The organism is Micrococcus sp. GPGPB33, from assembly GCF_037853785.1.
GTDB classification, from domain to species: domain Bacteria; phylum Actinomycetota; class Actinomycetes; order Actinomycetales; family Micrococcaceae; genus Micrococcus; species Micrococcus luteus.
Genome location: NZ_JAQMWO010000002.1, coordinates 1 through 113,568 on the forward strand (window position 1 = coordinate 1; position 113,568 = coordinate 113,568).

Sequence of the window (113,568 nt, forward strand, 5' to 3'; positions counted from 1 at the left end):
AGCTTGGCATACTCCGACGCGCTCATCACCGCCGGGGTGAGCGCTTCGGTGGGCACCGTGGGCGACTCTTACGACTGTCAGTCTCTGAGGGCCGGATTCCGCGAGGATGAGGAAGTCCTGGCCGTGGTGCTCTGACCCATCTCTACGATTGACCCACATGGTGTCTTGGCGTTGATCTGTCGGGCCCGCGGCCGGGCACGTACGACCACTGCCGCCGGTCCGGGCGTGACCTGATAGGAGCCTGGAGCATTTTCGTGACCGTGTCCCCGTGACAGTCCTGTCCGCCCACCGGCGTCGGTGCCGCCCCCGCACCCGTAGCCGAAGGACAGCCTCGTACATGAGCCAGATCGCCCCCACCCGTTCCGGTCACGTCGTGATCGGCGTGGACACCCACAAGCACATCCACGTGGCCGCCGTCATGGACTCGATCGGTGGGATTCTCGCGACCGGCACGATCGCCACCGACCGTGCCGGTTACCAGCAGCTACTGGAATGGGCCGCGGACTACGGCACCATCATCGCGTTCGGCATCGAGGGCACAGGCTCCTACGGGGCTGGTCTGGCCTCGTACATCCGTCGCCAGGGGCACAAGGTCGTGGAAGTCTCGCGCCCAGACCGACGCCTGCGTCGGTTGAACGGGAAGTCCGACACCTTGGACGCTGAGAACGCGGCCCGCGCAGTCCTCGCGGGTTTCGCTACCGCCACGCCCAAGAGCGCCGACGGGAGCGTGGAAATGATCCGTCAGCTCAAAGTCGCTCACGACACTGCGGTCAAAGACCGCTCTGCAGCGATGATCACGTTGAAGGCGATGCTCGTGCACGCCGAAGAAAATCTACGCAAGGTACTGCAGGGGAAGACGCAGAAGATGATCGCCCGCCACTGCGCTTCCCTGCGCCCCCGCGCGCTGAGCACGCCGGAGGAGGCCAATCGTCATGTGCTCCGGTCGCTGGCCAGGCGGTGGCTGTCGTTAAACGAGGAGATCCTCGAGCTCGAGGCCATGATCAAGGGGCTCGTGATCGCGCGTGCGCCGCACCTGCTCGACCAGTTCGGGATCGGCGTGGACACGGCAGCGGAGATCCTCATCGTGGCCGGGGACAATCCCGAACGGATCAAGAGCGAGGCAGCATTCGCCAAGCTCGCCGGCATCAGCCCCGTGCCTACAGGCTCAGGGATGAGCAGCGGAAAACATCGGATCAATCATGGCGGTCACCGTCAGCTGAACGCAGCCATCTACAGGACAGTCATCGTGCGGATGCGCTTCCATGAGCCCATGATCGCCTACGTGGCACGACGCACCGCGGAGGGCAAGTCCAAGCGAGACATCATTCGCTGCCTCAAGAGGTACGTGATCCGCGAGGTATACCACCTCGTGAAGACCAACCCTCGCACCGGTCAGATCGCGAGTTGACAACTTATAGGAGCATCAACGCCCTGGCCGAGACCGTGAACGGGCTCTACAAGGCCGAACTCATCCACTCCAAGCGGATCTGGGAGTCCGTGCAGGCGGTGCAGCTGGCCACCATGCGGTGGGTGCACTGGTGGAACACCACTCGCCTCCACGAGGCCCTGGGCTACCGCACTCCAGTGGAGGTCGAGGCGGCCCACACTCACGACCAAGACGTAGCACCCGTTGCGTCCTGACCTCGGAACGAAACCCAGGGCGCTTCACCTCGGGTGTATCGACGTGCCACGAGCGACCCCTTCGCGCGTCTATCAGGATCGACTCGTCCCGTCCCACCCCTTTACGGAACCCCAAATGGCGATATCATCGCCATATGACGATTGATGCGATCCCGGCCGAGCCTCAGTTCGAGGTGGCAGACAGTCATGCCGCGCTCTTCCATGCCCTCGCCGAACCCACACGCTTGGCTCTCCTCCAGCACCTCTCGACCGGTGAGCACCGAGTTCGCGACCTTGTCGAACACATGCACCTTGCCCAGTCGACCGTCAGCAAGCATCTCTCGTGCCTGCGCGACTGCGGTCTGGTCACCGCGCGCACTGAAGGCCGCGCTTCCTGGTTCACCCTCGCCGATCTGCCCCGACTAAAGGGCCTGCTCGAGGTGGCGGACGACCTGCTCGACACCTCCGGGACCACCCTCTCCCTGAAGAACCACCGCGATCACGAGAACCTCGAGGACGGGGACCTCTGATGAGCTCAGGACACGACCATTCGCACGGCGGCAGCGGGTCGAGCACCGCCCGGACGCGACTCGCCATCGCCTTCGCCATCACCTCCGTCATCGTGCTCGCGCAAGCGATCGGGAGCGTCGTCACCGGAAGTCTTGCCCTGCTCACGGACACGGCGCACGCCCTCGTCGACGCCTCCGGACTGCTGGTCGCGCTGATCGCGGCGACCATGATGTTGCGCCCGGCCAGCAGCAGCCGAACCTGGGGATTCGCTCGCATCGAGGTACTGGCAGCCTTGGCCCAGGCCACGCTCCTGATCGTGGTCGGCACCTACACCGCCGTCGAGGGTATCTCGCGACTAACCGACCCCCCGGACGTCCCCTCAGGAGAGCTGCTCATCTTCGGTGTGATCGGCCTGGTCGCGAACATCACCGCGATCCTCATCCTGGCCGGAGGCAAGGACTCGAGCCTCAACATGCGTGCCGCGTTCCTCGAGGTTCTCAATGACGCTCTCGGTTCGCTCGGCGTGATCACGGCCGCGATCGTGATCCAGCTGACCGGATTCCAACAGGCCGATGCACTGGCTGGTTTGTTCATCGCCGCGCTGATCGTGCCTCGGGCGTTCCGCATCATGGCCGAAACACTGCGGATCCTCATGGAGTACACCCCGAAGGGAGTGGATCTCGATCAGGTGCGCGAGCACATCCTCGCTCTCGACCACGTCCAGGACGTCCACGACCTGCACGCCTCAGCGATCGGGAGCAATCTGCCGATCTTCTCGGCTCACGTCGTCGTCGGGGAGGAGTGCTTCGAATCAGCCCACGCACTGCGGATCCTCGAAGAGGTCCATGTCTGCGTCAGGACGCACTTCCCGATCGCGTTCGAGCACGCCACGATCCAACTGGAGAGCCCGTCGGTGCATCGAGGTGAATCCGAACGTCCCTTGCACACTTAGCGCCCACGGATCCGCACTCCTCCTAACCGCAGGCGAGGGCGACAAAACGGCGCGCACCCCACTCGATGGTGGGGTGCGCGCCGCGGGTAGTCGCTGGGCTCAGCGGAAGGAGACGAAGGTGGGATTACCCCAGATGGTGCGCTCGGTGACAGCCCCGGGAGAGCGGCCCGCATCGACGACCTTGTCGCCGCCGGCGTAGATGCCCATGTGGCCGGGCCACACGACGAGATCGCCGGGCTGTGCCTCGGACTTGGAGACCTGGGTGCCGGCGTCGACCTGCTGGCCGGAGGTGCGCGGAAGGTCGATGCCGACCTGCTTGTAGGCGAACTGGGTCAGGCCGGAGCAGTCGAAGCTCACGCCCGGGTTGCTCGAGCCCCAGGAGTAGGCGGCACCCATCTGGGTCCGTGCGGCGTCGACGATCGCCTGCCCCGTGCTGCTCGAGGAGGACGCGGGCGCAGGAACTGAAGCGCCCTGGGTTTCGTTCCGAGGTCAGGACGCAACGGGCGCTTCACCGCTCTCTACGTGTGGCTTACCGCCCGGGGCCGTCGAACTCGGGCCTGCTCGGTGCGACTGGAATCAGGTCGATGGTGCGCTCTCCAGGTGTCTTCGCGGTCTCCCGGTGCACCATCTCCACCTGAGTCTTCCGCTCCTGATCCGAATCCATGTTCGGGACCTGCTTCACCGGCGACGCAGCCTCCCCGGTCACCCCCACTGTGGTCGGCACTGCGCCCGTGTCCGCGACAGCCCCTTCCAGAGAACGGCCTCCAAACGTGGCCGTTGCATCCAACGGCCCGTCGATCTCCCACACGTGGCCCGCATCCCGGGTGCTGACCTGGAACGTGGCCCCGTCGTCGCCGCGCAGGGTCAGCACCCCGACGTCGACGCGCTGGCCGTAGTCGGTGACCACGGTCTGTTCCTGACCGATGACCTGTCCGATCTTCACGCCGTCGCGTGACCGGTCACGCATCCGGTAGTCGGCCACCGTGTCCACCACGAGTGTCCGCCCCTGCCAGTCCGCGGACATCGCGATGTCCTTGGCCGGACACGCCTTGACCGGCTGTCCGGCCGGCGTGGCCAGCCTGGCCAACTCCTGCACCGTCAACGCGGCCCGTGTCCGGCCATGAACGTTCACCACGGTCGTTTCCTTCCGCGTGCACTCGCGCTTTTCGCCGTCCTGACCGGCGTAGGTGACGTTCTTGGTGCCTCCGTACCCGACGCTCAGGACGGTGACCGCTTCCTTGACCGTCGAGTTCCGGTCAATGTCTGCCGCCATGACTGTGTCTCCTGGCCGCAACTGACCGACCTGGACAGCCGTCGTGGCCGCGCCCCACAGCCGTGTCCGCTCCTGCTCGGACAGCTGCACCGGTGCGGCCGTCTTCCATAGGCCACGGTCCGGGGCCTCCTTCCACGCGGCACGGTCCCGGGCCTGGCCAGTGTCCGGGCTGACCGCCACCGATTGCCCGGACCCGTGCGTGGCCGGCAGCAGCCGCACGATGTCGCCCTCGTACCCGAACCCAGGCACATCCTCGAGCAGCACCTCACCCGGCAGGAACTCACGCGGCCACCGCTTCAGGGCATCCTCAGCCTCCGCCGCACGTCGAGCAGCCTCCTTCTCCGGAGAGGTCGCGTCCAGCAGGATCACCGGGGACCCGTGCGGCACGAAATCCTCGTTCGGAATGAACTCCCCCGTCCCGGAGACGATCATGTTCCCGTTTCCGTCCAGACGTCCCTGCCGGGCCTCCTTCACCTTCGGCCTCGTCCCCGGACCCCGCTGTTCTGGGTCGGCCTCGACCCAGACTTCGCGGAGCACTTCGCCGTCGTAGCCGAATGCGTCCTGCGGCCGCCTCATGATCTTGTGGCGGTCCAGGTCGGCGGTCATGCACTCCCGCTCCAGCGGACTGAGTCCGGCCTCGCGGCGCACCACGAGCTTGCCCTGGCTGCGGATTCGAAAGGCGGGGACCGCTTCGGTGGGCTCTTCACCCACCGGCCAGGCCCACAGCTCTCGCTGGTTCACCCCGACGGAATCCGTGGTGTACCCGACCGCGTAGAACCCCTTGTTGTACTCCCACACGTCTCCCTCGTGCGGAGTGTTTGCGTGACCGATGAGGCGCGTTCTTCGAGCTGCTCGGGGGTGTACTCGACCTCCTTCGGCATCGACAAGGACTGGTCCTCGTCTTCCATCTCGGCCTGCAACGCCGCCAGCTCGCGCTGTTTGTCGGCCAGCTCAGCTGCCTGCGGGAAAGCACCCTCCAGACCGGCCCGCATGTCCGGGATCGCGGCCGCCAGGCGGTCCGCCTCGGCCTTGTCGGAGACGAGCTGCTGGGGCAGGCCAGCCACGAAGTTCTCCACGGAGCGGATCGCGCCCGCCGGCGAGACCTCCCCACCGAGCACATGGCCAGCCTGCCAGTCCTTGCGCACGCTCGGGGCGCCCATCGGCACCACGAACACGCGTGTCCCCCTGACGGATCGTGCCCAGCTCCACTCCGCCGAGCGTGCCCACCGGCTCCGGTTCGGTGGCCTCCATGAAGTCGGGCTGGTCCGAGCGCGCCGCCTCCTGGCGCAGCGCGTCCACGATCACCTGCCCAGCCTCTTCACGCGAGGTCGTCGTCCGTCCGTCCGTCGTCGTGAACGCGAACGCGTCCCCGTCCGTGGGCCGAACTCCTGCGGCGATCCCGATCAGCGCGTCCTGCCGTCCGGTCAGGAACTGCTGACGTTGGGTCATCGTGTTCAACTCGACCCGCTGCGTGGCCCGCTGCTGTGCCCACCCGGACTGTGCGCGGGTCAGCTGCTCGACGTCCATCTGCAGCTGGGCCATCTCAAGCACGCGCGGGTCGTTGGCCAGCACCGCCGCCGCCGTCGCCCCGGAGATGTCCAGGCCGGCCACGACGTCCTCCATTGCACGCCCGTTGACCTGGCCGTTCTTCACCTGAGCGATGAACCCGGCCTTCCGGGCGATCATGTCCCACGAGTACACGTCGAACGTGGATTGCGTGGCCCACGAGTAGATCCGCACTTCCTCGTTCTGGTTGCCCTGCCGGATGATCCGGCCTTCACGCTGCTCCAGGTCCGCCGGACGCCACGGCACGTCCATGTGATGCAGGGCGGTGGCCCGGGCCTGGATGTTCGTGCCGGTGCCCATCTTCTGCGTCGAGCCGATGATCACGTTGATCCGCCCGTCGCGGCACTTCTCGAACAGCTCCTTGCGGGCCTCATCGGTCTTCGCGTCGTGGATGAACGCGACCTTCTCCGGGTCCATGCCCCGAGCGGCCAACTCCTCCCGGAGGCCCTCGTACACGTTCCACTCGCCATCGCCCTTCGGCGTGGACTGGTCGCAGAACACGATCTGAAGACCGCCGGTCACTGGCGATGGTTCCCCGTCGGCCCCGCGGTACACCGTGTCCTTGGTCTGCTCATGCACCGTCATGATCTGATCGGCCACGGCCGCGACACGGCCCCCATCCGGGTCAGCCGGCAGCCCCACCAGGCGCGGGTCCAGGGCGACCTTCCGCCCATCGCCAACGATCACGAGCATGTTGTCCCCGCCCTTGACCGGAGGGCTGTTCTTCACCGCCTCGATGCGCGTCTTCAACGACTCCACGTACGCGGCCACCTGATCGGAGGGCTCCCGGGCCATGAGGATGCGGTCCCCGGTGGCGACCTTCGGCAGCGTCGTCTCCAGCTGGTCCCGGAGCACCACGTCCGTGAACGTGGAGTTGATCGACAGCAGCTCGGGCACGTTCACGTACTCCGACACCTTGACCACCTGCTGGAACCCGTCGCCGGTGACCGTGGGCCGCAGCTGTGGCTTCACCTTCGTAAACGCCTGGCCCCAGGCGGTCACCGTGTCGGCGTGGGCTGCCTCCAGCAAGTCCGGGCGCAGGTAGTGCTGCATCACCCACATCTCGGCCATGTTGTTGGCCACCGGAGTGCCCGTGGCGAACGTGGCCACCGCCGGCAGATACCCCGGCCCAGCGATCCCGGCCCGCTCGGCCGCTTCGGTCTTCACCTCTCGCAGGGCACGGAGCTTGAAGTCCAGGTCCATCGCTCGGCCGGACCCGGCGCAGGCCAGCTCGGCCAGGTCCGAGGACCGGGCCAGGTTCTTGTAGTGGTGGGCCTCGTCCACCAGCAGGTAGTCGATGCCGGACTCTTCGAACGTCACGCCCGGATCGGTGTTCGCCGCGATCCGGGCGTGCTGACGCTCCAGCGTCTTCTTCGCCTTCTCCGACCGCTTCACCCAGCCGGCGTCCTGATCTTCCCCGGCCGTGGCCGAGTCCAGCTCGTTCTGGGCATCCTTCAGCCACTGGGCTTGCTTGGCCGGGTCGATCTGCACCCGCTCGAACGTGGTCTGCGGCATGACCACCAGGTCCCACTCGCCGGCGGCGACCTGACCGATCCAGTCCTGCCGCTCACCCTTGGACAGTCCCGTGGGCACCGCGATCACGTTCGCCCCCGGGTACCACTGCACGGCCTCCGTGGCGATCTGGTCCACCAGGTGGTTCGGGACCACCATGCACGGCTTGGACACGATCCCCGTGCGCTTGAGTTCCATCGCGGACATGATCATCGACCCGGTTTTGCCCGCGCCCACGACGTGGTCCAGCAGCACCGTCGGCTCGGACACCGCCCGCGCCACCGCCGCCCGCTGGTACGTGTACGGCGTCATCGCCTCCGACAGCCCCGGCAAGGACAGCCGCTCACCTGCGGCCGAGTAGTCCGGGGCCACCGTCGAGTTGAACACGTCGTTGTACCGGGCCTGCAACTGCATGACCCGGTCCGGGTCGGCCATCATCCATCGCGTGAACTCGGCCCGGATTTCCTCGACCTTCGCACGCGCGGCCGCCGTCGCGGTCTCGTCCTTGACCCGCACGCCGTCGCCCACATTCTTGGTGACGGTCACGGTCTTCATGTTCATCGCGGAGACCATCAGCTGAGCCGGAGTGCGCTCCTTGATCCCCCAGGCGTACCGGACGGACGGGTCCAGTCCTCCGCGGGGCACCTCGACCTCCCAGGCATCCGTGCCCGGGTTCAGCCGCACCTGGCACTGAGCCTTCAGCGTCTCGGACACGAACTGGCGGTACGTCTCCTCCGGCACCCAGCGGACACCGACGTTCACCGCGACGTCCTGCAACGCGATCTCGTCCGGGACCACGGCCTCCAACGCGCCGACGTTCTCGGCGAACCGGCCGTCCTCGGCCATCGCCTCTCGCGCGGCCGCGAGCTTGGCCCGCACGTTGCCCGACAGGTAGGTCGTCTTCGGGACCAGTACGCCCGTGCCCGGTTCCTCGAACACCTCCCCGGCCAGCCGGCCGCGCGCGGTCTCCGCGTCGACGTCCAGCAGCTCGGCCACCCGGTCCACGTCCACGGTCCGGGTCTCGTCCATGCTGATGGCGATCGCGTCCTCCACGGACTCGGCCCGCTCGGGCCGGGTGCGGTGCGTGACCACGTCGCGGGTCAGCAGTGCCCCCGCCGTCGCGGTCTGGCTGGCCTCGTCGAAGACCTCCATCGAGCGCAACAAGCCCAGCTTCGGGTCTCCGGCCAGCCAGGCGATGTGCGGCTGTTCCCGCTTCTTGAACTCCGGACGGCTCGCACGCTCGTCCCATTCCGCCGCCAGTTCCTCGGGCACGGGGACATCTGCTGGGGCGACGTCGCCGTCTTGGGGGAGGCTGTCCCGCCACTCCGCCTCCAACTCGCCCCGCTTCTTCTCACGGTCGGCCTTCGACGGCGGTCCGTACTTGTCCTCGCCACGCCCCAGCGCCCCGTATTCCGCCGTGTAGGCCTCCCACATGCTCCGCAGCTCACCACGCGCCCGCTCCCGCTCAGCCTCCGGCGCGCCCTGCCGCTGCGTCGTCATGACCTCCGTGGCCTTGTCGCGCAACGCGAGGATGGCCCGCGCCTCTCGGCTCAGCTTCTTCGCCACACGAACTTCTGCCCAGACCATCCCGGCGCGGTACTGCTCGAACCGGCCCTCGTCGGCGTTGAACCGGATGTGCCCGATCTGCGCCTCCGGCTCCGGCGCGAACCGCAGGCCCGCCTCCGTGTCCACCGCGACCGCCGGCGCCGGGTCGTAACCCAGACCCGAGACCATCCGCGCGTCCAGCACCTGCTCGGACAACCGCGCACGCACCTGCTCGGCCACATCCACGCCCTCGCCCGCGGCGACCTGGTACGTCGCCCCGAACGCGGACGAGGCGTACGCAGGCTCACCGATCACCGCCTCCGGGTGCGCGCTGAACCATGCCGAGTACGACACCTCATGCTCACCACCGTCACGGTCCGTCACCGTGATCTTGGCCGGCTCGACCCACCTGTTCACCCGGTCCTGGTCGATCTTCTCCCCAGGCTTGCGACGCCGGAACACGAGCACATCGGTCTTCACGTCCGTGCCCGCACTGGCCTGCATCGCCCCGTTGGGCAGACGCACCGCGCCTACCAGGTCCCCGTACCGGGCCATCTCTCGCCGCGCGGTCGCCCGCTGTGAGTCCATCGTGTACGTCGAGGTCATCACGGCCACATACCCGCCCGGGACCGTCAGCCGCAGCGACTTGATGATGAAGTGGTCGTGGATCGAGTGCCGCAGCGCATTGTGCGTCGGGTCAGTCACGGAGAACTGCCCGAAGGGCACGTTGCCCACCACAGCGTGGAACGAGTCCTCCGGCAGCACGGTCTTCTCGAACCCGGCCGCGTGGATCTGCTGGTCTGGGTGCAGGTGCGCGGCGACCCGTGCCGTCGTCTGGTCCACCTCCACACCGACCATGCGCGCACCCTCCGGGGCCAGCCCCAGGAACTCGCCTGAGCCGCACCCCGGCTCGAGCACCGCGCCGTCCTCGAACCCGGCCGTGTCCAACACGTCCCACATCGCCGCGGCCACCGCCGAGTCCGTGTAGTGCGCGTTCAGCGTCGTCGCCCGCGCCTGTGACCACCCCTCCGGCCCCAGCAGCTCCCGTACCCGCGCCCGGTCCGTCTCGCTGATCCTCGTGTCCGCGTCATCGAACACGAACGGCAGAGCACCCCAGGCCGACCACCCGGCCAGCACCTCCTGCTCTGCTTCGGTGGCCGGACGCCGCTCCTGATCGAGCGTGGTCAGCACCTCAAGTGCGGCCAGGTTGGCCGCGAACCGCTCCTGAACCCTGGCCGGACGCCGCGTGCCACCTGTCCACGGCTGGCCGGCCACCACGGCCACCTCCGGCCCGCTGTCCGCGTCGGTGGCCACCTCTGGCTCGGCTGTCTGGTCAGCGGCCACCGTGGCCGTGTTCGCTTCGTTCTGGCCGGTCAGGCTGTCCGGCTCGTACGGCAGCTGTCCGGCCAGCACCCGCTGCGTCATCTCGCTGAATCCGGACACGTCCTCGGACGTGTCCGGACCGCCCGCCCGGCCTGTCCGGTCAGTGTCCGCGTCAGAGGTCAGGCTGTCCGCCGTCGCGGACACGGCCCCCTCCGGTGTCCGATCCGTGGCCGTGCTCGTGTCCGCGTCTGCGGACTGGCCGGTCAGACCTCCTTGGCCGCCATCAGCTCCCGCAGCTTCTCGTTCACCAGACGCGGCGGGGCCTGCCGCCCCGGCCACGGGTCCATCCCCTGAGACCGCATCCAGCTGAAGACCTCGTCCACCATCGCCTCCAGCCGTTCCGCCCCGGCCAGCTGCGTCCGCGCCGGAAGCGCCTCGAACTCTGCCCGGTCCACCGGCTCCACCCGGCCCGGAGCCATCTGCGCGTGCCGACTCAGCACCATCGCCCGCAGGTACCGGCCGAACAGCTCGCTCGCCCCCTGGAACGCCTCCAGCGACATCAGCGCGTCCGCCACGGTCGGGAACTCCTCCAGAATCGCCGGGTCCTCGTACTGCCCCATCCGGTCCACCGAGTCGTCCCCGTACGGCGTCGGCTCGTCCAGTCGCTGCCACACCGCCGGGTCCGCCTCCCACTCCCGCTGCGCCTGCGCGTTCACGGTCGCCGCCAGCAGCTGGTCCTCGGTGACCTCCGCTTCGAACTGCTCCATCGTTCCGCGTCCCTTCTTCCTCGAATGCAATCGCCTCGTCCAGCGCATCGAACAGCGACAGCTGCCCCGAAACCGGACCCTTGAACTTTCTCGCCATGACCTGCTCCTGACGTACTTGACATAACTCCACAGCACCGGAGGGAAGTCAAGCGACTTCCCACCGGTGCCGTGAGCGACCGTTATTGGGTGTGACAGCGACTCAGAGGGACGGCCCGTTCAAGGACGACCCGCCCATCCCGACACCGCCGATTTCTCCGCGCTCCATCGCCTTCGCGGCATGATCCACCTCCGAGGGTCCCTTCGATCGACGGGCTGCCCGCCTGCGCGCCGTGTACCCCGGCTCTGGCGCTGCAACGTTGTTCTGCGACGCCTCCAGCGCGCGCAGCTTCTCCGCGGCCGCCCGGCCCGATTCGCCCGGCAAGAACTTCGCCCCCAGCTCCAGAGACAACCGCTGCACGCCACGCTGCAGCCGCTCCTGGCGGCGCTCGGCCTCTCGCGCTTGGCCCGTGGCGTCCGCCACCGGCCGGCCACCGACGTCCCCCCGAGGCATGACTGGGGTCTTCACGTCCTTCACCGTGAAGCCCGCCTGCATTTCTTCGGCCGTCAACTCGTAGTTCCAGTATTCAGGGCCCATCTGTGGCCAGTGATCCCACCCTTGGAAATTCCCCAGGCCCAGGGTGTTCATGCGATTCACGGAGACTGCCCCCTCACCTCGGGGTCTGCCCGTCGTCACTTCCTCCAGTCTGCCGCGCACTGACAGCCGGTCGCCTGTATGCACCTCCCGCAGAGCCGCTACAGCCGTGGCCCCCTCCCAACTTCGCTCGCCCCCGACCTCACCGGCCTCGATCAGCACCTCCAGATGCCGGTCCTTCACGTCCCTGCCCGCTTCGTCGACCTCGAGCGGGAACGCCACGTACGCGGTCTTGGCCCGGTCATCGGCACCTGCCAGCAGCAGGCGGGGCTCGGCGGTGACCACCCCGCGGCGCCACACCGGTGCATTCAGAAAGCGCCACGTCTCCGGGTCCACAGGAGCCGGCGTCGTCCACAACGCTTCCCGCGCGTCCGCGGCCGACGTCACCGGCCGCACGTCGAGGAGGCCGGGAGTGCTGAGCGCCTGTCCCTCTCGATCGCGCTGCTCTTGAACGGAGAAGACCCCGTGCGGACAGACCGGGTTTTCCCAGTCATCCGCCAGGACCGTCGGGTGCAGGTCCTCCCGCCGCAGATCGAGGTCCCGAGTCTCGGGCACCAGGTCAGACAGGGCATCCTCGCCGTTGACTCTGGACAGGCGGGTCACATCCGAGGGGATGAGCCTCTTGACCTGGACCGGCCCCTTGACCTCGGGGACGTCGAAGGCGATCCAGTCGCTCTCGCCCCGCACGGCCACCCGCTCCCCGACCTGAAGGTCGCGCAGGGCACCGACCGCGAGGCTGGACTCCCGCGTCGGTTCGTCCCACACCTCGCCCGCCGTCATCACGACCTCCGCGAACTGCCGAGTCTCGGCGGTACCGGCGTGTTCCAGCTCGATGGGAAACGCGACCTGGGCCGGTCCGGGGTTGTACCCGTCCATGACCCGCACGACACGCGGCGGCGCGACAACCGTCCCACGCGTCCACATCCCCGGTTCTTCGCTGGACACCTGCTCAAAGGTGGTAGTCATCGCCACTCACCCCTCACCGCGACGGGCCGGACATCGCGGGACCGCCCTGCTCGACCCCGAAGTACTGCTCCACCGGACGCTGGGACGCCTGCCACGCCGGATCAGCGACCACGTTCTCCGGCCCCTGGGCCTCCAGCCCCCGGCCCCGCCCAGCACCGGCCCCCGGCCCGACCTCGACCGTGTTGTGCTGCATCGACGCGGACACGTCTTCGGCCCGGATCCGGTTGTTCAGCCCGGCCTCGCCGTCCCGGTTCACGTACGGCTCCACGCTGTACCGGCCCGTCACGCTCAGCCGCTGGCCCTGCTCCACGGAGGCCAGCACGTTCTTGCCCAGCTGCTCACGCCCCACCGCGACGTCGTAGTAGATCGGGTCCACGTCCTTGTACTGCCCGGCCTCACGATCGAATACCTGCTGCGGCTCAGCCAGCCGGAACGCCACCAGCTGCCCTCGCTGGGTGTCCACGGTCTTCGGGTCCGTCGCCACGTAACCGGTCACGGTCTTCGCACGGTCGATGTTCTGACGCATCAGGATTCCTCCTCGAGTTCCGCCCGAACCCCCGTGGCCCGGACACCACTGATACGTCCCGCCCCCACCGCCCGCGTGTGACACACATCCCGTCTCAGTCGTAGTCACCCGCCCGCACCCGCGTGATCGTCCGCCTGCTCACCCCGTGCAGTGCGGCCACCTCGGCCACCGACAGCCCTGCCTCCAGCGCGGCCTTGACGGCATCCACCGCCACCGGGGACAGCGCACGCGGCCGGCCACCGACCCTGCCCTGCCGGCGGGCGTGCGCCAGCCCCTCACGAGTGCGTTCCACGATGACCTCCCGCTCCCACTCCGCCAGCGACGCGATGGTCCGCACCACCAGCCGTCCCGCCGGCGTCCCGGTGTCCAGGTCCAGGTCCAACGCCTTCAGCCGGACACCGGCTGCTTCTAGCTGCGCCACCGTCCGCAGCGTGTCCACCGTCGACCGGCCGAGCCGATCCAGCCGAGTTACTACGAGCATGTCCCCCTCACGCAGCCACCCCAGGGCTTCACGCAGACCCGGCCGCCCGGATTTCGCCCCGCTGATCACGTCCGTGAAAACCCGCTGGGCACCCACCCCAGCCAACGCGAGCTTCTGTGCTTCCAGTGACTCCGCCTGATCCCGCGTCGAGACGCGCGCATACCCGGCCACACCATTCATCCCCGGACTCCTTCAGGACGCCACTACCTAGACATGAGTGGATTCGTCCGCCGAGGCGAACATGTATGTCTCTTACGCGGGCAAGTCGTATGGTGCCCGCCAGCTCGACTCGTCCCGACTGATTCGCGTGACCCATTGCGCCGGCACCCACGCATTCCGCGGGGCAGCGCCTGGGGCCGGGATCCAGTGCAAGAGCACGTGCGTGCGAGACCACCGGGCCGCCTTCGCATCCACCACCTCATCAGGCAGCCTCGCCCGGACGTACGGCTCACGCCGGTACGGGGCACTGCCGATCTCGTCCACGGACTGCCACGCCGGCCCATCGAACACCTCAACTCCGCCTGCAAGCACCAGCCGAGGAAACATCACCGAGTGGACGGGATAGCCCGCAGCCACCATCGCGGGCGCTCAAGCCGCCCCGCACCCCGGCTGCCCGGACGCCCGGGCGGGCCGCGCCCGCCGACCGCTCGCTGCGCTCCCGGCCGGCGGGCCTAAGAACCGACACGCTCGCCCCCGACAGAGCGCCAAGAATCGGAGACAGCCCGCCTTCTGGCCCACGGGGTTCTGTCCAGAATTTTGCCCACCCTCGGAACCCTTCCCGTGGCCCTTCCCGAGCGCGCCAAAAACCTTCGTATCTGCCGCCACCACATACGACGGCGCCCGCCACTAACCAAATGGGCAGCGGCTATGACAGGAGGCTAGTAGTCGCAGCCCCACTGGCAGATGCCCACACCCCGGCGACGGCCGCGCCCGATCAAAGCCGTAGAGCAACCATGGTTGACAAGCGGGGGGATAGCAACCAAGGTTGACGTATGGACGGACAGGACCTCGCTACCTCGGCGGCCGACACCAACGATCCCCGCCGTGGCCTGCGCGCCGTTTCGGCCCTGCGACGGCTCGCCGACGAGCTGGAACTGCGGCAGGTGGAGGCCGCCCTGGCTCAGGGCATGGGCTGGCCGGAGATCGCCGACGCCCTGGGCGTCACCCGGCAGGCCGTCCACAAGAAGTTCGCCAAGCGGGTCGACCCGACCCTGCTCCACCCCACCCGTCAGGAGAAGCGATGAATCGCATCCAGAGGCTCTTCATGGGCACCGGCCGCAACATGGGCATCATCGTGACCGCCTGGCGCGAGGCACTGCTGGCCGGCGTCCAGGAGGTCACCCCTGACCACCTGCTCACCGCCCTGGCAGTCTCGGGGGCCCTGCCGCCGAGCTGTTGGCCCGCCATGGCGTGACCGTCGCGAGGTTGCGTGAGGCCACCCACACCCGCGACGTCAACGACTTGGCCAGCCTGGGAATCGATGCGAGCACCCTCGGACAGCCGCGGCGGCGCTCGATCGCCCAACTGTGGAGTACCACTCCCAAGCTTGAGATGAGCCCGCTCACCGAGCAGCTGGTCAAGTCCTTGCAGGGGGCAGGCGGGGAGCTGGAGGCGCTGCGCACCCTCATCGACCACCCCACCACGGGTGCTGCCGAGGCACTGCGCGGCTGCGGGGTCGACATCGAGGCCCTACGGGCAGACCTGGACGCCGATACGTCTGCCATTGTCCACGGCATCCGGCACGTGGCCCCGATCCCCGGGCTGCTCGACGGACTGGTTGAGTCCACGGTCGCGGTGACGCGCTTCGTGCCGGTGGACATCGAGCGCCTTGCAACGGTGACGCGCAGCCCAGAACTGGTGGTCCAGTGGTTCTACGGCGGTCCGGATGTGCACCTCGACGAGCAGCACCGCATCCTGCGCGAGCAGAAGGCGGCCACGATCGAACTGCGCAAGGTCGTCGACGAGCGCACCGGCGACCGGTTGGCGATCGCCTGGCAGGAGCACTGGAGCGGCATCAAGCACCACGACCCACGCGGCTACTACCTGCACCTGCTCATGCAGCCGGCCGGGATGGGCACGCGCATCACGTTCACCCGAGGGTTTCGTGGCTTCGGTCGGGGCGGGCGCGTGATCGCCCGACTCAGCGCCGAGCTGTCCCGGTTGAGCGTCAACCCGACCATCCAGAACTTGGTGCAGGTGGCCGAGGATGAATGAAGTCCACACCCAGGCGGTCGGCGGCACTCCGACAACCATCACCGACCCCACACAGCCTGCAGGAACCAGCCGCCCTTCTCACGATTGACCCACGCACCCGGTCAGTACACCTGGACGGGGTGGGTTGGCCGCTGGGATGCTCTGGCAGGCCCAGCTGCCCCCGCCCGCCGGGCGCCCCTATAGCGGCCTGAAATCCGCTCCCGTCGCCTGCCGCACCATCCGTGCTGTGCAACGCATGCAGTTCGCTCCCGCCGCCCACGGCTCCGATGCCCCCAGCCGCCCCTTCTCGATCCACGGACGCCCGGCCGCCGGGATCACTCCCGCGTAAGGGACAGATGGAACTCTGAGGCGAGCATCGCGTAGGTGGCACCATCCACCCAACCGCGCGTGAGGTGCAGAGACTCCTCCTTGAACGTGCCCTCGTGACGCATCCCCACCTTCTCCATGATGCGCAGGCTCGGAGCGTTGTCCGCGAAGGCATGAGCCTCCACGCGCCGCACACCCAGATCGTTGAACGCGAAGCCCAGCAGGGCTCGCGCAAGCTCGGTGCCATAGCCCTGCCCCGCCTGGCGCGGATCGATCGTCCAGCCGAGCTCGGCCTGGGCGTCCCGGGCTTCCTTGCGCGGGCCGCCTTGACTCCACGCGTCCTGCACCGCGACCTTCCCGACACCGACGACGACGTCCCCGACCCGTACAGTGAGGCGATCTCCCGCAGCGAGGTAAGAAGCCCGAAGCGCGTCCGCACTCTCCGGGCGACCGGAGGTCCACGTCCACACCTGCTCAAGCCGGCAGAAGCCCCACACGGCGGGTGCATCGAGACCCCTGAACGGGGTGAGGGTCAGCCGGCGGGTGCGCAGCGGGAAGCAGACGCCTCGACTCGCGGCGAGATCCAGGAGAGGGGTGGCCATGACAGCCAGAGTACGAACGGAAGCTCCCCAGCCCACCCGCGGGTGGAACAGTGCCCACACCCTCAACCGTCAACGGCCAGGGGAATGGGCGCCCTCCCGATCGTAGAGTCTCAGTACCGGGTCACCTTGAGGGTGGTGTTCGGGCAGGAGGCGGCCTTCTTCACCAAGAACGCCTTCTCCGTGGCATCAGCCTTCAACCCCCAACGGATCTTCACCGCCGTCCAGTCCGAGATGTACTGGCACTGATTCTTCGGCGGCAGCCACGCCTCCGGACCCCGGGCCTGCTTGGACGAGTTCAACGCCGAGGTCTGCGCATTCAAGGACCGGGCATCGCCCAAGTCGTTGTAGAACGCCACCCGCTTGGCCTGCGTCCAGTACCGGGCCCCAGAACCCCACGCCTCATGCACGGGCACCATGTGATCGATCTGCACCGTCGATGCCGAGGTGTGCGTGAGCAGATCCCAACCGGTCACCCACTTGCCCCTGGCCACCGTGCACTTACGCGTCGTGGTGTACGTCGGAATGGCCTTGGACTCTACGATCAACACCTCAGCCCGCGTGTTCTGGCAGTCCCCGTTCGCATCCTTCCAGTCACCGAACTGGGCGGCCCGGTCATAGCCGGCGTTGTTCTCCGCAGCCACCGGCAGCGAGGACACCGCGGTGCGCAACGGGGCCGAATATGTGGTGCCCGCCGAAGCAGGAGCAGCACCGCCCAAGACGGCGGTGGCGACGAAAGCAGCAGCAGTGGCCAGAGAAGCCAAAGAGCGTCGTGACATAGGCGAGTTCCTTGCTCGAGTGAACGGGGATGCGCGACTGCATCAGCGCTGATCCTAAGCAGAACCAGCCGGCACCCATGAACGGCCCTCCTACGCCGTCCCCAGTGCCTTGTAGATCGTGGGCCGGGAGACTGCGAACGAGCGGGCCACCGCGGCCACGGGCTGCCCGCCTGCCACAGCCGCCCGGACAGCCTCGACCTGCTCCGCCGAGAGCTTCGGCTTCGGCCCCGGACGCCGCCCAGCAGCCCGGGCACGGGCCACGCCCTCCCGGGTGCGCTCCCGCAGCAGATCCCGCTCCCACTCCGCCAACATCAACAGCATGTTCAGCATCAGCCGGCCCGAGGCCGTGGAGGTGTCCAGCTGAACGTCCAGGGCCTGCAACCCGATCCCCCGATCAGCCAGAGCCTGCACGGTACGCAGCGCGTCCGGCAGGGACCGGCCCAGCCGGTCCAGACGCGCGACGACGAGGGTGTCCTCGTCGTCGCGCAAGTAGGCCAGCGCATCACTGAGACCGGGCCGGTCGGCCGTGGCCCCGGAGAGACGATCCTGGAAGACCTTGGAACAGCCGGCGGCCCTCAGAGCAGCCTCTTGCCCTTCAAGGGAGCCCTCCTGGTCTCGGCTACTCACGCGGGCGTAGCCGACCTTCACTTGAGCAGCTCGTACTTCCAGAGGAACGGTGCCACCGCGGCCGCGTGGTACTCCATCGTCTGCTTGCGCATCGCCTTCACCTCACCGTTGAGCACGGGGTAGTCGTAGACCTTGATCCTCTTCTGACCCACCAGCTCGTAGTAGAACGTGTTCAGCTCCTCTTCGATCTGGAAGGTGCCGTAGGTCTTCTGCGGGTCGTAGTTCGTGGTCTGGCGAGCCAGGTCGAGCACACGGCCCCACTGGGTCATGAGCACCTGCTCCTGGGCCGTGAGCTTCATACCAGCCAGGTCACGGCTGGCCTGCGTGCCAGCGTCGAAGCACAGCTCGTTGCGGTACTCGCGCCCGTCGGAGCCCGTGAAGGATCGACACTTGTTGTGGTAGGCCAGGCCCGTGAAGATCAGGCACGCCTTGAGGAAGTCCTGGTCGTGGCTGAAGTTGTCGCCGTTGTCCGCGTTGCGGTTCACAACACCGCGAATCCAGTACCGTCCTTCGGAGGGGATGCGCGCCATTGCAAACAGCGGCAGCTTCGTCAAGTAGTTGTCGCGGCGCAGGTGGAAGCCGTTGCCGTTGTAGGCGGTGCACCGGGTGAGCTGGGAGTACAGGTCGATGTTCTCGAACGAGTTCCCGTATGCGCGCAGGTACCCCAGGATGTTGTCGTTGTAGACCGCGGTCGAGATCGCCTTGCGGCTCTCATCCGACTCGCGGCCATTGGTCTCGCAGTAGATGCCGGTCTCGTCGTCCGGGAACTTTCGGGTGTCGAAGAGTTTCGACAACACCGACGACGTGGTCTTCACATCCACCACGGGGAGCCCGTCGGCACCGGCCCGCACATTGCCGACCCCCACCTGGAAATCCTTGTGGACAGCGCCCGGAACCAGCTGATCCGTCTTGGGATCGATGTCAAACGCGCGCAACGGATAGACGGTGCGCCCCGTTTCCGGCTCGTTGGCCCACAGGATGCAGGAGACCCCGGCATCCTTCGTGGCGTGGAACCGCTTGCGGTTGAACAGGAAGCCGTCGATGAACTTCCGGTTGATCAGCCCCTGGGACTTGAAATACTTGGAGGGGGAGTAGACCACGTAGGAGTCGGTGGGCTGGCGCAGGTAGTACTTGAAGGCCGACCAGATGAACAGGTTGGTCAGGTCGCGCAGGGGCTTGGTGCCGTTGCGGCTGATTGCCGGCTCGGCGGCCATCTGAGCCTTCACCCACGACGCCTGCCATCCGAACGCCTTCTTCTTGCCACTCACGTTCGACTCCACCCCGGCGGCGTCCGCGTATGGCGGGTTCTCAAAGAGGATGACCGTGCAGTTCGGGTCGGCGACGTGCTTGTGGATCTCGTTCGGCACCCGCGATCCGTCAGCGGCCATGAGTCCCAGGACGAACCGGTCGGAGAGCGCGTCGCCGTTGAGCAGTACACCTAGGGCGGGGTCACCAGCCTTGTAGGTCGGCGGGATCACCGCACGCACGCGGTCGCCGTACTCTCGAGCCAGCTCCAGGTACTCGAACTGCTCGTAGGTGTTCACAATGACATGGCTGAGTTCTTCGTCGCTCAGGCCCTCGATCAGGTTGCCCGAGCCGGCGCAACGGTCCACGATCACGTAGTCGTTACCGGCCGGCACCCGGGCGATGGCTTCCCGCAGCAGTTCGTGCGACTTCTGCACGTACGGCTGGGGCGTATAGAAGGCGCCGAGCTCGATCTTCTTCAGCTTGTCGTTGAGCCGGTCGAGGATGTGCGCGAAAGCCTCGTAGTCGTCACCTTTGTAGGGCAGGATCAGACCGTCGAAGTGCTTGGGGGCCTTCAACTCGCCCAGCGGACCCTTGCGCGGGTCGTTGGCCAGGAAGCTCTCCTTGTTGGACCCGGGGACCTCCCGGTAGTACCGCTCGGCCCACGCCACCACGCAGTCCTCGGTGATCTCAATGGGAACGAAGTCGTTCTCCTTGAGCAATGCGGCCACCTGTCCCGCCCCGGCTCCGAAGTAGTCCTTGATCACGACCGGGTTGGACTTCGCCTGGAACCCCTGGACCGCGCGACTTGCTGAGGTGGTGTAGATCTGGTGGATCTCGGCGAAGTAGTCGGCTGAGTCGAACTTGAAGATCGTCTGCTTGTTGAGGTCGACCAGCAGGATGTTGGCTGGGACGTTGTGGCCGCGCACGCGCAGGCGAGAGAGATACTTGATGGCCTGGAACAGCACCTTGTTCACGTCTCCGATGGAGACCTTGAACTCCAGCAGGTTGCCGCGGTGGACGCCATCCGTGTTCTGGACCAGCGAGATGTCCGGGTCGATCTTGAACTCTCTGAAAAAGTCGAGCTGCCCGTCGACCTCGTTTGAGTAGTAGTAGCTGCTGCGCTCTGCGGTGCTCATGACGACCCTCCATGTCTCCGTGCGACCGTCAAGCGATCGGTCGGTCTGTTGACAGTCTCGCATGGGACGGCCACATGACCGCAGGCGGGGCGGATGCTGTAAAAAATCTACGAAGAGGACGCCTCTAGCCTGGCCGTTATCTGCGACACCATTTCTTTGCGCGCCCGCCCCAGGGTGATGGGGCTACTGCCACGCGGCAGGGAGCTGCAGGCTTGCCAGTAGCCCCCTCCAACGGCGATAGCTCGAGCGCCCGTGCGCCCAAGGCATGCGCGCAGGCGTGCATGACCGCGAGGGCATCAAGCAGCGCCCACTGCGCGGTCGACAGCGCACATGCGCGCTATATGGCAGGGAACCCCCGAGGGTCCACCTTCACCCCCCCCGGGTGCCAGCCAGCTGGGTGGAGCGGATCACGGCGCAAGAAGCTTGGTAGCGGTGTGTGCAGGGGGCGACCCAACGCCATGGCAGAACTACCCGCCGTGTCCACTTACCGCGGGCGCTCAAAGCGTCCCGCGCCCGGGGAGGCCCGGCCGTGCGGCCAGGAAGCCGATCAGGTCACCATGGCAGGTACGGCAGAAATCAGAAGCCGCCCAGCTGGTTGCTCACTGGGTGCCGTCCAACCTTTTGCCCACCTAGACCCTTCCTCGAGCCCTTACGCGAGCCTGGGCCAAAACCATCGCTTTCGCCACTTACCGCGCTTACCGCCTCTACGGATGCGCTGGAAGCACCCCAAGAAACGCGCACCTTGCCCTAGCCTCAGCCCTTGCAAATCGACTCAGCAACCAGGAATCGAACTAGGCAGATGGGATTCCCCTCATAATATCAACCAGGAGGGGCAGGGCACTCGAGGGATTAGGACCGATACGTGCAGACTTCATCTCCGGATCAATCCGTCGAGCAATCCTGCAAGCACTATCCACGCCATCAAAAGGAAATGTCCCACTAAGGCGCTTCTCCCTCATAAGGCCCAGATCTTCTGCCAGACGATCGAGCTGGGAGCTGGATAAGGCGCCGCTTCGATCCTCCGCATGCCACCTCAGCCAAACCTCGAACTTGAGATTGGATATTAGGAGCAATATCCCTTCTTCTTCCGCTAATGAACATGCCGAGGCCAGCGATGCGTGCTGATCAACATCTACAAGACAAACGCAAATGTCGAAGTCCTTATTGCTCTTTTTTGCCTTTTCGCGAAATTCGATGCATTTCCGGACAACCTTCAAAGGATCACGGCCCACAGGCACCTTCTGTACCGTCACGGCCACGCCGGCCGCGCGTAGATGCGAATTCAAACCCTCCACATACAAAGGCTCAGTAAGAATGCCCTCTGTAGCAACCAACACCCGACGTGCCATTGATCGCTTCGGCCGCGCCCGCCCCCGTGAACTTCCACCCCTGGGCATAACTTCACCTTCCCTCGCCACCGGACACCAGCGATGCGAAAAGACTTGGAGATAGACGCGGGACGCCCCCATAACGACCCAACAAGTACCGCCTCGACACATTTGCATCTCTGTGCCGTGGATAATCAGCTAGGGAAGATACGGAAGTTGCCCCATCAAGACCCTTATCCGTAAACCAAACCTGCTCGGGCTCGAGCTCAACATCGCTTAAAGGGGACAGGACGTAGCTTTCATGACTAGTAAAAATAAGCTGAGCGCCCTTCTGGTTGACCGCAGGATCCGCGAATGCACTCAGAAGCACGCCTAAGAGATGCGGATGAAGACTCGCATCAATTTCGTCAATAATCAGCAGGCCACCTTTTCGCAGAGTTTCCAACGCGGGCACAGATGCGGCGAGCCAGGCAACAGTTCCGTCGGACTCGCTCTCTACTGAAAATTGCGGGATCTCTTTGCCAACACCCCGATGGGTAAACACGAGGTGTCGAATGGTCGCAGCCAAGTCATCTTCGTCGATTGTTACTTCAAAGGAATCTTCCTCAGATTCTTCGTTATTTTCACGGTCCGTGTCGTCGCGATTTTTCTCCTGTAGGATCGTCTGCATAATTCTGCGAATCGGCTCAGGAAGCTTAGTTTCTTCAACATCGACTTTCTCTACACCGACGTCGGCAACCCTTAGTAGTGCGAGAAGATCATCAAAATCAATGCTCCCCTCAACAAGAGAATCCGCTATATCTCGGAGTCGGGATTCGCGGTGGTTGTCTTTCACTAAGACAGACTCGAAAGTAGAAGTCAGATGCCTGGCGAGACTGCTTAGCGGCGAGTCTCCCACAAGCAAGGCACGGCTAAGAACGAGCTCACGCGGAGTCACATCGAACCGGGACTGCAACGAAGGATGGAACTGTTGCCTGGCCTCTTCTCTGTCTCGCCACAGCAGTGTCCGCCAGCGGCTCCTTGGAATATCTCGAAGCCACTCCGACTTAATTCCGTCGTGGTCAACGACAAAGCCATACAGGTGGCGCCTATTTTCGTACACGAAGTCGAGTTCATACTCACTGGAAGCCGTCCTCATCGTCCCATCAAGGGCAAAAGGCGCCCGCTGCATGTATTTCGAGGCCTGCCAGGTAGTGGCCGTGTTCTCGATAGCCGCAAAAAAATAGCGCAGTGCATCCAGAACCGCAGATTTCCCGGTCGCATTACCTCCAAATATGCCCGCCAACGGATATGCGGCGCTAACCCAGTCGCCATCTGCGGGTTGCAACGTACGCAAAGAGGGTCGTGAGAGGTCCAGTGTGAACTCGTCCCTGACGCTCTTGTGGTTCCGCACAGTGAAGGCGAGGATCGTCATGAGGCGACCGTAGCACGCTTAGGACCCTCGTTCACACGGTTTTCGTTGTCTTGACGCATACCAGATCGCAGTTCAGGCTTCTCTCGATCTCCACGTGCTCCCATCATGGGAGGCTTGCCACTCCACACTGAGGTCGTCCCGGCGGTTCGCAACGGCCACCGCCAGCAGCGGATCCGACGGCGTGGACGAGGACATCTCCAGCATCACTGTTACGTCCGCGGGACACCGCACTGCGGCCAGTCCCACCGGGTTCGACACCGCGACCTCTCTGCCGTCGGCGTCCACGACCCGCGCCCGGACGTACTGCACCCCCTTGGGGGGCCGCTCTAAGCTGTCCTGCTCACGGGTGGACGACGCCCACGCGGTGAAGTCGTCCTCGTCGTAGTCCAACGTGAACGCCGGACGGTCCCCGTACGCCTCGGGCTCCTTATGCGCCCCGGTCTTCGCGCAGCCGGCCTCGTCCACCATGCGGCGCAGACGCGCGGTGAGCATCTCCACGTGGGGATGCCACATCATCATCGGCCCCAGCCCCGGAGCCTGTTCCTCCCAGACCTTGTACTCCATGCACATGGCCGCGTACAGCTCGGCGGTGAGGTCCGAGTGCTTGTACCAGCAGGGTGGCACTACCGATGTCACCAGCCGGTACTCGGCCACGAACCAGTCCACCCAGCGGCGCAGCGTGTTCCACGCCTCCCACTGGTGCTCGGCCTCGATCTCCCGCCACCGCGTGCCCATCCACACCGGCGGACCCTCGCCCGCGAGTTCCGCGGCGACCTCCGGGTCGACGTAGGGCAGCGGAGTCCCCGTCTGTCCGTCGTCATCGGCGGCCACCGGCGCCTCCCATTCCGTGGGCTCGTCATCTTCAACCCAGGGCGATGCCATCAGTTCCGTCCTTCCCTCGTGTACCGGCGTGCTGGCCCGCCCAACAGCCTTTCGAGCCGGGCGAACAGCTCCTCAACGGCCTCGCGCCCGCCTGCCCCGGTCGAGCGCATGTAGCGATGCGCGGCGTCCTCGCACGTACCGCACAACCACACCCCGATTCCGCCGGCGGCACGACACTCGGCGCGGTCCAGGTGCCGCCCATCGGTACAGTGCCACCTCGTGGGGACGGGCCGCTGGCAGACGTGGCACCGTGCACCCCCGCCCGTGCTCATGCCTGACTCTGCCGGATCATCCTGGCCACGATCACGATCGTCGCCCGCCTGCGGTCCCATCCAAAGAACTCCTTCTTGCCGTCCATGATCTGATGCAGCCGCTGGTGATGGTCCCGGCACAACGGCATCAGGTCGTTGTGCGCTTCGCGGGCCTGCCACCGGCCCTCATCGTCCTGGCCCACGCCCTTGTACGAGACGTGGTGTAGGTCCAGGGTCCCTGCCTGGGTCAGCGTGATCCCGCAGACCTGGCAGGCCGGCTCGTGGCCGGCCTGCCGGCAGTCCGCGAACCACCGCACCCGCCTGTACCCCCATGCCTGGGACCGCAGGTACCGCTTGTACTCGGCCGAGCCGGTGCGGTGCAGCCCGAACCTGCCCATGCCCTCACCGCACCGGGATCGCCGGGGCCGTCTCTGGCACCGGGTCCAACGCCGCCACGGAGTCATCGGCCCGGTCCGCGTCGGTCGGTGTCGAGGGAGCCGGGTCCTTGGACTCCAGCTCGGCCAGCAGCGCCTTCGAGTACCGCCCCGCGGCCTCCTTGATCTGCTTGCCGTCCTTGCGGTCCCACCAACGGGTCATCTGCATCAGGATCGGACGCCCGTTGCGATTCAGCAGGATCCCCCACCCGAACGGCAGACGCCGCAGCTCCGCGACCGAGACCACCTCGGTGTCGTGGATCTGCTCGGAGACCGAGGTGTGGTCCTTGCCGCGAGACTTCGAGGTCCGCATGATCTTGCGCTGGCCGGCCAGCTTGGCGAACTGCTCCAGGTCGGACACGTTCGAGGCACCCCCGAGCTGGACCTTCACCGTGGCCGCGTCGAACAGCGCCTGGGCCTGCTGCTCGCCCCACTCGTTGCGGGCCTGCGCCATCGACTGGAACACCGCGAACGGGGAGATGCCCACGCCGCCACCGTCGGCCATCAGCTGGGTCAGCCCCGGCCAGGCACCGGAGATGTTCGCGATCTCATCGAGCACCAGCGACAGCGGGGGGTCCAGCCGGTTCCCGGGCGACTTCGCCGCCAGCTCACGGGCACGCTCGGTGATGGCGTCCATCATCGCGATCAGGAATGGGCCGGCCGACGATCCGCCGGTCTTGGTGCCCACGATGTAGAGCGTCCCGCACTCGGTGAGGAACTTGTCGATGTCCAGGGTCTCTTCGAACCGGTTGGGTCGCAGCACGTCGCGGACCTCGGGCACCGACAGCCCCTTGACCGCACCCTCGACGCCGAACCACTTGGATTGGAGCAGCTTCGGGTCGCCCTCGATGATGCCCTTGAGCACCAGGTTCCAGTTCAGCGCGGCCTTGGGATGCTCGGTGAGGATCTTCACGGCCTCCTTGGCCTCGGCCGGGTTGTTGCCCCACCGCATCAGATCATCCACGGTGCGCTCACCCAGCGCCGCGGCGTGCAGCAGGCACTCCATGATCGTGATCGCCGGGGCCTGCCACTCCGCGTTCGAGCTGGAGGACCCCAGGCCGGAGGCACCGATCAGCGACGCCGCCCGCTGATTCGCCACACGCGGCTCCTCGCAGCCCGTGATCGGGGACCACTTCAGCGTGGAGGGCTGACCGGTCAGTCCCTGCGGGTCGAACAGGGCCACCGGCCCCTTCTTCTTGCGCAGCTCGGCCGTGGCCCCCAGGTTGTCCGCGCGAGAGCTGGTCGTGATGACCGGGCCGGGCGCGTCGAGAATCGAGCCGATCAGCAGGTGCACGCCCTTGCCCGAGCGCGGCGGGCCGATCAGCACCACTGACTCCTCGTAGGACGCGAACACGTCCACGCCCTCGGCCTTGCCCAGGCGCATGGCCCCGTCCGTGATGGCCGGCTTCTTGATCGAGGGCCGGACCTTCTTCACCCGGGACAGCACCGACTTGCGGCCCACCGTCTTGGTGATCTCCGCAGACCGGGCCAGGCCCTCGCGCTCGCGCAGCTCCTTGATGAACTTCTTGTCGGACTGCTGGTATCGGCTCCACGCCGTCACCGCCACGCCGATCAGCACGAGCACCAGCACACCCAGACCGATCAGCCAGCCGATGACCCCGCCGGTGGTCGCCGTGCACCCCTGGGCGGTGGTCCCGAACGCGGCCGGGTCGTGCTCGCCCACGAGGAAGCCCAGCGGCGCGAACAGCGAGTCCGGCTTCGTCGGTGCCCCACAGTGGATACGCCCGGCCAGGAACCCGGCCAGCAGGTACGCCCCGTAGAGCAGCACGGCCGGACCGATGAGCCAGATCAGTGCCGTCTCGGCCGGGCTGTCCCCTTCCAGGACCGAGTTGTTGCCACGTTCACGTCGCATCAGGCCACCGCCTCCTTCGCCCTGTCCATGCGCTCGTCCGTGTCGAACAGCGGCAGCTCGGCCCGCGTGAGCACGTTCTGCACCTCGAACGAGGAATCCCCCAACCGCCACAGGCCCGTGCCCTTGGGCAGGGACCGCACCAGGGACCGCTCCCGGTCGGACAGCTCCATCTCCGACGTCGTGATCTTCAGCGCGGACCGGTCCTGCCGGTAGATCACCTTCACGTCCGCGTCGGCCAGCAGGGACCGGGCCATCGCGGCCATCTTCGAGCTCTGATCACCAGCCATGTCCAGGTCAGCGATCTTGTGCAGCACGAGCACGTTGAAGATGCCGTACGCGCGGCTGAGCTTCCACTGCTCGACCATGCGCCGCAGGTCGGCCTCGGAGCTGATGTTGTCCCAACCCTCTTCGTAGATCACGATCCGCTGCCCGCCATCGCGCGTGGTGACCATCGCTTCGGTCCACGCGCCCGCGCACGCGTTCACCACGCGCACCGCCTCCGGGGAGGCACCCAGCAACGCGGACGTGTCGATGCTCGTCGCGCACGCCTGCTCATCCAGGACGACCGTGGTCTCCCCGTCGAACATGCCGGCCAGGTCGCCGGAGGACACGCGACCCAACGTCATCATCGTCACCGACGCGGCCTCCGCCTTCATCGCGTCCGGGTCCGCGCGGGCCGCGTCCAGCGCCCGGATCACGTCCGGGATGATCGGCGGCCGGTCCTCGGCGTCCGCGACCGCCACGGCCGCGTCCAGGCCCGCGGAGAGCACGTGGTGCTCGGGCGAGGTCATGTCCCGGTCGGTGAGGATCTTCACCAGGGCCACCAAGATGGACATACGCCGGGTCCGCACCATCGAGGCCCACGCCCGGTCCGTCATCGGCTCGCCCTGCACGTCAGTCGATGGCCGGGTGCCCGGGTCCAGCGGGTTCAAGCGCGTGTCCAGGCCAGGGCCGACCTGGATCACCGATCCACCCAGACCCTTGACCACACGGGTCCACTCGCCCTTCTTGTCCGAGGCCACCGAGAGCTTGCGCCCGGCCAGCACCTGCCGCACCGCCAGCGACTTGGCCAGCGACGACTTCCCGGTGCCCACCTGACCGAACAGCATCATGGACATGCCCGAGATGATCCCGGCTTCATAGAGCGCCCACGGGTCGAAGCAGAACGCGCCGCCGCCGTGCATGTCCTTGCCGATCATCAGCCCGCGCGCACCCAGACCGGGGCCGGCCACGAACGGGTACGCGGTCGAGGCCGTGTGTGTCGTCGTGCGGACCGGCCGCGGGGCCAGCGTGCGCAGCCCCCGCAGCTGCCGTGCCCCGCGTGGTCCGGCCTTGCCCCACTGCGGCTGAGGGAACCGCACCTCCTTAGCCTGCGCGGCCATCGCCTTCCGCAGCGCCCGCTGGCCTCGCTCCAGCTCCCGGGCCGCACGCTTGGCCTCTCGGGCTTCGTCCTTGCCCGGTTCGATGATCTGGAACAGATCGATCTTCGGTTCTTCACGCATCAGAGCTTCATCCTTCCGAACGGCAGGGCGCCGGCCACGAACGCCGCGTCCTGCTCCATCCACACCGGGCGCAGCTCGCACTCGGCCGTGATCCCGGAGGCCACGACCTCCGCCGCCGCGGACTCCAGTTCGGACCGCGAGGACCCGGTCACCGTGACCAGCACGACGACTTCCACGCCCGTGTGCCGACGCCGCAGCTCGGCCTCCTCACGCTCGACGTCCTCCAGGGACTGGTCATGTTCCAACGAACCGATGCGACCGAGCTTGTTCATCAGCCGCGAGTTCGTGTGCCAGTCCGTCTTGCGCCGCTGCACGGACCGCACCGCGGCCCCACGCTCGACCGGCGCCAGGAACACCGAGACCGTGTGCCGGAAGTCCCCGGCGAACACCAGCTCGTCCAGGAACCCCAGCCGGGCCAGGTTCTGCGGCAGCTCGGAGACCTTGTAGGTGCGGTGGTAGGTCCCGTCCGTGACCATGTGGCCCGCATGGACCTCCACAGCCATCGGTCCCGCGCTCGAGGGCGCGGTGCCCGCCGTCTTCCCGTCCGCCTTCATGGTCGAGACCATCACCGAGGCGTCCGGGTCGAACGCCGACCGCGAGAGACCTGCCAGCGTCCGCGGGGAGTGCCAGGCGGTCACCTGGGTCCCCGAGCGCGGCAGCGTGCTCTCCACCGTCGTCATCAGCTTGAGCATGTGCTCCATGAGCGCCGGGGTGCCCCCGCCGAGCGCCTTGACCTGCGAGCTGATCTTCGACGGGGAGACCACCAGCGTCAGCCACTGCTCGTGCACCGGCATCGACTGGGCCTCCTTCATCAGCTCACGGAACGCCTGGTCCAGGAACGGGTCGATGCTTGCCCCTGACCGGCCCGCGCCCTCCTGCTTGGACTCGTAGAAGTCCTCCACGGCCGCACCGGAGATGAGCGTCGTCTGATCCGAAGCCTGAATCCGCACCACACCCGGCAGACGCGACAGCGCCGCCAGAGACGATCCCCACGACAGGGACCGTTCCTCCTGAGCGTCGAAGGACTCCAGGTCAAAGCCCCGCGTCGTCATGACCTTCGCGCAGACCACCGCTTCCCGGGCGCGCGGGTCCCAGACGAATCCGGCCCCGTTGGGCATCGCGTAGACCATCAGCTCTCCGGCCACACCCGGCAGCCGGAACCGTGCCGGCTCACCCGGCTTGATCCGCCCCTTCGCATCACGCTGGGCCTGCGGCCCTGCCTCGCTCACGGGTGCCTGCGGCTCGCCGTCCACCAGCTCCAGCACGTGTGCCGGGGCCATCCCCTGGCGATACTCGAGCTGCTCCGTTGCCCCGCGCCGCAGGTACTGCATCGCCACCCACACCCAGCCAGGCAGGGACCGGCCACGGAACCGGATCGCACCGAACGCGCCGATCACGGCCATCAGCCCGATACCCACGAACATGGCCAGCCCGCCACGCAGGATGAACGCCATGCCGATCAGCACGCCGGCCAGAACCACGATCACCTGCTCCAGGGTCAGCCCCAGGATCAGTCCCTGAGTCCGTTCCTGGGGGAACCGGACGTCGTCGTACTCCGAGTCCATCGACTCCTGAATCATCGTTGCCATCAGCGGCCTCCTCGCATCACCATCGCCCCGGCACGCTGGCGCATCCGGCCAGCCCGCGCCGAAACGCCCCGCATCGAATTCATTGCTCCACGCCCGGCCCGGCTCGCGGCCATCACGCCCGCCTGCTCAGCCTGGCCGGCACCACCGGCCAGCCACGCGGTGATCGCAAGCATGAAAATCGGCATGGCCGCGGCCACGAACACCAGCACCATGCCAGCCACGGTCTGCACCCAGTCCGTGGACAATGCCGCCATCGCCATGCCCAGCCGCACGACGGCGGCTGCGACCGGCCCGGCCATGATCAGCCCCAGCATCATCGACAGCCACCGCCCCGCCAGTGCCTTGGCCGGCTCCAGGGCCAGCGAGAAGATCGCCGGGGCCGCGAACGAGGCCAAGATCAGAATCAGCACCAGACGGAAGATCATCATCGCCATCAGCACGAAGCAGGCGAAGAAGATCACCAGCGCGATGATCCACGCGACCAGGATCATCCCGTTTTCCGCGTTCTCGCTGGCCATCTCCCACTGCGAGAAGTTCTCGTCCAGCAAGATCTTGTCGTTGGCGACGTCGTAGGTCAGACCGAACAGTCCCAGCACGCCGGCCACTGCCTGGTCCTGGCCATCGGTGCCACCGGAACCGACCTGCAAGATCCACAAGGTCAGCTGCTGGGTCGCCCCCATCGCCATCCACACCAGCCCGACCACCACGTAGGTTGCCGGGACGCTGAACACCGCCGCCAGGAACGCGCGCAGCATGCCGGCCGTAGACCCGCGCACCGCCGAGAGCGCGACCTGGATGGCCACGAAGATCATCAGCAGCGGGATCATCGCCAGCACGATGACGTTCAGCATCCCCGGGTGGTCGATCACCGTGCTCTCGCCGCCGGCCACCGTGGTCGTGACCTGACCGCCGACGACCGTGACCCACCACTCCGGGGTCAGCGCACCCACGGAGAAAGCCTGCTCGATCAGCCCGGCAGCGGCCTTCGCCAGCCCCAGGATCGAACCTCGCACGAATTCCTCGAAGTCCTTCTCCCACATCGTTCTCTCCCTCCGTGAGTGCGCTCAGGACCTCAGAACAGCGGCAGGCCGGCGCCCCAGCCGATCAGGCCCGCGGCACCGGCGATCAGGGCCGCAGCCAAGACGCCCCAGACCACGAAGCTGATACCCACGTCCTGCGCACGGCCGCTCGAGGCGAGCTTGCCGAAGATCCAGATCAGCACGCCGATGCCGAGGGCGATGATCAGGAGGACCAGGAAGGTTCCCAACGCCAGGCCCGTGACGTTCTGGATGGTGGGCATCCAGGGCGCGTTGAAGGTTGGTGCGATGTCCGGGACACCGGCAGCCACCGTGGTGGCCGCGTGAATCAGGTTGCTCATCAGAAGTCCTCCCGTAGGGATGTGATGTGACGACGGCCCGGATGTCTTCCGGCCCGAACGGGCACCTCCTGCCCGCTGCCAGATGTACGACGGGCCGCACCGCCACGCATGTCACCTGTCCCGCACACGAGAAAGCCCCCGCCCACTGCATTCGCAGCAGGTGGGGGCAACTCGCAGATCAGATCAAGAGCAGTTCTGACCCCGCGTCAGCGTCAGGGTCCGCCCGGTCTGAGCACCGTTGGTCAGCGACTGACGCGCCACGTGCACCTCGACCGGCGAGCACTCGGCCGTGGCCTCGTTCTGCGCCGAGCAGTCCGGCTCACCCGACCCGTTCACCTCGCCCGTGGCGTACCACTTCACCGATGTGACGACCGTGTACGAGGATTCCGTGCCGGTAGGCTCCTTGCCCCACTCGTACCCGTCCAGGGCGGGCTGTCCACCGAGCAACGTGCTGATCACACGCTCACGCTCTGCCCGATCCGGGGACGGCTCCTCCTTGTCGAAGTCCCGCACGGCCTGCCGGTTGCAGGTCTGCTTCGGGGCGTTCTTCTCGATCGCGACCGACTGTGGCCTGGCCCCGGCGGGCATCAGCTCGCTCGTACCCAGCCCAGCCCCCCAGCTCGTGCCGGCCGTGCCAGCGCCCAGCACCGTCGCCCCCACCGCCGCCAACGCGACCATCGTCCACCCCTTGCGCATCCCGCTAGGTGAGAACAAGGCCCTGCCCCACACCGCCAGCGCCACGCCAGCACCGACCGCCAGGATCAGCACGACCAGCGCCGTCCCGACCACCCATCCACTGATCTGTGACCACCCCGACAGCCCGTCCGGGTTGATTCCGTTCAACATGTCCGACTCCTCGTCGCTCGTCTGCCCCGTCTTGCTTCGTTGCCGTGTCTCGTCCTGGGTTCGCGGTCGCCACCGCGAAGGTCTGTCAGCGCGCCATCGCCTGCACCACCACCAGCACCCACACCACGAGCACCGCCAGCGCCACGGCCGCGATCACCCACCGACCCCGGGCCGAGTCCCACGCGTCCGGTACCCGCTCCTGCCACGACGTCGGCAGCGGCGCGTCCACGGACTCCGCCACCCACCGCCGCCCGGCCGCGTCCGTGCGCTGGCGCAGCCGCCGCACGGACGCGAACAGCCCCCGGTCCCGCTCTACGTAGACCACGCGCGGCTCCTGACCCTCCGGCCCGTCATGGCTCTGTTCGAACTCCGTCTGCTCGCTCACTTCTCTGCCCTCTCGTTTCGGATCACCGTTGCCGCCACCCTCAGCAGGTGCCGCGTCTCGGCCAGGTACTGCCGACTCGTGGAGTGGCTGAACCCGGTGGCCTGCATGACGTCCTCGACCGTGACCGCTTCCATCCGGCCCCCCGCCTGCGCGCAGGCCAACGCGACCTGCCGCGCCCAGTCCCCCGCGTCCCCGTCGTCGGGAAGGCAGCTGATCAGCACACGCATCGTCACCGCCTGCCCCGAACGGGCCACCTCCTGCGCCGCCCGGACCACCCGGGCACAGCGCACCAGCTCACGCCGGGCCTGACGCAGTGCGGTCACCGAGACGCCCATCGCCTCCGATGCCGCCACGACGTCATCCCCGAACGCCAGCACCACGGCCAGGGCACGGGCCGTCATCTCCGAGGACTCCATGACCGACTCGACCACCCGCATCACCTCCGCGACTTCCCGGTGTGCAGCCAGCGCTTCAACCACAGCCTCGGCCGGGTCCTCCATGACCGTCGACACCGCGGTCTTCTCCCGCGCCACCGCGGAAGCCTCCAGCGCCTCTTGGCCCGCCCGCGACCGGCCGACCGCCCGCAGATGATCCACCGCCCGGTTCCGGGCGATGGTGCCGACCCAGGTCCGCAGGGAACCCCGGTCCGGATCGAACCGCTCCCGGGAGTGCCACGCGGACTCCCACGTGCTCTGGAGCACGTCCTCCACGACGTCACCGTTGCCCGAGGGTCCGAGCACGGCCACCACCGTGCCTCGCACCGAGGCCACCGCTTCCGCCAGCTCGTCACCGGTCACCAGCACCATCCCCGCCGGAGCCACCCGGTCCGCCTGCCCGGCCATCACTCCACCGCCTCCACCAACGCCCGTGGCATCGCCCGCCGCTCCAGCCGGCAGTGCGGGCAATCCGCAAGTACGGCCTGTCCGTACGCCGGGACATGCACGTCCGGGTCCTGGCACGGCTCACCGGTCCGCAGCTCACGCACCTGCCCCGAAGCAACCGGGGCTTGAGCCACGGTCACCGGCCGGGGCCGGGTCACTGCGACCAACTCCTCGAACTCCGAGGCCAACGACCGCGCCACGAAGGCCGTGGGCTTGCGCACCGGCCCCGAGGCCCGCGCCAAGACCACGTCCACGATGGACCGCAGCTGCCGGTCTCCGAGGTCCGCAGCCGCCGGCACCCGCTGAACCAGGTCCGCCAGGACCACACCCCGATGGACCAGCCCCACGCCTTCCCCACCGTCGATGGCCTGATCGGTCCGTCGTCCGTCGTCCGTCGTCGTCTCCGCGCGCACTGCACCGGACTGACGGACTGACGGACGGACAGATGAGGGTTCTTGAGGGTTAGTCCGCGCGCGATCCTTATAGTCGGCAAAGTCGCGATTGTCGCCCAACTCCGTCAGGTTGTCGCCCAACTCGGAGTTGGGCGACAAATTGTCAGGGCGCGAATCCATGCGGGCCTCGGAGTTGGGCGACAAATTGTCAGAGCGCGAACTCATGCGGATCTCGGAGTTGGGCGACAAATTGTCAGGGCGCGAACTCATGCGGGTATCTGCACCCCCGCCCACGATCCCTTCCAGGGCTTCGGGATGCAGCTGGTACCGCGATCCGGTCCGCCCCTCGCGTCCCGAACCGCCGTAGACAGCCTTGACCGAGATCAGCCCCAGCTGCTCGAGCTGGTCGATCTGGCGCTGAACCGACCGCACCGACTGTGCCGTCCCGCGGGCCAGCAGCTCCTGGCTCGGGAAGCACGACCACGACTCGTCCGCATGGTCACCCAAGAGCATCAGCACGAACGCCTGCCCCGTCTTCAGCACACCGGTCTCCGTGACCCGCCGCGCCCAGATGATTGCCTCGATGGTCATGCCTGCTCCTCCCCGGTCCCGAACGCCTCGGCGTGCGTCTCACGGGCATCAGCCAAGCGGCGACGCCCGGTGCGCTCTGAGCACCCGAACTGCTCTGCGACCTCCGCTGCAGAGGGCACCTGGCCCTCCTGCGCACGGGCCACGATCCATGCGGTGATGTCCGCACCCGATGCCTTCTCTACCGTCTTCGTCTCTGCGACGACCGGCTCTGACGGCGCCACGGCCTCGACGACCTCCACCCCCTGGGCAACCTGCGATTCCTCGACCACGGCCGGCTGAACCTCACGGTCCTCGCGCTCGGCCTCGAGTTCGGCCTGACGCTCCATCCGCTCCAGCTCCTGCCGGTGCCGAGCCTCGGCCACCTCGGCCTCCCGCTCGGCCTCGCGCCGCTGGGCCTCGATCTGCCGGCGGCTCGCCGCGAGTTCGGCCTCCAGCACCGCGCGCTGACGATCCAGCTCCGCCTGAGCCTTCAGCTGCTCGGCCTCCTCCGACACCTGCGATGCGCGCTCGGCCCGCCGCGAGTCCGGGTTCTCCACCGCGACCCGCGCCAGCTGATCCGTGGCCACGAACACCGCCACCGGAACCATCACTGCGATGAGCGCACCCACCACGGACTGCCACACGCTCGCGTTCTCAGCACTCCACGCATGCGCCCCGTTGGCGATCATCGACAGCCCCGTGAACGCCCCCAGCGCCCACCACGACGCCCGCGCGGACTCCCCTCGAGACTCGTGCACCAGTACGGAGCCGGCGTAGACCAGGATCGCCAGGTCGATGAAGACCGGCACTGCCCAATGCATGAACGGCGGCAGCCCCAGCCACGCCGCGACCTCGTACAGCGCCGCGAACGAGATGGAGAACGCCACCAGCCCGGCCACAGCAGTCCCGGCCACCACGGCCCGGATGAACCGGCCATCGTTCGGGTTGACCCGGCGCGGAAGCGACCGAATCCCACTGCCCGTGGGCCGCGCCCCGGTGTTATCCTTCGAGTGCTCGACCAGCGTGTTCTTTGGAATGTGCACCGTCTCGGATTGAGCGTTTTCGGAAGCCCCGACAGCCTGCCCGCTGGCCGGGGCTTCCGCCCTTTCGGCCCAGACGTTCGGGCCTCCCACATCTGCTGCGCGCTCATCGCGTGCCCTCCTCGATCTTCTTCAGCACCTCATCCAGGTCGTCCACCGCATCCCGCAGCGTCGACCGGATCTCCGCCTGGGACTCGCCCTCGACATGCCCCACAGAACGGATCACGTGCGCCAGCGTCCGCACGCACCGCACCGAGTCCCACACGACCCCGTGCAAGTCCTCGTCCTCGACCAGCGCCTTACCCGTCGCGGGCGACACCAGCGAGGCCACCGGGGTAGCCGCCTTGATCAGCGCTGGCACCGCGGCCGCACCCGATCCGTTGAACGCAGTCAGCACACGACGCGCGCGGCCCTTCTGTTCCTCGTCGTGCCGGTCCAAGTCCAGCGGCTCGATCCCGAAGTCCTCGGCCGGCATGTCCAGTACCGAGTCCAGGCCCGCCTTGCTCTCAATCGGAGTGACCGTGTCCGCGGCCGGCGGCCGGGGCTCACGTGTCGGCTGATATGTCTTGCCGTTCATGCCCACCACAGGAACCCCGTCCATTACTGGCGCATTTGCGCCAGTAGCCGCGCTGTTGAGCTCCCGTCGCACGGTGTCCTTGGACAGTTGCGTCGCGCTGGCGATTGCTCGTGTGCTCATGCCGGCCTCACGCAGCGAAAGAACCACGTCCTGCCGGTACTCCAGTGGTGGGCGGAGATGAAGGTTCCCAAACTCCCGGATGACGTACTCATCCCACGACCCGAAGCCGAGAGCCTGCCAGGCTCGGCCGCGGTAGGCGGCGCGGATCAGGTGGTAGACGGACTCCATGCCGGTCTTGATCTGATCCGTGAGATCCCGCGCAGCATCCGCGGTCATGGCCGCGCGAGAAGAGGGATTGTTGTACGTCGTCGTCATTGCGCGACCACCTCGGCATCGAACGCAAAGAGGTCGCGCATCGGGACACCCAGAAAGTCAGCGACAGTCTCCAGCTCGGAGAAGGAGAAATCGCGGTGTCCGTTCATTCGCGCCGACACGGACGCACGGCTGAGCCCCAGAGCTTCGCCCAGGTCCCCCATGCTCTTGTCCGCCAACGCCAGCCGGGAGCGGATTTGCAGGATCAGCTGCTTCTGTCTTGTCATGCGCATCAGTGTTGCGCTTTGTGCAACATAGGTCAAGGCAAGTGTTGCGCTCTCCGCAACTTCATTCCGCTAATCGTGACCGATGGCGCGTGACTCGCTACACTGGACACATGGATGAGTCAGACATCAAAACCGCTCTCCTTGCGGAGATTCGCGCGTGGATGGGGCGCCGCCAGGTCAACCAGACGGACATGGCCCGACACATGGGCCTAACACGCAGCGCGGTCAGCCGGCGGATGAGCGGCCAGCAGGACTTCACGTTCCCCGAACTGGCCTCGATCGCGGGATGGCTCGACATCACGCTCGCGGAACTGCTCGGCCCGGTCGTCCTCCAGGCACGAAGAAGCCCCCACACCGACATGGTCGGTGCGGGGGCCTCTGCTCGGCTCCCCCGGTTGGATTCGAACCAACAACCCTTCGATTAACAGTCGAATGCTCTGCCGTTGAGCTACGGGGGAATGTGCCGCGAACCGCCGGAGCCGTTCGGACAACGGATGGAACTCTACCAGAGCCCCCGCCCGCGTGCCACCCGGCCGCGGGGCGCCGTCGTCGCCCTGCCCGCCCCCGGGGACCGGCGGCCCTTGCCAGGCACGGCTCCGGCAGGCCTACCGTGCGAGGACATCCCCAGAATCATCAGGAACGGACCCGAAGGAGAGACGTGTCCATGACCATCACGACCCTCACGCGTAAGACCGCCCTGACCGGCACGGGCGTGCTGGCCGCGCTCGCCCTCGCGGCTTGCGGCACCACGGCCGACAACGGCGACGACGGCTCCGTCTCGCCGGAGGTCGACGCCTCCTCGGCAGTGGCGAGCACCCCCGCCACGGACGACGCCTCGACCACGTCGGCCTCGGCGTCGTCGTCGGCGTCGTCGACGGCCGCCGCGGCCAGCAGCGGCTCGGGCACCGGCCAGGCCGACGACCCCGCCTACGCGGTGATCGACGCGGTCCTGGAGAAGCACGGCGACGGCATCATCGTCGAGGTGGACGCCAACGATGACGACACGACCTGGGAGGTCGACGTCGTGGTGGGCGAGGAGGTGAAGGAGCTGGACGTCACCGCCGACGGCGACATCACCGAGACCGACCGCGAGTCGGATCTCGAGGACGTCCAGAAGGCGAAGGACGCCGAGGTCACCGCCCAGCAGGCACTCGACACCGCCCGGGAGGGACGTGACGGGGTGACCCTGGACAAGATGGACCTGGACGACGACAACGGCACCCTCCAGTGGGAGGTCGAGTTCGACCGCGAGGACGGCTCGGACGGCCCCGAGGTCGAGATCGACGCCAGGTCCGGTGAGGTGCTCACGGTCGACGAGCACTGACGCCGCGCGGCCAGCCGGCCGCCGTCTCCCGAACGAAAGCGCGTCTGGGGCCGCCGTTTCCCGAACGAAAACGGGTGGGGGTCAGTCGTCGGCGCGGAGGGCCCGGCGGCGCGCCTCCAGGTCCATGAGCTCGCTGTTGAGGCGGGTGAACTCGGCGGGGTCGCCCTCGGGGCCGAGCCGCTGCAGGCGCCCGAGCAGCTCCTCCTTGCGGTGCACGATCTGCAGGGCGAACAGGCGGTTCATGATGTCCCGGCAGTACCGGTCCACATCCTCGGGAGTGCGGGCGGGCAGGTCGCGGACCGCCAGCTCGGAGACGACGCCGGCCACCTCCTGGGGCACGGCGTCCCGCACGGCGTCGACCCAGCGCTGCGGCGTCGCCCCCGCCGACCCGGCCATCTTCACGCCCTGGTGGACGGCGGCGTACTGCGGGACCGTGAAGCGGGCGGCGTACAGCGCGGTCCACTGCTCCGCGGAGAGCAGGGTCGGATGCTGCAGCACCACCTCGAGGGACTCACGCTCCCGACGGGCGACGGGGTCGCGCGGATCCACCGGCACCACGATCCGCGGCGCCGGGGCGGCGGCCTCCCCGTGGCGGCCCGTGGGCCCGATCGCCTGCCCGTCGTCCGCCAGGGCTGGCCGCGCCTCGGGCTCGGGCCCCCGCCGCGGCGCGCGCCCGGCCGCGACCACGGCGCGGTGCACGGCGTTCGGGTCCAGACCGAGCCAGCCGGCCAGCTCCCGCTCGTAGCCGGGACGCAGGACGGCGTCCTTGATGCCCGCCACGATCGGCGCCGCGTGGCGCAGGGCACCGGCGCGGCCCTCCACGGTGTCGAGGTCGTAGTCCTTGAGCCCGGCCCGGATCGCGAACTCGAAGAGCGGGCGCCGCGAGGCGATGAGCGCGCGCACCGCCTCGTCGCCCTTCTGCATGCGCAGATCGCACGGGTCCATGCCGCTGGGCTCCACGGCCACGAACGTCTTGGCGAGGAAGCGGTGGTCCTCGTCGAACGCCTTGAGCGCGGCCTTCTGCCCGGCCTCGTCGCCGTCGAAGGTGAAGATCACCTCGCCGCCCGTGCCGTCGTCGGAGATCAGGCGGCGGGCCACCTTGATGTGGTCCGCGCCGAACGCGGTGCCGCACGTGGCCACCGCCGTCCCGACACCGGCCAGGTGGGCCGCCATCACGTCCGTGTAGCCCTCGACGAGCACCAGCTGGCGCTCCTTGGCGATCGTCCGCTTGGCCAGGTCGATCCCGTAGAGCACCTGCGACTTCTTGTAGAGCGGCGTCTCGGGGGTGTTGAGGTACTTGGGCCCGGGGTCGTCGTCGTACAGCTTGCGCGCGCCGAAGCCGATGGTCGCGCCGGTCATGTCCCGGATGGGCCAGAGCAGGCGGCCGCGGAACCGGTCGTACAGGCCGCGCTGCCCCTCGGACACCAGCCCGGAGGCGCGCAGCTCCTCGTCCCGGAACCCCTTCTGCCGCAGGTGGTCCAGCAGATGCGACCACCCCTGCGGGGCGTATCCGAGGCCGAACTGCGCCGCGTGCTCCTGTGTGAATCCCCGCTGGGTGAGGAAGTCGCGGGCGGCCTGGGCCTCAGGCGAGCCGAGGGCCCGACGGAAGAACTCGTCCGCCACCTTGTTCGCCTCGAACAGGCGACGACGGCGCCCCGTCTCCGCCTTGTCCGGGCCGGTGCCGCCGTCCTCGTAGTGCAGCTCCACCCCCACGCGGGACGCCAGCCGCTCCACGGTCTCCGTGAACGTGGTGTGCTCGAGTTCCATCAGGAAGCTGATGACGTCCCCGTGCGCGCCGCAGCCGAAGCAGTGGTAGGTGCCCACGCCGGGGCGCACGTGGAACGACGGCGTCCGCTCGTCGTGGAACGGGCACAGCCCCTTGAATGAGCCCACGCCCGCCGAGCGGAGGGTGACGAACTCCTCCACGACGGCCTTCAGATCCGTGCGCTCGCGGACGAGGTCGATGTCCTTGCGCACGATCAGTCCAGCCATGCGGACCATTCTAGGGACGGGGCGGAGCGGTCAGCCCCGAGCGGAACCGGCCTCCGTGGACGGCTCGGCCTCCGCTGCGGCCTGTGCAGGACCGGTCCCCGCCGCGCGGGGCGCTTCGGTCCGCGCCGCGCCCGCTCCCTCGGACGCGGGACGCCCGGTGGCGGGGTCGATCACGGGCAGCGCGCCGGTGGCCGCCTCGACCAGCGGATGGAACAGCGCGGCCGAAGCCAGGCCGCCGTGACGGCGGCGCGCCGAGGACACGAACGAGAGGCTCATGTCGCCCACCATAGCGACCCGCGACCGTGATTCCGGTCACGGGAAGGCAACATTCTGGGCGGTCAGGTCACGGTTCGACGCGCGCCCGCCCCCGCGGACTGCCCGTGCAGCGGCAGCAGCCGGGGCACCAGCCGGACGAGGCTCACCATCACCCCGAGCTCCACGAGCGTCTGCGTCACCACCACGAGCGGGGCCGGGTCCAGGCTCGCCGGCAGGGCCAAGGTCAGCGGCAGCACGACCAGGGAGTTCCGCGTCGCGCCCGAGAACACGAGCGCCCGCCCGGCGGGCACGTCGAGGCGCGCCCACCGCGCAGCCACCACGCCGAGGGCCACCGTCACGGCGGCGAACGCCGCGAACAGGGGCACGACGGCGGCCAGCGCGGGCAGCTGCTCCCCCACCCCGCGGATCTGTGAGGCGACCACCGTGAACAGCGTGACGACCATGAGCGGGACCATCGCCGCCGTGAACCCGCGCACCACCCCGGCCGCCGCGCACCGCACCCCACCGCGGCCGCGCACCGCACCCCACTGGAGCAGCGCCGCGAGCGCGAGCGGCAACAGGATCAGCACCACCAGCGCGCGGACGAACGGCCCGGCGTCGACGGCGGCGACCGCCTCCGGACCGGCGAACGCCCGCAGCAGCACGGGCAGCACGACCAGCTGGACGAGCATAAGCAGCGGAGCGGCCGCCAGCAGCCTCTCGGCCACCCCGCCCGCGAGCGCGGTGAACGCGATGACGTAGTCCACGCACGGGGCCAGCAGCACGAGGAGCACGCCCACGAGCAGCGCGTCGTCGTGGGCCACGAACCGACTCAGCCCGAACACCACCGCCGGCACCACCACGAAGTTCAGGACCAGCAGGGACGCCAGGAACCTGCCGTCCCGCAGGCCCGCGCCCAGCGCGGGGAACGGCACCGCCAGGAACGTCGCCAGCGTACGGAGCGATCCGGACGGGGGCTGACCCCTACGCTGGGGGCCATGCCCACCGCGCCCGCCCCGCCCCAGGACGCCTCCACTCCCCTGCACGTCGCCGTCCGCACGCTCGACGCCGCGGCGCTCGCCGCGGCCGGGCACACGGCGGCGACCGCCGTGGCCGCGGTCTATGCGCACGCCGTCGTGCGCGGGGCCGCGTCGTTCTGGCTGGACTCCGCCCTGCCGGACCCGGCCGAGGCACGCTGGTCCGTGGCAGGCGACGGGCTGGATGTGCTCGGCGAGGAGCATGGCCGTGCGCCCTCCCCCGGCCCGCGGCTGGTCCGGCACGACGACCCCGCCGATCCGGACCGCGCGTGGGCGGACCTCGCGGCCGCGGCCGCACCCCGGCCGGTGGTCGGCGGCGAGGGGCTGCCCCTGCGCGGCGGCCTGGTCGGCTGGCTCGGCTACGAGCTCGGCCTGGCGGATCTGGGGGTGACACCGCCCTCACGTCGAGCCGAGGACCCCGCGTCCCTGCCCGCGCAGTTCTGGGTGCGCCCGTCCCGCTACGTCGTGGCGGACCACGCGGCCGGGGTGCTGCACTGCTGCGTGGCCTCCCTCGATCCGACCGCCGCGGAGACCGGGGCCGACCGCTGGGCAGGGGACGTGCGCCGCGCCCTCGCCGCGGCCCGCCGCGCTCTCGAGACGGCGTCGGGCGACGTCGTCGTGCCCCCGCCGCGGGACGCCGGTCCGGGACCACGGGCCGATGAGGAGGCGCCGGGCACGTGGCGCGAGGACCGGGCAGCGTACGCCGAGCAGATCGCCCGCTGCCGCGCCGCGCTGCACGCCGGCGACTCCTACGAGCTGTGCCTGACCACCCGCTTCGACGCCGACCCCGGGCTGCGCGTGGACCCGCTGGTCCTCTTCCACGAGCTCGCCGCGCACCAGCCGGCCCCGTATGCGGCGCTGCTGGAGCACGGCACGGGTGCCCGCCGGTGGGCCGTGGTCTCGGCCTCCCCCGAGCGGTTCCTCGCCGGGCGCGCGGGCCGGTACAGCACCAAGCCGATCAAGGGCACGGCCGCCCGCCTGCCCGACCCGGCCGAGGACGCCGAGGCCGCCCGCGCGCTCGCCGCCGATCCCAAGACCCGGGCCGAGAACCTCATGATCGTGGACCTGCTGCGCAACGACCTCTCGCGGGTGTGCGAGCCCGGCTCCGTGCAGGTGCCCTCCCTCATGGCGGTGGAGAGCTACGCGACCGTCCACCAGCTCGTCTCCACCGTCACGGGCACCGCACGAGCCGGCGTCGAGCCCGTGGACGTGGTGCGGTCGCTGTTCCCGGGCGGGTCGATGACGGGCGCGCCGAAGCGACGCAGCGTCGAGCTGCTGGCCGCGTGGGAGGCCTCCCCGCGCGGGGTCTACTCCGGGGCGCTGGGGATGCTGAGCGCGGACGGGACGACGTCGTTGTCCGTCGTGATCCGCACGGCCGTGCTCACCGGGGGCCGCTGGTCCGTGGGGGCCGGCGGGGCGATCGTCGCGGACTCGGACCCGGCCGCCGAGCACGACGAGGTCCTCCTCAAGGCCCGCGGCCTGCGCCGGGCCCTCGCCCGCGCCGCCGGCACGGGCCTGCCGACGACGTCGCCCGACCTCACCTGACCCCACTCACGGGTTCGGGGGCGATATTCGGCGGTATTCCGACGGAATAACGCCGCAAACCGCCCCCAAACGAAGGGGGGCGACCACCCGTGCCGCCTGCCTAGGCTGGGGACATGGCCGATCCGCACCCCGTCCTCGCCGCCTCCGCCCCCGACCTCGACCCTGACGTGCTGGACGCCGTCCGCGCGCTCGTGGCCGCCGCCGAGCGTCCCGTGGTGCTCTCCGGGGCGGGGATGAGCGCCGAGTCCGGCATCCCCACGTTCCGCGACGCCCAGACCGGCCTGTGGGAGCGGTTCTCCGCGGAGGAGCTCGCCACGGAGGAGGCATTCCTCGCGGATCCCGCGCTCGTGTGGTCCTGGTACCGGTGGCGTGCCCGGATGGTGCGGGCCCGCCAACCGAATCCGGGGCACGACGCCGTCGCCGTCTGGCAGCGCCGCACGCCCGGCCTGGAGGTGGTCACCCAGAACGTGGACGACCTGCACGAGCGCGCCGGCGCCCGGGTCCTCGCGCACCTGCACGGGTCCCTGTTCGAGCACCGCTGCGCCGACTGCGGGGCCCCCGCCGACGTCGATCCGGGCGCGCCCGCGGACGAGGCGACGGCCGGCTCCGAGGCCGACCTCGAGGCGATGCTCCGCGAGGCACCGCCGGCCTGCACCGTGTGCGGGGACGGGCTGATCCGCCCGGGGATCGTGTGGTTCGGGGAGATGCTGCCGGCCGAGCCCTGGGACCGCGCCTTCGCCGCGCTCGAGGACTGCGACCTGTGCCTGGTGGTCGGCACCTCGGGCATCGTCCAGCCGGCGGCGTCCCTGCCGTTCGTGGCGCTGGGGGCCGGGGCCGCCGTCGTGGAGATCAACCCGGTGGAGACCGAGCTGAGCGGCGCGGTCACGCACGTCCTGCGGGGTCCCGCCGGCGCGGTGCTTCCCGCGCTGCTGGACCCGCCGGTCAGAGCCAGACGCGACGGAACTCCGCGCCCTGCACCAGGGTGTGATGCCACTCGACGGCGGTCGAATCGGTGAGCGAGGCGATCTGGTCGATCACCACGCGCCGCCGGGCGGCGTCGTCGGGGGCCTGCGCCCAGTCGAACGCGAACATCGGCTCGAGGTACCGGTCCCCCGTGGCCTCCAGCAGCGCCACGAGCTCCGCGAGCACCTCGCGCTGCCGCGCGTAGAGCGGCTGGCGCTGCTCGGCGGTCATCACGTAGGCCGCCGCGATGCCCTTCATCACGGCGATCTCGGTCTCCGTCTCCTCGGGCACCACGACGTCGGCCCCGTGGCGGGTGAGCGGCTCGTTGCCGAACACCTGGCGCGTGGCGTCGAAGGCGGCGCTGCAGAACCGGCCGATCAGCTGGCTCGTCATGTCCTTCATCGCCGCGAGCGCCCGCCGGGAGCCGTCCATCTCGGAGACCCACACGTTGGTGGCCTCGAGGCGGGCCAGGGCCGCGTCGACCTCGGCCGGGTCCGTGTGCGGCAGGTACCACTGGCGGGTGGTCTCCACGACGCGCTCCCGGTGCTCCGGGATGGCCAGCCACTTGAGCTGGAACACGGCGTTGACCACGCCGTCCTCGACGTCGTGCACGGAGTAGGAGATGTCGTCCGCGAGGTCCATGACCTGCGCCTCCATGGACGTGCGCGTGCCGGGCACCCCGGCGCGGAACCAGCGGAACACGGGCAGGTCGTCCTCGTAGACGCCGAACTTGCGCGAACGCGTGCCGTCGGGGCGCAGCGGGGCGTCCTCACGGGTCCACGGGTACTTGCACGCGGCGTCGAGGGCGGCGCGCGTGAGGTTCAGGCCCGCGGAGGAGCCGTCCGCGAAGAGCTTCTTCTGCTCGAGGCGGGCCAGCAGGCGCAGGGTCTGGGCGTTGCCCTCGAAGCCGCCGACGTCCTCGCTGAGCGCGTCGAGCGCCTTCTCCCCGTTGTGCCCGAAGGGCGGGTGGCCGAGGTCGTGGGACAGGCAGGCGGTGTCCACGAGGTCGGGGTCGCAGCCCAGCGACCGGCCGAGCTCACGCCCCACCTGGGCCACCTCGAGCGAGTGCGTCAGGCGGGTGCGGGCGAAGTCGTCCGCGTCCGGGGCGACCACCTGGGTCTTGGCCCCCAGCCGGCGCAGGCCCGCGGAGTGCAGCACGCGGGCACGGTCCCGCTCGAAGTCCGAACGGTAGGAGGACTTGGGCGGCTCGGGCAGCCACCGCTCCCGGTCCCACGGCGTGTAGCCGGGGGTCTGCACGGCGCGGCCGGCATACGGGGGCCGGCCTTCCGGGCCGAACAGCACCGGCTGGTGGGCGGCGCCGGTCCAGGGCGACGACGGCGCGGCGGGCGTTCCGGCTGCGGGCACCGGCGTCGTGGGCTCAGCCACCGGAGACGTCCAGCTCGGCGGCCTGGATCATGGCCTGCTGCTCGGCATTGAGCTCGCGGGAGTCGAGCCAGCCGTCCGGCAGGTGCGGGCGCTTGGGGGCGCCGGAGCGGCCGCGCGGGCCCTCGGCGGCCTCGCCCGGGTAGGGCTGGTCGCGGTCCACGCGGGCGAGGATCTCGCGCATCGTGGCGAGGTCCGGGACGGTGGACAGGGCGGTGCGGATCTCGGAGCCCACGGGGTAGCCCTTGAAGTACCAGGCCACGTGCTTGCGGATGTCCCGCAGGGCCTTGAGCTCGTCGCCGCCGAAGGTGCCCACGAGCAGCTCGGCGTGGCGGTACAGCGTGTCCGCGACCATGCCGAGCGTCGGCTGGAACCGGTCCTGGCGGCCCTCGAACGCGGCCTGCAGGTCGCCGAACAGCCACGGCCGGCCCTGACAGCCGCGGCCGATCACGACGCCGTCCACGCCGGTCTGCTCGACCATCGCGATGGCGTCCTCCGCAGACCAGATGTCGCCGTTGCCGAGTACGGGGATGTCCGGCAGGGCCTCGCGCAGCCGGGCGATGTCGTCCCACACGGCGGTGCCCGAGTAGAACTGGCGCGTGGTGCGGCCGTGCAGGGCCACGGCGGCGACGCCGAGGTCGCGGGCCGTGCGGCCGGCGTCGAGGAAGGTCAGGTGGTCCTCATCGATGCCGCGACGCATCTTCACGGTCACCGGGATGTCCCTCTTCGCGGCCTCGGTGACGGCCGCCTTGACGATCGAGGCGAACAGCTCCGACTTCCACGGCAGGGCCGAGCCGCCGCCGCGCCGGGTCACCTTCGGCACGGGGCAGCCGAAGTTCATGTCGATGTGGTCGCAGCGGTCCTCCTCGACCAGCATCCGCACCGCCGCGCCGGTGGTGACCGGGTCCACGGAGTAGAGCTGGACGGAGCGGGGCACCTCGTCGGGGTCGTGCTGGATGATGCGCATCGACTCGGGCTTCCGCTCGACCAGCGCGCGGGCCGTGACCATCTCGTTGACGTAGAGGCCGCCACCGTACTCGCGGCACAGGCGGCGGAACGCGGTGTTGGTGATGCCGGCCATGGGGGCGAGCACCACGGGGACGTCGATGGTCAGCGGCCCCAGCCGCAGCGGGGGCAGGGCCAGGCGGTCCGTCGTCGGGGCGGGGTGGCGGGCCTCGTGGAGCTGATCGTCGTCGGTGATGCGTCGACCGGCGCCGGCGGACTTGGCGTAGTGCGCGGCGTGGAGGTCGGCGACGTCGTCGGCGTCGGTCACCGCCGCGGCGGGGAGGGTGTGGGAAGAAGTCATGTCGGACCCCATTCTTCCATTCCGCCCGGCACCCGCGTCACCGTGCCCCACCACGAGGCCCGCTGGGAGGCGATCGCAGAGGCACCCCGCCGGGACGGGCAGACCGTCCTCCCGGCGGGTCAGGCCTCCGACGCCGGCGCCGCGTCCCCGCCGTCGAGCACCGCCAGCAGGTCAGCACCGGCGAACATCTGAGCGGTCTGACGCGCCGAGGGGGTGCCCGCGTCCGGGTCCGCACCGGCCGCGAGCAGATGCCGCATTGAGGCGACATCCCGTTTGAACGTGGCGCAGGTCAGGGCGCGCTGGCCGCGATCGTTGGCGTGCTCGATCTCGGCGCCGGCCTCGATCAGCATCGCCACCGTGTCCGGGTGCTCGTGATAGGCGGCGAGGGTGAGGAAGGAGTCGCCCGCGTGGTTGCGCAGGCGCGTGCTCACCCCGGCGTCCAGGTACGCCTTCAGCTGGGCCGTGTCCCCGTCACGCGCCATGTCGAAGAGCCGGTTCGCCAGCTCGATGTCCTTCTCGCTCCACTGCTCACTCATGCCCGCCAGTATGGCGGACGCCGCGGCGATCGACCGCTCCGCAGCGACATCTCCGCGGGTCTGCCCGCAGGTGATGTCGCCGGCCGGCGGTCAGACGAGCACCGGGAACAGCCCCGCCCGCCCCGCGGTTGCACCCGGCATGACCCGCAAGCACCTCGGCTTCCTCAACTTCGGCCACTGGATCCACCGTCCCGGCGCCGAACCGGACGCGCGGCAGGCCCTCGACGACGTCGTCGCCATGGCCGTGGCCGCCGAGGACGCCGGGCTCGACGGCGCCTGGCTGCGCGTCCACCACTTCCAGCGGATGTTCTCCTCGCCGTTCCCGATCCTCGCCGCGATGGCCGCCCGCACCGAGCGGATCAGCCTCGGCACCGGCGTGATCGACCTGCGCTACGAGAACCCCCTGTACATGGCCGAGGCCGCGGCCACCACGGACCTCATCTCCGGCGGCCGGCTCGAGCTCGGCGTCTCCCGCGGCTCACCCGAGGCCGCCCTCGACGGCCAGGCGCAGTTCGGCTACACCCTCGCCGAGGGGCAGACCTGGGCCGACGTGACCCGCGAGCGCGGACGCCGCTTCCTCTCGGCCGTGCGCGGTGAGGGGATCGCGGCGCCGGACCTGACCTCCGGCTGGGCGCACAGCTCGCAGCCGCTGCGGATCGAGCCGCACTCCCCGGGCTCGCGGACCGGATCTGGTGGGGGTCGGGGTCCACGCCGTCGGCGGTCGAGGCGGGGCGGGACGGCTACAACATGCTCTCCTCCACCCTGCTCCTGCAGGACGACGGCCGCCCCTTCCACGTCCAGCAGGCCGACCAGATCGCCCGCTACCGGGAGGCCTTCGCCGCGGCCGGCCACGCCGGTCCGGGCCGCACGGCGGTCACGCGCTCCGCGTTCGTCATCCAGGACGGGGAGGACGAGCTGTACTTCGGCCGGGAGCGCGGCTCGCGCGACTCCTCCGGCATGCTCGAGGGCGGCGCCGCCCGCTCCGGCCCGACCTACGCCGGGTCCGCCGAGGAGGTCGCGGAGAAGCTCGCCGCCGACGACGCCGTCGCCGCCGCCGACTGGGTCCTGTTCGCCAACCCCAACCAGCTCGGGGTCGAGTACAACGCGAAGATCTTCGCCGGCTGGGCGGAGGTCTGGCGCCTGCTCGGCTGGGATGCATGAGCGAGGCCCCGCCGCACCTCCCGGCCGCCGACGACGGCGTCGCCCAGGCCCGTCGCGCGCGCTGGGCCGTCACCGCCGCCTTCGCGACGAACGGCGCCCTGCTCGGCGCGCTCATCCCGCACTACCCGGAGGCCAAGCCCGCGTTCGGCCTGGACCCGGCCGTCTTCGGCCTGCTCGTCATCGCACTCGCCGTGGGCGGCACGCTCGCCGGGCCCCTGCCCGCGCCGATCCTGCGCCGGTTCGGCGCCCGCCGCGTCATGCTCGCCGGCAGCGTGGCCATCGCCCTGCTCACGACGGCGGCCGGTCTCGTCCTCGACATCGCCGGGGCGGGCGCGGGGGCCGGGCACGGTGCGGGCACGGCCGCGGCCTGGCCGCTGTGGGTCTTCGCGGGCCTCGTCCTGGCATCGGGCGTGCTCGACGCCGTCGTGGACACCGCCCAGAACGCGCAGGGCCTGCAGGTGCAGACCCGGCTGGCCCGGCCCGTGCTCACGACCATGCACGCCGGCTGGAGCCTCGGAGCGGCCGCCGGTGCCGGGTTCGGTGCAGCGGTCATCACCGTGGGCGGCCCCGCGGCCCTGCACCTGGGGCTCAACGGCGCCGTGTGCGTCGCGGTGCTGCTGGGGGTCCGGCGCCTGTTCCTGGCGGAGGCTCCCGTGGACTCGGCGTCCGCCCGCGGCGCCGCGGATCAGTCACCCGCGCCGTCGGAGACGTCCGCACCGCCCGCCCCGGCCCTGCCCCGCCGCGCCGCCGTGGCCGCGCTCCTCCCCGCCGCGCCGCCGTGGCCGCGCTCCTCCCCGCCGTGGTGATCGGGATGGCCGGCTTCGGCGTGGAGGAGTTCGGCAACGCGTGGGCCACCCTGTTCCTGATCACCGAGCGCGGCCTGGACCCGGCCGCGGCGGTGCTCGGCGCGTCGACGCTGCTGGGCGCGCAGTTCGTCGGACGCCTCGCGGGCGACCGCACCCTCGCCGCCCTGGGCCGCCGCGGGGCGCTGACGGCGGGACTGGGCGCCGTCGTCGTGGGGCTGGGGCTGGCTCTGGCGCCGCTGCCGGGGCCGGTGGCCGTGCCCGCCGCGTTCGCGGGGCTGGCGCTGGCGGGGCTGGGCTGCGCCGCGGTGGTGCCCGTGGCCTATGCGCTCGGCGACGAGGCGCCCGGGCTCCGGCCGCAGACCGGGCTGGCGGTGACGAGCTGGTGCATGCGGCTGGCCGGGGTCGGGCTCAGCCCGGCGGTCGGGGCACTGGCCGGCGCCGTCGGTCTGGCACCGGCGCTGACGGTGTTCCTGGGCCTGGCCGCCGTCGGGGCGGTGTTGGCCGCCCGGCTGCCCGCCGCCCCGTAGGAACCGTAGGAACCGCTCAGTCGTCGTCGACCTCGCCGGCGAGGGCCTGGGCCGCCAGGTGCTCTTCGGTCGCAGCCTCCCAGATCTCCTTGGCGGCGGAGCCGTTGAGCAGCACCAGCAGCACGCCCACGATGATGTCTGCCCAGCCCGACGCCGTCAGGACCGTGATCCCGGACAGGGCGATCAGCACGGCACCGGCCACGAGGTCGTTGCGCGCCGCGAGCCACGCCGCCCGGGTGAGGGAGCCGCCGTCGGTGCGGACGCGGGCCAGCAGGGCCACGCACACGAGGTTCACGAGGATCGAGCCGACGGCCACCCCCAGCAGCACGCCCGCGGCCGGCGGCTCGGGGTCGCCGATCTTCGTGGCCGCCATGACGAGCGCCGCCACGGCCGGGAGCACGATGATCCCGGCCATGACCTTGCCGATGACCGCCTGCCGGGCCGCCGTCCACCCGAGCGCCACGAAGATCAGCAGGTTGACGGCGAAGTCCTCGAAGAAGTCGACGGAGTCCGCCACGAGGGCCACCGAGCCGATCCCCACCGCCAGAATGATCTCGACCACCAGGTAGGCGCCGTTGAGCAGGGCCACCGCCAGGACGGTGCCCCGCAGGGCGCGGGTGCGCCGGCGGTCCGCTTCGGCTGCCTGGTTCACGCGCCCGTCGTGTCGTCCACGAACACGTACGTGTCCACCAGGGTCCGCGCGGCGTTGCCGCCGATGAGCCCGTCCACGATCCGCTCCAGCGGGGCCATCGCCTCGTCCACCTCGATCTGCACGGGGTACTGGGCCACGAGCAGGGCGAGCAGGTCGGCCACGGCCTGCAGCGCGTCCTCCTCCCCCAGCTCCGGATCCCAGCCCACGAGCACGTCGGCCGGCGCGTCCTGGCGCTCCGGGGTGTAGGACACCGCGAACGCGCGGATGCGCCCACCCTCGGCCTTCGGCGCGTCGCGGAGCACGACGGCGCCCGCGGCCCCGGTGGCCGGGCCCAGCAGCAGCTGCTGGGCGGCTCCGACGCTCAGGGTCGACGGGTCCCAGGCGTGCACGGCGTCGTAGAACGCGGTGACCGCCTGCGTCAGCTCGACGGAGCCGGTCGAGGCCTCCTCGAGGACCACGCCGTCCGGGTGCTCCTCCCCGCGCACGTCCGGCAGGCCGATGGCCCCCGGGGCGATCGCGACGCGGCGGGAGCGCTGCACGGGGGTGAAGCCCTCGGCCACGAGGAACGCCTCGGTGCCGGCGGCCAGTGCGGCGGTCTGGGAGCGCACGGCGTCCGTGTCCACGGGCGGGCGGCCCGTCGCGCCGTCGGTCTCGGTCTGCGGGTCGGCGCCGGCCACGCCGGGCACCAGGGCGTCCTTGGCGAACCGGGCCTTCAGGGCCGTCGTCGGGATGGCGCCGGCGGCGTGCGCCTCCGCGGCGAGCCCCCGCAGGGCCGCCACGAGCGCCCGGCCGATGCCCCGGCGCCGCTCGGCAGCCGCGGTCTCGACGTACAGCCACAGCCGCCGCGGGTGCACGGACGAGGCATAGACGACGCCGGCCGCCACCGGCACGCCGGCGGCCTCGGCCACGAGCGCGCGGCGCCAGGGCCGTTCCGCGTCCTCGGCGAGCATCGCCCGGTCCTGGTGCTGCTGCGCGTTGGCCGGGTCGCCCCACACCTCGAGCAGGGCCAGGTCGTCCCCGGGTCGCCAGGGACGCAGCACGACCTCCCCGCCGGCGACCGCGGCGGAGTCGAACAACACGCCGTCGTCGTCGTGCCCCGCGGCCCCGGCCGCTCCCGTCACGTCCCCGCTCACTTGACCAGGCGCTCCAGCAGGTAGGACTTCACCTGGGACAGCGCCACGCGCTCCTGGGCCATGGTGTCCCGCTCGCGGATGGTCACGGCCTGGTCCTCGAGGGTGTCGAAGTCCACGGTGATGCAGAACGGGGTGCCGATCTCGTCCTGGCGGCGGTAGCGACGGCCGATCGCGCCGGAGTCGTCCGTCTCGATGTTCCACAGGCCGCGCAGCTCCGCGGCGAGGGACTGGGTGGCCGGCTGCAGCTCGGGCTTCTTGGACAGCGGGAGCACGGCGGCCTTGACCGGGGCCAGGCGCGGGTCCAGCTTGAGCACGGTGCGCACGTCCACCCCGCCCTTGGCGTTCGGGGCCTCGTCCTCGGCATAGGCGTCCACGAGGAACGCCATCATGGCGCGGGTCAGGCCGAAGGACGGCTCGATCACGTACGGGGTGTAGTGCTCGTTGTTGGCCTGGTCGAAGTACTGCATCTTGGTGCCCGAGTGCTCGGTGTGCCGGCCCAGGTCGTAGTCGGTGCGGTTCGCGATGCCCATCAGCTCGCCCCAGCCGTCGCCGCCGGTGAAGCCGAAGTCGTACTCGAGGTCGATCGTGGCGTCCGAGTAGTGCGCCCGCTCGTCCGCGGGGACGTCGAACTTGCGCAGGTGCGCGGGGTCGATGCCGAGGTCGATGAACCAGTCCCAGCAGTCCTCGACCCAGCGGTCGAAGTGCTGGCCCGCCTCGGCCGGCGGCACGAAGTACTCGATCTCCATCTGCTCGAACTCACGGGTGCGGAAGATGAAGTTGCCCGGGGTGATCTCGTTGCGGAACGCCTTGCCGATCTGGCCGATGCCGAACGGCGGCTTCTTCCGGGCCGCGCCCAGCACGTTGAGGAAGTTCACGAAGATGCCCTGCGCCGTCTCCGGGCGCATGTAGTGCAGGCCCTCCTCGTTGTCCACGGGGCCGAGGTAGGTCTTGACCAGGCCCGAGAACAGCTGCGGCTCGGTCCAGGCGCCCTGGGTGCCGCAGTCCGGGCACACGATCTCGGCCATGCCCTCGGCCGGCCGGCCCTTCTTGGCCTCGAACGCCTCGAGCAGGTGGTCCTGGCGGTGGCGCCTGTGGCACTGGGTGCACTCCACGAGCGGGTCGGTGAAGGTCTCGACGTGGCCGGAGGCCTCCCACACCGCGCGCGGCAGGATGATGGAGGAGTCCAGGCCCACCATGTCCTCACGGGAGCGCACGAAGGTCTTCCACCACTCGGCCTTGATGTTCTCCTTCAGCTCCACACCCAGGGGCCCGTAGTCCCACGCGGAGCGCGAACCGCCGTAGATCTCACCGGCCTGGAACACGAAGCCTCGGCGCTTGGCCAGGTTGATGACGTTGTCCAGCGGGGACTTGGCAGCCATGGGGGCATCACTTCCGTACTCATCGGCGGGGCGGGAGGGGATCACGACGACGACGGCACCCGGCCGCCTTCGACGCGGCGGGCCCGTTCCGGCGCGGCGCGCCGGTCGATCCCGTCCAGCCTACCGGCCATGATGGACACCATGACCGAGACGAACGCACCCGACGCCCAGCCCCTGCCCATCCGTGACGAGTCCATCCGCCTCGGCCAGGCGCTCAAGCTCGCCTCCCTCGTGGAGGACGGGGCCATGGCCCGCGACGCCGTCACCGACGGGCTCGTCACCGTCAACGGCGCGGTGGAGACGCGCCGCGGCGCCCAGCTGCACGACGGGGACGTCGTCGAGTTCGCCGGCGAGGCGTTCGTCGTCCAGGCCGGGCAGGCCTGAGCCGACGCCCCGTCGGGCGGCCGCGGCGCCGTCGTCGAGCAGGTCCGGCGCGTCAGCCGCGGGGCGGCACCATGTGGGCGAGGTACTCCTTCACGTGGCCCAGCTCCTGCTCGTTGATCGCGTGGCCGAGCCCGGCGTAGACGATCTTCATGAGGTCCACGTGGGCGTTCAGCCAGGCATGGGTCTCCTCGACCCGGGGCTCGGAGATGATCGGGTCCTCCTGGCCGCGGCCCCAGAAGACCTTCGGTCGGACGCGGGCGACGTCGTCGTCGCGGGTGAACAGCTCGCGCAGCCGCGGCTCGGTGAGCTCCGGGTCCACCACGAAGCCGGACAGCGCCACGGTGCACGCGTAGGCCTCCGGGTCCAGGCGCAGCAGCGACGTGGCCATCGCCATGCCCTGCGAGAAGCCGAGCAGGGAGACGGTGCGGAAGTCCCCGCGCACCGCCTGCACCCAGGCGTGCAGGGCCTCGACGGCCTCGCGGACCGGCTCGGCGGTGGAGCCCAGCTCGCCCGTGACGGGGTCCTGGGAGAGCGGGAACCAGGCGTGGGAGCCCGGCTGCAGGGGCAGGGGCGCGCGGACGGCGGCCACCGTGACGTGCTCGGGCAGGTGCGGGACGAGGCCGAACAGGTCGTCCTCGTTCGCGCCGTAGCCGTGCAGGACGATCAGCAGGTCCTCGGTGCGCTCGCCCTCGGGGCGGGACCAGCGGACGACGGGCTCGACGGCGGGGGTGGGGTTCGCGTTCACGTCCGCCAGCCTAGCGAGCGGCACGGTCGGCCCCTCCCGGAGGTTGACCCCTCCCGCGCGACGTGGGCAGAATCCTACCCGTGGGTAACCCATCCTCCTCCCAGCCTCCGCACGCCTCCGACGCGACCCCGGTCGACGACCCCGCCGCCCATCCGTGGCGCCGCTACGTCGCCATCGGGGACTCGTTCTCCGAGGGCATCGGCGACCCGGACCCGGACCGTCCCGGCTACCACCGCGGCTGGGCCGACCGCCTGGCCGAGGAGCTCTCCCGCCTGACGCCGCCCGGCGAGGACCTGGCCTACGCCAACCTGGCGGTCCGCGGGAAGCTGCTGGACCAGATCGCCGAGGACCAGGTGGAGCCGGCGCTCGCCCTGCGGCCGGACCTCATCAGCGTCTGCGCGGGCGGCAACGACATCCTGCGCGGCGCGGACCCGGACGAGATCGCGGTCCGGTTGGACGCCGTCGTCGAGCGTCTGGCCTCCGACGGCGCCACCGTGCTGCTGTTCAACGCGACCGACGTGAAGGGCACGCCCGTCATCGGCCGCATCCGCGGCACCGTGGCGATCTACAACGAGAACGTGCGCACCATCGCGCTGCGGCACGACGCGCTGGTGCCGGACATGTGGTCGCTCAAGGACCTCGCCCGGCGGGAGATGTGGGCCGAGGACCGCCTGCACTTCTCTGCGCTCGGCCACCACACGATCGCCGCGATGGTGCTGGACACCCTCGGCGTGGAGCACGGCCTCGAGCACCTGCGCCTCTCCCCGCCGGCGCCGCGCACGTGGCGCGCGGCCCGCGCGTCGGACGCCGCATGGGTGCGCACGCATCTGGCGCCGTGGGTGGTCCGCCGCCTCCGCGGCGTCTCCTCCGGCGACGGCGTCACGGCCAAGCGCCCCGTCCCCGAGCCGCTCTTCGGCGCGCCGATGCCGCAGGGCTCGGACCACACTGAGCCGCTGGACGTCGTCGAGCCCTGAGCCCGGCCGGCGGGAACCGGTGGCCGTTTCCCGAACGACAGTGCCGCGACACGCCGCCGTTTCCCGAACGAAAGTTCAGAGGGCGAGGGTGCGCTTCAGCGTGTCGGCCACCTGGCCGTATTCGGTGAGGAAGCCGTCGTGGCCGATGGGCGAGGCGATCGTGTGCACCGGCGGCCGCGCGGGCAGCGCCGCCGCGAGCGCCTCGGACTCGGCCGGCAGGTAGAGCCGGTCCGAGTCGACGGCGGCCACGAACGCCCGGCCCCGGTAGTCCGCGAGCGCCGCCGCCACGCCGCCGCGCCCGCGCCCGACGTCGTGGCCCATGAGGGCCTCGGTGACCACGAGGTAGGAGTTCGCGTCGAACCGGTCGGTGAGCTTGGCCGCCTGGTGGTCCAGGTAGGACTCCACGGCGTAGCGCCCGCGCCCGCCCGGCACCCCGACGACGGCGCCGAAGGGATCCTCGACGCCCTGCGGTTCGCGGCCGAACCGCTGGCCGAGCTCGCCGGCCGTGCGGTAGGTGGTGTGGGCGATGCGCCGGGCGATGCCCAGGCCGGCCACGGGGCCGGGGCCGGGGTAGTAGTCGCCGCCCTGGAAGTCCGGGTCGAGGCGGATGGCCGCCGTCTGCGCCTGCCCCCACGCGATCTGGTCGGCGGAGGAGGCCGCGGTGGCGGCCAGCACACCCACCCCGGCGACGCGCGCGGGGTGGGTCGCGGCCCACTCGAGGGCGCGGGCCCCGCCCATCGATCCGCCGATCACGGCGCGCCAGGCGCCGATCCCGAGGTGGTCGGCCAGGCGTCGCTCGGCCTCGACCGCGTCCCGCAGCGTGAGGAACGGGAACCGGGAGCCCCAGGGCCGCCCGTCGGGGGCCGGCGTCGAGGGCCCGGTGGAGCCGTGGCAGCCGCCGATCATGGCGGGGGCGACCACGAACCACCGGTCCGTGTCCACGGCGCGGCCCGGGCCGACGAGGGCGTCCCACCAGCCCGGCGTCGGGTCCTCCTCGTGCGCGGCCACGTGCGCGTCGCCGGTGAGGGCGTGCAGCACGAGCACGGCGTTGGCGCCGTCGGCGGCGAGGGTGCCCCAGGTCTCGTAGGCCAGCTCGACGTCGGGCAGCAGCCCGCCGGTCTCGGTGCGCAGCTCGCCGACCCGCAGGCGGTGGCGACCGCCGCGGGGCAGCGCGGTGCGCGACGGACGCGTGGCGACGGCGGTCATGCCCGCTCCCCCGCGTCGTCGTCGCCGCGGCGGGCGGCGGCCGCGAAGCCGCGCTCGAGGTCGGCGAGGATGTCCTCGATGTCCTCCACGCCGAGCGAGAGCCGCACCAGGCCGGGGGTGACGCCGGCGGCGCGCTGCTCGTCGTCGGTGAGCTGGGAGTGGGTGGTCGAGGCCGGGTGCACCACGAGCGAGCGGACGTCGCCGATGTTGGCCACGTGGTGGTGCAGGGTGAGCCCGTCCACGAACGCGGCCCCGGCCTCGCGGCCGCCCGCGATCTCGAAGGAGACGAATGCGCCCGCGCCCTTCGGCAGGTAGCGCTGGGCCCGCTCGTGCCACGGGCTGGACTCCAGGCCGGCGTAGACCACGTGCTCGACGTCGTCGCGGCCCTCCAGCCAGCGCGCCACCGCGGCCGCGTTGGCCACCTGCCGCTCCATCCGCAGGGAGAGGGTCTCCAGGCCGAGGTTCACCAGGAACGCGTTGAACGGGGAGATGGCCGAGCCGTAGTCGCGCAGCAGCTGCACGCGCGCCTTGAGGATGAAGGCCAGGTTGGCGCCGAGCGGCGAGCCCACCCCGAGGTCCCGCGCGTAGACGAGGCCGTGGTAGGACTCGTCCGGCTCGTTGAAGCCGGGGTACCGCTCGGCGTGCTGCGCGTAGTCGAACGTGCCGGCGTCGACGATCACGCCCGCGATGGCCGCGGCGTGCCCGCCGAGGTACTTCGTGGCGGAGTGGGTGACGACGTCGGCGCCGTGCTCGATCGGTCGCAGCAGGTACGGGGTGGCCAGCGTGTTGTCGACGATCAGCGGCACGCCGGCCTCGTGGGCGGTGTCGGCGACGGCGCGCACGTCCAGGACGTCGCCGCGCGGGTTGCCGAGGGTCTCGCCGAAGAACGCCTTGGTGTTCGGCCGGACGGCGGCGCGCCAGGACTCGATGTCGTCCGGGTCGGTCACGAACGTCGTCTCGACGCCGACCTTGGCGAGGGTGTGCTTGAACAGGTTCTGCGTGCCGCCGTAGAGGCTGGCCGAGGCGACCACGTGGTCGCCGGCGCCGGCGAGGTTGAGGATCGCGAACGTCGTCGCCGCCTGACCGGAGGCCAGCAGCAGCGCGCCCACACCGCCCTCGAGCGCGGCGATCTTCTCCTCCACCGGGCCCTGCGTCGGGTTGCCGATGCGGGTGTAGAGCGGGTCGAGGTCCTTGAGCGCGAACCGGTCCGCGGCCACCTGGGCGGACGGGAAGTCGTACGAGGTGGTCTGGAAGATCGGCAGGGCGGTCGCACCGAAGGCGTGCTGGCCGACGGCGACGCCCGCGTGGACCTGCGCGGTGGAGAAGCCCCAGGCGTCGGGGGTCGGGGTGGTCTGGTCGGTCATGGCGGACCCTCCTGAGGGGTTCAGGGGCCGGACCCGGCCGCCCCGCCCGCCGGCCGACGTGCCGATTCGCAGACCGGCGTCGTCGAGGTGCCGGAGATGACCCGGCGCCGTCGAGAGGGGCCGTGGGATCGGCCCGCGCTTGCCGGCGTCCGTTGTGGGGCCGGCCTGGTCGTCACCCGGGGCACCCCACCGCGGAAGGAGGGTTGCCGGTCAGCATGCCGGGGCCTGTTGCTGACTCTCGTGACCGTGCCTCCGAGTGTAGCCCGCCGCCCCGCCACGATTTCGTCACGCGTGTCACACGCGGATACGCTCTCCGCACGGGGGCGCCCGACCCGTCAAGGGCTCGACGCCCATCGACTCGCACCAGGTCAACCCCCGGGGCAGCCCGGGAACGGAGAGGAACAGCGCAGTGCACACCTGTCGCATGGACCACGTGTCCTACGCCGCCGGCCCCGAGGGCCTGGACGCCACGGTCGCCCGCATCGCCGAGACGCTGGGCATCGAGCGGATCAAGGGCGGTGTCCACCCCCGCTTCGGCACGCAGAACGCCCTGTTCCCCATGGCGGGCAGGCAGTATCTGGAGGTCGTCGAGGCCCTGGACCACCCGGCCTCCCTCAGCGCGCCGTTCGGCCAGCTCGTGCGCGCCCGCACCGAGCAGGGCGGCGGCTGGATGAGCTGGGCGGTGGCCACCACGGACATCGGCCGGTTCGAGCGCCGCCTCGGCCGTGAGGCCGTCCCCGGCAACCGTCGCTTCCCGGACGGCCGGGAGCTGTCCTGGCGGCAGATCGGCATCAAGGGCACCCTCGCGGACCCGCAGCTGCCGTACATCCTGCGCTGGGCCGACGGTCAGGAGGACATGCACCCCTCGCAGGCGGCCGAGGCGCAGGCCTCGATCGAGCGGCTGAGCATCGCCGGCTCCCCGGAGCGCCTGCTCGAGTGGCTGGGCGAGGAGGGCGAGGAGTCCGCGGTCGCGGACGTCAACGTGGAGTACGTGGCGCCGTCGGGCACCCCCGGCATCGTCTCGGTGACCTTCCAGACCCCGCGGGGCGACGTCACCCTCTGACCCGCCCCGCCGCCGCCGTGGGGGCGGTGACTCAGCCGAGCAGGCCCGCCCGGGCCAGCAGCGGATAGCCCACGAACCCGACGGCGTCGAGCAGGAAGTGCGCCACCACCAGCGGCATCACCCGGCGCACCCGCAGGAACACGAGCACGAACACCACGCCCATCAGCGCGTTGCCCACGCCCGGCCCGACCCCCTGGTACAGGTGGTAGGCCCCGCGCAGCAGCGCGAGGGCGAGCACGACGGCGGCCACGCGGGTCGGCAGGAACAGGCCCTCGGCGCTCGCCCACGACGACGGCACGGCCGGCGCCGGATCGCGGTGCAGGCCCGCGGCCCTCAGCCGCTGCAGGTAGCCGAGCCGGTCGACCAGCCAGGCCCCCACGATGACCTCCTCGAGCAGGGAGTGGCGCACGGCCGAGAGCAGCAGGACCGGGACCTGGTACCAGCTCTCGTCCATCGCGTTGGCGACGATCGCCGTCGTGATCCCGAGGGCCCGGCCGGCGGCGTAGACGCCGAGGGTGCCGAGCCCGATCACCGCGAACAGGCCCGCGCCCCAGGCCAGGTCCCGGCCGGGGCGGCGCAGGTCGAGGCCGAGGGTCCGGAACGGGTTCCGGCCGCGCAGCCACGTCAGGTGCAGCACCAGCAGCACGGGGACGAGGGCGAAGCCGATGTCCAGCAGCTGGTAGGTCAGGTCGAAGCCCCACCGCGGGCTGAGCGCGGGGTTCAGCACCGTGGTCTGCTCCCCCAGCGGGGCACGGGTGGCCTTGTCGATCAGCTGCACCACCGCGTAGACCGCGGAGCGGCCGAGGGAGAGCCCGAGCACGATCGCGATCTCCCAGCGGACCGTCCGGGCGGACGGGGCGGGCAGCGCGGGCCGGGCGGCGGGGGCGGCGTCGGAACGGAGGTCGGGGCGGCCGATCATGCGGGCCAGTATCCCCCGCGCGCCCGGACGCTAGCGTGGGGACATGACCTCCTCCCCCGTCGCGTCCGAGCTCGAGCTGGCGGCCGAGGCCCTGACCCGGCTGCTCCCGGACGTGCCCGCCGCGCTCGCGGACCGGCTGCGCGCCGCCGCGTGGTCGGCCGGGCACGTGGTGGAGTCCGGCCAGTTCCACCGCGTGCTGGTGCTCGACGGCCTGGCCGTGCTGCGCATGGCCCGGGTCAGCGAGGCCGGCGCCCCGGTCGGCGCGGCCTGGGCGCCCGAGGACTCCCCCGCCGCCCACCTGCCGCGCCGCGTGGGGCTGGTGACGGCCCTCGCGGACGCGGGCCTGCCCTTCGCGGTGCCGCGTCCGCTGTCGGCGGTGCTCCGCCGGGACGACGACGCCGGCCGCCCCCTCGCCGCGGCCGTCCTCCAGGCGTTCGTGCCGGGGCAGCCGCACCCGCCCCACGAGGGCGACCCGACCGTCCTGCGGGGAATCGTGGACGCCCTCGACACCGTGGACGTGACCGACCCGGCCGTCGCGGCGGGACTCGGCCCGGCGTTCGCGTTCCGGGGTCCGTGGACCGCGGAGCGCGTGGCGCGCGTGGGGCGGCTGGGCGCGTCCCTGCCGACAGAGCACGCCGGAGCGCTACCGGCGGACTGGGCCGGCCTCGTCGCGAGGATCGCGGGGGCGGTGACGGCGTGGGCCGCCGCGCCCCCGGACGGGCCCGCGCTGGTGCACGGGGACCTGGCCGGGCACAACATGCACTGGGTGCCCGCCCCGGACGGGGACGACGTGCGGTGGGAGCTCTCCGGGATCCTGGACTGGGACCTCGCCCACGCCGGCGACGGAGCCCGCAACGTGGCCTACCTGGGGATCTGGCACGGCGAGGAGCGGATCGAGGACATCGCCCGCACGCCCGCGGAGGCCCGCCGGGCCCGCGTGTGGCTGGGCGCCGTCGGCCTGGACTCCCTCGACGACGCCGCAGCCCGCCAGGAGCTCACCGGCCGCGCCCCCCGCTGGGGGCGGCTGCTGCGCAAGGTGGTGCCGCGCATCGAGCGGGCGTCCTGCGCCCTCGCGGGGCGCTGATAGGCCGCCCGTCAGTCTGCACGTCCCGCTCAGGACCCTCTCTCCGACGACCATGCCGTCGTTGCGCCTCCGGGGGCAGGCGACTGAGACGGCCCGACCACCAGGGTGTCCTGCAGCCTCCGGGGACACGGCGATCCGACGAAGTCCGGAGCGACGGGCGCCGCCGGGCTCAGTTGATCGCGATCCATCCGCCGGTGGACGGGGAGTTGGAGACCACCAGACCGGTGTACCCGTTGGCCGTGGTGAAGGTGCCGTAGCTGCCGGCGGTGCGGCCGAGGGCCGCGGCGGTGCCCCCGGAGTAGTAGTTGGAGAGGTAGTAGGCGGTATCCACAGCGCAGTAGCTCGTGTTGACCGCCCAGCTGCCGGTGAGGGCGGTGCCCGCCCAGCTGGTGGGACGGGTTCCTGAGGCGGTCCGATCCTGTGTCGTGGACTGAGAGCGGTTGCCGAGCCAGGTGAACGTGAACACGTCGTAGGTCTGCGTGATGCCGTCGGGGCTCGTCAGAGTGGCCGTGCGGCGGGTCGGCGCGCTCCAGTTGGCACCGGTGCCGTTGGTGAAGGTGAACGGCTGCGCAACGTTCGCGACCATCCCACTGGGGTACGCGACTACGAGCTGCACGGGGTTGGCCAGTGTGGCCGTGGTCCGCGGCGAGAGGCCGGATCCGTCGGTGCGTGGCATCTCCACGATGGAGAACCCCAGGGGCGAGGTCCCGATGGGCACCTGGTTGGACAGCGAGAGGCTGGAGAGCCGCAACCCGGAGCGACCGTACGTGGTGTTCCTGCAGCCGACGCCGTTGTTGACCAGGGAGGTGTAGATCGACCCACGGAATCGATAGGCCAGCGTCTGCGAGGGGCTGACGGCGAAGGCGGGGGGCGGCAGCGGCGGCGGCGATGGCCGGGGCGGTCCACGCCAGCCCCTGCGCGACGCGACGACGAGTCAACTGGGTCATGAGGGTGCTCCTGGGGTGAGAGTCGAGGTGACGGCAGAGGTGAGAGTCGAGGTGACGGCAGAGGTGAGAGTCGAGGTGGCGGCAGAGGCGTGTGTCGCACCCTCGGGTCCACTTTGTTCCGGATCTCAGTTTTGCCACCTCAAACTTTACCTCAAGTAATCACCGCACATGACGTTCCGATGGCGGGGAGGGGGAGCACTGCGGCCCCTCGCAGCGTTCGCACAGCAGAACGGGGCGGACCGTCGGATTCGACGCCCCGCCCCGTTGCCTGTTCCCGTCATGCCGGTACGGTCACGGCCCCACTGCGGAGCCGCTACCACCCTCTTCGCGCGAGAGGCACGACACGATGTACACCGGGTACCAGCACCCGTTGAGGCAGGTCCACTGGGAGGCCGACTCGATCCGCTCGTCCTCACACTGCTGGTGGGTCGTGGACTCCACCAGTGCGATCCACGGTACAGGCGGTACGAGTAGGTGTAACGGACTCGCACGGGCTCGCCGCCGTACATGCCGGTGCCCACGTACTCGCGGCGGTAGTAGTCGTAGGTGACCCGGGTGATCACGAGCTGGCGGTACGTGGTGGAGCCGGTGGCCGCCGAGGCGGCGGGGGCGATCAGCGCGGCGCCGACGGCGCCGAGGCCGGCTCCCAGCAGAGTGCGTCGACATGTCATGGGAGGGACCCCTTCTCTCGGATGGAAGCTACACTTCGGAGGCGCGCCGCCCACCCTGTGCCGTCAGGGGGCCGGGAGAGGACGACCTGTCAGAAGTGTGGCCATCATCTACTACACGGTCGCCGGACACCAGGGGTCTCACATCCTCCTGGGCGATCAAGTGGCGACCGCCCGTCGCGCGCCGCGCGTGAGCCCATCGGTCGGCTGCTCAGCCCACCCCGACCCGCTCCAGCACGATCTCCCGCACCCGGCCGGCGTCGGCTTGGCCGCGCGTCGCCTTCATGACCGGGCCGATCAGCGCGCCGACCGCCTGCAGCTTGCCGCCCTGGATCTTGGCGACGACGTCCGGGTTCTCCGCGATCGCGGCGTCGACGGCCTCGGTGAGCGCGCCGTCGTCGGACACCACGGCCAGGCCCTTCGCCGCGACGACCTCCTTCGGGGCGCCCTCGCCGTCGGCCACCAGACCGAGCACCTGCTTGGCGATCTTGTCGTTGATCGTCTTCGCGGCGATCAGCTCCTCGACCTCCACCACGTGCGCCGGGGTGATCCCCAGCTCGGCGACGGCGACCTCGCGGACGTTCGCCAGGCGGGCGATCTCGCCCATCCACCACTTGCGGGCGGCCGCCGCGGAGGCGCCGGCCTCCACGGTCGCGACGATCTCGTCCAGGACGCCGGCGTTGACGACGTCGCGGAACTCCTCGTCCGAGAAGCCCCACTCGGCCTTGAGCCGCTTGTTCCGCACGGCCGGCAGCTCGGGCATGGCCGCGCGCACGCGCTCGACCCACGCGGCGTCCACGTGCACGGGCACGAGGTCCGGCTCGGGGAAGTACCGGTAGTCGTCCGCGTCCGACTTCGGGCGGCCCGAGGTGGTGCTGCGGGTGTCCTCGTGCCAGTGGCGGGTCTCCTGCGTCACGGTGCCGCCCGCGGCCAGCACCGCGGCCTGGCGCTGGATCTCGTGGGTGACCGCGTGCTGCACGGCGCGCGTGGAGTTCACGTTCTTCGTCTCGGTGCGGGTGCCGAACTCGGTGGCGCCCTTGGGCATCAGCGAGACGTTCGCGTCGCAGCGGACGTTGCCGCGCTCCATCCGCGCGTCGGAGATGTCGATGGCCTGCACGATGTCCCGGATCGCGGTGACGTAGGCGCGGGCCAGCTCGGGGGCTCGCGCGCCGGCGCCGACGATCGGCTTGGTGACGATCTCGATGAGCGGCACGCCCGCACGGTTGTAGTCGACGAGGGACGCCGAGGCGCCCTGGATCCGCCCGGAGCCGCCCACGTGGGTGAGCTTGCCGGCGTCGTCCTCGAGGTGCGCGCGCTCGATCTCCACGCGGAAGACCTCGCCGTCCTCCAGCTCGACGTCCAGGTGGCCGTCGAAGACGATCGGCTCGTCGTACTGGGAGGTCTGGAAGTTCTTCGGCGTGTCCGGGTAGAAGTAGTTCTTCCGCGCGAACCGGCAGGTCTCGGCGACCTGCGCGTCCAGGGCCACGCCCAGGCGGATCGCGTACTCCACGACCTCGCGGTTGAGCACCGGCAGGGTGCCGGGCAGGCCGAGGTCGAGCGGGGTCACGTTGGTGTTCGGCTCGTCGCCGAACGCGTTGGGCGCCGAGGAGAAGATCTTCGTGGCGGTGTTCAGCTCCACGTGCACCTCGAAGCCCAGCACGGGGTCGAAGCGCTCCATCGCCTCCGCGAAGTCCATGGTCTGCTCTGCGTGGCTCATGCCCGGCCTCCTGCCGTGGTCGCGGTGGTGGCGCGCTGCGCGCCCTTCTCCAGCTCGGGGGCCTCGGCCCACACCGGCCCGCCCCGGCGCTGGGCCACGAGGCGTTCGAGCGCGGCGCCGGCCTCGTACAGGCGGGCGTCCTCGCGCGCCGGCGCCATCAGCTGCAGGCCGTAGGGCAGCCCGTCGACGACGCCGCCCGGCACGGACATGCCCGGGATGCCGGCGAGGTTGGCCGGGATGGTGGCCAGGTCGTTGACGTACATGGTCATCGGGTCGTCCGTCTTGGCGCCCAGCTCGAACGCCGGGGTCGGCGCGGTGGGCGTGAGGATGACGTCCACCTGCTCGAAGGCGCGGGCGAAGTCCTCCTGCACGAGCGTGCGGACCTTCTGCGCGGAGCCGTAGTAGGCGTCGTAGTAGCCGGCGGACAGCGCGTAGGTGCCCAGGATGATGCGGCGCTTGACCTCGGCGCCGAAGCCGGCGGCGCGGGTGGCGCCCATGACCTGCTCGATGGTGCCGCCGCCGTCGGGCACCACGCGGTGGCCGTAGCGGACGCCGTCGAAGCGGGCCAGGTTGGAGGAGGCCTCCGAGGGCATGATCAGGTAGTACGCGCCGAGGGCGGCGTCGAAGCTCGGGCAGGAGACCTCCACGATCTCCGCGCCGGCCTCCCGCAGGGCGGCGACGTGCTCGTCGAAGCCGGCCCGGATGCCCGGGTGGAACGCGTCCGCCGGCAGGTCCGTCACGACGCCGACGCGCAGCCCCGCCAGGTCGCGGCCGCGGGCCGCGGCGGTCAGGTCCGCCGGCGCGTCGGCCAGGGACGTGGAGTCCTGCGGGTCGTGGCCGCCGATGACCTGCTGCAGCGCCGCGGCGTCGGCCACGGTGCGGGCGGCGGGGCCGATCTGGTCCAGCGAGGAGGCCATCGCGATCAGGCCGTAGCGGGAGACCGCGCCGTAGGTGGGCTTCACGCCGACCGTGCCGGTGAACGCGGCGGGCTCGCGCACGGAGCCGCCCGTGTCCGAGCCGAGGGCGAACGGCGCCAGGAAGGCGGCGACGGCGGCCGCCGACCCGCCGCCCGAGCCGCCGGGCACGCGGTCCCCGTCCCACGGGTTGCGGGTGATGCCGAACGCAGAGTGCTCGGTGGAGCCGCCCATGGCGAACTCGTCGAGGTTGGTCTTGCCGAGGATCGGCAGGCGGGCCTCGCGGAGGCGGGCCACCACCGTGGCGTCGTACGGGCTGAGCCAGCCCTCGAGCATGCGGGAGGCGGCCGTGGTCGGCTGGCCGCGGGTGACGATGTTGTCCTTCACGGCCACGGGCACGCCGGCCAGCGGGTGCAGGGCGTCGGCCTCGGGGCCGCCGGCGGCGCGGATCGCGTCCACCTCGGCGGCGACGGCGAGGGCCTCGTCCGTGTTCACGTGGAGGTAGGCGCGCACGCCGCGGTCGCCGTCGGCGTCGGCGCGCACGTCGCCGTCGTGGGCCGCGATGCGGTCCAGGTGGGCCTGGACGAGCTCCACGGAGGTGGTGGTGCCGGCGCGCAGGCGCTCGGCCATCTGCAGCGCGGTGAGCCGGACGAGCTCGTCGGCGCCGAGGGTCGCGTTCACGTCGAACGTCTCGGTCATGGGGGTGATCACTCTCCGTCCAGGATGGCGGGGACCTTGAACTGGCCGTCCTCGGAGTCCGGCGCCTGGTCGAGGGCCTCCTCCTGCGTGAGCATGCCGGCCGGCACGTCCTCGCGGAACACGTTCTCCAACGCGATGGGGTGGGACGTCGGCGTCACGTCGTCGCCCGCGGCGGCCTGGACCGCGGAGACGTGCTCCAGGATCTTCTCCAGGTCGCCGGACATCGTGTCCAGCTCCTCGTCGGTCATCCGGATGTGGGCCAGGCGAGCCAGATGCTCCACCTGATCCCGGGTGATCTCAGGCATGGATCTCCTCGTGTGACGGGTCGGGGCGGGGTGGACGACGCCGGCGCGGCGGCGGCCACATCGGAATCGAGTCTAGTGCCGGGGCCTGCCCGGCCGCCGCCACCGCTTCGAGGCGGGAGATCCACCCCACCGCGGCGCTCCGGGCCCGCATGACAGGGATTTCCCGCCCCGAATGGGGTCCCGGTGCCGATGTCCCGCCCGGGGTCAGTCCAGCGCGAGCCGGTAGACGAGGAACGGGCCGGTCTCGTCGGCCGGGTCGAGGTCCGGCACCACGTCCGCGAGGAACCAGTCCCGCTCCGGGACGCGCACGAAGCCGGCGCGCTCGTACATCCGGTGGGCGTCGGTCATGGAGGGCATGGTGGTCAGCACGACGGCGTCCACGCCCTTCTCGGCGCGGGCCCGCGCCACGATCTCGGCCAGCAGGGCGCCGCCCACCCCGCGGCGGTGGAACCGCGGGTGCACGGCGAGCATGCGGAACTCGTACTCCCCGTCGCCGGAGGTCTCGGCCAGGGGCGAGCCGGGCGGGGTGAGCACCACTGACCCGGCCACCTCGCCGTCGACCTCGGCCACGAGCACCTCCGCGCGGCCGGCCCGGTCGGCCACGTCCATGAGGGTCTTCACGTAGGCGTCGTCGGGGGCGATGTGGCCGCCGTCGACATAGGACGCCAGGGTGAGCTCGGCGACCGCCTCGTGGTCCTCGGGGCGCAGCGGGCGGACGAGGGCGCTCATGCGTCGCCTCCGGCGTGCTGGCGCAGCGTGTCCTTCAGGCGGGCGCGGGTCGCGTCCGTGGCCACGACGTAGTCGCGCCGGCGCAGCCAGGCGGTGGGCACGGCCTGGTGGGGGTGGCCGTCGCGCGCCTCGTGCAGCCCTTCGAGGAACGTCGCGGCCGCCGGCTCCTGCCAGATGTTCACCCAGTAGGCGCGCTCCCGCTCCTGCGCCGTCAGTTCCGTGACCAGCCGCCTCGTGAACGAACAGCCCGGCCGCCAGAACACGACGACGCCGCCGCGCTCGACGTGCGCCTGCGCGCCGGCGAACGGCCGCGAGCGGACCCGGACCGCCCACCGGTACGTGACCGCGTAGCCGGCCAGGACGAGCCCGGCCACGATCATGCCGACCTGCTGCAGGCGCGTCCCCGCGATCATGAACGTCAGTCCGCCGGCCACGAACAGGACCGGGTAGAACCACGGGTCTCCGACGATCCGCCTCATGCCCTCTCCCCCGTCACGGCGGCCAGGGCGGCCGCGTCCACGTCGCCGGCCACCATCCAGTCGGGATGTGCCGTGCCGTCCGCCGAGGCGGGCCGCGTCACCGCGACGCCGGCCTCCTCCGCCACCAACGCGCCGGCGGCCCAGTCGTACTCCTGCGTGCCGAACTCGGCGTACGCGTCCAGGGTGCCGTCGGCGACCATGCACAGGTCCAGCGCCGCCGAGCCGATCCGCCGCACGTCCCCGAACGCGGGCAGCAGGGCCGCGAGCGCGCGCACCTGCAGGGCCCGGCGAGCGGGGTCGTAGCCGAAGCCGGTGGCGAGCAGCCGCCCCGAGCGGCCCGGCACGGGACCGGTGAGCCGCACGGGGACGGCGTCCCGGTCGGGCACGTCCACGCCCGCCGTCGTCGCGTCCGCGGTGCTGAAGGCGCCCCGGCCCGCGCTCGCGAACCAGGTGCGCCCCAGCGCGGGTGCCGCCACGACGCCGGCCAGCCAGCGTTCGGTGCCCTCGGCCACCCCCAGCAGGTCGGCGGTCTCGGCGTCCACCGGGCCGGTGACGGCCACCGAGGTGCAGAACTGCGGCAGCCCGCGCACGAAGTTGGTGGTGCCGTCCAGCGGGTCGATGGACCAGCGGTACCCGGACGGCTCGGCCGGGAGGGTGGCGCCGTACTCCTCGCCGGTGATCTCGTCCGAGGGGCGGTAGCCGGCGATGACCTGCCGGACGGCCTGTTCGGCGCGGCGGTCGTAATCGGTGACCCAGTCGGAGCCGGAGGACTTCGTCTCCGCGCCGATCTCCTCGATGCCGAGCGGGACGGCCGGGTGGTGACCGGTCCAGCGCCGGGCCAGGACGTCCGCGCCGGCGCGCGCGGCGGCCTTGGCGACCACGAGCAGGCCCGGGACCGTGGTGCGCGTGCTCATGCCGGGGCCTGCCCGTCCGCGGCGCCGTCGGTGGCATCGTCCGTGTCCGCCGGGCGCACCGCGTCCGGGCCGCCGGCCAGCAGCGCCGTGAACCCGGCCTCGTCCAGCACGGGCACACCGAGGGACTGCGCCTTGTCCAGTTTGGAGCCGGCGGCGTCGCCGGCCACCAGGAAGTCGGTCTTCTTGGACACGGACCCGGAGGCCTTGCCGCCGCGCACGAGGATCGCCTCCTTCGCGGAGTCGCGGGAGAAGCCCTCGAGCGAGCCGGTGACCACCACGGTCAGGCCCTCGAGCGTGCGCGGGGTGGACTCGTCCTGCTCGTCCTCCATGACCACGCCCGCCGCGGCCCACCGGTCCACGATCTCCCGGTGCCAGTCCTCGGCGAACCACTCGATGAGCGCGTCCGCGATGATCGGGCCGACGCCGTCGATCTCGGCCAGCCGGTCCCGGTCGCCGGCCTCGGCCGCCGCGCGCAGCGCCGCCATCGAGCCGAACGCCGTGGCCAGCGAGCGGGCCGCCGTCGGGCCCACGTGCCGGATGGACAGCGCCACGAGGGTGCGCCACAGCGGCTGGGACTTGGCCTTCTCGAGCTCGTCGAACAGGCGCAGCGTATTGGCCGTGGGCGCGGACGGCTTCTTGGCGGTGCCGGCGGTGAAGAAGTACGGCTTGAGCGTGAACACGCCCGAGGGCACCATGCGGCCGTCCACCTTCGTGCGGCCCTCGCGCCACACGCGCACCGCGCCGAGGGAGCGCTGCAGGTCGGTCAGCCCGTCCTCGCCGCGCGGGCCCGTGATCTCCTCCGGCGTGCCGGAGGCGAGGTCGAAGATCTCCGCCTCCGCCGTGATGGGGCCCGGGCCCTCGGGCCGCACGTGACCCTCGTGCTCGGCCGGGTCCTCGCCGGGGCCCTGGACGAGCCAGCGGGCGGCCTCCTCGCCGAGCGCCTCCACGTCGAACGCGCCGCGGCTGGCCAGGTGCTCGACGCGGCCGGCCAGCTGGGCCGGGCAGGAGCGGGCGTTGGGACAGCGCAGGTCCACGTCCCCCTCCTTGGCCGGGGCCAGCGGCGTGCCGCACGAGGGGCAGTGCGCGGGCATGACGAACTCGCGCAGCTCCCGGCCCGCCTCGATCGCCTTCTCGCGCAGCGGCAGCACGGGGCCCACGACCTCGGGGATCACGTCCCCGGCCTTGCGCACCACCACGGTGTCCCCGATCAGCACGCCCTTGGCCTTGACCACGTCCTGGTTGTGCAGGGTGGCCAGGGAGACGGTGGACCCGGCCACGGTGACCGGCTCCATCACCGCGAACGGGGTCACCCGCCCGGTGCGGCCCACCGAGACCGCGATGTCCCGCAGCAGCGTGTGCACCTCCTCCGGCGGGTACTTGTACGCCGCGGCCCAGCGGGGCACGCGGGAGGTGTGGCCGAGGTAGCGCTGGTCCGCGAACGCGTCCGCCTTCAGCACGATGCCGTCGATCTCGTGGATCAGCTCGTGCCGGCGCCGGCCGTACTCCTCGATCACCGCGACGACGGCGGCCAACGCCTCCTCGTCCGCGCCCTCCACCAGCCGGGTGTAGGGGCTCACGGGCAGGCCCCAGCCCGCGAGCGCGTCGTACACCTCGTGCTGGGACTCCAGCCCGAACGCCTCGACCGAGCCGATGCCGTGCACGAACATGGCCAGCGGGCGCTGCGCGGTGACGGCCGGGTCCTTCTGACGCAGGGCGCCGGCGGCGGCGTTGCGCGGGTTCGCGAACGGCGTCTGACCCTCCTCCGCGCGGCGCGCGTTGAGCTCGGCGAAGGCGGCGGAGGACATGAACACCTCGCCGCGCACCTCGAACTCGGCGGGCCAGCCCTCGCCGGAGAGCTCGTGCGGGATGTCCCCGATGGTGCGCACGTTGGCGGTGACGTCCTCGCCCGTGACGCCGTCGCCGCGGGTGGCGGCCTGCACGAGCCGCCCGTCCCGGTAGCGCAGGGCGACGGCGAGCCCGTCGATCTTCACCTCCACGAGCCAGCGGGGCGCCACGCCCGGTCGCACCTGCGTCAGGGCCTGCGCCGCGCGGCGGAACCAGACCTCGAGCTCCTCGATGGAGAACAGGTCCTCGAGCGAGTACATGCGGGCCCCGTGCCGGACGGGGGCGAACGCCTCCGAGACCTCGCCGCCGACCTCCTGGGTGGGCGAGTCGTTGGCCACGAGCTCGGGGTGCAGGGCCTCGAGGTCCTCGAGGCGGCGGTACAGCGCGTCGTACTCGGCGTCCGAGATCTCCGGGGCGTCCCGCTGGTAGTAGGCGGTCCGGGCGGCGCGGACCCGCTCCACGAGGTCCTCGTACTCCTCCCGCAGGTCCGCGGCGGGGATGTCCTGCGGATCGGGCTGGGCGGCGGATTCCTTGGGGGTGCTCACCCGGCCCAGCGTAGTCGGCGTCCCGGACGGCGCACCCGGGTCAGGGGATGCGCACGAGCACCGCCGTGATGTTGTCCCGGCCGCCGCGCCACAGGGCGGCGCCGATGAGCTTCTCGAGGGCGTCCTCGAGGGTGTCGGCGTCGTCGATCAGCGCGCGGATCTCCTCGTCCAGCAGCTCGCCGGTCAGGCCGTCGCTGCACAGCAGGACGAGGTCCCCGGAGGCGAGGGGGACCTCGGCCACGTCCACCGTGAGCGCCTCGCGCGAGCCGAGCGCGCGGGTGATGACGTTGCGGCGCGGGTGGACGCGGGCTTCGGCGGGGGTGAGCTCCCCCGCGTCGACGAGCATCTGGACCGCCGAGTGGTCCACCGTGAGCTGCTGGAGCACCGGCGAGCCGACGGGCCGCAGGTACACCCGGGAGTCGCCGACGTTCGCCACGGCCCAGCGGCCGCGCTCCGTGTCCAGGCAGGCCAGGACGGTGAGGGTGGTGCCGGAGCGCCCCAGCCCGGCCTCGACGACGGCGGCGTCCGCCTCGTGGATCAGGTGGCCGAGCTCCTGGGGCGTGTGGGCCGTTCCCGGGGCGAGCACCTCGGGGGCGCGGCGGCGCAGGGTCTCGATCGCGGCGGCCGAGGCCACCTCGCCGGCCTCGTGCCCGCCCATGCCGTCGGCCACGGCGGCGAGCACCAGCGGCTCCCCGACGAGGGTCCACGCGTCCTCGTTCAGGTCGCGGACGGCGCCCACGTGGGTGGCGCCCGCGGCCTGGGGCCGCGGCGCGGACGGGGTCTCGGGGCGGGGGTCCACGGGGTCCTCGATCAGTCGGCGAGCAGGGTCTGGGCCGACCCGTCCAAGAGCAGGGAGGGGCGGACCTCTCCGAACCCGCGGACGATCCTGGGCGGCTGCGGGACGAGCACGAAGCGCTCGTCCCGGGACAGGGCCGCAGCGGTCATGGCGTCCACGAGCACGGTACCCGGATCGGCCAGGGACGTCAGCCGCGCGGCGAGGTTCACGGTGGGCCCGTAGATGTCCCCCATGCGGGAGAGCACCCGTCCCCATGTCAGGGCGACGCGCGCCGAGGGCAGCTCCTCGTCCGCGGCGATGGTCTCGGCCAGGGAGAGCGCGATCGCGGCGCCGGCCTCGGGGGTCTCGGCGTTGAACATGACCTCGTCGCCGATGGTCTTCACGAGCCAGCCGCCGCCGGCCGAGATGGTCTCCGCGGCGAGGGACTCGAAGCGCAGCACCATGCGGGCCAGCGTCCGGTCGTCCATGGTCCGGGAGAGCGTCGTGTAGGAGACCATGTCCGCGAAGCCGACGGCGCGGGCCAGCGGCAGCGGCGCATCCGACTCGGAGCCGTCGCGGCCCTGGGCGCTGGCCGCCAGCCCGGCCTCCACGCGCACGGTCAGGCGCTGGACGGCGCGGTTGAGCTGGCGCCGATAGACGATCCGCATGGCCTTCTCGAGCGGTCCGACCATGTCCGGGAGCATGTCGACGACGGCCCGCCGTGCCTCCGGGTCCGTCAGGTCCTCGGAGGCGATCTTGTCCTCCACGAGCGCCTCGATCTGCCACACCACCATGCGGTCCGTCATCTGCCCGATCGAGCGGGCCAGCGAGATGGCGGTGTCCTCGTTCAGCGTCCCCGAGCGTACGAGCGTGAGCACGGACTCGAACGCCTCGATGTCCGCCTCGGTGAAGGCCTTGTGCCCCTCCGGCGAGGCCGGATAGCCCAGCGCACGCCAGATCTTCCGGGCGGAGGCCATCGAGACGCCGAGGCGCTGCGCCACCTCCCGAGAGGTGTAGGCGCGCGGGCCCACCACCAGGCCGGCGTCGAGCGTGCGCATCGCGCTCGTCCAGCCGGCGGGCTGGGCGGACCGCTCCTCGGCGTCGCGGGCGGTCTCGTCCTCGGCCGGCGGGACGATCGGTAGCGGTGCGGTGTCCGGTGTCTCCGGACGGCTCATCGGAGGTCTCCTGTCGGGACGGGGGCGGGCCAGGTCGCGGCGCGGGCCTGGCGGGTCAGGTGGGCCAGGGCCTTCTCGAAGCGCGCGGCCTCGGGGACGTCACGCAGCCGCCAGTGGACCTGGCGGGCGGGCTCCTGGAAGAGGATGTGCAGGTCTCCGGCGCCCGAGCCGCGGCGGCGCCGCTGCACGTCGGCGATGGACACGAGCGGCATGGCGGCCCCGGAGCCGCCGACGCCGGCGCGCTGGAGGATGCGGCGGTCGGTGACCACGGTGCGCCGGAAGACCCAGCGCCACAGCGGGCGGAAGGTGCCGGGGAGCAGGACGAGCGCCGCGACCACCCACGCGGCCGCCTCGAGCACGGCGCGGTTCGCGGCGACGATCCCGGGCAGGTCGGGGCGGGCGAGCACGCCGACGGCCAGGCCGAGCAGGAAGGCGACGGCCACGAGGACCGCGGCGGGGCGCAGCAGCGCGCGCGGGTGGGTGCGGGTGCGCACCATCACCTGCTCACCGGGCTCGAGTCGCACGGCGGTCACCTCCTGACCGGGACGGGTGTGTCATGCGCCGCGATGGACGTCTCCACGCAGGTGGGCCACGTCCCCCGCACTGACCTCGGTCTCGATTGTGCCACGGTCCGGCGTGATGTGCCTCACCCGCAGGGTGCCGCCGGGGCCGAGGCCCACGGCCGTGCCTTCCAGCACGCCGCCGCCGGGCAGCTCGGCGCGCACCGCGCGTCCCAGGGTGGAGAGGCGGTCCGCCACGGCCGCCACGGCGGGGTGACGCCCGTCCACGGCCGCCGTCTGCCCCGCCACGCCCGCGGCGAAGCGGTCCACGGCCGTCACGACGGCGTCGCGCAGCTCGACCGCGAGGTCCCGCGGCGCGGGCACGGCCTCCGCACCGATCCACTCCGCCAGGTCCGTGGCGGTGTCCACCGGGGCGGCCCCGCGGTGGTCCAGGTTCACGCCCATCCCGACGACGACGCCGGGCCCCTTGCCGTCCGAGGACAGCGCCACCGTGGCCAGCACGCCGCACAGCTTGCGCCCGTCCGTGGCGAGCACGTCGTTCGGCCACTTCACGTGCGTCGGGACGCCCCGGGCCGCGAGGCGCTCGGCGACCGTGGCGGAGGCGACGAGCGAGAGCCAGCTCAGGTGGGCCGGAGAGACCGGCACCCCGCCGGACTCGGGACGCAGGTACACGGACAGGGCGAGCGCCGCCCCCGGCGCGGCGCTCCACACGCGGGAGTGCCGACCCCGGCCGGCCCGCTGGTCCGCGGTGGCCACGGCCGCACCGTGCCGGTGCCCCTCGCGGTCCAACCGTGCGAGGAGCTCATCCTGCGTGGATCCGGCGGAGTCCAGCCAGGTCAGGTCGGGTGTGGGGGCGTCGTCGGGGTGCATGCCCCTAGATATACACGGCGTTCCCGGGGGCGGGCTGGGCGGGCCGATCCGCCGCCGGGGCGCGCGGACGGGCGGTCCGGGCCGACGTCCTCGCCGTTTGTGGGCTTCCTCCAACCGAGGGCGTCCGCGGTGGCCCGTACACTGGCCGACTGAGCCTCCGCATCTGGCGGACCACCACAAGGAGGACGTGTGACCGATCCCGATCTGACCACCACGGCCGGCCGGCTGGCCGACCTGCATCGGCGGCTCGAGGCGACGGCCGCGCCCGGCGGCCCGGACGCCGTCGAGCGCCAGCACGCTCGCGGCAAGCACACCGCGCGCGAGCGGATCGACCTCCTCCTGGACGAGGGCTCCTTCGTGGAGCTGGACGCGCTGGCCGTGCACCGCACCACCGCGTTCGGCATGGACGCCAAGCATCCGGCCGGCGACGGCCTGGTGTCCGGCTTCGGCACCGTGGACGGGCGCCAGGTGGCCGTCTACTCGCAGGACTTCACCGTGTTCGGCGGCTCGCTGTCCGAGCGCAACGGGCAGAAGATCGTGAAGGTCCAGGAGTTCGCCGCGCGCAACGGCTGCCCCGTGATCGGCATCCTCGACGGCGGCGGCGCGCGCATCCAGGAGGGCGTGGCCTCCCTCGCCCAGTTCGCGGACATCTTCCGGAACAACGTCCTGGCCTCGGGCATGATCCCGCAGATCTCGCTGATCATGGGCCCCTCCGCCGGCGGCGCCGCCTATTCGCCGGCCCTGACGGACGTCGTGGTGATGGTGGACCAGACCTCGCACATGTTCATCACCGGCCCGGACGTGATCAAGACCGTCACGGGCGAGGACGTGGACATGGAGACCCTCGGCGGCGCCCGCTCGCACAACGCCACCTCCGGCACCGCCCACTACATGGCCTCCTCGGAGGAGGACGCGATCGCCTACGTGCAGGAGCTGCTCGAGCTGCTGCCCTCCAACAACCTCGCGGAGGCCCCGACCTTCGAGGCCGCGGACCCGGAGCCCACGGACGAGGACCTCGCCCTGGACGAGATCATCCCGGACTCCGCCAACCAGCCCTACGACATGCTCGAGGTCATCGCCTCGATCGTGGACGAGGGCCACCTGCTGCAGCTGCAGGAGCTGTACGCGCCCAACGTGATCACCGGCCTGGCCCGCCTGGACGGCATGAGCGTGGGCGTCGTCGCGAACCAGCCGCTGCAGTTCGCCGGCACCCTGGACATCGCCGCCTCGGAGAAGGCCGCGCGGTTCGTGCGCTTCTGCGACGCGTTCAACATCCCGATCATCACCCTCGTGGACGTGCCCGGGTTCCTGCCCGGCACGGACCAGGAGTTCAACGGCATCATCCGCCGCGGCGCCAAGCTGATCTACGCCTACGCCGAGGCCACCGTGCCGAAGCTGACCGTGATCACGCGCAAGGCCTTCGGCGGCGCGTACATCGTGATGGGCTCCAAGAAGCTCGGCGCCGACCTGAACCTGGCCTGGCCGAGCGCACAGATCGGCGTGATGGGCGCCCAGGGCGCCGTGAACATCCTGTACCGGCGCGACCTGAAGGCGACGGCGGAGGCGGGCGGCGACGTCGACGCGCGCCGGGCCGAGATCGTGGCCGACTACGAGGCCGAACTGCTCAACCCGTACCAGGCCGCCGAGCTGGGCTACGTGGACGCCGTGGTGCCCCCGCATGCCACCCGCGGCCAGCTCATCCGCGCCCTGCGCGCCACCCTGCACAAGCGCGAGGCCCGCCCCGCCAAGAAGCACGGGAACATGCCGCTGTGAGCGCCCCGCTGGGTCCGGGCGCCCCGGACGAGAACGCCGCGGCCACGCCGGCGCCGGCCGACCCGCTGCAGCTCAACGGCCCGGAGCTGGAGCCGGAGGAGATGGCGGCGCTGGCCGCCGTCCTCGAGGCGGCCGCCGCGGCCCGGGCCGAAGCCGCCCGGCTCGCCGCCGCGGCCGCCGACCCCCGTCCCCTGGACCGCACGCTCCGCCGTCGCGGCGACCTGGGCCTGTGGGCCCGGCCCGGCCGCGGTCAGTGGCGTCAGGGCGCGGGCCCGCAGTGAGCCGGGACGCGGGCGCCAGCGCCTAGAGTGCCGGTATGACCCAGCACACCTCCGAGGCCGCCGCCGACGGCGCCCGCACCCCGTCCGCCATCGACGCGCTCGCCGAGCGCTACGTGACCGACCTCCTCGCCCTGCATCCGGACACCGCCACCGAGCTCGGCTTCCCGGGCCGGGAGACCGAGTACACGGACTTCTCCCCCGCCGGCGCCCGCGCCGACGACGAGCTCAACGCCCGCCTGCTCGAGGACCTGGCCGCGCTCGAGCCGCAGGATGAGACGGACCGCGTCACGAAGGCGGCCATGCAGGAGCGCATCGGCCTCGAGCGGGAGATCCACGCGACCGGCCGCACCGAGCTGAACAACATCGCCTCCCCCGCCCAGGGCATCCGCGCGGTCTTCGATCTCATGCCCACGGACACCGCGGAGCAGTGGGGCCACATCGCCGGCCGCCTCGAGAACCTGCCGGCCGCCCTGCGCGGTTACACGGAGTCCCTGCTCGCCTCCCGCGACGCCGGCCACGTGGCCGCGGTGCGCCAGGTGGACATCGTGGTGGAGCAGGCCCGCGCCCACGGCGCCGCGGGCGGGTTCTTCCCGGGCCTGGTCGAGCGGGCCGAGGCAGCCGACGTCGTGGACGGCGCCCTGGCCGCCCGCATCCGCTCCGGCGCGGACACCGCCGCGCAGGCCTACCGCGACTTCGCGGACACGCTCGAGGCCGAGCTGCGCCCGCACGCCCCGGAGGCGGACGGCGTCGGGATCGAGTACTACCGGCTGGCCTCCCGCGTCTTCCTCGGCGCCGAGATCGACCTCGAGGAGACCTACCGCTGGGGCCAGGAGGAGCTGGCCCGCATCATCGCCGCGCAGCAGGCGGACGCCGAGCGCATCCGGCCGGGCGCCACGATCGAGGAGGCGCGCGCGATCCTGGACGCGGACCCGGAGCGCACCCTGAAGGGCACCGAGGCCCTGCGCACATGGATGCAGCGGCTCTCCGACGACGCGGTCGAGGCCATGAAGGAGCACTTCGAGATCCCGGCCCCGATGGACCGGCTCGAGTGCATGATCGCCCCCACCCAGGAGGGCGGCATCTACTACACCGGCCCCTCGGACGACTTCTCCCGGCCCGGCCGCATGTGGTGGTCCGTGCCCCCGGGCGAGGACGAGTTCACCACGTGGGCGGAGACCACCACGGTCTACCACGAGGGCGTGCCGGGCCATCACCTGCAGATCGCCACCGCCATGATGAACCGGGCGAACCTCAACCTGTGGCGCCGCAGCTTCTGCTGGACGTCCGGCCACGGCGAGGGCTGGGCGCTGTACGCGGAGAAGCTCATGGAGGAGCTCGGCTTCCTCGACGACCCGGGCGACCACCTCGGCATGCTGGACATGCAGCGCATGCGCGCGGCCCGCGTGGTGTTCGACATCGGCTACCACTGCGGCTTCGACGCCCCCGAGTCCGAGGGCGGCGGCGCGTGGACCCCGGAGAAGGGCTACGCGTTCCTGACCAAGCACCTGAGGATCTCCGAGGGCCAGCGCCGCTTCGAGTTCACGCGCTACCTCGGCTGGCCGGGGCAGGCGCCGGCGTACAAGGTGGGTCAGCGCATCTGGGAGCAGATCCGCGCCGAGCACGAGCAGGCCGAGGGCGCCGACTTCGACCTCAAGGCCTTCCACACGCGGGCCCTGCGCCTGGGCGGCATGGGCCTGGACACCCTGCGGGAGGCGCTCGCGTGATCCCGCACGACGACGGCGCGGCCGGCCCCGGCACGGGCCTGCGGCTGGTGCTCGGCTCGGCCTCCCCGGCCGAGCGGAGGTCCTGACCCGGGCGCGGGTGCCGTTCCGCGTCGTCGTCTCGGGGGTGGACGAGGCGGCCGTGGGCGCGGCGGCGGGCGACCCGTCGCCGGCGGAGCTGGCGGGCCTGCTGGCGGAGGCCAAGGGCCGCGACGTGGCCGCCCGTGTGGCGGCCGCCGGCGTCGACGCGCCCACGCTCGTGCTCGGCTGCGACTCCGTGTTCGAGTTCGAGGGCCGCTCCCACGGAAAGCCGTATGAGCCCGAGGTCGCCGTCGAGCGCTGGCGCGCCCAGGCCGGCCGGGAGGGCGTGCTGCATTCGGGCCACTGGCTGGGCCTGGTGCTGCCGGAGTCCGGGGCCGCGTCCGGGATGGCCGCGGAGGCGGGCGTGGTGTCCGCCGTCGTGCGCTTCGGCGCCGTCACCGAGGCCGAGATCCAGGCCTACGTGGCCACGGGCGAGCCGCTGCACTGCGCGGGCGCGTTCACGGTGGACGGCGCGGGCGCGGCCCTCGTGGACGGCGTGGACGGGGACCCCAACGCGGTGATCGGGCTGTCCGTGGCGTGGCTGCGGCGGGCCGCGGCGGCCCTGGGCCAGGACTTCACCCGGTTGTGGGAACCCTCCAACGCGCAGCGCTGATCCGGCGCGACAGGGCCGCGTGCCTCGGAGGGTTCCGCCACAACGAGTAGGGTGCTGGTCAGAGTCGGCGCCGTCCCGCGCCTTTCGCCCCACCGGGTGAGGGGCACGACCCCGGACGTGGCGCCCGCACCCCCAGCCGTGATCGTCCGAGGAGTCCATCGCCCATGAGCATCGCCGACGCACCGCAGGCCTCGGTCGTCCCGCCCGTCGACCCCGCGGCGGAGCGCCGGTTCTCCCGGGTGCTGATCGCCAACCGCGGAGAGATCGCCGTGCGCATCATCCGGGCCTGCCAGGACGAGGGGCTGACCTCCGTGGCCGTCTACGCCGAGCCGGACCGGGACGCCCTGCACGTGACGCTCGCGGACGAGGCCGTGGCCCTCGGCGGGGAGACCGCCGCCGACTCCTATCTGGTGATCGGCAAGATCCTCGACGCCGCCGAGCGCGCGGGCGCGGACGCCGTGCACCCCGGCTACGGCTTCCTCTCCGAGAACGCGGACTTCGCGCGCGCCGTGGCCGACGCCGGCCTCGTGTGGATCGGCCCGCCCGCCGAGGCGATCGACCGGCTGGGCGACAAGGTCTCGGCCCGCCAGCTGGCCACCAAGGTCGGCGCCCCGCTGGCGCCGGGCACCACCTCCCCCGTGACCGGCACGGAGGAGGTCGTCGCGTTCGCGGACGAGTTCGGCCTGCCGGTGGCCATCAAGGCGGCCTACGGCGGCGGCGGCCGCGGCATCAAGGTGGCCCGCACGCGCGAGGAGATCCCCGAGTTCTACGAGTCCGCGGTCCGTGAGGCCGTGGCCGCGTTCGGCCGGGGCGAGTGCTTCGTGGAGCGGTTCCTGGACAAGCCGCGCCACGTGGAGACGCAGTGCCTGGCGGACGTGCACGGCGACGTCGTCGTGATCTCCACCCGCGACTGCTCGCTGCAGCGCCGCAACCAGAAGCTCGTGGAGGAGGCCCCGGCGCCGTTCCTCACGGACGAGCAGAACGCCCGCCTCGTGGAGTCCTCCAAGGCGATCCTGCAGGAGGCCGGCTACGTCGGCGCGGGCACGTGCGAGTTCCTCGTGGGCCAGGACGGCACCATCTCCTTCCTCGAGGTGAACACGCGCCTGCAGGTGGAGCACCCGGTCTCCGAGGAGATCACCGGCATCGACCTCGTGCGCGAGCAGTTCCGCCTGGCCCGTGGCGAGGCCCTCGGCTACACGGACCCGCAGCCCCGCGGCCACTCGATCGAGTTCCGTCTCAACGGCGAGGACCCGGGCCGCAACTTCCTGCCCGCCCCCGGCCGGCTCACCACGTTCCGCATGCCCAGCGGCCCCGGCGTCCGCGTGGACGCCGGCGTGGTGGAGGGCGAGACCGTGTCCGGGGCCTTCGACTCCATGGTCGCCAAGCTGATCGTCACCGGTGCGGACCGCCGCCAGGCCCTGCAGCGCGCCGCCCGCGCCCTGCGCGAGGCCGAGATCGTCGGCATGCCCTCGGTGCTGCCCTTCCACCGCGCCGTGGTGCGCGACCCCGCCTTCGCCCCCGAGATCGCCGGCTCGGAGGAGCCGTTCTCGGTGCACACCCGGTGGATCGAGACGGAGTTCGCGAACCGCATCGAGCCGAGCGCCCTCACCCCGGCCGAGCCGGCCCCCCGCGAGGCACGCCACACCGTGACCGTGGAGGTCAACGGCAAGCGCGTGGACGTCACCCTGCCCACGTGGGGCGAGGCCCTGCACACGATCTCCGGCGCCGCCCAGCGGGCCGGTGCGGGACGACGCCGGCCCCGCGGCAAGCGCGGCGCACCGGTGGCCGCGGCCGTCAGCACGGACGCGCTGACCGCCCCGATGCAGGGCACCGTGGTGAAGGTCGCCGCCGAGAACGGCCAGACCGTGGCCGAGGGCGACCTGATCGTGGTCGTGGAGGCCATGAAGATGGAGCAGCCGCTCGCGGCCCACCGCGCGGGCGTGGTCAGCGGTCTCGAGGTCGAGCCGGGCCAGACGGTCACGGCCGGCACGGTGATCGCCACCATCGCCGACGCGGAGTGAGCCGCCGGCGACGACGGCGGGGAGCGCCGGCGTCGCGGACTGGTTCCACATGGTGGACGACGGGGACATGACTCTCGCAGATCGGCGCGACGAAGCTTAACCTGACACGCATCTTCGTCTCACATCGTGGTCGTTCGCGACCCCCTGTGCCCGTCATACCAGGGAGACACCATGTCCCACTCCACCCCGCCCGCGAACCCGGGCGCCCCCACCGATCTCACGTCGGACGCGGTCGCCACTGCGGAGGAGGTGCCCCGCTCGCGGGTCATCATCGCCTCGCTCGTGGGCACCTCGATCGAGTTCTACGACTTCTACATCTACGCCACGGCCGCCGTCTCGGTGTTCCCGCTGATCTTCTTCGCGGGCGGCGACGACAACACGGCCCTGCTGGCCTCCATGGCCACCTTCGGCGCGGCGTTCGTCGCCCGACCGCTGGGCGCCGTCGTCTTCGGCCACCTGGGCGATCGTGTGGGCCGCAAGACCACGCTCATCGGCTCGCTGCTGACCATGGGCATCGCGACGTTCCTCATCGGCCTGCTGCCCACGTACTTCCAGATCGGCCTGTGGGCGCCGGCCATGTTGACGCTGCTGCGCTTCTTCCAGGGCCTGGGGCTCGGCGGCGAGTGGTCCGGCGCCGCCCTGCTGGCCACCGAGTACGCCAAGGACGGCAAGCGCGCGCAGGCGGCCATGTGGCCGCAGCTCGGCGCGCCGATCGGCTTCCTGCTGGCCAACGGCCTGTTCCTCGCGCTGGTGCTCGGCTTCGGCCACGACTCCACGAGCCCGGTGCTCGACGGCCCGTTCCTCACGTGGGTGTGGCGCGTGCCGTTCCTGCTCTCGATCGTGATGGTGGCCGTGGGCCTCTACGTCCGCGTCAAGCTCGAGGAGACCCCGGTCTTCCAACGCGCCCTCGACCGCGACCAGCGTGTGAAGGCGCCGCTGGGCGAGGTGTTCCGCCGCAACTGGTGGGAGCTGATCCTGGGCACCTTCGTCATGTACGCCACCTACGTGCTCTTCTACCTGATGACCACGTGGATCCTCTCCTACGCGATCGGCAAGCCGGCCAACGGCTTCCTGGGCGTCCCCTACGCCGAGTTCCTCGTGCTGCAGCTGGTCGGCATCCTGTTCTTCGCGGCGTTCGTGCCGGTCTCCGGCCTGCTGGCGGACCGCTTCGGCCGCCGCCCCACCCTGATCGTGATCTCGGTGCTCATGGTGCTGTTCGGCCTCTCGTTCGGCCTGTGGCTCGCGCCGGAGAACATGGGCGTGGGCGCGGAGCTGAACGTGCCGCTGATGCTGACGTTCCTGGCCACGGGCATGACGCTCATGGGTCTGACCTTCGGGCCCATGTCCGCAGTGCTGCCTGAGCTGTTCCCCACGAACACGCGCTACACCGGCTCCGGCATCGCCTACAACGTGTCCTCGATCCTCGGCGCCGCGCTGACCCCGTTCATCGCCGCCTGGCTGGTGCAGAAGTTCGACGTCTCCTACGTCGGCTACTACCTGGCCGCCGCCTCAGCGATCACCGTCATCGCGCTGGTGCTCTCCCCCGAGACCCGCCACACGGACCTCGACACCGTCACCTCGGCCCGGGAGCGCCGCGCCGCGCGCTGACCCCGGCCGGCCCCCGGCGCTCCCCCCGCGCCCCACGCCCGCACTGTCGAACGTGAAATCGGGGGAATGGACGCTTTCGGTCGTGAGATAGGCCCTATCTCACGACCAAAAGTCGTCTCTGGGTCAGATGCGCACGTGCAGGCGGCGCGCCGCCTCCGCGATCGACCCGGACATGGACGGGTACACGGTGAAGGTATCCGCGAGGTCGTCCACGTGCAGCTTGTGCGTGACCGCGAGCGCGAGCGCGTAGATCAGCTCGGAGGCGCGCGGCGAGACCACCACGCCGCCGATCACGGTGCCGGAACCCTGTCGCGCGAAGATCTTCACGAACCCCTCCTCCGCGCCGGACATCTTGGCGCGGGGGTTGGTGTGGAAGTCCAGGCGCAGCACGTCCGCCTGGTACTGGCCGGAGTCCACCTGCGCCTGCGTGACGCCCACGGTGGCGATCTCCGGCGAGGTGAAGATGTTCGAGGCCAGCAGGTGCGGGCGCAGCGGCTTGAGGGCGTCGCCGAGCAGGTGGGCGACGGCGATGCGCCCCTGCATGGCCGCCACCGAGGCGAGGGCGAGCTTGCCCGTGCAGTCGCCCGCCGCGTAGATGCTCGGCACGGACGTGCGGGAGACGCCGTCCACGATCACGTGGCCGGAGTCGGCCAGCTTCACGCCCACGTCGTCGAGGCCGAGGCCCGCCGTGTTCGGCACGCCGCCGACGGCCACCAGCGCGTGGGAGCCCTCGATCGACGGGGTGTCCTCGGCTCCCTCGCCGGAGAGGTGCACGCGCACGCCCGTCTCGGTCCGCTCGACGGCCTCGGCCCGGGAGCGGGCGACCACCCTGAGGCCGTTGTCCTCGAAGACCTTCTCGAGCAGCTCGGCGGCGTCGGCGTCCTCCCCGGGGAGCACGCGGTCACGCGAGGAGACGAGGGTGACCTTGGCGCCGAGGCGGTTGTAGGCCGAGGCGAACTCGGCGCCGGTGACGCCGGAGCCCACGACGATCAGGTGCTCGGGAAGCTCCTTGAGGTTGTAGACCTGCTTCCAGTTGAAGATCCGCTCGCCGTCCGGGACGGCGGTGGGCAGCTCGCGGGGGCTCGCGCCGACGGCCACGAGGATCGCGTCCGAGGTGATGATCTCGGGCTCGGCGCCGGAGTCGGCGTCGTCGAGGGCGCGGACGGACACCTCGTGGGGGCCGACGACGCGGCCCACGCCGTCGATCACCCGGACGCCGACCCGCTCGAGGCCCGCGCGGATGTCCGAGGACTGCTCGTGGGCCAGGTTCAGGATGCGGCGGCCGACCTGGCCCATGTCCGCGTGGACCTCGGCCCCGCCGAGATCGACGCCCAGGTCCACGGAGGCGCCCACGCGGCGCATCGAGTCGGCGGCGGCGATCAGCGTCTTGGAGGGGACCACGTCCGTGAGGACGGCCGCGCCGCCCAACCCCTGGCGCTCGACCAGGGTCACGCGGGCGCCCAGCTTCGCGGCCACCATGGCGGCCTCGTAGCCGCCGGGGCCGCCGCCGATGATGGTCAGGGACGGGATGAAGGTGCTGTTTTCCTCGGTCACGGGCTCCATTGTGTCCGCCGCGGACGGGAAAGTCCTAGCTGTAGGAGGGCATGACGTTGTTGACTCGGGCCGGGGCCAGTGAGGCCGGAGGAGCCTCTGCGCAGGAGGTATGAGGCCGATGGTAGTTGTAGTGGTTCACCCACACCTGCAGGGCCTCACGCCGAGCCGTCTCTGAGGTATACGGGCGGGCGTAGAGGACCTCATCGACCATCAGCCGGTTGTAGCGTTCGACCTTCCCGTTGTGACGAGGGGTGTAGGGGCGGATCCGGTGATGCCGGCCTCCGAGCGAGACCACCTTCGCGGTGAAGTCCGCGGCCCGGTAGTTGTTTCCGTTGTCCGTGATCACCCGGTCCACGGTGATGCCGTGGGCGGCGAAGAACGCCCTCGCCCGGCAGTAGAAGCTCACGGTCGTGGCCGCCCGCTCGTCCTCCAACGCTTCGGTGTACGCCAGCCGGGTGAACCCGTCGATCGCCGAGTGCAGGTAGGTGTAGCCGACCCGCCGGCCTGCACCACGCTTGGAAGCACGGCCTGCTTCACTTTCACGTCCGTGGGTGCGCCAGCCGCCCCCGTCTGGGATCTTCCCGATCTTCTTCACATCCAGGTGCACCATGTGCCCTGGCCCTCTCGCGGTGATCTTCTGGGGTCGTTGGCGCAGGTCTTCTCCGGCCGGGGTCAGGTCCCGTAGGCGGGAGATCCCGAGTCGGTGCAGCCACCGTCCCACGGTACGAAGACACACCCGGTGGCCCTCGGAGACGAGGTGGTGATGGATGCGCCGTGCGGACCACTTGCGCTCCCGCCGCAGGGCGTGGATCTGGGCGACCAGGACCGGATCGAGCTGGGCAGGTGAACGGTGCGGCCGGCTGGGCAGGTCCTGAAGGCCGGCTTCTCCCTGGGCGCGGTAGCGGGCGACCCAGGTGGCCACCGTGGGCCGGCTCACCCGGAACTCGGCGGCCACGTGTGCCTGCGGGATGCCGTCGTGCAGGTGGCGGTGGACCATCCTGAGACGGCCGGTCGGGGTCAGGGGTGCGTTAGCGTGAGTCATGAGTGGGTCTTTTCGGGCAGGTGGGTTGTTGAGGAACTTCCATCCTGCGGGAGAGGCCCGCTCGTCTCATCTCAGCCCGTACCCCGTGGCAAGAACCTCATGACCCACAACACCTAGACTCCACGACGTGACCGACCAGACCAGCATCCCCTCCCCCGACTCCCCCCTGACCGGCGACCATCCGGGCTTCGCCGAGGCCCGCGCGGCCGCCGACACCATCGCCCGGGCGACGGGCGTGGCGGAGCACCGCGTCGCCGTCGTCCTCGGCTCCGGCTGGGGCGAGGCCGCCGGCCTGATCGGCGACGAGGTCGCCGCCGTGCCGCTGGCCGAGGTGCCCGGCTTCCACGCCCCGAAGGTGCCCGGTCACAACGCGGTGATCCGCTCGGTCCGCCTGCCGGACGGCACGCACGCCCTCGTCTTCGGCTCGCGCACGCACTTCTACGAGTCCCGCGACGCCCAGGCCGTGGCGCACACCGTCCGCACCGCCGCCGCCGCTGGGGCGCGCACCGTGGTGCTGACCAACGGCTGCGGCGGCCTGGACCCGGAGATCGCCCCGGGCACCCCCGTCCTGATCGCGGACCACATCAACCTCACCGGCGCCACCCCGCTCGTCGGCGCCACGTTCGTGGACCTGACCGACCTCTACTCCCCGCGGCTGCGCGCGATCGCCCGCGAGGTGGACCCGTCCCTGCGCGAGGGCGTGTACGTCCAGTTCGCCGGCCCGCAGTACGAGACCCCCGCCGAGGTGCGGATGGCGCGCACCCTCGGCGGCGATCTCGTCGGCATGTCCACGGCACTGGACGCGATCGCGGCCCGTCACGCCGGGCTGGAGGTGTTCGGCATCTCGCTGGTGACCAACCTCGGCGCCGGCATCTCGGAGACGCCGCTGTCCCACGCCGAGGTCGTCGAGGCCGGCCAGGCCGCCGGCCCGCGCATCGCGCGCCTGCTCGCGGACATCGTGGGGCGGCTCTGATGCCCGCGCATCCCCCGCACGACGACGTCGCCGCGCTCCCGGAGGACGTCCTCGCCCGGGCTGAGCGGTGGGCGGCGGAGGACCCCGATCCCGCGCACCGGGACACCCTGCGCGCCGAGCTCGATGCGGCCGCCGGCGTCGGCCCGGAGGCCGCGGCCGCCCGGGCGGTGCTCGCCGCGCGCTTCGCCGGGCCGCTCGTGTTCGGCACCGCCGGCCTGCGCGCCGAGGAGGGCCCGGGCGAGTCCCGCATGAACCGGCTCGTGGTGCGCCGCACCGCGGCGGGTCTGGCCGCCCACCTGTGGGACGGCGTCGGACGGGACGCGGCCCCGCCGCTGGCCGTCGTCGGGTACGACGCGCGGCGCGGTTCGGCCTCCTTCGCCGCGGACACGGCCGCCGTCCTGACGGCCGCGGGCGTGCAGACCGTCCTGCTGCCGGACCCGCTGCCGACGCCGGTGCTCGCCTTCGCGGTGCGCCATCTCAGCGCGGACGCGGGCGTGATGGTCACGGCCAGCCACAACCCGCCCGCGGACAACGGCTACAAGGTCTACCTCGGCGGGCGGCTCACGGACGAGGCGGGTCGCGGGGCGCAGATCGTCTCCCCCGCGGACGCGCAGATCGCCGCCCGCATCGACCACGCCGCGTGGGCCGCGGACATCCCGCTCGCCGACGACGGCTGGACCGTGGCCGGGCCGGACCTGCTGGAGGCCTACCGCGCGGCGGCCCTCGGCGTGCTCGACGACGACCGGCACGGCCACCGCGACCTGCGCGTGGTCTACACGCCCCTGCACGGGGTGGGCGGCGCCGTGGTCCCGGGCCTGCTCGAGGACGCCGGCTTCGGCCCCGTCCACGTGGTGGCCGAGCAGGCCGCCCCGGACCCGGCCTTCCCCACGGTCGCGTTCCCCAACCCGGAGGAGCCGGGGGCGATGGACCTCGCCCTCGCCCTGGCCGCCGAGGTGGACGCGGACCTGGTGATCGCCAACGACCCCGACGCCGATCGCCTGGCCCTGGCCGCGCCCGTCACCGACGCGGACGGCGTCCGCACGTGGCGGATGCTCTCGGGCGACGCCGTCGGGACGCTGCTGGGCGCGCACGCGATGCCGGCCCTGCACGCGGCCGGCCGCAGCGCCGCGAACTCCGTGGTCTCCTCCCCGCAGCTGGCCGCCCTGGCGGAGGCGAACGGGGTGAGGCACCACGTCACGCTGACCGGCTTCAAGTGGATCTCCCGCGCCCCGGACCTCGGCTTCGGCTACGAGGAGGCCCTCGGCTACTGCGTGGACCCGGACATGGTGCGGGACAAGGACGGCATCACGGCCGCCCTCATGGCCGCGGAGCTGGCCGCCGCCCTCAAGGCGCAGGGACGCGGCCTGACGGACGCCCTGGCCGACGTCGACGCGGTCACCGGCGCCATGCCCAGCGCCCAGGTCTCGGTCCGCGTGGCGGACCTGTCCCTGATCGCCCGCACCATGGCGGCCCTGCGTCAGCTGGCGCCGGCCACGCTCGCGGGCGAGCCGGTCACCGTGCGCCGGGACCTGGCCGCCGGCGGGGACGGGCTGCCGCCGACGGACGCGCTGCTGTTCGCCACCGACTCCGGCACCCGCGTCCTCGTGCGCCCGTCCGGCACCGAGCCGAAGCTCAAGTGCTACCTCGGCACCCGGGACGCCGACCCGGCCGCGGCCGCCGAGCGGCTCGAGGCGCTGCGCGCCGAGGTGACGGCCCTCGTGGGCGGCTGAGCCTCGGTAGGCTGGCGGACATGACCGTCTCCCTCACCACCGCCGAGCTGGCGAAGTACATCGACGCGACCGCCCTGAAGGCCGACACCTCGGAGGCGGACGTGCGCCGCCTCGTGGCCGAGTCCCGCGAGGCCGGGGTCAAGAGCGTCTGCATCAACCCCGTGTGGGTGCCGCTGGTGGCCGCCGAGCTCGCGGGCTCGGACGTGCTGACCTGCACCGTGATCGGCTTCCCCCTCGGCGCCAACGCCTCGGAGGTCAAGGCCTTCGAGGCCCGGCAGGCGATCGACGCTGGCGCGGACGAGGTGGACATGGTCCTCGACGTCGCCGCGGCCCGTGCCGGGGACCGCGCCCGGCTCGTCTCGGACATCCGCGCCGTGGCCGAGGCCGCGCACGCGGACGGCCCCGCGCGCGACGGCGGGGCGCTGCTCAAGGTGATCGTGGAGACCGCCCTCCTGGACGACGACGCGATCGTCCTGGCCTGCGAGGCCGCGGTCGAGGCCGGGGCGGACTTCGTGAAGACCTCCACGGGCTTCTCCACGGCGGGCGCCACCGTCGAGCACGTCGCGCTGATGCGCCGCACCGTGGGCGAGGGCATCGGCGTGAAGGCCTCCGGTGGGGTGCGCACCCGCGCGGCCGCCCTGGCGATGATCGGGGCCGGGGCCACCCGGATCGGGGCCAGCTCCGCCCTTGCTATCCTGGGGTCCGACTGACTCGCATCACTTCGGCCGGGCGTCCGCCCCGGCCGGGACCGCACCGAAGGAGCATCACGTGATCCGCAACGGCAAGGCCATCGACCACTCCAACGTGGGCGGCGTCTGGGGTTCCCTGATCGCCTTCATCGTCGCCTTCGGCGCGTTCCTCGGCTGCCTCTACGCCATGGGCTTCTGGACGCTCGAGTCGGTCTGGGTCCCCGGCCTGATCGCGCTGGCCCTGGCCACCGTGGCCTTCCTGATCCCCAAGGCGTTCCTGGGCCGCAGCGACACCGTGGACACCACCGCCATCCACACCCGTCCCGCCGTCGAGCACGCCGCCGGCGCCCACGCGGTCGAGACCGGCGCCGCGCACCGCTGAGCCATCCCGGAGCCGAGGATCGCTGACACCGGTCGTCCGGCCGCCGCGCGCCGAAGGGCGTCCACCCGCAACACGGGGGTGGACGCCCTTCGGCTTGTCTCCATCGCGGCGGTGGTGCTGGGTCATGCGTACCTGACGGACCTCACCTTCAGCCGGTACCTGGAGATCTGGCGGATGCCGCTGTTCTTCTTCCTCACCGGCTACTTCTGGACGCGCGGCCGCCCCTGGGCCACGGACGTGCGGGGCCGCTTCCGGAGCCTGATGGTGCCCTACCTGGTGTGGGCGGCGCTCATGTCCGTGGCCGCGTTCGCGTGGTTCGGCGACGACCCCGACCTGCTGCGGCGCCTGATGCTCACCGGCTGGTACGGGGGCGCGGACCAGGAGCCCCCGTGGTGGGCGTTCTGGTTCATCTCCGTCCTGTTCTTCACCACGGTGCTGCGCCGATTCCTCGAGCGCTTCCCGTCCGCCGTCGCCTGGGCCGTGGGCCTGGCCGGGCTCGCGTTGGCCCACTTCGTGCCGGACTCCGCGATCGCCCGCACGCCACTGGGCGTCGGGCTGGCCCTGCCCTGCCTGCTGTTCGTCCTCAGCGGCGAGACGTTCCGCCGCCGCGTCCAGCCGCACGTGCGGCGCCATCGGACGCTCATCGGCGTCGGCCTGGTGCTGCTCGGGCTGGTCGCGGTCCGGCTGGGCCTGGAGCCGCCCAACATCAAATTCGGCGGCTTCGGCACGCCGGTGCTCACCCCCGCCGTGGGCGTCCTGATGTCCGCGGGGATGGTGCTCGTGTTCGGTTCCACGGTGGAGGGGCTGCTGCGCTCCTTCGCCCGACGCACCGGGACGGGTCAGGCCCTGCGCCGCGCCATCACCGCCCTGGTCCGGACGGGCACGGTGGTGGTGCTGCTGCACGGCTGGGTGCTGATGTGGGTCACGCGGCACGGCGTGGAGGACAACGCCGCCAAGTTCGCCCTCGCGCTCGCCCTCAGCTGGCTGGCAGGCCTCGCCCTGCTCGCCACCCCCCTGTCCAAGCCGTTCACGGGGGCGCGCCGCCGCTGGCACCCGGTGCACCGCCTGCGACACGTGGATCCCCCGCACCCCGTCACGTCCGCGCTGCCGCGCGTCACGACCGCCTCGGAGAGGACACACCCATGAGCAGGGATCATCGCCCCCCGATCCGCAATCCGTTCCTGCCGCCGACGCCGGAGGAGCCCGAGGTGCCGGCCCGCGACGGCGGCCACCCGGCGGGTGACGGCGGTGACGCCGGCGCCCCGGCGGCCTCCACGGCGCGGGAGGATCGCCTCGCCGAGTTCCGGCTCGGCCCGGCGTTCCGCCCCCACCCGGCCGCCCGTGCCCCCGGCCCCCTGCCGAGCGCCCGCGTCCTCGTCGTGTGCACGGGCAACATCTGCCGCTCCGCCTACGTGGAGTACGCGCTGCAGGCGCAGCTCAACGCCCTGCTCGGCGACCGGGGCCGCGCGGAGGTCACGAGCGCGGGCACGGAGCCGAACCAGGCGCTGACCGTCCCCGGTCCGCTGCTCGACCTCGCGCCGAGCCGCCGAGTCCGCGCCGCGTTGACGCAGCATCGGCCGCAGCAGCTGACCGGGCGTTCGCTGGCGGACCAGGACCTCGTCCTGACCGCGACGGACGACCACCTGGACGAGGTGCTGCGCGAGGACCCCGCGGCGGTGCGCCGGACCTTCACGATCCTCGGCATGGGCACCCTCCTGCGCGACCACGGCGAGGAGCTCGCCGCGGCGGTCCCTCCGGGCGCGGGCGTCACCGCGCTCGTCACGGCGCTGGCGGAGCTGCGCTCCCGCCTGATCGCCCACGGGGAGCGACCGGACGCGGATCTGCCGGACCCGTTCCGCGGCCCCGCCGAGGGCTACGCCGCGATGGCGCAGACCGCGCAGCCGATCGTCGAGCTGCTGGCGTGGGAGATCGCCCGGGCCCTCGACGGGGACGTCGTGGACGAGGAGCCGACGGGCGCCTGACCGGCCGGCGTCAGAGATCGGGGACGGGGCCGCCTCCACTGCCACGCGCAGGGGTGCGCAGCCGGGGGGCGGACAGGCGCAGCCTAAGAATGCGTAGGCGCCGAGGATGGCGAGGACGAGCACGACGCCACCCCCATCTGCGGCGTCGACCAGAGCCACAGGACGGCGCACGCCAAGCCCGCCATGGAGGTGCAGGGCCCGTGAGGAAGACGCACACCGCGGCGGTGACGAGCAGGGCCACCTTCCACCGCCGCGTCCGCACCAGAGCGAGCGGCGACTGAGCCGACCGCGGGCGATGCAGTCAACAAGACCGATGAAGCCCGCGGTCCGCGCCCATTAGCGCAACCAGTCCAGGTCTGGGATGCCCTGCGGCAGGGGGACGATCGCCGGGAACGGCATGCTCGGTGAACATGAGAATGGAACTCTGCAGGTGGATCTAGACAGGTCGCGCAGCTCATCGCGAGTCCTGCCACGCGTTCATGGATGGTACGTCAACACGGAGCACCCGGGAGCGTGCGGGTCTCGCGCCGTCAGTCCACGAATCCACCTGAACCCCCTTTAACTTTGCACCGGGCATCCGGCACAGTCACCGCCGGCCCTCCTTTCGGTCGACTAAGCTCGCGGCCATGGGGGAACGTGCGACGGGACAGCGACCGGCCGCCCCGCCGTCCCTGGACCTCGAGGTCCGCGTCCGCCTCGCCCACGCCCGCATCACGCATCTGTTGGACCGGGCCGGCATCCGGGGCCTGCACCTCAAGGGCTACGCCACCGAGCCCGGCGTCTACCCCGAGCACCGCCGCAGTTCGGACGTGGACCTGCTGGTCCACCCGGCCGATGCCGCCGCCGTCATCGCACTCCTGCGCTCCCACGGCTGGGAACCGGTCGCCACCTTCTCGGAAGGATCGATCTTCCAGCACGCGGCCACGCTCTGGCACGACCAGCTGGGGTATGTGGACGTGCATCGGCTCTTCCCCGGCCTCGGCGCGTCCCCCGAGGCGGCCTTCGACGCCCTGTGGAGCGAGCACGTCCACCTCGTGATCGCCGGCCGGTCTGTCCCGGTGCCGAGCCCGCGCCACCAGCGGCTCGTCGTGATCGTCCACGCGGCCCGCGACCCGTTCCGCGGTGGCCGCGACGTCCGGCACATCCGGGAATCCCTCCCCGCCGAGTGCTGGGCCGCCCTTCGCCAGGAAGCCCACCGGCTGGACGCGAGTGCGGCCTGGCAGGTCGCCACGGGCGAGGCCACCGACGGCGTCGACACCCGGCAGCGGGCCCTCTTCGCGGCGCTGCACGAGAGCCAGAGCGGTCTCGAGCTGTTCCGCACCCGGTGGCAGTCGGCCGCCACCGCGCGGCAGCGGGCCGTCCTCGTGGCCCGCACGATCCCGGTGAACCGCCCCCATCTGCAGATGCGCCTGGGCCGGCCTGTCACCCGCGCGGACCTGTGGCGCGAACAGCGCGCCCGGCTCGGTGCACTCGCCGGCTGGGCCTGGACGAAGGCGGTGCGCCGTGACCGTTGAGACCGCCGAGGGCTGGGCGCTCGCCCCCGACATCGCGTGGGCCCGCACCGCCGGCGGCCAGGCCGCCGTCATGACGCTCGAGGCCGGTCAGCCGCTGCTGTTGAGCGCCTCGGGCGACGTGATCTGGGACGTCCTCGTGGGCGGCCGCACCCCGGAGGACGACCTGGTCGCGGATCCGCCGGCGCCGCTGTCGGCGGCGGACGTCACGGTCCAGGTCGCGGACGCGTTCGGTCTCGCCCCCGCCGACGTCGCGGCCGACGTCCACGCCTTCCTCGAGATGCTCGAGGCACACGGCGTCCTCGTCCGCGTGCGGACGGCCTGACCCGGCTCAGCCCTCCGGCGCGAAGATCGCGTCGACGACCTGCTGCGCCCATTCGAGCAGCGGGACGTCCACGAGGTCCTGACCCATGACCGGCTTGGTCTTGGGACGCGGGATGAGGACGCCGTTCAGGGCCGGCTTGACCTGGGCGCCCTTGTACATGCGGGTCAGGCGCATCTGACGGGACTCCGGCAGGTCCGCGGCGGGCCCGAACTTCACGTTCTGCCCCAGCAGCATCACCTCGGTGACGCCCGCGGCCCGCGCCCGGTTGCGGAACCGGGCGACGGCGACGAGTGCCTCCACCGGCTCCGGCAGCGGGCCGTACCGGTCCTTGAGCTCCTCCACCACGGCGTCCACGGCGGCGTCGTCCGCGGCCTGGGCGAGGTTGCGGTACATCTCCAGGCGCAGCCGCTCCCCCGGCACGTAGTCGTGCGGCAGATGGGCGTTGACCGGCAGCTCCACCTTCACCTCGGCGGGCGCGGTGTCCTCCTCGCCCTTGAAGTCGGCCACGGCCTCGCCCACCATCCGCAGGTAGAGGTCGAAGCCCACGCCGGCGATGTGGCCGGACTGCTCCCCGCCCAGCAGGTTGCCGGCGCCGCGGATCTCGAGGTCCTTCATGGCCAGCTGCATGCCCGCGCCGAGCTCGTTGTGGGTGGCCACGGCCTTGAGCCGTTCGAGGGCCACCTCGCCCAGGGGCTTCTGCGGGTCGTACAGGAAGTACGCGTACGCCCGCTCGCGGCCACGGCCCACGCGGCCGCGCAGCTGGTGCAGCTGCGAGAGGCCGTAGCGGTGGGCGTCCTCCACGATCAGGGTGTTGGCGTTGGCGATGTCCAGGCCGGTCTCGATGATCGTGGTGGAGACGAGCACGTCGAACTTCCGCTCCCAGAAGTCCACCATGATCTGCTCGAGCCGGGCCTCGCTCATCTTGCCGTGGGCGACGGCGATCCGCGCCTCCGGCACCAGCTCGGCGATGCGCTTGGCCACCTTGTCGATGGTGGTGACGCGGTTGTGCACGTAGAACACCTGGCCCTCGCGCATCAGCTCGCGGCGGATGGCCGCGGTGACCTGCTGGTCCGAGTACGGGCCCACCGAGGTGAGCACCGGGTGGCGCTCCTCCGGGGCGGTGGCCAGCGTGGAGGTCTCACGGATGCCGGTGAGGGACATCTCCAGGGTGCGCGGGATGGGCGTGGCGGACATGGCGAGCACGTCCACGTTGGTGCGCATCTTCTTCAGCGCCTCCTTGTGCTCGACACCGAAGCGCTGCTCCTCGTCCACGATCACCAGGCCCAGATCCTTGAACTGCACCTGGTCGGAGAGCAGCCGGTGGGTGCCGATCACCACGTCCACCTCGCCGTGCGCGAGCCCCTCGACGACCTCCTTGGACTCCTTGGCGGTCTGGAACCGGGAGAGCGCGGCCACCTTCACGGGGAAGCCGGCGAACCGGTCGGAGAACGTCTGGTGGTGCTGACGGGCGAGCAGCGTCGTCGGGACGAGCACGGCCACCTGCTTGCCGTCCTGCACCGCCTTGAACGCGGCGCGCACGGCCACCTCGGTCTTGCCGAAGCCGACGTCACCGGAGACGAGCCGGTCCATCGGCACGGCCGCCTCCATGTCCTTCTTGACGTCCTCGATGGTGGTCAGCTGGTCCGGCGTCTCGATGAACGGGAACGCCTCCTCCAGCTCGCCCTGCCACGGGGTGTCCGGGGCGAACGCGTGGCCGCGCGAGGCCATGCGGGCCGAGTACAGACGGATGAGCTCGCCGGCGATCTCGCGGGTGGCGCGCTTGGCCTTGGACTTGGTCTGGGCCCAGTCCGAGCCGCCCATCTTGGACAGCGACGGCGTCTCCCCGCCCACGTAGGAGGAGATCAGGTCGAGCTGGTCGGTGGGCACGAACAGCCGGTCGCCGGGGGCGCCGCGCTTCGAGGGCGCGTACTCAAGTACGAGGTACTCGCGGTAGGACTCCTCGGCGCCGGGGGCGGTGCGCGGGCCGCCGGTGACCTTGCGGCGCTGCAGCTCCACGAAGCGGGCGATGCCGTGCTGGGAGTGCACCACGTGGTCGCCGGGCTGCAGGGTCAGCGGGTCGACGGCGTTGCGCCGCTTCCGGGCCAGCCGCGCCCCGGGGGCGCGCGTGCCCGCGGTGCGGTGCCGGCCGAAGAGGTCGTGCTCCGTGATCAGGGCGATCTGCGCGTCCGGGATCGTGAAGCCGGAGCCGACGGGCGCCGTCGCGATGGAGACCCGCCCCGGGGCGAGGTCGGCGGGCAGGGGCCCGTCCACCACGGAGGCCGTGAGGCCGGCCTCCGCGTTGAGCTCGGCGAGACGGCGGGCGGAGCCGGGGCCGTCGGTGAGGACCACGGCATGCCACCCTTCCGCGAGCCGGACGCGGGTGTGCGCGACCATGGCCTCGATGTCGCCCGAGAAGGTCTGCGGGACGCCGAGGGTGGCGCGCAGGGTGGCGGCGTCGGGCAGCAGCTCGTCGTCCGAGACCAGCGCGGTGACGGACCAGAACCCCTGGTCCTGCTCGAGGGCGGCCGCGCGGAGTTCGGCCACGGTGAGGAAGCCGCCCGCGGCGGACTGGTCCGCCCCGGCCACGTCCACCGGGGCGACCGCTCCCTGCGCGGCACCGGCCCACGCGGCCTGGAGGAACTCCTCGTTGGTGGCCAGCAGGTCGTCGGCGCGGCCGCGCAGGCGCTCGGGCTCCACGAGGACGGTCAGCGAGCCCGTGGGCAGCATGCGGGGCAGCGACGTCATGGCCTCGGCCAGCAGCGGGGAGAGGGACTCCATGCCCTCCACGGCCACGCCCTCGGCGATGCGGTCCAGCATGTCCGCGGCGGCGGGCATGACCGGGATCAGCTCCTTCGCGCGCCGGCGCACGTGGTCCGTGATCAGCAGCTCCCGGCACGGGGGCGCGTACAGCTCGGAGGGGTGGCCCGAGCCGTCCTGGGTGGTGTCCTCGAGGGAGCGCTGGTCCGCCACGGAGAACCAGCGCATCTGCTCCACCTCGTCCCCGAAGAACTCGATGCGCACGGGGTAGTCCTCGGTGGGCGGGAACACGTCGATCAGCCCGCCGCGCACGGCGAACTCGCCGCGCCGGCTGACCATGTCCACGCGCGAGTAGGCGGCGTCCGCGAGCGCGGCCACCACGCCGTCGAAGTCCCGCTCCTCCCCCGTCCGCAGGGTCACGGGGCTCAGCTCGCCGAGCCCGGCCACGAGGGGCTGCAGCACGGCGCGCACGGGGGCGACGACGACGCGCAGCGGGCCCTCCGCATGCTCCTCCGGGTGGGCGAGGCGGCGCAGCACGGCCAGGCGCGCGCCCACGGTGTCCGAGCGCGGGGACAGGCGCTCGTGCGGCAGCGTCTCCCAGGACGGGAACATCGCGGCGGCACCGGCGGGGGCCCAGGCGGCCAGGTCGGTCACGAGGTCCTCGGCCTCGCGGGTGGTCGCGGTGACCACGAGGACGGCGGCGCGTTCGCCGTGGCCCTCGGCCAGCGCCTCGGCGAGGACGGTCAGCAGGGGCGCGCGGGCGCCGTCGGGCAGCCCGATCTCCAGCTCGACGCCCCGGGCCTCGAGCGGCCGGGCGGCGGAGGCGGCGGCCGCCTCGATGGCGCGTTCGGCGCGCAGGCGCGGCAGCAGCGGGGCGAGGACGGGGGTGGTCTCGGGGGCGCTCATGCGCGGACCTCCGGGGTGGCGGCGGGCAGTTCGGTGGTCATGATCTCCCGGATCTCTTCGAGGAAGGCGAGGACGTCGTCGGCGCCGCCCACCGGGCCGCCGGCGGTGAGCCGGTCCGTGCCGAGCAGCACCGCGGTGGGGAACGAGTGCAGGCCGAGGGCCTGCGAGGCGGCGCCGGCCGGGTCGGCGAGCACGAGCGACGCGTCGACGGCGCCGCTGTGGATCGCCCCCTCGGCGCCGGGGGCGTGCTGGGGCATGAGGACCCGCAGCCGGACCGGCCCGAGCGCGTCCTTGAACTCGTCCAGCCGCTCGATCACCCGCGCGCAGGAGCCGCACCCCGTGGACAGGCGCAGGGCCACCACGGCCCCGTCCGCGACCAGCCGGTGCAGACCGGTGTACTCGCCGTCCGCGACCACGACGGCGTCCGGGAACGGGTGGCGTTCGGGCTCGGCACCGTCGACCGGGTCGACGGCGGCCGGGGCCTCAGGCGTGGGCGTCGCCGGGGCGGCGTCGGGTGCGGCCGGGACGGACTCGCGCCCGGCCAGGAACGCGGCGGTCGCGAGCAGCACGGACACGAGCAGGGCCCACGCCCACGCCCCGGCGCCGAAGGCGGTGAGCGGCTGCCAGGCCAGGCCCGCGCCGTGCACCGCCAGCGAGACGATCCCCTCCACCAGGGCCAGGACGGCGAGCACCAGGAAGACGACGTTGCGGACCACCGTGGTGCGGGAGATCGGGGCGGCCGAGGCCTCCCCGAAGCAGCCGCACGAGACGCCGTCGTCCTTCGCCCGGACCACGAGCGCGAGGAAGGCGGCGAAGAGGGCCACGGCCACCAGGCCGACGACGGGACGCAGCAGGGTGAAGGGCTGCAGGAGGGCGGCGGCGAGCAGCAGCTCGAGCCAGGGGAACGCGCGCGCCAGGGCGGGGGCCGCGAACGGGCGGGGCACCCTGAGTCGGGTGAACGTGGCCTGCACGTCCTCGCCGGAACGGAGCTTCGCCGTCCCGCTCAGGAGCATGATGAGGGCCACGGCCCAGAGTGCCGACATGGCGGACACACCTTCCAGGGGGTTCACGAGGGGTCGCGCGGCCGGTCCCGGCGCCGTGCACGGGGCCCGGGTCGCGGAGGCCAGCATATAAGGTGAGGGATGGACGCCCATCGCCGTCGGCGAACCGGCGCCGGCCCACGCACGGCCCGCCGGGCGCGGCCCGACTTGACCCCGAGGAGACACCGTGGCCTTTTCCGCTCAGCAGTCCATCCCGCACCCGCCGGCGGCCGTGGCAGCCGCCCTGGCGTCCGAGGACTTCCACCGTTCCATGGTCGAGTCCTTCGGCGGCTCCCTGGTCTCGTTCTCCGTGGAGGGATCCCCGGAGGGCGCGATGACCGTCACCGCCGTGCGCTCCCTGCCCGCGGACCGCATCCCGGACCGGGTCCCGGACATGGCCCGCAAGCTCATCGGCTCCGCCCTCCAGGTAGAGCAGGTGGAGCGCTGGGACGCGCCCGCCGCGGACGGCTCCCGCGCCGGCACCACCACCATCACCGTGCCCTCCGCCAAGGCGACGGCGGACGGCTCCCTCCGTCTGACCGCCGCCGGTGAGGGTTCCCAGTTCTCCGTGGACGGCACCCTCGTCTGCCGGATCCCGCTGGTGGGCTCGAAGCTCGCGGCGAAGGCCGAGCCGATGGTGGGCAAGGTCGTCAATCACCAGGCCCGGGCGCTGTCCTCGTGGCTCGAGCGTGACGACGGAGCCACGCGCGGTTGATCTCGTTCTCCCGTCGCCCGGCGCTGTCGAGCTCGGCTCCGCCGGCCCGGCGGGGACGTCGGGCGCTGCCGGCGCCGGACGCCGTGCTCATCGTGTGCACCGGCAACGTGTGCCGCTCGGCCTATGCGAGCCGGGCCCTGCAGGGCCGGCTGGCGGCTCTGGTCCCCGGCCGGGTGGAGGTCGGCAGCGCCGGCTCCCAGCCGAACCAGGCCCTGACGGTGCCGCCGCCGCTCGTGCGGCTCGGCGCCGAGGCCGGCGTCACCGGGCTGGAAGGCCACCGTCCCGCCGCGTTGCAGCCGTTCATGGTCGAGGAGGCGGATCTCGTGTTGGCCGCGGCTCAGGAGCACATGCGCTTCGCACTCCAAGAAGTGCCGCAGGCCGTCGCGCGGGTGTTCACCGTGCTGGAGCTCGCGGCGCTGGTCCGCGCGATGGACCAGCGGGACGGGCGGGACTGGATCCCGGCCGGTCGCGGAGTGCGTGCCTTCGCCGCCGAGGCGGCCCGCCACCGGGCCCTCGCGCGGTCGACCGCCCAGCCCCTCGACGTCGTGGACCCGTTCCGCGGGCCGGTGGAGGGGTACGCGGAGATGATCCAGATCATGGATCCTGCCCTGGAGACCATCGCGGATGCCCTGGCCCGCGCCGTGAGCCTCGCGGACTGAGACCCGGACGGCCCGCGCGTCGTCGACGCCGCGGGGTGGAAGGTCAGTGGAACGCCTGCTGGGCGGCCTCGAGTCCGTCCGTGACGAGCTTCTCCACGGCGTCCGCCGCGCGGTCCACGTGCAGCGGCAGGACGTCCTGCTCGGGCTTGGTGAAGGGGCGCAGCACGAAGTCAGCCACGTCCATGCGGCCCGGGGGGCGGCCGATGCCGACGCGCACGCGGGCGTAGTCCTTCGTGCCGAGCGAGGCGGTGATGGACTTCAGGCCGTTGTGGCCGCCCTCTCCCCCGCCGCGTTTGAGACGCAGGGTGTCGAACGGGATGTCCAGCTCGTCGTGGACCACCACGAGGTCCTCGGGTCCGATCCCGTAGAAGGACGCCAGCGCGGAGACGGGGCGCCCGGAGACGTTCATGTAGCCGGTGGACTTCGCGAGCACGACGCGCGGCCCCCCGATGCCGAGGCGACCCGTGGCCACCACGGCGCCGGCCCGGTGGCGGGTGAACCCGACCCCCATGCGGGAGGCGAGCTCATCCGCCACCATCTGGCCGACGTTGTGACGGGTGCGCTCGTACTCGGGCCCGGGATTGCCGAGCCCGACGATGAGCGTGGTCCCCGTCGTCATGGCGTGATCAGGCCTCGGAGCCCTCGGACTCGCCCTCGGCAGACTCGGCGGCCTGCTCCTCCTGCACGGACTCGTCGCCAAGGTCCTGCTCGACGACCTCGTTGACGGTGGCGATGACGATGTCGTCCTCGAGCTGCAGGGTGGCGCCGGCCGGGACCTGCACGTCCGGGGCGTACACGTGGTCGCCGGCCTCGCGGCCCTCGATGGAGATGGTGACGACCTCGGGCAGGTCGGTGGCGTCGGCCTCGACCGGCACGGTGGCGTAGTCCAGCACGTACTCGGTGCCGGGGGCGACCTCGCCCTCGACCTGCACGGTGACCTCGACGACGACCTTCTCGCCGCGACGGACCTCGATGAGGTCCAGGTGGTCCACGGTGTCCTTGATGGCGTGGCGCTGGATGTCCTTGGGCAGGACCAGGTGCTCCTCACCGGCCTCGTTCACGACGGTGAGCAGGGCGTTGGGGTTGCGGACGGCCAGGGTGGTCTCCTGGGCCGGCAGCAGCAGGTGCACGGGCTCCTGGCCGTGGCCGTAGACGACGGCGGGGATCAGGCCGGCGCGGCGGGCCTGGCGGGCGGCACCCTTGCCGAAGTCGGTGCGGCGGGTGACCTTGATCTTGAGCTGGTCAGACATGATGCGTCCTCCTGTGGGGGTCTCGGCCGCGCAACCGGGGGCGGCGCGGGATGCGGCCAGGAGGGGGCTTCAGTGCCGCAGCGGGTCAGCATGCTGACGCGCGGCGGCGGCCTCGTCGATCACGGAGCGCGCGCTCCCTCGCCTGGGCAACCTGGACAGGATAGCACCGGCGCCGGCGGGCCGGCTCAGACGCCCGCGCGCCGGGACCGCTCCACGATGCGGTCCAGCTTGCGGCGGTGAGCCCGCTCACCCGCAGACGCGCCGTGGGATTCGTCGTCCTCCTGGGCGCTCAGCAGCAGGCCGCAGCCGAGCACGATGGCACCGAAGATCGTGATGAACACCTCACCGAGCTGAAGGGAGGTGACCAGGATGATGACCGCGGCGGCCTCGACGGCCACCCGCGACGGCGATCGGTGCGTCCGGGCGAAGGGCCGCAGGCACAGCCACAGGTAGGCGCCCACCACCACGATCAGGAACGGCCAGCCGCCCTCCACCAGCAACCCCAGATAGGAGTTGTGGAAGAACATGGTCACGTTGTCCAGATCGACGAAGGCGGTGGAGAGCCCCTGGCCGAAGAACGAGGTGTCGGCCACCTTCTCCGCGGACGCCTGCTGGATCTCGGCCCGGAACCAGTCCGTGCCCGTGCGGTCTCCGAAGATGCCGAGGTCGGCCAGGTTCTCCTCGGCCCAGCTGACGAACCAGCCCATGACGACGGCGAGTGCGATACGGAGGACCCGCCCCAGGTAGGGGCTCACGAGGATCCACACGACGGCGCAGAGCAGACCGGCCATCGAGGTCCGCGAGCCGGTGAGGAACGTCAGGGCGAAGCCGGCGCCCAGCACGAGGAGCTTGGGGCCCAGGCGCTGCATGGTGGCCACGAGCAGCACGGGCAGGAGCGCGTAGAAGAGGCCGGAGACGTTCTTGTCCCCCAGGAACCCGGTGAGGTAGCCGCCGTAGGTGTCCGGGGCCAGGCCCGCGTAGAAGAGGGGCACGTTGATCAGTGCGCCGGCCGTCATCCCGTAGAGGACGCCCTTGATGTCGATCCTCTCGCTGGCGATGGCGTAGATCAGCAGGATCAGGAGCGTGATCCTCGTGGCGCGACGCGTGGGGTCGAGGTCGTTGTGCACGGTCACCGCGACGAGATACGCCACCAGGGCCAGTGCGACGAGGGCCAGCACGCCGTAGTGGGAGAGGTCCCGGCGGGGCTGCCGGAATGAGGCGAGGAGCAGCAGAAGGATGGCGGAGAACTCCGCGAACGGGATCGGCAGGCCGGGAGCGGTGAACGCATCCATCACCAGGCCGATGGCCAGCACGGCCTCGAACAGCCGCGGTGAGGCCGGCGTGACCAAGGGGTTCCACGGGGAGCGGGTCCACGCGGCCTGACCGTCCGGGAAGAGGCCGAGTGAGGGGTGACGCCTGGCAGGCCGGGCCTCGGGTGGCGCGACGGCCCCCATGGCGCGGGCAGCCGTCCGGTCACGGGGCGTGCTCGGGCGCATGGTGCGGAACCTTTCGTGGACGCCGGGCAATACTCGGCTCAGCGTAGCGCGGTGGCGGGCCTCGTCCTCGGGGCCTCAGAGCGCACGGTGGGTGTTGGTACCGTGGACCTGTGCGTTTCCTGGCCACAACGGCCCGCGCATCCCCGTCCATGACCCCCGAGGTGCCCCGTGACGATCGTCGACTTCTTCCGCCTCCTGCGCGCCAACCTCCTGCTGCTCCTGGCAGCAGCCCTCGTGGGGGGTCTGTTGGGTTGGGGCTACTCCGCACTGCAGCCCCGGATCTACGCGTCCGAATCTCAGGGGTTCCTCGCCGCCCGGGCTGCAGATCAGAGCCTCATCACCAGCAACCTGCCCGCCGAGAGCCGGGCTCAGGCCTACGTCGCCCTGATCAACAGCGAGGCCGTGCGTGAACGCGTGGCACAGGACACGGGGCAGGACGGCGACGGCTCGCTCTCCGCGGTGCTCGTCCCCGAGTCCAGCATGATCAAGGTGACCGCCACCTCGACGGATCCCGAGACCGCCGCGCAGCTGGCGAACAGTGCACTGCAGGCGACGGCGGACGTGGCGGCGGACGTGGACAAGAACAGCCCGCTGGAGGTCGTGCCGCTGTCCGATGCCCGCGTGCCCTCTGCCCCCGTGAGCCCTGACACCCGGCGCAACGTCCTCTTGGGCGCGGTGGCCGGACTGGGTGCGGGACTCGCCATCGCCGTGCTCCGCCGCCTCCTGGACGTGAAGGTGCGCAGCCGCGCCGACGTGAAGGAGATCACCGGCGCCGGCGTCATCGGGGCCGTCCCGGAGAACGCGTCCCTGACCCGCACGGGCGAGGAGGCCGTGGACCTCGACCCCCGGGCCGGCGAGGCCATCCGGGCGCTGCGCACCAATCTCAAGTTCGTCTCCGTCGACGAGCCGCCCCGCGTCGTCTCGTTCACGAGCGCGGACCCCTCCGAGGGCAAGTCGACCGTCGCATCGAACCTGGCCCGCGCCCTGGCCCTGGCCGGCGAACGGGTGCTCGTGGTGGACGCCGACCTGCGGCGGCCCCGGCAGCACGACCTCTTCCAGGTGGCAGGCGACGTGGGCCTTTCCGAGGTGCTGGCCGGTGAGGTGCAGCCGGACGACGCCCTCGCGGCCACCGGCATCCCGAACCTCACGCTGCTCCCCGCCGGCCGGACGCCCCCGAACCCGTCGGAGCTGCTGGGCTCGAAGCGCATGCGGGCCCTGCTGAAGCTGGCATCGGAGGACTTCTTCGTCATCGTCGACTCCCCTCCCCTGCTGCCCGTCACGGACGGCTCCCTCCTAGCCACGGCCGTGGACGGGACTGTGCTCGTGGTGCGTCAGGGGCGGACCCGCAAGGACCACCTGGAGGCGGCTGTGGAGAATCTCTCCGCGGTGGACGCGCATCTGCTGGGCGTCGTCATGAACGGCGTCGCGCGCTCCCAGCGCGGCGGCGGCTACTCCTACGGCTACGGGTACGCGAGCACGTACCAAAAGTCCCATGACAAGTACCTGCAGGGCACCGGCACGGCCGGCAAGGGCGGAAAGAAGTCCCGTCGGGCCGCACGCGCGAAGAAGGGCTGACGCCAGTCCCCTCCACGCGCTGGGGCCCCGCACCGTCCGGTGCGGGGCCCCACTACGTCTGTGCACGCCGGCCAGTACTGGCGGCGACCTCGTCGATCACTGAGCGCGCGCTCCCTCGCCTGGGCAACCCGGACAGGGTTGCACCCACGCGACGGGGGCGGGTCGGCTCAGAGGCTGTGACTCTGCACCTGCGCCGCGTCCTCGGCATCCGGCGTGGCTGCCGAACGCCCCTGAGCGCGGGGAGGGTAGGGGCCGCTGTCGCCGTTGCGGCGTTCGAAGTGCAGGGTCTGGGGCGACCGCGGGCCGTTGGGCCCGTCCGGATCCACGACGATCTCCCGGTACGCCCAGTAGTCCAGGGGCACGCACCTGCCCCCCTCCATCTGAGAGAAGCTACTGGTGTGCACATGGAAGTTCTCGAGGTAGAGCCGCCCGTCATCCTTGACGTTCTTCGGGTCGATGGTGCCGGTGTACGTCCAGGTGTAGGGGGTGTACATGAAACCGTCGGCCTTGGTCTGCGGATCACCCGTCTCAGGACGCCCCCACTTCGCGGAATGCTGGGCGCCTGCACTCCAGGTGATCTTGTTCTGCTTGACGTGGTCACCGCGCACCCAGTAGACGAGCTTGGCGCCGCTGTAGCTGGCGTCCTTGGAGACGTCGTAGAGGTAGAGCCCCCAGGGCGCGCCGTCGGGCGTGCGGCCCCCGCCGGAGGGCGCCGAATTCACCTCAAGCCTACGGTTGCAATTGCTAAGCTTTGGGTACGTAACCTGCACCCAGCCGTTGATGCCGGGATCCTTGCGCGGCGAAGCGGCGAAGGACGGTGCCGCCGAGACCATGGCGACGGCGGGGACAGACCAGGCCAGACCGGTGGCGACGGCGCGCCGGCTCGGGCCTGACGCGGGGGTGGAAACAGAGCGAGCGTTCATGACGGGGCCTTTCGGGGGGCGATGTATGCCAGATGTATTTTCTCTGAGCAGACGCGATTTCTGCAAGAGTATCAGCGCGTACCACCCGTCATTTCTGACAGGTGGTCCCGCAGGCGTTCGCGCTGGTCCGGGGCGGTGTAGCCGACGGCGGCCAGGGGTCCGAGGTCGAGGGCGCTGTTGGTCGGCCGCGGGGCCACGCCCTCCTTGCCGGCCAGGTACGCGGCGGTGGTCGTGGCGGAGACGCGCGCGGCGTCGTGGCCGGTGTCCTCGAAGACCCACCGGGCGACGTCGTGCCAGGTGACCACGTCGCCGCTGTTGGTCATATGGAACGTGCCCGTGGGCGCGTCCGTGGTGACCAGGTGCAGCAGGGCGTCGGCGAGGTCGTCGGCGAAGGTGAGGCGGCCGTGCTGGTCGGTGACGACGGCCGGGTCGATCCCGCGCTCGGCGAGGGAGGCCATGGTGGCCACGAAGTTCTTCCCCTCCCCGATCACCCAGGAGGTGCGGACGATCCAATGCCGCGGCACGGTGCGCACCGCGGCCTCGCCGGCGGCCTTCGACTGGCCGTAGACGCCCAGCGGCGCGAGCGGGTGGTCCACCGGGTGCTCCTGCCCCACGGGGAGGGCGCCGTCGAACACGTAGTCCGTGGACACGTGGGCCAGCGGCACGGACGCGTCCGCGCAGCGGCGGGCGAGCTCGGCGACGGCGGTCGCGTTGACGGCCCACGCCTGGGCCCGGCCCTCGGGCGTCTCGGCGGCGTCCACGGCGGTCATGGCGGACGCGTTGACCACGGCGCGCAGGCCGCGGAAGTGCTCCCGCGGCCACGACGCCGGGTCGGCCATGTCCCACGTGTCGCGGCCGTGGGCCTCCACGGGGATGCCCGCGGCCTCGGCGCGGGCCACGAGGGCGCGGCCGAGCTGGCCGCCGGCGCCGAGCACGAGGATCGGGGCGGGCGGCATGGGGGTGACGTCCGCGAGCATCGGGTGGGCGCGGTCCTTGTCCGAGAGCTCGGCGTCCTCGAGCGGGATGGGCCAGGCGATGGCCGCCGTCGGGTCCGCGAGGTTGAGGAACGTGTACCGGCCCTGCGCGTCGGCGGACCAGTGGTCGTTCACCAGGTACGTGTAGGCGGTGTCCGGCTCGAGCGTCTGGTAGGAGTTGCCCACCCCGCGCGGCACGAAGACGGCCTTCTCCGGGCCGAGCTCCACGGTGGCGACGGCGCCGAAGGACGGCCCTTCGCGCAGGTCCACCCAGGCGCCGAAGATCCGGCCGTGGGCGACGGCCACGTACTTGTCCCACGGTTCGGCGTGGATGCCGCGGGTGGTGCCGACGGCGTCGTTGAAGGAGATGTTGTTCTGCACCGGGGCGAGCGAGGCGAGGCGGGGGTGCTCGGCGGCGAGGGCGCGGATCTTCTCGCGCTGCCAGTTCTCCTTGAACCAGCCGCGGTTGTCCCCGTGGACGTCGAGGTCGAGGACGAGCAGGCCGGGGATGGCGGTCTCGGTGATGCGCATCAGCGGTGCCCCCTCACTGGCCCTGGGCGCGGTAGGTGGCCTCGACGGCGTCCTTGGACGGGCGCCACCAGGCCTCGTTCTCGCGGTACCAGCGGACCGTGTCCGCCAGACCGGCGCGGATGTCCGTGAACTGCGGCTCCCAGCCGAGCTCGGTGCGCAGGGCGGTGTTGTCGATCGCGTAGCGCAGGTCGTGGCCCGGGCGGTCGGCCACGAGGTCGTAGTCGTCCGCGGGGCGGTCGAAGAGCTCGAGGAGGATCTCCACGATCTCCCTGTTGTTCCTCTCGCCGTCCGAACCGATCAGGTACGTGCGGCCGATCTCGCCACGCTCGAGGATGCGCAGCACGGCCGAGGAGTGGTCCTCCGTGTGGATCCAGTCCCGGACGTTGACGCCCTGGCCGTAGAGGCGGGGGCGGACGCCGTCGATCAGGTTGGTGATCTGGCGCGGGATGAACTTCTCGACGTGCTGGTACGGGCCGTAGTTGTTGGAGCAGTTGCTCAGCGTGGCCTGCACGCCGAAGGAGCGGACCCACGCGCGCACCAGGTGGTCCGAGCCGGCCTTCGAGGCCGAGTAGGGGCTGGAGGGGTTGTACGGGGTGGTCTCCGTGAACTTCGCCGGGTCGTCCAGCTCGAGGTCGCCGTAGACCTCGTCCGTGGACACGTGGTGGAACCGCTTGCCGTGCTTGCGGACCGCCTCCAGGAGGACGAAGGTTCCGACGATGTTCGTCTGGATGAACGGCGAGGGATCGTTCAGCGAATTGTCATTGTGGGACTCCGCCGCGTAGTGCACGACGGCGTCCGACTCGGCGACCAGGCGGTCCACCAGGGCCGCGTCGCAGATGTCCCCGACCTCGAGAGTGACGCGGTCCTCCGGCAGGCCGGCGAGGTTCTCCCGGTTGCCGGCGTAGGTCAGCTTGTCCAGGACGACGACGTCGTGCCCGGTCTCGCGGACGACGTGGTGGACGAAGTTCGATCCGATGAACCCGGCGCCGCCGGTGACGAGGATGCGCATGGGGTCACACTATCTGGAGCGCTTCAGCTCACCCATCGCCGCCTGCCCGGGCGATGCCGCGCGTGCGGGCCGGACGACGCCTCAGGCCCAGAAGATCCCACTAGTCTGGCAAGAGGTCTCAGGACACACCCAGTCGACGATGGAGGGCCATGTTGGAGTCACCGCGGCTGTCAATCATCATTCCCTGCCACCGCAGCGGACAGCCCCTGAAGGACCAGATCACGGCTCTGCTGTTTCAAACCGATGCGCCGCCAAGGGAAATCCTGCTGTGCGACAACGGAGGAAATGCGTGGCTGCGATCCTATGTCGCCGCTCTCCGGCCCCTGCCTGATGGCGTGACCGTCCGCGTGGTCGACGCCGAGGAACATCGCGGTGCGGCCTTCGCCCGAAACCGTGGCATCAGCGAGGCGTCGGCCGACAGACTCGCGTTCTGCGACGACGACGACGTCGTCCACCCCGACTGGTGCCGGCTCGCTCACGAGTTCCTCGCCGACTTCCCCGTCGTGACCGGTGGAGTGGTGGTCAAGGAGGACATACAGCTCGCCGGCAAGTCACTCGCAGAGAAACTCGAGATGCTGGTGGCAGAGACCGTGCCAGTCCCCCCACGTCCTGCAGGGCGGGGGTCGATGGGGCCCGCCCTCATGGGCGGGAACTTCGCCGCCCGACGGGACGTCCTCCTAGCTGTTGGGGGGTTCGATGCGGCCCTCGTCCGCGGCGGCGAGGACAACGACCTAGCCTTCCGCCTCGACCGCGCCGGCGTGCCGATCACGGACTGCGGAGCCATGAGCATCATTTACGCCCGGCCCTCCGCATGGCGTGACCGCGTCCGCACGCAGGCCCAGGCGGGACGTTCACTTGCGGAGGCCGCTTCGGCGCGGGACGCTTGGCATGCGGTGCCCGAATTTGGCTCCGCACCGACCGCAGAACTGGCCCGCGCGGGCGCGGCTACGGTCGCTATGGCCACTGGGCTGAAGGCACGCGACTGGCCTGGCGCGGTCGATCGCTTAGCGACGGCTTGGGGACTCTGCGACGGGTGGACGCGCCATCGAGTTCTCCGGCGGCAGACCAAGCCGCGAATTGGTCTGGGACTGGGCTCCTCAAGGCACCCACACAACCCGGGCACGACCGTTTTGGTGGTCGCCTACAACCACGCTCCCTACGTCATCGAGACCCTGGAGAGCATTCGACGTCAGACCGTTCCCCCGGTTCGGGTCCTCATCGCCGATGACGCATCGCCAGGAGACGGCACTGCCGAGGTGATCCGGCGCTGGCTCGCGGATGCCCCGTCGTCGTTCGAATTCCATCCCAATGCCATCAACATGGGCCTGAACCCGACCCTTAACCGGCTGCTGGCCAAGGTGGACACCGAATTCGTCACCTACATCGCGGGTGACGACACTATGCGCGAGGATCGGATCGCGATCCACGAGGATCTTCTGCGGACCGCTCCAGATGATGTCGTTCTTGCCTACAGCGACGCCGTGGTGATCGACGAGAACTCCTCGGTGCTCCACCCGTCCTCGCGCATCGAGTTCCCGTGGCCAGACGAGCCACGGCGCAGCGAGGACACCCTTGCCTGTCTCATCGAGTCCAACTGGATCCCGGCAGCGTCGTTCTTCATGCGCACAGCTGTTCTTCGAGAGAAGGGCGGCTACGCCGAGGACCTCTTCTACGAGGACTTCGAGCTCCTCACCCGTCTAGCGGCGCGATATCGCTTCGCCTACACGGAGGAGCCCCTTGTTGCCGTCAGGCGCCTGACAACCTCTCTGGGCACAGTGGGGTTCGCGCATGACAGTCCCCGTTTTGTCCGGTCCATGTTCGCGGCCTTGCGCAATGCGGAGCACGGCACATCGGAGGAGGCCAGGGAGCTTGCGCAATCACATCAGTGGGAGCTGACAAAACGGGCCGCACGCATCGGCATGCCATTACGCGAGGTGCTGGCAATGTTTCAGGGCAGCTGGCGCGGCGCAGCGACGCCGGCCCACGCGGCCGCCCACCTTGCTCGAATGATCGGGCAGCGAGTGGCCAGCTGAGGGGGCACGAGCCTCTCCAAGGCAGGCCCCAGGGTGGACAGGGCCCGCTTAGAGCGGAGCGGGGCCGATGTGTTGGAGCAGGTGGTCGGCGCGACGCTGGGTCGTCGTTTCGAAATCGTTTGTCGCTACGAGGTCGAGACCTGCCTGCCGTGCACGAAGGAGTGCCTCGGGGTCATCGATGAGAGATCGCAGAATCTCCACCATGCCGTCGATGTCTCCCCTCGGCACCGCCCAGCCCACACCATGGCGCCGCACGAGCGGGCTCAGCGTGGCGTTCGCGTAGCCGAGCACCGGTGCACCTGATCCCAGGGACTCGAAGTAGGTACAGGACGGGTCGCCCTGGAGGTGGGGCAGCAGCATGAGGTCGACGGTGTCCCGTACGTCGTTCAGCCACTCGGTGCGGTAGTCGCGGAATCCACGGAACTGGACCCAGCCTTCCGCGCGGTCCTGCAGTGTCTCGCGCATTGGCCCGGTCCCCAGAAAGGCCATCTCCACCGGCAGACCCGCCCGGCGTGCCCGATGGGCGACTTCAAGAGCGTACTCAGGGCCCTTGATCGGGTCCAGTCGACCGGAGAAGGCCATGCGAAGAGGACCCGCGCCGTCCCATGCCCGAACGGCACGCGCGGCTGCGACGTCTGCGGCGTAGATTCGATGGTCCATGAAGGCCAGCGGGGTGGCTGACTGCTTACCATAGGCCCGGAAGGCAGCAGGTCCGTTGCACTGAAGAGATCTCGCTTTCCGAGCCTGTCTGCGTAACCCGGCCTCGACACGAAGGAGTCCGACCGCTGCACGAGCGAGCGGGATTCCGGAGGACGTCGCACGGTGGATGCCGAGACGGATGCCGTAGTCCACCTCGGCCGTCAGTACTGCGGGCGTACGGGCTTCGGTCATCCCTCTCCAATGGGGTGCCAGGAGACCCAGCGTCAGGTCCAGGCCCAGGGAATCGATCTCAGCCGGGACGGGCTGAGCTTTGACGATGTCGAAACCCAGGCTGTCGACGTCTGCGGTCACGTAGGCCAGTGGGAGCGGTTCGGGGATGTCATTCACCGCAGGCGCGAGGACGATGACCCGTCCTGGCCAACTGCGAGCCAGCTCAGTCAGGCCCGAGAATCCGCGCGCCTCCATGGCAACCAGGCCACCGGAAGAGAGGATCGGACCGGGTAGCACGTATCCGAGCCGAGGGCCCGGTGTAGACGGCACATTGAGACCGAGGGGCATCAGGCGCTTCCTTCCCCGTACCGGTCCCCGGGCACGGCGAGCCATTCCGGCAAGAGGAGTGCGGACTCAGAGTACGGATAGTGGCGTCCAAAAAACAGCGGCGCTACGACCCTGCGCGGTCGCTGCCCGGGGGGTCGAGAGGAGGCGAGGTAACCGCCCCAGTATGAAAATGTAGAATTAGCCAGGATCAGGTTATCCGCGCTCGAGACCTGGGCCAGGTCTTGGAACATGTCATGTGGCGAAGGCATCACCCGGACATCGCCGCCCGCAAACAGGTCCGACAGATGGGTCACGCACCAGTCGGGATCGTCGGAGACAAAGACCACCGGCGCCCCTCCCGGGGAGTCGATTTCTTCGATCGCCACCCGCACGAATTCACGAACGTCGAATCCGTAATGACGCCGGAATTCTGGGTTGCTGTAGTAGTCGCCGCGCCGCACGTTCACCACCGTGGCCCCCGGCGTGACGGTGCCCCAGCGCTCGCTGAAGGCCGACCCCTGGAGGAGCATGTCCCGGCAGAACTGCTTCAGGTCCGGGTAGAGGAAATCCACATTGATCTCGTGACCCCATTCCACGGTCCGTGACTGGAAGAAGGAAACCTTGTCCTCCGTCACCGTCAGTTCGCGAAGTCGCGGGAATTCCTGGAGCCACGGTTCCATTTTGGGCTTGTACCTCACAAGCCAACTCACCCCGGTGGACCGTTGACGAGCCCACGCGGTCACCCACAGGAAGAGAAAATTCCCACCGTTCATGGGTTCATTTCCCCAGATCACGTACGGCTGACGTCGGCGGATCGGAGCCACACCGCGTGCGATGGCATCTCTGACGACTTGCTGCACAGGGTGATCATATCCGGCTTCTGCTCACACTGAGGGGATCCTGTACACCCACCGTGCGTACCCCTCAGACAGGACCCTCTGCTCCCGATAGCATCACAGCATGAAGGGCATCATCCTCGCCGGCGGCACGGGCTCCCGGCTGCATCCCATTACCCACGGCATCTCGAAGCAGCTCGTCCCCGTCTACGACAAGCCGATGATCTACTACCCGCTGTCCACCCTCATCCTCGCGGGCATCAGCGACATCCTTGTCATCACCACCCCACACGACGCGGAGCAGTTCCAGCGCCTCCTCGGCGACGGTTCCCAGTTCGGCGTCTCTCTGACCTATGTGCAGCAGCCTTCCCCAGACGGCCTTGCCCAGGCGTTCATCCTCGGCGAGGAGCACATCGGAACCGACCACGTCGCCCTTGTGCTCGGCGACAACATCTTCTACGGCCCCGGCATGGGCCAGCAGCTGCGCCGTCACACCCAGGTCGACGGAGCCACCGTGTTCGGCTACTGGGTGGCGGACCCCAGCGCCTACGGCGTGGTGGAGTTCGACGACGCCGGCAAGGCCGTCTCACTGGAGGAGAAGCCCGAGGAGCCCAAGAGCAACTATGCGGTGCCCGGGCTGTACTTCTACGACAACGACGTCGTCGAGATTGCGAAGAGCCTCAAGCCGTCGGCACGCGGCGAGCTGGAGATCACCGACGTGAACCGCACCTACCTGGAACGCGGCAGCCTCAACGTGGAGGTCCTGCCGCGCGGCACGGCGTGGCTAGACACGGGCACATTCCACGACCTGAACGACGCGTCCAACTTCATTCGCACGGTCGAGTCCCGCCAGGGACTCAAGGTCGGTTCTCCTGAGGAAGTGGCGTGGCGCCAGGGGCTCCTTACAGATGAGCAGCTTCAGGAACGAGCCCAGCCACTGGTGAAATCCGGCTACGGCCGCTATCTGCTCGACCTGCTCAACACCGCAAGATGAGCATGGAAACCGTCGTGCGCGCACGAGGACATCACACCGACGCCGTCATCGTGACGGCCCTGATCGTGGCCCTTGTGGTCCTCCCCGCGATTGTTGCAGGCACCGCCGGTGCGCTCTGGATTCCTCACAACGACTCGTGGGCTCATTCACGGATCGCCGCTTCGTTTGCCGAGACCGGCCGGGTGCATCTCGTCGGATTCAACCGGGCCTCGATGGTCGGGATGATGGTGCCCCTAGGTTCGCTTGCGTCCAGCGTCGTCGGCCAGCATGTGTTCGTGATGCTCTGCGGAGCCGCCATGATCGGCTTCTCTTACGGCACGGCGCGACGGGTTCTGCCGAGGGGCCGCTCGTTGCTGGTCGCGGCGTTGGTCGGAGTAGCTCCAGGCTTTGCACTGCTGTCGACGTCCTACATGACTGATGTCCCGATGATGGCGGGCATTGCGGGTGGTCTGTACTTCGGTGCCCGCTACCTCGACGGCGGCGGCGTCCTCAACCTCATCGGGAGCATGGCGTTTGGGCTGTGGGCGACCACGGTTCGAGAGCAGGGCCTGGCAGCAGTGGCGGCGGTCGCGGTGACCGCCTGGCTCGTTCGACGGGACAGACGGCGCGTCATTTTCGTCGCCTCCCTCGTCACGCTGGTCGCTATCGCCGCCTTCGAGGTCTGGCGCCGGTCACAGCCAGGTGACGATCCGCCCATGGTCGATCCCACAGTTGGAGGCGCGGTGCGGGCCCTCGCAATGGGGGTCATGACCTTGATGTTCGTGTGTTCTCCGGCGGTCCTACTCGGCGCCTCAAAGCCGCGCTCCGCCGCGGCCTGGTCTTTCGGCACGGCAGGTGCCCTCACTACGGCAGGGCTAGTGTTCCTCCTCGGGCGGGGCGCCCTGCTGGGAAATTACCTGGCCGCCGACGGCGCCTACATGGCCATGTCCCACGGCGCACGTGACACGGTGCCGGGCTGGCTTCTCTGGTGCGCCGCAGGGCTGGCGATCCTCGCCGGCACCACGGTGGCGGCCCTGTGTGGCGATGTCGTGGCGCGTGCACGTCGTCGCCCAGGCCGTCCATGGCGACCGGCTGGTCAACCCGTCGTCCTGCTCATGGCCTCGTTCTTGCTGATCTACCTCGCGGGCATCACAGTGCAGACGTTCTCGGGCCAGGCGATGTTCGAGCGGTATCTCTACCCGCTCATCGTGCCCCTGAGTGTGCTGGTGCTTCGGGCCACACGGACCCGGGCGGCCCAGAGGGCCGCCGCCGCGACGGCCGCCCTCATCGTCGTGGCCTCCACTGCCCTGGTGACTCTTCATACGTGGTCGAGCACGGGCGTCGTGTGGCAGGCGGCGGAGGAGCTCGTGGCGGAGGGGCTGGCGCCGCAGGACGTGGACGCCGGATTCGCCTGGGTAGGGCTGCACTCGAACGTGGGCGTAGCAGAAGATCCGGCTCGATCAGACGTCGTCGGCGGGTGGGCTGCACTCTTCTCCGACTCGCGTCAGTGCGCCGTCGTGTCCATGGGAGACCCCGTGGCAGCCACGGAACCCGTTCGGACGATCACCTACACGAAGTACCTGTTCTTCGGACAGGACCGTGTGGTCATCGAGCGCCTGGACCCCTGCCGCTGACGACGGCGCGGACCAAGCGGTCGCGGACTCTCGCGCCGACCGCTTCCCAGGTCAGGCGCGCTGCGTGCTGTGATGCGCGGCGCCCCGCCTCCTTGGCCACAGCCGGGTCCGCCAGACGCAGCATGGCTTCACTGACCCCCCTGGGTCTGACGGATCCACGACGATCCCACCGTCGCCGATCATGTCTGAGGCCCCGCCCACAGTGGTCCCGATGGAGGGAATGCCCATGCGGCCGGCCTCCGCGTACACGATGCCTGCGGGCTCGAGTCGGCTGGGCACGACGAGACACGTGGCTTCGGCGAAGAGGCGTCCCAGTCGCTGTTGCGCCGCCGGCTCTGAGATGGGCAGGAGCCCGTGCACCACGACCCCGTCAGCATCGATGTTGGGGACACCCGCGCCGACCAGGTGGAGGAGGGCGTCGGGGTACAGGTCGCGCACCTGCGCAAAGGCCTTGACCACGGCGTCGCCGCGTTTACGTTCCCAGTCGTGGCCGACGAAGAGGAACCGCGGCGAACTCCAATCCTTGTCCGTGGAAGGCTGCCCCTCTCGATTGACGCCCAGCCCCGTCACCGTGATCCACTCGCGAGGAATTCCGTAGTCGTCACTGATGGAGTCAGCGACCCAGGATGTAGCCGCGAAACAGATGCCCGCCTTCTCGTAGACGCTCTGCTGCAGGCGCCGTCGTCCGTCGACGAGAGCTGGCGGCAGGTCAGGAAACGGGCCCCACGCGTGCTCGACCGCCTGGGCGATCGTCATATCCTCGAAAGTGGCGAGTCGTCGGTGGTGAACTCGGTAGCCCGTGCCGATCTGGAGGACGGCGTCCACATGGCGGGGAACGCGGTACAGTGCAGTCAGCTCCACCAGGCGGGCGTAGGCAGCACTCTCACGGCCAAGCGTCAGCAACTCGTCGGCCGTCGGGCGAAGCCGTTGTGCCGTCACCCGAGTCCAGACTCGAGCGGCAGTGGACGGCGGGGTCAGGTCCACCGGCACCACCCGGACTCCCGCCGCCTCGAGGCCCCGGATGAGACCCGCCGGAGTGCCAGACCAAGACTGGGGGTCAGTCGGGTCCCCCGGGTATGTGACGGCTACGGTGAGTGTCACCCCGGGATCGTTGGCTCGCATGTGGCCATTACACCAGACGCCGAGGGATGCTCATCGCTGTCCCGCAATTCGCGGCAGATTCGTGAGCGCATTGCGAATTCGTTGGCTGAACTCCACTTCGGAAAACTGCTCGGCGTGCGCCTGCATCGCCGCCCGGTCCCAGTCATGAGCCAGCAGACGTTCCACCCCTCCGGCCACCGCATCCACCGTCGGCTCCTCCACGAACACCCCGTTGACGCCTTCCACGATG

Annotated in this window: 103 protein-coding genes, 1 tRNA gene, 3 pseudogenes and 1 riboswitch (1 of these 108 only partly in view); of the genes and pseudogenes, 39 read left to right on the top strand and 68 right to left on the bottom strand. The window is 71.0% G+C overall.

Going from position 1 to position 113,568, the window contains the following annotated elements:
* Positions 1-337 precede the first annotated feature (337 nt).
* On the top strand, positions 338-1,408 hold the full coding sequence (locus POD19_RS00070; protein WP_340309214.1) for an IS110 family transposase: 1,071 nt from the start codon (positions 338-340) through the stop codon (positions 1,406-1,408).
* A gap of 17 nt (positions 1,409-1,425) precedes the next feature.
* Positions 1,426-1,641, top strand: a pseudogene (locus POD19_RS00075) (integrase core domain-containing protein); the annotation flags it as partial.
* A gap of 101 nt (positions 1,642-1,742) precedes the next feature.
* On the opposite strand, the gene POD19_RS00080 reads toward POD19_RS00075, so the two are convergent.
* Positions 1,743-1,931 carry a hypothetical protein gene (locus POD19_RS00080; protein ID WP_340309518.1) on the bottom strand — a complete coding sequence of 63 codons (189 nt, stop codon included), beginning with the start codon at positions 1,929-1,931 and terminating at the stop codon, positions 1,743-1,745.
* On the opposite strand from POD19_RS00080, the gene POD19_RS00085 reads away from it, so the two are divergent.
* Both POD19_RS00085 and POD19_RS00090 read left to right on the top strand, forming a co-directional pair.
* Complete coding sequence (locus tag POD19_RS00085; protein ID WP_230297576.1) at positions 1,866-2,150, top strand: ArsR/SmtB family transcription factor; 285 nt, start codon at positions 1,866-1,868, stop codon at positions 2,148-2,150. The genes POD19_RS00080 and POD19_RS00085 overlap by 66 nt on opposite strands.
* Entirely contained in the window at positions 2,150-3,082 is a 933-nt protein-coding gene (locus POD19_RS00090; RefSeq protein WP_230297560.1) for a cation diffusion facilitator family transporter, read from the top strand. Before POD19_RS00085 ends, POD19_RS00090 begins: the two co-directional genes overlap by 1 nt.
* Before the next feature lie 99 nt (positions 3,083-3,181).
* On the opposite strand, the gene POD19_RS00095 is transcribed toward POD19_RS00090, so the two are convergent.
* The 7 genes from POD19_RS00095 to POD19_RS00125 form a co-directional block, all read right to left on the bottom strand.
* Complete coding sequence (locus POD19_RS00095) at positions 3,182-3,478, bottom strand: C40 family peptidase (RefSeq protein ID WP_230297559.1); 297 nt, start codon at positions 3,476-3,478, stop codon at positions 3,182-3,184.
* Between the two features lie 133 nt (positions 3,479-3,611).
* On the bottom strand, positions 3,612-5,153 hold the full coding sequence (locus tag POD19_RS00100) for a hypothetical protein (protein ID WP_340309215.1): 1,542 nt from the start codon (positions 5,151-5,153) through the stop codon (positions 3,612-3,614).
* A gap of 153 nt (positions 5,154-5,306) precedes the next feature.
* A complete protein-coding gene (locus POD19_RS00105; protein ID WP_340309216.1) occupies positions 5,307-10,421 on the bottom strand; it encodes a helicase-related protein in 5,115 nt (1,704 codons plus the stop codon).
* A 143-nt stretch (positions 10,422-10,564) separates the two neighbouring features.
* Complete coding sequence (locus POD19_RS00110) at positions 10,565-11,068, bottom strand: hypothetical protein (RefSeq protein WP_230297557.1); 504 nt, start codon at positions 11,066-11,068, stop codon at positions 10,565-10,567.
* Positions 11,069-11,267: 199 nt separating this feature from the next.
* On the bottom strand, positions 11,268-12,725 hold the full coding sequence (locus POD19_RS00115) for a hypothetical protein (RefSeq protein WP_230297556.1): 1,458 nt from the start codon (positions 12,723-12,725) through the stop codon (positions 11,268-11,270).
* A 13-nt stretch (positions 12,726-12,738) separates the two neighbouring features.
* On the bottom strand, positions 12,739-13,251 hold the full coding sequence (locus tag POD19_RS00120; protein WP_340309217.1) for a single-stranded DNA-binding protein: 513 nt from the start codon (positions 13,249-13,251) through the stop codon (positions 12,739-12,741).
* A gap of 94 nt (positions 13,252-13,345) precedes the next feature.
* Positions 13,346-13,912, bottom strand: coding sequence for a recombinase family protein (locus POD19_RS00125; protein WP_155933465.1), 567 nt, complete (start codon positions 13,910-13,912; stop codon positions 13,346-13,348).
* Between the two features lie 812 nt (positions 13,913-14,724).
* Between POD19_RS00125 and POD19_RS00130 the strand changes: the two genes are divergently transcribed.
* Genes POD19_RS00130 through POD19_RS00140 form a run of 3 tightly spaced genes read left to right on the top strand, consistent with a single transcriptional unit; the run spans position 14,725 to position 15,946 of the window.
* Entirely contained in the window at positions 14,725-14,976 is a 252-nt protein-coding gene (locus POD19_RS00130) for a hypothetical protein (protein ID WP_155933467.1), read from the top strand.
* Positions 14,973-15,146 carry a hypothetical protein gene (locus POD19_RS00135; protein WP_340309218.1) on the top strand — a complete coding sequence of 58 codons (174 nt, stop codon included), beginning with the start codon at positions 14,973-14,975 and terminating at the stop codon, positions 15,144-15,146. Before POD19_RS00130 ends, POD19_RS00135 begins: the two co-directional genes overlap by 4 nt.
* A gap of 11 nt (positions 15,147-15,157) precedes the next feature.
* On the top strand, positions 15,158-15,946 hold the full coding sequence (locus tag POD19_RS00140) for a Clp protease N-terminal domain-containing protein (RefSeq protein ID WP_340309219.1): 789 nt from the start codon (positions 15,158-15,160) through the stop codon (positions 15,944-15,946).
* Between the two features lie 314 nt (positions 15,947-16,260).
* On the opposite strand, the gene POD19_RS00145 is transcribed toward POD19_RS00140, so the two are convergent.
* From POD19_RS00145 to POD19_RS00235, 20 genes are all read right to left on the bottom strand, one after another.
* Positions 16,261-16,854: a GNAT family N-acetyltransferase gene (locus POD19_RS00145; protein ID WP_230297553.1), complete on the bottom strand. Its 594-nt coding sequence runs from the start codon at positions 16,852-16,854 to the stop codon at positions 16,261-16,263.
* A 110-nt stretch (positions 16,855-16,964) separates the two neighbouring features.
* A complete protein-coding gene (locus POD19_RS00150) occupies positions 16,965-17,630 on the bottom strand; it encodes an HNH endonuclease family protein (RefSeq protein WP_340309220.1) in 666 nt (221 codons plus the stop codon).
* A gap of 90 nt (positions 17,631-17,720) precedes the next feature.
* Entirely contained in the window at positions 17,721-18,278 is a 558-nt protein-coding gene (locus POD19_RS00155; protein ID WP_326847692.1) for a recombinase family protein, read from the bottom strand.
* Positions 18,275-20,641 carry a hypothetical protein gene (locus tag POD19_RS00160; RefSeq protein ID WP_340309221.1) on the bottom strand — a complete coding sequence of 789 codons (2,367 nt, stop codon included), beginning with the start codon at positions 20,639-20,641 and terminating at the stop codon, positions 18,275-18,277. Before POD19_RS00160 ends, POD19_RS00155 begins: the two co-directional genes overlap by 4 nt.
* A gap of 791 nt (positions 20,642-21,432) precedes the next feature.
* Entirely contained in the window at positions 21,433-22,146 is a 714-nt protein-coding gene (locus tag POD19_RS12990) for an RloB family protein (protein ID WP_412063736.1), read from the bottom strand.
* Positions 22,043-23,383 carry an AAA family ATPase gene (locus POD19_RS00165; protein WP_230297531.1) on the bottom strand — a complete coding sequence of 447 codons (1,341 nt, stop codon included), beginning with the start codon at positions 23,381-23,383 and terminating at the stop codon, positions 22,043-22,045. The genes POD19_RS12990 and POD19_RS00165 overlap by 104 nt, the downstream gene beginning before the upstream one ends.
* A 72-nt stretch (positions 23,384-23,455) precedes the next feature.
* A complete protein-coding gene (locus tag POD19_RS00170) occupies positions 23,456-24,265 on the bottom strand; it encodes a hypothetical protein (protein WP_230297532.1) in 810 nt (269 codons plus the stop codon).
* A gap of 268 nt (positions 24,266-24,533) precedes the next feature.
* The gene (locus POD19_RS00175) at positions 24,534-24,914 is read right to left on the bottom strand and encodes a hypothetical protein (RefSeq protein WP_230297533.1); all 381 of its coding nucleotides are present in this window, start codon (positions 24,912-24,914) and stop codon (positions 24,534-24,536) included.
* Positions 24,915-24,918: 4 nt separating this feature from the next.
* Positions 24,919-26,823: a TraM recognition domain-containing protein gene (locus POD19_RS00180; RefSeq protein WP_230297534.1), complete on the bottom strand. Its 1,905-nt coding sequence runs from the start codon at positions 26,821-26,823 to the stop codon at positions 24,919-24,921.
* Entirely contained in the window at positions 26,823-28,325 is a 1,503-nt protein-coding gene (locus POD19_RS00185) for a conjugal transfer protein TraC (RefSeq protein ID WP_230297535.1), read from the bottom strand. The genes POD19_RS00180 and POD19_RS00185 overlap by 1 nt, the downstream gene beginning before the upstream one ends.
* Entirely contained in the window at positions 28,325-29,914 is a 1,590-nt protein-coding gene (locus tag POD19_RS00190; protein ID WP_230297536.1) for a PrgI family protein, read from the bottom strand. The genes POD19_RS00185 and POD19_RS00190 overlap by 1 nt, the downstream gene beginning before the upstream one ends.
* Positions 29,914-30,954: a hypothetical protein gene (locus POD19_RS00195; protein WP_230297537.1), complete on the bottom strand. Its 1,041-nt coding sequence runs from the start codon at positions 30,952-30,954 to the stop codon at positions 29,914-29,916. Before POD19_RS00195 ends, POD19_RS00190 begins: the two co-directional genes overlap by 1 nt.
* A gap of 32 nt (positions 30,955-30,986) precedes the next feature.
* Complete coding sequence (locus POD19_RS00200) at positions 30,987-31,292, bottom strand: hypothetical protein (RefSeq protein ID WP_230297538.1); 306 nt, start codon at positions 31,290-31,292, stop codon at positions 30,987-30,989.
* 183 nt (positions 31,293-31,475) lie between these two features.
* Positions 31,476-32,138, bottom strand: a complete 663-nt coding sequence (locus POD19_RS00205) for a hypothetical protein (protein WP_230297539.1) — start codon at positions 32,136-32,138, stop codon at positions 31,476-31,478.
* A gap of 85 nt (positions 32,139-32,223) precedes the next feature.
* Positions 32,224-32,523 (bottom strand): hypothetical protein, encoded by a 300-nt coding sequence (locus POD19_RS00210; protein WP_230297540.1) that lies wholly within the window; start codon positions 32,521-32,523, stop codon positions 32,224-32,226.
* Positions 32,520-33,365, bottom strand: coding sequence for an RNA polymerase sigma factor (locus POD19_RS00215; protein ID WP_230297541.1), 846 nt, complete (start codon positions 33,363-33,365; stop codon positions 32,520-32,522). Before POD19_RS00215 ends, POD19_RS00210 begins: the two co-directional genes overlap by 4 nt.
* On the bottom strand, positions 33,365-34,387 hold the full coding sequence (locus tag POD19_RS00220; protein ID WP_230297542.1) for a helix-turn-helix domain-containing protein: 1,023 nt from the start codon (positions 34,385-34,387) through the stop codon (positions 33,365-33,367). The genes POD19_RS00215 and POD19_RS00220 overlap by 1 nt, the downstream gene beginning before the upstream one ends.
* Positions 34,384-35,499, bottom strand: coding sequence for a DUF2637 domain-containing protein (locus tag POD19_RS00225; RefSeq protein ID WP_340309222.1), 1,116 nt, complete (start codon positions 35,497-35,499; stop codon positions 34,384-34,386). Before POD19_RS00225 ends, POD19_RS00220 begins: the two co-directional genes overlap by 4 nt.
* 13 nt (positions 35,500-35,512) lie before the next feature.
* Positions 35,513-36,358: a DNA-binding response regulator gene (locus POD19_RS00230; protein ID WP_230297544.1), complete on the bottom strand. Its 846-nt coding sequence runs from the start codon at positions 36,356-36,358 to the stop codon at positions 35,513-35,515.
* Positions 36,355-36,582: a helix-turn-helix domain-containing protein gene (locus POD19_RS00235; protein ID WP_216886560.1), complete on the bottom strand. Its 228-nt coding sequence runs from the start codon at positions 36,580-36,582 to the stop codon at positions 36,355-36,357. The genes POD19_RS00230 and POD19_RS00235 overlap by 4 nt, the downstream gene beginning before the upstream one ends.
* A gap of 161 nt (positions 36,583-36,743) precedes the next feature.
* On the opposite strand from POD19_RS00235, the gene POD19_RS12995 reads away from it, so the two are divergent.
* Complete coding sequence (locus POD19_RS12995) at positions 36,744-37,007, top strand: helix-turn-helix domain-containing protein (RefSeq protein WP_369008763.1); 264 nt, start codon at positions 36,744-36,746, stop codon at positions 37,005-37,007.
* Here POD19_RS12995 and POD19_RS00240 read toward each other — a convergent pair.
* A tRNA-Asn gene (locus POD19_RS00240) sits at positions 36,969-37,040 on the bottom strand. The two genes, POD19_RS12995 and POD19_RS00240, sit on opposite strands and share 39 nt — an antisense overlap.
* Before the next feature lie 206 nt (positions 37,041-37,246).
* Between POD19_RS00240 and POD19_RS00245 the strand changes: the two genes are divergently transcribed.
* Positions 37,247-37,906: a PepSY domain-containing protein gene (locus POD19_RS00245; RefSeq protein ID WP_070709229.1), complete on the top strand. Its 660-nt coding sequence runs from the start codon at positions 37,247-37,249 to the stop codon at positions 37,904-37,906.
* Positions 37,907-37,987: 81 nt separating this feature from the next.
* Here the strand turns inward: POD19_RS00245 and dnaG are convergent, their stop codons facing one another.
* The 3 genes from dnaG to POD19_RS00260 all read right to left on the bottom strand — a co-directional run bounded on the left by dnaG (position 37,988) and on the right by POD19_RS00260 (position 41,178).
* A complete protein-coding gene (gene dnaG, locus POD19_RS00250; protein ID WP_102708158.1) occupies positions 37,988-39,898 on the bottom strand; it encodes a DNA primase in 1,911 nt (636 codons plus the stop codon).
* A gap of 30 nt (positions 39,899-39,928) precedes the next feature.
* A complete protein-coding gene (locus POD19_RS00255) occupies positions 39,929-40,174 on the bottom strand; it encodes a hypothetical protein (RefSeq protein WP_070708491.1) in 246 nt (81 codons plus the stop codon).
* Between the two features lie 62 nt (positions 40,175-40,236).
* A complete protein-coding gene (locus POD19_RS00260) occupies positions 40,237-41,178 on the bottom strand; it encodes an arsenic resistance protein (protein ID WP_373271566.1) in 942 nt (313 codons plus the stop codon).
* Here POD19_RS00260 and POD19_RS00265 point away from each other — a divergent pair.
* Together POD19_RS00265 and POD19_RS00270 are read left to right on the top strand one after the other, a co-directional pair.
* On the top strand, positions 41,152-42,735 hold the full coding sequence (locus tag POD19_RS00265) for an anthranilate synthase component I family protein (RefSeq protein ID WP_129866888.1): 1,584 nt from the start codon (positions 41,152-41,154) through the stop codon (positions 42,733-42,735). The genes POD19_RS00260 and POD19_RS00265 overlap by 27 nt on opposite strands.
* 113 nt (positions 42,736-42,848) lie before the next feature.
* Positions 42,849-43,751 (top strand): SIR2 family NAD-dependent protein deacylase, encoded by a 903-nt coding sequence (locus tag POD19_RS00270; RefSeq protein ID WP_134416448.1) that lies wholly within the window; start codon positions 42,849-42,851, stop codon positions 43,749-43,751.
* On the opposite strand, the gene POD19_RS00275 is transcribed toward POD19_RS00270, so the two are convergent.
* The 3 genes from POD19_RS00275 to POD19_RS00285 form a co-directional block, all read right to left on the bottom strand.
* Entirely contained in the window at positions 43,678-45,084 is a 1,407-nt protein-coding gene (locus tag POD19_RS00275; protein ID WP_144819127.1) for a deoxyguanosinetriphosphate triphosphohydrolase, read from the bottom strand. The genes POD19_RS00270 and POD19_RS00275 overlap by 74 nt on opposite strands.
* Positions 45,077-46,387: a tRNA dihydrouridine synthase DusB gene (gene dusB, locus POD19_RS00280; protein WP_002856235.1), complete on the bottom strand. Its 1,311-nt coding sequence runs from the start codon at positions 46,385-46,387 to the stop codon at positions 45,077-45,079. The genes POD19_RS00275 and dusB overlap by 8 nt, the downstream gene beginning before the upstream one ends.
* Positions 46,388-46,506: 119 nt before the next feature.
* Entirely contained in the window at positions 46,507-46,923 is a 417-nt protein-coding gene (locus POD19_RS00285; protein WP_002856236.1) for an ankyrin repeat domain-containing protein, read from the bottom strand.
* 238 nt (positions 46,924-47,161) lie between these two features.
* Between POD19_RS00285 and POD19_RS00290 the strand changes: the two are divergent.
* From POD19_RS00290 to POD19_RS00305, 4 genes and pseudogenes are all read left to right on the top strand, one after another.
* Positions 47,162-47,374: pseudogene (locus tag POD19_RS00290) on the top strand (LLM class flavin-dependent oxidoreductase); the annotation flags it as partial.
* 296 nt (positions 47,375-47,670) lie between these two features.
* The gene (locus POD19_RS00295; protein WP_340309223.1) at positions 47,671-48,084 is read left to right on the top strand and encodes a hypothetical protein; all 414 of its coding nucleotides are present in this window, start codon (positions 47,671-47,673) and stop codon (positions 48,082-48,084) included.
* Entirely contained in the window at positions 48,081-48,890 is an 810-nt protein-coding gene (locus tag POD19_RS00300) for an MFS transporter (protein ID WP_144819131.1), read from the top strand. The genes POD19_RS00295 and POD19_RS00300 overlap by 4 nt, the downstream gene beginning before the upstream one ends.
* Positions 48,863-49,417, top strand: coding sequence for an MFS transporter (locus tag POD19_RS00305; protein ID WP_144819133.1), 555 nt, complete (start codon positions 48,863-48,865; stop codon positions 49,415-49,417). Before POD19_RS00300 ends, POD19_RS00305 begins: the two co-directional genes overlap by 28 nt.
* Before the next feature lie 16 nt (positions 49,418-49,433).
* On the opposite strand, the gene POD19_RS00310 is transcribed toward POD19_RS00305, so the two are convergent.
* The 3 genes from POD19_RS00310 to POD19_RS00320 are packed head-to-tail and all read right to left on the bottom strand — an operon-like array spanning position 49,434 to position 52,581.
* Positions 49,434-50,069 (bottom strand): cation transporter, encoded by a 636-nt coding sequence (locus POD19_RS00310; RefSeq protein WP_070709790.1) that lies wholly within the window; start codon positions 50,067-50,069, stop codon positions 49,434-49,436.
* Complete coding sequence (locus POD19_RS00315) at positions 50,066-51,202, bottom strand: GNAT family N-acetyltransferase (protein ID WP_144819135.1); 1,137 nt, start codon at positions 51,200-51,202, stop codon at positions 50,066-50,068. The genes POD19_RS00310 and POD19_RS00315 overlap by 4 nt, the downstream gene beginning before the upstream one ends.
* Positions 51,199-52,581 (bottom strand): glycine--tRNA ligase, encoded by a 1,383-nt coding sequence (locus POD19_RS00320; protein WP_044659691.1) that lies wholly within the window; start codon positions 52,579-52,581, stop codon positions 51,199-51,201. The genes POD19_RS00315 and POD19_RS00320 overlap by 4 nt, the downstream gene beginning before the upstream one ends.
* Before the next feature lie 141 nt (positions 52,582-52,722).
* On the opposite strand from POD19_RS00320, the gene POD19_RS00325 reads away from it, so the two are divergent.
* On the top strand, positions 52,723-52,965 hold the full coding sequence (locus POD19_RS00325) for an RNA-binding S4 domain-containing protein (protein WP_100058988.1): 243 nt from the start codon (positions 52,723-52,725) through the stop codon (positions 52,963-52,965).
* Between the two features lie 52 nt (positions 52,966-53,017).
* On the opposite strand, the gene POD19_RS00330 is transcribed toward POD19_RS00325, so the two are convergent.
* Positions 53,018-53,710 carry an alpha/beta hydrolase gene (locus tag POD19_RS00330; RefSeq protein WP_036340883.1) on the bottom strand — a complete coding sequence of 231 codons (693 nt, stop codon included), beginning with the start codon at positions 53,708-53,710 and terminating at the stop codon, positions 53,018-53,020.
* Between the two features lie 80 nt (positions 53,711-53,790).
* Between POD19_RS00330 and POD19_RS00335 the strand changes: the two genes are divergently transcribed.
* A complete protein-coding gene (locus POD19_RS00335) occupies positions 53,791-54,684 on the top strand; it encodes an SGNH/GDSL hydrolase family protein (protein WP_113914057.1) in 894 nt (297 codons plus the stop codon).
* Between the two features lie 75 nt (positions 54,685-54,759).
* On the opposite strand, the gene metX is transcribed toward POD19_RS00335, so the two are convergent.
* Together metX and POD19_RS00345 are read right to left on the bottom strand one after the other, a co-directional pair.
* On the bottom strand, positions 54,760-55,890 hold the full coding sequence (gene metX / locus POD19_RS00340; RefSeq protein ID WP_144819137.1) for a homoserine O-acetyltransferase MetX: 1,131 nt from the start codon (positions 55,888-55,890) through the stop codon (positions 54,760-54,762).
* Entirely contained in the window at positions 55,887-57,254 is a 1,368-nt protein-coding gene (locus POD19_RS00345; protein ID WP_144819139.1) for a bifunctional o-acetylhomoserine/o-acetylserine sulfhydrylase, read from the bottom strand. The genes metX and POD19_RS00345 overlap by 4 nt, the downstream gene beginning before the upstream one ends.
* 130 nt (positions 57,255-57,384) lie before the next feature.
* A riboswitch (SAM riboswitch) is annotated at positions 57,385-57,500 on the bottom strand.
* A 178-nt stretch (positions 57,501-57,678) separates the two neighbouring features.
* On the opposite strand from POD19_RS00345, the gene POD19_RS00350 reads away from it, so the two are divergent.
* The gene (locus POD19_RS00350; RefSeq protein ID WP_256598109.1) at positions 57,679-58,317 is read left to right on the top strand and encodes a VOC family protein; all 639 of its coding nucleotides are present in this window, start codon (positions 57,679-57,681) and stop codon (positions 58,315-58,317) included.
* Positions 58,318-58,348: 31 nt separating this feature from the next.
* On the opposite strand, the gene POD19_RS00355 is transcribed toward POD19_RS00350, so the two are convergent.
* Positions 58,349-59,236, bottom strand: coding sequence for a CPBP family glutamic-type intramembrane protease (locus POD19_RS00355; RefSeq protein WP_129042873.1), 888 nt, complete (start codon positions 59,234-59,236; stop codon positions 58,349-58,351).
* 43 nt (positions 59,237-59,279) lie between these two features.
* Here POD19_RS00355 and POD19_RS00360 point away from each other — a divergent pair, with 43 nt between their 5' ends.
* On the top strand, positions 59,280-60,320 hold the full coding sequence (locus tag POD19_RS00360; protein WP_144819141.1) for a phosphotransferase family protein: 1,041 nt from the start codon (positions 59,280-59,282) through the stop codon (positions 60,318-60,320).
* A gap of 169 nt (positions 60,321-60,489) precedes the next feature.
* On the opposite strand, the gene POD19_RS00365 is transcribed toward POD19_RS00360, so the two are convergent.
* From POD19_RS00365 to POD19_RS00420, 12 genes are all read right to left on the bottom strand, one after another.
* A complete protein-coding gene (locus POD19_RS00365) occupies positions 60,490-61,071 on the bottom strand; it encodes a hypothetical protein (RefSeq protein ID WP_340309224.1) in 582 nt (193 codons plus the stop codon).
* Positions 61,072-62,146: 1,075 nt separating this feature from the next.
* The gene (gene gatB, locus POD19_RS00370) at positions 62,147-63,652 is read right to left on the bottom strand and encodes an Asp-tRNA(Asn)/Glu-tRNA(Gln) amidotransferase subunit GatB (RefSeq protein ID WP_144819145.1); all 1,506 of its coding nucleotides are present in this window, start codon (positions 63,650-63,652) and stop codon (positions 62,147-62,149) included.
* Positions 63,649-65,265, bottom strand: a complete 1,617-nt coding sequence (gatA, locus tag POD19_RS00375; RefSeq protein ID WP_186299595.1) for an Asp-tRNA(Asn)/Glu-tRNA(Gln) amidotransferase subunit GatA — start codon at positions 65,263-65,265, stop codon at positions 63,649-63,651. The genes gatB and gatA overlap by 4 nt, the downstream gene beginning before the upstream one ends.
* An 8-nt stretch (positions 65,266-65,273) precedes the next feature.
* Positions 65,274-65,570, bottom strand: coding sequence for an Asp-tRNA(Asn)/Glu-tRNA(Gln) amidotransferase subunit GatC (gatC, locus tag POD19_RS00380; RefSeq protein ID WP_002854348.1), 297 nt, complete (start codon positions 65,568-65,570; stop codon positions 65,274-65,276).
* A gap of 204 nt (positions 65,571-65,774) precedes the next feature.
* Positions 65,775-66,299, bottom strand: coding sequence for a GNAT family N-acetyltransferase (locus tag POD19_RS00385; RefSeq protein ID WP_070709921.1), 525 nt, complete (start codon positions 66,297-66,299; stop codon positions 65,775-65,777).
* Positions 66,296-66,778: a hypothetical protein gene (locus tag POD19_RS00390; protein ID WP_070709919.1), complete on the bottom strand. Its 483-nt coding sequence runs from the start codon at positions 66,776-66,778 to the stop codon at positions 66,296-66,298. The genes POD19_RS00385 and POD19_RS00390 overlap by 4 nt, the downstream gene beginning before the upstream one ends.
* A complete protein-coding gene (locus POD19_RS00395; RefSeq protein WP_340309225.1) occupies positions 66,775-67,692 on the bottom strand; it encodes an inositol monophosphatase family protein in 918 nt (305 codons plus the stop codon). The genes POD19_RS00390 and POD19_RS00395 overlap by 4 nt, the downstream gene beginning before the upstream one ends.
* Positions 67,689-70,082 carry an NAD-dependent DNA ligase LigA gene (ligA, locus tag POD19_RS00400; RefSeq protein ID WP_340309226.1) on the bottom strand — a complete coding sequence of 798 codons (2,394 nt, stop codon included), beginning with the start codon at positions 70,080-70,082 and terminating at the stop codon, positions 67,689-67,691. Before ligA ends, POD19_RS00395 begins: the two co-directional genes overlap by 4 nt.
* Positions 70,083-70,122: 40 nt before the next feature.
* Positions 70,123-70,881, bottom strand: a complete 759-nt coding sequence (locus POD19_RS00405) for a PP2C family protein-serine/threonine phosphatase (protein WP_020625514.1) — start codon at positions 70,879-70,881, stop codon at positions 70,123-70,125.
* A gap of 11 nt (positions 70,882-70,892) precedes the next feature.
* Positions 70,893-72,032, bottom strand: coding sequence for an adenylate/guanylate cyclase domain-containing protein (locus POD19_RS00410; RefSeq protein WP_340309227.1), 1,140 nt, complete (start codon positions 72,030-72,032; stop codon positions 70,893-70,895).
* Entirely contained in the window at positions 72,029-72,565 is a 537-nt protein-coding gene (locus POD19_RS00415; protein WP_340309228.1) for a PH domain-containing protein, read from the bottom strand. The genes POD19_RS00410 and POD19_RS00415 overlap by 4 nt, the downstream gene beginning before the upstream one ends.
* A gap of 21 nt (positions 72,566-72,586) precedes the next feature.
* A complete protein-coding gene (locus tag POD19_RS00420; protein ID WP_340309229.1) occupies positions 72,587-73,423 on the bottom strand; it encodes a biotin--[acetyl-CoA-carboxylase] ligase in 837 nt (278 codons plus the stop codon).
* A 189-nt stretch (positions 73,424-73,612) separates the two neighbouring features.
* Between POD19_RS00420 and POD19_RS00425 the strand changes: the two genes are divergently transcribed.
* From POD19_RS00425 to POD19_RS00450, 6 genes and pseudogenes are all read left to right on the top strand, one after another.
* A complete protein-coding gene (locus tag POD19_RS00425; RefSeq protein ID WP_070709357.1) occupies positions 73,613-75,196 on the top strand; it encodes an acyl-CoA carboxylase subunit beta in 1,584 nt (527 codons plus the stop codon).
* Positions 75,193-75,477 carry a hypothetical protein gene (locus POD19_RS00430; RefSeq protein WP_340309230.1) on the top strand — a complete coding sequence of 95 codons (285 nt, stop codon included), beginning with the start codon at positions 75,193-75,195 and terminating at the stop codon, positions 75,475-75,477. The genes POD19_RS00425 and POD19_RS00430 overlap by 4 nt, the downstream gene beginning before the upstream one ends.
* Positions 75,478-75,512: 35 nt before the next feature.
* Positions 75,513-77,201: a DUF885 domain-containing protein gene (locus POD19_RS00435; RefSeq protein ID WP_340309231.1), complete on the top strand. Its 1,689-nt coding sequence runs from the start codon at positions 75,513-75,515 to the stop codon at positions 77,199-77,201.
* Positions 77,198-77,892 (top strand): annotated as a pseudogene (locus tag POD19_RS00440) (Maf family protein). The gene POD19_RS00435 and the pseudogene POD19_RS00440 overlap by 4 nt, the downstream one beginning before the upstream one ends.
* A 164-nt stretch (positions 77,893-78,056) precedes the next feature.
* Positions 78,057-79,913, top strand: a complete 1,857-nt coding sequence (locus tag POD19_RS00445) for an acetyl/propionyl/methylcrotonyl-CoA carboxylase subunit alpha (RefSeq protein ID WP_123243886.1) — start codon at positions 78,057-78,059, stop codon at positions 79,911-79,913.
* Between the two features lie 171 nt (positions 79,914-80,084).
* Positions 80,085-81,521 (top strand): MFS transporter, encoded by a 1,437-nt coding sequence (locus POD19_RS00450; RefSeq protein ID WP_340309233.1) that lies wholly within the window; start codon positions 80,085-80,087, stop codon positions 81,519-81,521.
* 123 nt (positions 81,522-81,644) lie between these two features.
* Here the strand turns inward: POD19_RS00450 and POD19_RS00455 are convergent, their stop codons facing one another.
* Together POD19_RS00455 and POD19_RS00460 are read right to left on the bottom strand one after the other, a co-directional pair.
* The gene (locus tag POD19_RS00455) at positions 81,645-83,075 is read right to left on the bottom strand and encodes an NAD(P)H-quinone dehydrogenase (protein WP_445299756.1); all 1,431 of its coding nucleotides are present in this window, start codon (positions 83,073-83,075) and stop codon (positions 81,645-81,647) included.
* A 34-nt stretch (positions 83,076-83,109) separates the two neighbouring features.
* Entirely contained in the window at positions 83,110-84,117 is a 1,008-nt protein-coding gene (locus POD19_RS00460) for an IS481 family transposase (protein WP_340309235.1), read from the bottom strand.
* 127 nt (positions 84,118-84,244) lie between these two features.
* Between POD19_RS00460 and POD19_RS00465 the strand changes: the two genes are divergently transcribed.
* The 8 genes from POD19_RS00465 (at position 84,245) to POD19_RS00500 (ending at position 91,709) form a co-directional block, all read left to right on the top strand.
* A complete protein-coding gene (locus POD19_RS00465) occupies positions 84,245-85,090 on the top strand; it encodes a purine-nucleoside phosphorylase (RefSeq protein WP_044659714.1) in 846 nt (281 codons plus the stop codon).
* Positions 85,090-86,820 (top strand): phospho-sugar mutase, encoded by a 1,731-nt coding sequence (locus tag POD19_RS00470; RefSeq protein ID WP_144819171.1) that lies wholly within the window; start codon positions 85,090-85,092, stop codon positions 86,818-86,820. The genes POD19_RS00465 and POD19_RS00470 overlap by 1 nt, the downstream gene beginning before the upstream one ends.
* Before the next feature lie 20 nt (positions 86,821-86,840).
* The gene (deoC, locus tag POD19_RS00475; protein ID WP_144819172.1) at positions 86,841-87,530 is read left to right on the top strand and encodes a deoxyribose-phosphate aldolase; all 690 of its coding nucleotides are present in this window, start codon (positions 86,841-86,843) and stop codon (positions 87,528-87,530) included.
* Positions 87,531-87,588: 58 nt separating this feature from the next.
* The gene (locus POD19_RS00480) at positions 87,589-87,891 is read left to right on the top strand and encodes a hypothetical protein (RefSeq protein WP_144819173.1); all 303 of its coding nucleotides are present in this window, start codon (positions 87,589-87,591) and stop codon (positions 87,889-87,891) included.
* 78 nt (positions 87,892-87,969) lie between these two features.
* The gene (locus POD19_RS00485; RefSeq protein ID WP_144819174.1) at positions 87,970-89,037 is read left to right on the top strand and encodes an acyltransferase family protein; all 1,068 of its coding nucleotides are present in this window, start codon (positions 87,970-87,972) and stop codon (positions 89,035-89,037) included.
* Positions 89,034-89,873 carry an arsenate-mycothiol transferase ArsC gene (locus tag POD19_RS00490; protein ID WP_144819175.1) on the top strand — a complete coding sequence of 280 codons (840 nt, stop codon included), beginning with the start codon at positions 89,034-89,036 and terminating at the stop codon, positions 89,871-89,873. The genes POD19_RS00485 and POD19_RS00490 overlap by 4 nt, the downstream gene beginning before the upstream one ends.
* A 626-nt stretch (positions 89,874-90,499) precedes the next feature.
* Entirely contained in the window at positions 90,500-91,387 is an 888-nt protein-coding gene (locus tag POD19_RS00495; protein WP_144819176.1) for a nucleotidyltransferase family protein, read from the top strand.
* Entirely contained in the window at positions 91,377-91,709 is a 333-nt protein-coding gene (locus tag POD19_RS00500) for a PqqD family protein (protein WP_144819177.1), read from the top strand. Before POD19_RS00495 ends, POD19_RS00500 begins: the two co-directional genes overlap by 11 nt.
* A 6-nt stretch (positions 91,710-91,715) precedes the next feature.
* Here POD19_RS00500 and mfd read toward each other — a convergent pair whose 3' ends face one another.
* Both mfd and POD19_RS00510 read right to left on the bottom strand, forming a co-directional pair.
* Complete coding sequence (gene mfd, locus POD19_RS00505; RefSeq protein WP_340309236.1) at positions 91,716-95,372, bottom strand: transcription-repair coupling factor; 3,657 nt, start codon at positions 95,370-95,372, stop codon at positions 91,716-91,718.
* Complete coding sequence (locus tag POD19_RS00510) at positions 95,369-96,415, bottom strand: MauE/DoxX family redox-associated membrane protein (RefSeq protein WP_340309237.1); 1,047 nt, start codon at positions 96,413-96,415, stop codon at positions 95,369-95,371. Before POD19_RS00510 ends, mfd begins: the two co-directional genes overlap by 4 nt.
* Positions 96,416-96,599: 184 nt before the next feature.
* On the opposite strand from POD19_RS00510, the gene POD19_RS00515 reads away from it, so the two are divergent.
* Together POD19_RS00515 and POD19_RS00520 are read left to right on the top strand one after the other, a co-directional pair.
* Positions 96,600-97,127 carry a DUF2505 domain-containing protein gene (locus POD19_RS00515; protein ID WP_340309238.1) on the top strand — a complete coding sequence of 176 codons (528 nt, stop codon included), beginning with the start codon at positions 96,600-96,602 and terminating at the stop codon, positions 97,125-97,127.
* Positions 97,124-97,786 (top strand): arsenate-mycothiol transferase ArsC, encoded by a 663-nt coding sequence (locus POD19_RS00520; protein ID WP_340309239.1) that lies wholly within the window; start codon positions 97,124-97,126, stop codon positions 97,784-97,786. Before POD19_RS00515 ends, POD19_RS00520 begins: the two co-directional genes overlap by 4 nt.
* Positions 97,787-97,829: 43 nt before the next feature.
* On the opposite strand, the gene pth is transcribed toward POD19_RS00520, so the two are convergent.
* The 3 genes from pth to POD19_RS00535 form a co-directional block, all read right to left on the bottom strand.
* Positions 97,830-98,405, bottom strand: a complete 576-nt coding sequence (gene pth / locus POD19_RS00525) for an aminoacyl-tRNA hydrolase (RefSeq protein WP_127435006.1) — start codon at positions 98,403-98,405, stop codon at positions 97,830-97,832.
* A gap of 7 nt (positions 98,406-98,412) precedes the next feature.
* Positions 98,413-99,036: a 50S ribosomal protein L25/general stress protein Ctc gene (locus POD19_RS00530; RefSeq protein ID WP_095695440.1), complete on the bottom strand. Its 624-nt coding sequence runs from the start codon at positions 99,034-99,036 to the stop codon at positions 98,413-98,415.
* A 185-nt stretch (positions 99,037-99,221) separates the two neighbouring features.
* Positions 99,222-100,385, bottom strand: coding sequence for an O-antigen ligase family protein (locus POD19_RS00535; RefSeq protein ID WP_340309240.1), 1,164 nt, complete (start codon positions 100,383-100,385; stop codon positions 99,222-99,224).
* Positions 100,386-100,700: 315 nt separating this feature from the next.
* Here POD19_RS00535 and POD19_RS00540 point away from each other — a divergent pair, with 315 nt between their 5' ends.
* Positions 100,701-102,107, top strand: a complete 1,407-nt coding sequence (locus tag POD19_RS00540) for a polysaccharide biosynthesis tyrosine autokinase (protein WP_340309241.1) — start codon at positions 100,701-100,703, stop codon at positions 102,105-102,107.
* 167 nt (positions 102,108-102,274) lie between these two features.
* Here POD19_RS00540 and POD19_RS00545 read toward each other — a convergent pair whose 3' ends face one another.
* The 3 genes from POD19_RS00545 to rfbB all read right to left on the bottom strand — a co-directional run bounded on the left by POD19_RS00545 (position 102,275) and on the right by rfbB (position 105,544).
* The gene (locus tag POD19_RS00545) at positions 102,275-103,030 is read right to left on the bottom strand and encodes a hypothetical protein (RefSeq protein ID WP_340309242.1); all 756 of its coding nucleotides are present in this window, start codon (positions 103,028-103,030) and stop codon (positions 102,275-102,277) included.
* A gap of 71 nt (positions 103,031-103,101) precedes the next feature.
* A complete protein-coding gene (locus tag POD19_RS00550; RefSeq protein ID WP_340309243.1) occupies positions 103,102-104,535 on the bottom strand; it encodes a bifunctional dTDP-4-dehydrorhamnose 3,5-epimerase family protein/NAD(P)-dependent oxidoreductase in 1,434 nt (477 codons plus the stop codon).
* A 13-nt stretch (positions 104,536-104,548) separates the two neighbouring features.
* Positions 104,549-105,544, bottom strand: coding sequence for a dTDP-glucose 4,6-dehydratase (gene rfbB / locus POD19_RS00555; protein ID WP_340309244.1), 996 nt, complete (start codon positions 105,542-105,544; stop codon positions 104,549-104,551).
* 149 nt (positions 105,545-105,693) lie between these two features.
* Here rfbB and POD19_RS00560 point away from each other — a divergent pair, with 149 nt between their 5' ends.
* On the top strand, positions 105,694-107,577 hold the full coding sequence (locus POD19_RS00560) for a glycosyltransferase family 2 protein (protein WP_080695914.1): 1,884 nt from the start codon (positions 105,694-105,696) through the stop codon (positions 107,575-107,577).
* 48 nt (positions 107,578-107,625) lie between these two features.
* Here POD19_RS00560 and POD19_RS00565 read toward each other — a convergent pair whose 3' ends face one another.
* Complete coding sequence (locus tag POD19_RS00565; protein ID WP_145950468.1) at positions 107,626-108,795, bottom strand: glycosyltransferase; 1,170 nt, start codon at positions 108,793-108,795, stop codon at positions 107,626-107,628.
* On the bottom strand, positions 108,795-109,634 hold the full coding sequence (locus tag POD19_RS00570) for an alpha-1,2-fucosyltransferase (RefSeq protein WP_144081958.1): 840 nt from the start codon (positions 109,632-109,634) through the stop codon (positions 108,795-108,797). The genes POD19_RS00565 and POD19_RS00570 overlap by 1 nt, the downstream gene beginning before the upstream one ends.
* 100 nt (positions 109,635-109,734) lie before the next feature.
* On the opposite strand from POD19_RS00570, the gene rfbA reads away from it, so the two are divergent.
* Both rfbA and POD19_RS00580 read left to right on the top strand, forming a co-directional pair.
* On the top strand, positions 109,735-110,604 hold the full coding sequence (gene rfbA / locus POD19_RS00575; RefSeq protein WP_036317379.1) for a glucose-1-phosphate thymidylyltransferase RfbA: 870 nt from the start codon (positions 109,735-109,737) through the stop codon (positions 110,602-110,604).
* Positions 110,601-112,217: a glycosyltransferase family 39 protein gene (locus POD19_RS00580; protein ID WP_080695917.1), complete on the top strand. Its 1,617-nt coding sequence runs from the start codon at positions 110,601-110,603 to the stop codon at positions 112,215-112,217. Before rfbA ends, POD19_RS00580 begins: the two co-directional genes overlap by 4 nt.
* Positions 112,218-112,268: 51 nt before the next feature.
* Here POD19_RS00580 and POD19_RS00585 read toward each other — a convergent pair whose 3' ends face one another.
* Together POD19_RS00585 and POD19_RS00590 are read right to left on the bottom strand one after the other, a co-directional pair.
* Positions 112,269-113,201, bottom strand: a complete 933-nt coding sequence (locus POD19_RS00585) for a glycosyltransferase family 4 protein (protein WP_340309245.1) — start codon at positions 113,199-113,201, stop codon at positions 112,269-112,271.
* Positions 113,202-113,369: 168 nt separating this feature from the next.
* On the bottom strand, positions 113,370-113,568 hold the 3' portion of the coding sequence (locus POD19_RS00590; protein WP_340309246.1) for a glycosyltransferase. 935 nt of this gene lie beyond the right edge of the window; the window shows 199 of its 1,134 coding nt (coding positions 936-1,134); its start codon lies beyond the right edge, outside the window — the gene reads right to left on this strand; the stop codon is at positions 113,370-113,372.

Bases quoted from the DNA above. Each gene is read 5' to 3' on its own strand.
- POD19_RS00200 (WP_230297538.1), bottom strand. From the start codon at position 31,292: ATGAGCAACCTGATTCACGCGGCCACCACGGTGGCTGCCGGTGTCCCG.
- POD19_RS00195 (WP_230297537.1), bottom strand. From the start codon at position 30,954: ATGTGGGAGAAGGACTTCGAGGAATTCGTGCGAGGTTCGATCCTGGGG.
- POD19_RS00545 (WP_340309242.1), bottom strand. From the start codon at position 103,030: ATGAACGCTCGCTCTGTTTCCACCCCCGCGTCAGGCCCGAGCCGGCGC.
- POD19_RS00355 (WP_129042873.1), bottom strand. From the start codon at position 59,236: ATGATCGGCCGCCCCGACCTCCGTTCCGACGCCGCCCCCGCCGCCCGG.
- mfd (WP_340309236.1), bottom strand. From the start codon at position 95,372: ATGAGCGCCCCCGAGACCACCCCCGTCCTCGCCCCGCTGCTGCCGCGC.
- POD19_RS00300 (WP_144819131.1), top strand. From the start codon at position 48,081: ATGAGCGAGGCCCCGCCGCACCTCCCGGCCGCCGACGACGGCGTCGCC.
- POD19_RS00090 (WP_230297560.1), top strand. From the start codon at position 2,150: ATGAGCTCAGGACACGACCATTCGCACGGCGGCAGCGGGTCGAGCACC.
- pth (WP_127435006.1), bottom strand. From the start codon at position 98,405: ATGACGACGGGGACCACGCTCATCGTCGGGCTCGGCAATCCCGGGCCC.
- POD19_RS00270 (WP_134416448.1), top strand. From the start codon at position 42,849: ATGGCCGATCCGCACCCCGTCCTCGCCGCCTCCGCCCCCGACCTCGAC.
- POD19_RS00205 (WP_230297539.1), bottom strand. From the start codon at position 32,138: ATGTTGAACGGAATCAACCCGGACGGGCTGTCGGGGTGGTCACAGATC.
- POD19_RS00360 (WP_144819141.1), top strand. From the start codon at position 59,280: ATGACCTCCTCCCCCGTCGCGTCCGAGCTCGAGCTGGCGGCCGAGGCC.
- POD19_RS00530 (WP_095695440.1), bottom strand. From the start codon at position 99,036: ATGTCTGACCAGCTCAAGATCAAGGTCACCCGCCGCACCGACTTCGGC.
- POD19_RS00495 (WP_144819176.1), top strand. From the start codon at position 90,500: ATGGGGGAACGTGCGACGGGACAGCGACCGGCCGCCCCGCCGTCCCTG.
- gatB (WP_144819145.1), bottom strand. From the start codon at position 63,652: ATGAGCCACGCAGAGCAGACCATGGACTTCGCGGAGGCGATGGAGCGC.
- POD19_RS00325 (WP_100058988.1), top strand. From the start codon at position 52,723: ATGACCGAGACGAACGCACCCGACGCCCAGCCCCTGCCCATCCGTGAC.
- POD19_RS00150 (WP_340309220.1), bottom strand. From the start codon at position 17,630: ATGTCACGACGCTCTTTGGCTTCTCTGGCCACTGCTGCTGCTTTCGTC.
- POD19_RS00560 (WP_080695914.1), top strand. From the start codon at position 105,694: ATGTTGGAGTCACCGCGGCTGTCAATCATCATTCCCTGCCACCGCAGC.
- gatC (WP_002854348.1), bottom strand. From the start codon at position 65,570: ATGCCTGAGATCACCCGGGATCAGGTGGAGCATCTGGCTCGCCTGGCC.
- rfbB (WP_340309244.1), bottom strand. From the start codon at position 105,544: ATGCGCATCCTCGTCACCGGCGGCGCCGGGTTCATCGGATCGAACTTC.
- POD19_RS00165 (WP_230297531.1), bottom strand. From the start codon at position 23,383: ATGACGATCCTCGCCTTCACTGTGCGGAACCACAAGAGCGTCAGGGAC.
- dusB (WP_002856235.1), bottom strand. From the start codon at position 46,387: ATGACTTCTTCCCACACCCTCCCCGCCGCGGCGGTGACCGACGCCGAC.
- POD19_RS00110 (WP_230297557.1), bottom strand. From the start codon at position 11,068: ATGGAGCAGTTCGAAGCGGAGGTCACCGAGGACCAGCTGCTGGCGGCG.
- POD19_RS00235 (WP_216886560.1), bottom strand. From the start codon at position 36,582: ATGACAAGACAGAAGCAGCTGATCCTGCAAATCCGCTCCCGGCTGGCG.
- dnaG (WP_102708158.1), bottom strand. From the start codon at position 39,898: ATGGCTGGACTGATCGTGCGCAAGGACATCGACCTCGTCCGCGAGCGC.
- rfbA (WP_036317379.1), top strand. From the start codon at position 109,735: ATGAAGGGCATCATCCTCGCCGGCGGCACGGGCTCCCGGCTGCATCCC.
- POD19_RS00460 (WP_340309235.1), bottom strand. From the start codon at position 84,117: ATGACTCACGCTAACGCACCCCTGACCCCGACCGGCCGTCTCAGGATG.
- gatA (WP_186299595.1), bottom strand. From the start codon at position 65,265: ATGACCGAGACGTTCGACGTGAACGCGACCCTCGGCGCCGACGAGCTC.
- POD19_RS00160 (WP_340309221.1), bottom strand. From the start codon at position 20,641: ATGAGCACCGCAGAGCGCAGCAGCTACTACTACTCAAACGAGGTCGAC.
- POD19_RS00170 (WP_230297532.1), bottom strand. From the start codon at position 24,265: ATGGCATCGCCCTGGGTTGAAGATGACGAGCCCACGGAATGGGAGGCG.
- POD19_RS00320 (WP_044659691.1), bottom strand. From the start codon at position 52,581: ATGGCTGCCAAGTCCCCGCTGGACAACGTCATCAACCTGGCCAAGCGC.
- POD19_RS00180 (WP_230297534.1), bottom strand. From the start codon at position 26,823: ATGCGACGTGAACGTGGCAACAACTCGGTCCTGGAAGGGGACAGCCCG.
- POD19_RS12995 (WP_369008763.1), top strand. From the start codon at position 36,744: ATGGGGCGCCGCCAGGTCAACCAGACGGACATGGCCCGACACATGGGC.
- POD19_RS00115 (WP_230297556.1), bottom strand. From the start codon at position 12,725: ATGACTACCACCTTTGAGCAGGTGTCCAGCGAAGAACCGGGGATGTGG.
- POD19_RS00220 (WP_230297542.1), bottom strand. From the start codon at position 34,387: ATGACCATCGAGGCAATCATCTGGGCGCGGCGGGTCACGGAGACCGGT.
- POD19_RS00190 (WP_230297536.1), bottom strand. From the start codon at position 29,914: ATGGCAACGATGATTCAGGAGTCGATGGACTCGGAGTACGACGACGTC.
- POD19_RS00350 (WP_256598109.1), top strand. From the start codon at position 57,679: ATGGACCACGTGTCCTACGCCGCCGGCCCCGAGGGCCTGGACGCCACG.
- POD19_RS00185 (WP_230297535.1), bottom strand. From the start codon at position 28,325: ATGCGTGAAGAACCGAAGATCGATCTGTTCCAGATCATCGAACCGGGC.
- POD19_RS00070 (WP_340309214.1), top strand. From the start codon at position 338: ATGAGCCAGATCGCCCCCACCCGTTCCGGTCACGTCGTGATCGGCGTG.
- POD19_RS00345 (WP_144819139.1), bottom strand. From the start codon at position 57,254: ATGACCGACCAGACCACCCCGACCCCCGACGCCTGGGGCTTCTCCACC.
- POD19_RS00295 (WP_340309223.1), top strand. From the start codon at position 47,671: ATGCTCTCCTCCACCCTGCTCCTGCAGGACGACGGCCGCCCCTTCCAC.
- POD19_RS00245 (WP_070709229.1), top strand. From the start codon at position 37,247: ATGACCATCACGACCCTCACGCGTAAGACCGCCCTGACCGGCACGGGC.
- POD19_RS00120 (WP_340309217.1), bottom strand. From the start codon at position 13,251: ATGCGTCAGAACATCGACCGTGCGAAGACCGTGACCGGTTACGTGGCG.
- POD19_RS00265 (WP_129866888.1), top strand. From the start codon at position 41,152: ATGCCCACCGCGCCCGCCCCGCCCCAGGACGCCTCCACTCCCCTGCAC.
- POD19_RS00255 (WP_070708491.1), bottom strand. From the start codon at position 40,174: ATGAGCCTCTCGTTCGTGTCCTCGGCGCGCCGCCGTCACGGCGGCCTG.
- POD19_RS00135 (WP_340309218.1), top strand. From the start codon at position 14,973: ATGAATCGCATCCAGAGGCTCTTCATGGGCACCGGCCGCAACATGGGC.
- POD19_RS00435 (WP_340309231.1), top strand. From the start codon at position 75,513: ATGACCCAGCACACCTCCGAGGCCGCCGCCGACGGCGCCCGCACCCCG.
- POD19_RS00175 (WP_230297533.1), bottom strand. From the start codon at position 24,914: ATGGGCAGGTTCGGGCTGCACCGCACCGGCTCGGCCGAGTACAAGCGG.
- POD19_RS00450 (WP_340309233.1), top strand. From the start codon at position 80,085: ATGTCCCACTCCACCCCGCCCGCGAACCCGGGCGCCCCCACCGATCTC.
- POD19_RS00420 (WP_340309229.1), bottom strand. From the start codon at position 73,423: ATGCACCCCGACGACGCCCCCACACCCGACCTGACCTGGCTGGACTCC.
- POD19_RS00385 (WP_070709921.1), bottom strand. From the start codon at position 66,299: ATGAGCGCCCTCGTCCGCCCGCTGCGCCCCGAGGACCACGAGGCGGTC.
- POD19_RS00565 (WP_145950468.1), bottom strand. From the start codon at position 108,795: ATGCCCCTCGGTCTCAATGTGCCGTCTACACCGGGCCCTCGGCTCGGA.
- POD19_RS00410 (WP_340309227.1), bottom strand. From the start codon at position 72,032: ATGAGCCGTCCGGAGACACCGGACACCGCACCGCTACCGATCGTCCCG.
- POD19_RS00285 (WP_002856236.1), bottom strand. From the start codon at position 46,923: ATGAGTGAGCAGTGGAGCGAGAAGGACATCGAGCTGGCGAACCGGCTC.
- POD19_RS00125 (WP_155933465.1), bottom strand. From the start codon at position 13,912: ATGAATGGTGTGGCCGGGTATGCGCGCGTCTCGACGCGGGATCAGGCG.
- POD19_RS00145 (WP_230297553.1), bottom strand. From the start codon at position 16,854: ATGGCCACCCCTCTCCTGGATCTCGCCGCGAGTCGAGGCGTCTGCTTC.
- metX (WP_144819137.1), bottom strand. From the start codon at position 55,890: ATGACCGCCGTCGCCACGCGTCCGTCGCGCACCGCGCTGCCCCGCGGC.
- POD19_RS00395 (WP_340309225.1), bottom strand. From the start codon at position 67,692: ATGAGCACGCGCACCACGGTCCCGGGCCTGCTCGTGGTCGCCAAGGCC.
- POD19_RS00510 (WP_340309237.1), bottom strand. From the start codon at position 96,415: ATGTCGGCACTCTGGGCCGTGGCCCTCATCATGCTCCTGAGCGGGACG.
- POD19_RS00130 (WP_155933467.1), top strand. From the start codon at position 14,725: ATGGACGGACAGGACCTCGCTACCTCGGCGGCCGACACCAACGATCCC.
- POD19_RS00490 (WP_144819175.1), top strand. From the start codon at position 89,034: ATGAGCAGGGATCATCGCCCCCCGATCCGCAATCCGTTCCTGCCGCCG.
- POD19_RS00230 (WP_230297544.1), bottom strand. From the start codon at position 36,358: ATGACGACGACGTACAACAATCCCTCTTCTCGCGCGGCCATGACCGCG.
- POD19_RS12990 (WP_412063736.1), bottom strand. From the start codon at position 22,146: ATGCAAATGTGTCGAGGCGGTACTTGTTGGGTCGTTATGGGGGCGTCC.
- POD19_RS00215 (WP_230297541.1), bottom strand. From the start codon at position 33,365: ATGGCCGGGCAGGCGGACCGGGTGGCTCCGGCGGGGATGGTGCTGGTG.
- POD19_RS00095 (WP_230297559.1), bottom strand. From the start codon at position 3,478: ATGGGTGCCGCCTACTCCTGGGGCTCGAGCAACCCGGGCGTGAGCTTC.
- POD19_RS00550 (WP_340309243.1), bottom strand. From the start codon at position 104,535: ATGCGCATCACCGAGACCGCCATCCCCGGCCTGCTCGTCCTCGACCTC.
- deoC (WP_144819172.1), top strand. From the start codon at position 86,841: ATGACCGTCTCCCTCACCACCGCCGAGCTGGCGAAGTACATCGACGCG.
- POD19_RS00580 (WP_080695917.1), top strand. From the start codon at position 110,601: ATGAGCATGGAAACCGTCGTGCGCGCACGAGGACATCACACCGACGCC.
- POD19_RS00470 (WP_144819171.1), top strand. From the start codon at position 85,090: ATGCCCGCGCATCCCCCGCACGACGACGTCGCCGCGCTCCCGGAGGAC.
- POD19_RS00390 (WP_070709919.1), bottom strand. From the start codon at position 66,778: ATGAGGCGGATCGTCGGAGACCCGTGGTTCTACCCGGTCCTGTTCGTG.
- POD19_RS00445 (WP_123243886.1), top strand. From the start codon at position 78,057: ATGAGCATCGCCGACGCACCGCAGGCCTCGGTCGTCCCGCCCGTCGAC.